This window comes from Ewingella sp. AOP9-I1-14 (genome assembly GCF_052375995.1).
Lineage (GTDB): Bacteria > Pseudomonadota > Gammaproteobacteria > Enterobacterales > Enterobacteriaceae > Ewingella > Ewingella allii.
In genome coordinates this window covers 453,735-565,791 of the sequence record NZ_JBQSVA010000001.1, presented here as the reverse complement: position 1 = coordinate 565,791, position 112,057 = coordinate 453,735, and the positions used below count along the sequence as shown (strand labels likewise).

The 112,057-nt window shown below is 53.4% G+C and carries 105 protein-coding genes, 4 tRNA genes and 1 pseudogene (1 of these 110 running past the window's edge); 53 read left to right on the top strand and 57 right to left on the bottom strand.

The features are described 5' to 3' along the window. Positions 1-171: 171 nt before the first annotated feature. Both ACT3RT_RS02750 and ACT3RT_RS02745 read right to left on the bottom strand, forming a co-directional pair. Positions 172-873 (bottom strand): phosphatase PAP2 family protein, encoded by a 702-nt coding sequence (locus ACT3RT_RS02750; protein ID WP_353502718.1) that lies wholly within the window; start codon positions 871-873, stop codon positions 172-174. Between the two features lie 60 nt (positions 874-933). Then, positions 934-1,908, bottom strand: a complete 975-nt coding sequence (locus ACT3RT_RS02745) for a CobW family GTP-binding protein (protein ID WP_353502717.1) — start codon at positions 1,906-1,908, stop codon at positions 934-936. A gap of 270 nt (positions 1,909-2,178) precedes the next feature. Between ACT3RT_RS02745 and ACT3RT_RS02740 the strand changes: the two genes are divergently transcribed. After that, positions 2,179-2,487 carry a YmdA family protein gene (locus tag ACT3RT_RS02740; RefSeq protein ID WP_353502716.1) on the top strand — a complete coding sequence of 103 codons (309 nt, stop codon included), beginning with the start codon at positions 2,179-2,181 and terminating at the stop codon, positions 2,485-2,487. A gap of 223 nt (positions 2,488-2,710) precedes the next feature. After that, positions 2,711-3,451 (top strand): FCD domain-containing protein, encoded by a 741-nt coding sequence (locus tag ACT3RT_RS02735; RefSeq protein WP_353502715.1) that lies wholly within the window; start codon positions 2,711-2,713, stop codon positions 3,449-3,451. A 41-nt stretch (positions 3,452-3,492) separates the two neighbouring features. Here the strand turns inward: ACT3RT_RS02735 and ACT3RT_RS02730 are convergent, their stop codons facing one another. Beyond that, on the bottom strand, positions 3,493-4,962 hold the full coding sequence (locus ACT3RT_RS02730) for a mannitol dehydrogenase family protein (RefSeq protein WP_496202458.1): 1,470 nt from the start codon (positions 4,960-4,962) through the stop codon (positions 3,493-3,495). A gap of 279 nt (positions 4,963-5,241) precedes the next feature. Continuing rightward, entirely contained in the window at positions 5,242-5,814 is a 573-nt protein-coding gene (yeiP, locus tag ACT3RT_RS02725; protein WP_034791630.1) for an elongation factor P-like protein YeiP, read from the bottom strand. Positions 5,815-6,045: 231 nt separating this feature from the next. Between yeiP and ACT3RT_RS02720 the strand changes: the two genes are divergently transcribed. Beyond that, positions 6,046-6,300 (top strand): YkgJ family cysteine cluster protein, encoded by a 255-nt coding sequence (locus ACT3RT_RS02720; RefSeq protein ID WP_353502713.1) that lies wholly within the window; start codon positions 6,046-6,048, stop codon positions 6,298-6,300. Between the two features lie 21 nt (positions 6,301-6,321). Here the strand turns inward: ACT3RT_RS02720 and ACT3RT_RS02715 are convergent, their stop codons facing one another. Further along, positions 6,322-7,539 (bottom strand): sugar efflux transporter, encoded by a 1,218-nt coding sequence (locus ACT3RT_RS02715; protein ID WP_353502712.1) that lies wholly within the window; start codon positions 7,537-7,539, stop codon positions 6,322-6,324. A gap of 469 nt (positions 7,540-8,008) precedes the next feature. Here ACT3RT_RS02715 and fruB point away from each other — a divergent pair, with 469 nt between their 5' ends. Genes fruB through fruA form a run of 3 tightly spaced genes read left to right on the top strand, consistent with a single transcriptional unit; the run spans position 8,009 to position 11,792 of the window. Next, positions 8,009-9,139: a fused PTS fructose transporter subunit IIA/HPr protein gene (gene fruB / locus ACT3RT_RS02710; RefSeq protein ID WP_396132459.1), complete on the top strand. Its 1,131-nt coding sequence runs from the start codon at positions 8,009-8,011 to the stop codon at positions 9,137-9,139. Then, on the top strand, positions 9,136-10,074 hold the full coding sequence (fruK, locus tag ACT3RT_RS02705) for a 1-phosphofructokinase (protein WP_034791626.1): 939 nt from the start codon (positions 9,136-9,138) through the stop codon (positions 10,072-10,074). The genes fruB and fruK overlap by 4 nt, the downstream gene beginning before the upstream one ends. 14 nt (positions 10,075-10,088) lie before the next feature. Beyond that, positions 10,089-11,792, top strand: coding sequence for a PTS fructose transporter subunit IIBC (gene fruA, locus ACT3RT_RS02700; protein ID WP_496202457.1), 1,704 nt, complete (start codon positions 10,089-10,091; stop codon positions 11,790-11,792). A 63-nt stretch (positions 11,793-11,855) separates the two neighbouring features. On the opposite strand, the gene nfo is transcribed toward fruA, so the two are convergent. Then, complete coding sequence (gene nfo / locus ACT3RT_RS02695) at positions 11,856-12,707, bottom strand: deoxyribonuclease IV (RefSeq protein ID WP_396132461.1); 852 nt, start codon at positions 12,705-12,707, stop codon at positions 11,856-11,858. 100 nt (positions 12,708-12,807) lie between these two features. Beyond that, the gene (locus tag ACT3RT_RS02690) at positions 12,808-13,848 is read right to left on the bottom strand and encodes a YeiH family protein (RefSeq protein WP_496202598.1); all 1,041 of its coding nucleotides are present in this window, start codon (positions 13,846-13,848) and stop codon (positions 12,808-12,810) included. Positions 13,849-14,190: 342 nt separating this feature from the next. On the opposite strand from ACT3RT_RS02690, the gene yieE reads away from it, so the two are divergent. The 7 genes from yieE (at position 14,191) to ACT3RT_RS02655 (ending at position 23,215) form a co-directional block, all read left to right on the top strand. Further along, a complete protein-coding gene (gene yieE / locus ACT3RT_RS02685) occupies positions 14,191-15,063 on the top strand; it encodes a DNA-binding transcriptional regulator YeiE (protein WP_353502706.1) in 873 nt (290 codons plus the stop codon). Positions 15,064-15,250: 187 nt separating this feature from the next. Then, positions 15,251-16,729: an amino acid permease gene (locus tag ACT3RT_RS02680; RefSeq protein ID WP_353502705.1), complete on the top strand. Its 1,479-nt coding sequence runs from the start codon at positions 15,251-15,253 to the stop codon at positions 16,727-16,729. A gap of 227 nt (positions 16,730-16,956) precedes the next feature. Then, a complete protein-coding gene (locus tag ACT3RT_RS02675) occupies positions 16,957-18,117 on the top strand; it encodes an ABC transporter substrate-binding protein (protein WP_496202456.1) in 1,161 nt (386 codons plus the stop codon). 46 nt (positions 18,118-18,163) lie between these two features. Next, the gene (locus ACT3RT_RS02670; RefSeq protein WP_034791619.1) at positions 18,164-19,246 is read left to right on the top strand and encodes a FecCD family ABC transporter permease; all 1,083 of its coding nucleotides are present in this window, start codon (positions 18,164-18,166) and stop codon (positions 19,244-19,246) included. Next, positions 19,246-20,085, top strand: a complete 840-nt coding sequence (locus ACT3RT_RS02665; protein ID WP_353502703.1) for an ABC transporter ATP-binding protein — start codon at positions 19,246-19,248, stop codon at positions 20,083-20,085. The genes ACT3RT_RS02670 and ACT3RT_RS02665 overlap by 1 nt, the downstream gene beginning before the upstream one ends. A gap of 209 nt (positions 20,086-20,294) precedes the next feature. Next, the gene (gene cirA / locus ACT3RT_RS02660) at positions 20,295-22,268 is read left to right on the top strand and encodes a catecholate siderophore receptor CirA (RefSeq protein ID WP_485901316.1); all 1,974 of its coding nucleotides are present in this window, start codon (positions 20,295-20,297) and stop codon (positions 22,266-22,268) included. A 422-nt stretch (positions 22,269-22,690) separates the two neighbouring features. Then, entirely contained in the window at positions 22,691-23,215 is a 525-nt protein-coding gene (locus ACT3RT_RS02655) for a P-loop NTPase family protein (protein ID WP_485901314.1), read from the top strand. A 377-nt stretch (positions 23,216-23,592) separates the two neighbouring features. Here ACT3RT_RS02655 and ACT3RT_RS02650 read toward each other — a convergent pair whose 3' ends face one another. The 8 genes from ACT3RT_RS02650 to puuD form a co-directional block, all read right to left on the bottom strand. Next, on the bottom strand, positions 23,593-24,474 hold the full coding sequence (locus ACT3RT_RS02650) for a VOC family protein (RefSeq protein ID WP_485901312.1): 882 nt from the start codon (positions 24,472-24,474) through the stop codon (positions 23,593-23,595). Then, entirely contained in the window at positions 24,467-25,573 is a 1,107-nt protein-coding gene (locus tag ACT3RT_RS02645; RefSeq protein WP_496202455.1) for an alkylhydroperoxidase domain protein, read from the bottom strand. Before ACT3RT_RS02645 ends, ACT3RT_RS02650 begins: the two co-directional genes overlap by 8 nt. Positions 25,574-25,582: 9 nt before the next feature. Continuing rightward, positions 25,583-26,623, bottom strand: a complete 1,041-nt coding sequence (locus ACT3RT_RS02640; RefSeq protein WP_496202454.1) for a putative FMN-dependent luciferase-like monooxygenase — start codon at positions 26,621-26,623, stop codon at positions 25,583-25,585. A 23-nt stretch (positions 26,624-26,646) separates the two neighbouring features. Further along, positions 26,647-28,299 carry a dipeptide ABC transporter ATP-binding protein gene (locus ACT3RT_RS02635; RefSeq protein ID WP_496202453.1) on the bottom strand — a complete coding sequence of 551 codons (1,653 nt, stop codon included), beginning with the start codon at positions 28,297-28,299 and terminating at the stop codon, positions 26,647-26,649. Beyond that, positions 28,296-29,171 carry an ABC transporter permease gene (locus tag ACT3RT_RS02630; RefSeq protein ID WP_353502696.1) on the bottom strand — a complete coding sequence of 292 codons (876 nt, stop codon included), beginning with the start codon at positions 29,169-29,171 and terminating at the stop codon, positions 28,296-28,298. Before ACT3RT_RS02630 ends, ACT3RT_RS02635 begins: the two co-directional genes overlap by 4 nt. Then, on the bottom strand, positions 29,168-30,112 hold the full coding sequence (locus tag ACT3RT_RS02625) for an ABC transporter permease (protein ID WP_353502695.1): 945 nt from the start codon (positions 30,110-30,112) through the stop codon (positions 29,168-29,170). Before ACT3RT_RS02625 ends, ACT3RT_RS02630 begins: the two co-directional genes overlap by 4 nt. A 16-nt stretch (positions 30,113-30,128) precedes the next feature. Beyond that, the gene (locus ACT3RT_RS02620; RefSeq protein WP_353502694.1) at positions 30,129-31,769 is read right to left on the bottom strand and encodes a TIGR04028 family ABC transporter substrate-binding protein; all 1,641 of its coding nucleotides are present in this window, start codon (positions 31,767-31,769) and stop codon (positions 30,129-30,131) included. Positions 31,770-32,428: 659 nt separating this feature from the next. Further along, positions 32,429-33,214 (bottom strand): gamma-glutamyl-gamma-aminobutyrate hydrolase, encoded by a 786-nt coding sequence (gene puuD, locus ACT3RT_RS02615; RefSeq protein ID WP_353502693.1) that lies wholly within the window; start codon positions 33,212-33,214, stop codon positions 32,429-32,431. Between the two features lie 338 nt (positions 33,215-33,552). On the opposite strand from puuD, the gene ACT3RT_RS02610 reads away from it, so the two are divergent. Both ACT3RT_RS02610 and ACT3RT_RS02605 read left to right on the top strand, forming a co-directional pair. Continuing rightward, positions 33,553-34,986 (top strand): glutamine synthetase family protein, encoded by a 1,434-nt coding sequence (locus tag ACT3RT_RS02610; protein WP_353502692.1) that lies wholly within the window; start codon positions 33,553-33,555, stop codon positions 34,984-34,986. A gap of 484 nt (positions 34,987-35,470) precedes the next feature. Further along, positions 35,471-36,850 (top strand): APC family permease, encoded by a 1,380-nt coding sequence (locus tag ACT3RT_RS02605; protein WP_353502691.1) that lies wholly within the window; start codon positions 35,471-35,473, stop codon positions 36,848-36,850. 689 nt (positions 36,851-37,539) lie between these two features. On the opposite strand, the gene sbcB is transcribed toward ACT3RT_RS02605, so the two are convergent. Continuing rightward, positions 37,540-38,967 carry an exodeoxyribonuclease I gene (gene sbcB, locus ACT3RT_RS02600; RefSeq protein WP_496202452.1) on the bottom strand — a complete coding sequence of 476 codons (1,428 nt, stop codon included), beginning with the start codon at positions 38,965-38,967 and terminating at the stop codon, positions 37,540-37,542. 228 nt (positions 38,968-39,195) lie between these two features. Between sbcB and ACT3RT_RS02595 the strand changes: the two genes are divergently transcribed. Together ACT3RT_RS02595 and tmaR are read left to right on the top strand one after the other, a co-directional pair. Next, entirely contained in the window at positions 39,196-40,293 is a 1,098-nt protein-coding gene (locus ACT3RT_RS02595; RefSeq protein WP_034791571.1) for an FUSC family protein, read from the top strand. Between the two features lie 144 nt (positions 40,294-40,437). Then, positions 40,438-40,770 (top strand): PTS system regulator TmaR, encoded by a 333-nt coding sequence (tmaR, locus tag ACT3RT_RS02590; RefSeq protein ID WP_034791570.1) that lies wholly within the window; start codon positions 40,438-40,440, stop codon positions 40,768-40,770. A gap of 73 nt (positions 40,771-40,843) precedes the next feature. Here tmaR and ACT3RT_RS02585 read toward each other — a convergent pair whose 3' ends face one another. Continuing rightward, positions 40,844-42,109, bottom strand: a complete 1,266-nt coding sequence (locus ACT3RT_RS02585) for an MFS transporter (RefSeq protein ID WP_485901300.1) — start codon at positions 42,107-42,109, stop codon at positions 40,844-40,846. Between the two features lie 199 nt (positions 42,110-42,308). After that, a complete protein-coding gene (locus ACT3RT_RS02580; RefSeq protein WP_353503996.1) occupies positions 42,309-43,094 on the bottom strand; it encodes an AraC family transcriptional regulator in 786 nt (261 codons plus the stop codon). 221 nt (positions 43,095-43,315) lie between these two features. Here ACT3RT_RS02580 and ACT3RT_RS02575 point away from each other — a divergent pair, with 221 nt between their 5' ends. Genes ACT3RT_RS02575 through ACT3RT_RS02560 form a run of 4 tightly spaced genes read left to right on the top strand, consistent with a single transcriptional unit; the run spans position 43,316 to position 49,011 of the window. Further along, positions 43,316-45,394, top strand: a complete 2,079-nt coding sequence (locus tag ACT3RT_RS02575; RefSeq protein WP_496202451.1) for a TonB-dependent siderophore receptor — start codon at positions 43,316-43,318, stop codon at positions 45,392-45,394. Positions 45,395-45,396: 2 nt separating this feature from the next. Next, the gene (locus ACT3RT_RS02570; protein ID WP_353502617.1) at positions 45,397-46,281 is read left to right on the top strand and encodes an ABC transporter substrate-binding protein; all 885 of its coding nucleotides are present in this window, start codon (positions 45,397-45,399) and stop codon (positions 46,279-46,281) included. Continuing rightward, the gene (gene fhuB / locus ACT3RT_RS02565; protein WP_485901297.1) at positions 46,278-48,305 is read left to right on the top strand and encodes a Fe(3+)-hydroxamate ABC transporter permease FhuB; all 2,028 of its coding nucleotides are present in this window, start codon (positions 46,278-46,280) and stop codon (positions 48,303-48,305) included. Before ACT3RT_RS02570 ends, fhuB begins: the two co-directional genes overlap by 4 nt. A 25-nt stretch (positions 48,306-48,330) precedes the next feature. Continuing rightward, positions 48,331-49,011, top strand: coding sequence for an energy transducer TonB (locus ACT3RT_RS02560; RefSeq protein ID WP_353502615.1), 681 nt, complete (start codon positions 48,331-48,333; stop codon positions 49,009-49,011). 11 nt (positions 49,012-49,022) lie between these two features. Here ACT3RT_RS02560 and fbpC read toward each other — a convergent pair whose 3' ends face one another. The 7 genes from fbpC to ACT3RT_RS02525 all read right to left on the bottom strand — a co-directional run bounded on the left by fbpC (position 49,023) and on the right by ACT3RT_RS02525 (position 58,157). Beyond that, positions 49,023-50,102 (bottom strand): ferric ABC transporter ATP-binding protein, encoded by a 1,080-nt coding sequence (gene fbpC, locus ACT3RT_RS02555; protein ID WP_496199931.1) that lies wholly within the window; start codon positions 50,100-50,102, stop codon positions 49,023-49,025. 17 nt (positions 50,103-50,119) lie between these two features. Next, positions 50,120-52,198: an ABC transporter permease gene (locus ACT3RT_RS02550; protein ID WP_353502613.1), complete on the bottom strand. Its 2,079-nt coding sequence runs from the start codon at positions 52,196-52,198 to the stop codon at positions 50,120-50,122. A gap of 205 nt (positions 52,199-52,403) precedes the next feature. Next, positions 52,404-53,459, bottom strand: a complete 1,056-nt coding sequence (locus ACT3RT_RS02545) for an ABC transporter substrate-binding protein (protein WP_396130290.1) — start codon at positions 53,457-53,459, stop codon at positions 52,404-52,406. A 42-nt stretch (positions 53,460-53,501) separates the two neighbouring features. Continuing rightward, a complete protein-coding gene (gene uhpC / locus ACT3RT_RS02540) occupies positions 53,502-54,812 on the bottom strand; it encodes an MFS transporter family glucose-6-phosphate receptor UhpC (protein WP_034791557.1) in 1,311 nt (436 codons plus the stop codon). Positions 54,813-54,902: 90 nt separating this feature from the next. Continuing rightward, positions 54,903-56,432 carry an MASE1 domain-containing sensor histidine kinase gene (locus ACT3RT_RS02535; protein ID WP_353502611.1) on the bottom strand — a complete coding sequence of 510 codons (1,530 nt, stop codon included), beginning with the start codon at positions 56,430-56,432 and terminating at the stop codon, positions 54,903-54,905. Then, on the bottom strand, positions 56,432-57,055 hold the full coding sequence (locus ACT3RT_RS02530; protein ID WP_353503995.1) for a response regulator: 624 nt from the start codon (positions 57,053-57,055) through the stop codon (positions 56,432-56,434). The genes ACT3RT_RS02535 and ACT3RT_RS02530 overlap by 1 nt, the downstream gene beginning before the upstream one ends. Positions 57,056-57,188: 133 nt before the next feature. Beyond that, positions 57,189-58,157 carry a D-2-hydroxyacid dehydrogenase family protein gene (locus ACT3RT_RS02525; RefSeq protein WP_485901287.1) on the bottom strand — a complete coding sequence of 323 codons (969 nt, stop codon included), beginning with the start codon at positions 58,155-58,157 and terminating at the stop codon, positions 57,189-57,191. A 219-nt stretch (positions 58,158-58,376) separates the two neighbouring features. Here ACT3RT_RS02525 and ACT3RT_RS02520 point away from each other — a divergent pair, with 219 nt between their 5' ends. After that, positions 58,377-58,850: a DUF805 domain-containing protein gene (locus ACT3RT_RS02520; protein WP_485901285.1), complete on the top strand. Its 474-nt coding sequence runs from the start codon at positions 58,377-58,379 to the stop codon at positions 58,848-58,850. Positions 58,851-58,913: 63 nt separating this feature from the next. On the opposite strand, the gene ACT3RT_RS02515 is transcribed toward ACT3RT_RS02520, so the two are convergent. Further along, positions 58,914-61,379, bottom strand: coding sequence for a type III effector HrpK domain-containing protein (locus ACT3RT_RS02515; RefSeq protein ID WP_485901284.1), 2,466 nt, complete (start codon positions 61,377-61,379; stop codon positions 58,914-58,916). Positions 61,380-61,509: 130 nt separating this feature from the next. Here ACT3RT_RS02515 and ACT3RT_RS02510 point away from each other — a divergent pair, with 130 nt between their 5' ends. Further along, positions 61,510-62,049 carry a DUF2058 domain-containing protein gene (locus ACT3RT_RS02510; RefSeq protein WP_353502607.1) on the top strand — a complete coding sequence of 180 codons (540 nt, stop codon included), beginning with the start codon at positions 61,510-61,512 and terminating at the stop codon, positions 62,047-62,049. 27 nt (positions 62,050-62,076) lie between these two features. Here ACT3RT_RS02510 and ACT3RT_RS02505 read toward each other — a convergent pair whose 3' ends face one another. Together ACT3RT_RS02505 and ACT3RT_RS02500 are read right to left on the bottom strand one after the other, a co-directional pair. Then, entirely contained in the window at positions 62,077-62,775 is a 699-nt protein-coding gene (locus tag ACT3RT_RS02505; RefSeq protein ID WP_496202450.1) for an RluA family pseudouridine synthase, read from the bottom strand. Positions 62,776-62,898: 123 nt separating this feature from the next. After that, positions 62,899-62,974: transfer RNA gene (locus ACT3RT_RS02500), tRNA-Asn, on the bottom strand. 231 nt (positions 62,975-63,205) lie between these two features. On the opposite strand from ACT3RT_RS02500, the gene ACT3RT_RS02495 reads away from it, so the two are divergent. Together ACT3RT_RS02495 and ACT3RT_RS02490 are read left to right on the top strand one after the other, a co-directional pair. Further along, the gene (locus ACT3RT_RS02495) at positions 63,206-63,547 is read left to right on the top strand and encodes a type II toxin-antitoxin system RelE/ParE family toxin (protein WP_353502603.1); all 342 of its coding nucleotides are present in this window, start codon (positions 63,206-63,208) and stop codon (positions 63,545-63,547) included. A gap of 11 nt (positions 63,548-63,558) precedes the next feature. Beyond that, positions 63,559-63,861 (top strand): helix-turn-helix domain-containing protein, encoded by a 303-nt coding sequence (locus ACT3RT_RS02490; RefSeq protein ID WP_034791537.1) that lies wholly within the window; start codon positions 63,559-63,561, stop codon positions 63,859-63,861. Positions 63,862-63,955: 94 nt separating this feature from the next. Here ACT3RT_RS02490 and rutG read toward each other — a convergent pair whose 3' ends face one another. The 7 genes from rutG to rutA all read right to left on the bottom strand — a co-directional run bounded on the left by rutG (position 63,956) and on the right by rutA (position 69,620). Beyond that, complete coding sequence (gene rutG / locus ACT3RT_RS02485; protein ID WP_496202449.1) at positions 63,956-65,284, bottom strand: pyrimidine utilization transport protein G; 1,329 nt, start codon at positions 65,282-65,284, stop codon at positions 63,956-63,958. Between the two features lie 74 nt (positions 65,285-65,358). Further along, the gene (gene rutF / locus ACT3RT_RS02480) at positions 65,359-65,889 is read right to left on the bottom strand and encodes an NADH-dependent FMN reductase RutF (RefSeq protein ID WP_496202448.1); all 531 of its coding nucleotides are present in this window, start codon (positions 65,887-65,889) and stop codon (positions 65,359-65,361) included. A 15-nt stretch (positions 65,890-65,904) separates the two neighbouring features. Then, positions 65,905-66,495 (bottom strand): malonic semialdehyde reductase, encoded by a 591-nt coding sequence (locus ACT3RT_RS02475; protein ID WP_496199938.1) that lies wholly within the window; start codon positions 66,493-66,495, stop codon positions 65,905-65,907. Further along, the gene (gene rutD, locus ACT3RT_RS02470) at positions 66,480-67,319 is read right to left on the bottom strand and encodes a pyrimidine utilization protein D (protein WP_496202447.1); all 840 of its coding nucleotides are present in this window, start codon (positions 67,317-67,319) and stop codon (positions 66,480-66,482) included. Before rutD ends, ACT3RT_RS02475 begins: the two co-directional genes overlap by 16 nt. Before the next feature lie 29 nt (positions 67,320-67,348). After that, positions 67,349-67,735 (bottom strand): pyrimidine utilization protein C, encoded by a 387-nt coding sequence (gene rutC / locus ACT3RT_RS02465; protein ID WP_496202446.1) that lies wholly within the window; start codon positions 67,733-67,735, stop codon positions 67,349-67,351. Between the two features lie 20 nt (positions 67,736-67,755). Continuing rightward, positions 67,756-68,520 (bottom strand): pyrimidine utilization protein B, encoded by a 765-nt coding sequence (gene rutB / locus ACT3RT_RS02460; protein WP_353502597.1) that lies wholly within the window; start codon positions 68,518-68,520, stop codon positions 67,756-67,758. Then, on the bottom strand, positions 68,520-69,620 hold the full coding sequence (gene rutA / locus ACT3RT_RS02455) for a pyrimidine utilization protein A (protein ID WP_353502596.1): 1,101 nt from the start codon (positions 69,618-69,620) through the stop codon (positions 68,520-68,522). Before rutA ends, rutB begins: the two co-directional genes overlap by 1 nt. Before the next feature lie 345 nt (positions 69,621-69,965). On the opposite strand from rutA, the gene rutR reads away from it, so the two are divergent. Further along, complete coding sequence (gene rutR, locus ACT3RT_RS02450) at positions 69,966-70,637, top strand: HTH-type transcriptional regulator RutR (protein WP_437342035.1); 672 nt, start codon at positions 69,966-69,968, stop codon at positions 70,635-70,637. Between the two features lie 122 nt (positions 70,638-70,759). Here the strand turns inward: rutR and cycA are convergent, their stop codons facing one another. Continuing rightward, positions 70,760-72,160, bottom strand: coding sequence for a D-serine/D-alanine/glycine transporter (cycA, locus tag ACT3RT_RS02445; protein ID WP_353502594.1), 1,401 nt, complete (start codon positions 72,158-72,160; stop codon positions 70,760-70,762). A 1,207-nt stretch (positions 72,161-73,367) separates the two neighbouring features. Between cycA and ACT3RT_RS02440 the strand changes: the two genes are divergently transcribed. Further along, positions 73,368-73,751 carry a hypothetical protein gene (locus ACT3RT_RS02440; RefSeq protein ID WP_485901266.1) on the top strand — a complete coding sequence of 128 codons (384 nt, stop codon included), beginning with the start codon at positions 73,368-73,370 and terminating at the stop codon, positions 73,749-73,751. Positions 73,752-73,884: 133 nt separating this feature from the next. Here ACT3RT_RS02440 and fabV read toward each other — a convergent pair whose 3' ends face one another. Together fabV and ACT3RT_RS02430 are read right to left on the bottom strand one after the other, a co-directional pair. Beyond that, a complete protein-coding gene (gene fabV, locus ACT3RT_RS02435) occupies positions 73,885-75,084 on the bottom strand; it encodes an enoyl-ACP reductase FabV (protein ID WP_353502592.1) in 1,200 nt (399 codons plus the stop codon). Between the two features lie 56 nt (positions 75,085-75,140). Continuing rightward, positions 75,141-75,377: a hypothetical protein gene (locus ACT3RT_RS02430; protein WP_496202445.1), complete on the bottom strand. Its 237-nt coding sequence runs from the start codon at positions 75,375-75,377 to the stop codon at positions 75,141-75,143. A 182-nt stretch (positions 75,378-75,559) separates the two neighbouring features. Between ACT3RT_RS02430 and iraP the strand changes: the two genes are divergently transcribed. Both iraP and leuA read left to right on the top strand, forming a co-directional pair. Then, entirely contained in the window at positions 75,560-75,844 is a 285-nt protein-coding gene (gene iraP, locus ACT3RT_RS02425; RefSeq protein WP_353502590.1) for an anti-adapter protein IraP, read from the top strand. Positions 75,845-76,028: 184 nt separating this feature from the next. Next, the gene (gene leuA / locus ACT3RT_RS02420) at positions 76,029-77,696 is read left to right on the top strand and encodes a 2-isopropylmalate synthase (protein ID WP_485901263.1); all 1,668 of its coding nucleotides are present in this window, start codon (positions 76,029-76,031) and stop codon (positions 77,694-77,696) included. Here the strand turns inward: leuA and ACT3RT_RS02415 are convergent. From ACT3RT_RS02415 to ACT3RT_RS02405, 3 genes are all read right to left on the bottom strand, one after another. Next, on the bottom strand, positions 77,693-78,472 hold the full coding sequence (locus ACT3RT_RS02415; RefSeq protein ID WP_353502588.1) for an AraC family transcriptional regulator: 780 nt from the start codon (positions 78,470-78,472) through the stop codon (positions 77,693-77,695). The two genes, leuA and ACT3RT_RS02415, sit on opposite strands and share 4 nt — an antisense overlap. Positions 78,473-78,584: 112 nt before the next feature. Further along, positions 78,585-78,755 carry a hypothetical protein gene (locus ACT3RT_RS02410; RefSeq protein ID WP_353502587.1) on the bottom strand — a complete coding sequence of 57 codons (171 nt, stop codon included), beginning with the start codon at positions 78,753-78,755 and terminating at the stop codon, positions 78,585-78,587. A gap of 159 nt (positions 78,756-78,914) precedes the next feature. Continuing rightward, positions 78,915-79,139, bottom strand: a complete 225-nt coding sequence (locus ACT3RT_RS02405) for a DUF2594 family protein (RefSeq protein WP_034791456.1) — start codon at positions 79,137-79,139, stop codon at positions 78,915-78,917. A 749-nt stretch (positions 79,140-79,888) separates the two neighbouring features. Here ACT3RT_RS02405 and uvrY point away from each other — a divergent pair. The 6 genes from uvrY to ACT3RT_RS02375 all read left to right on the top strand — a co-directional run bounded on the left by uvrY (position 79,889) and on the right by ACT3RT_RS02375 (position 83,430). After that, positions 79,889-80,545, top strand: coding sequence for a UvrY/SirA/GacA family response regulator transcription factor (uvrY, locus tag ACT3RT_RS02400; RefSeq protein WP_034791453.1), 657 nt, complete (start codon positions 79,889-79,891; stop codon positions 80,543-80,545). Beyond that, positions 80,538-82,373, top strand: coding sequence for an excinuclease ABC subunit UvrC (gene uvrC, locus ACT3RT_RS02395; protein ID WP_485901259.1), 1,836 nt, complete (start codon positions 80,538-80,540; stop codon positions 82,371-82,373). Before uvrY ends, uvrC begins: the two co-directional genes overlap by 8 nt. A gap of 56 nt (positions 82,374-82,429) precedes the next feature. Further along, complete coding sequence (gene pgsA, locus ACT3RT_RS02390) at positions 82,430-82,978, top strand: CDP-diacylglycerol--glycerol-3-phosphate 3-phosphatidyltransferase (protein WP_353502585.1); 549 nt, start codon at positions 82,430-82,432, stop codon at positions 82,976-82,978. Positions 82,979-83,125: 147 nt separating this feature from the next. Next, positions 83,126-83,201: transfer RNA gene (locus ACT3RT_RS02385), tRNA-Gly, on the top strand. A 58-nt stretch (positions 83,202-83,259) separates the two neighbouring features. Further along, positions 83,260-83,333: transfer RNA gene (locus ACT3RT_RS02380), tRNA-Cys, on the top strand. Positions 83,334-83,344: 11 nt separating this feature from the next. Further along, positions 83,345-83,430, top strand: a tRNA-Leu gene (locus ACT3RT_RS02375). 149 nt (positions 83,431-83,579) lie between these two features. Here ACT3RT_RS02375 and ACT3RT_RS02370 read toward each other — a convergent pair. The 3 genes from ACT3RT_RS02370 to ACT3RT_RS02360 all read right to left on the bottom strand — a co-directional run bounded on the left by ACT3RT_RS02370 (position 83,580) and on the right by ACT3RT_RS02360 (position 85,920). Beyond that, positions 83,580-83,759, bottom strand: a complete 180-nt coding sequence (locus ACT3RT_RS02370; RefSeq protein WP_353502584.1) for a GDFGVC terminal motif YodC-like protein — start codon at positions 83,757-83,759, stop codon at positions 83,580-83,582. A gap of 169 nt (positions 83,760-83,928) precedes the next feature. After that, on the bottom strand, positions 83,929-85,431 hold the full coding sequence (proP, locus tag ACT3RT_RS02365) for a glycine betaine/L-proline transporter ProP (protein ID WP_353502583.1): 1,503 nt from the start codon (positions 85,429-85,431) through the stop codon (positions 83,929-83,931). Between the two features lie 222 nt (positions 85,432-85,653). After that, on the bottom strand, positions 85,654-85,920 hold the full coding sequence (locus ACT3RT_RS02360; RefSeq protein ID WP_034791444.1) for a hypothetical protein: 267 nt from the start codon (positions 85,918-85,920) through the stop codon (positions 85,654-85,656). 283 nt (positions 85,921-86,203) lie between these two features. Between ACT3RT_RS02360 and ACT3RT_RS02355 the strand changes: the two genes are divergently transcribed. Together ACT3RT_RS02355 and deoR are read left to right on the top strand one after the other, a co-directional pair. Then, positions 86,204-86,860: a metallophosphoesterase gene (locus ACT3RT_RS02355; protein ID WP_353503993.1), complete on the top strand. Its 657-nt coding sequence runs from the start codon at positions 86,204-86,206 to the stop codon at positions 86,858-86,860. 94 nt (positions 86,861-86,954) lie between these two features. Next, positions 86,955-87,719, top strand: a complete 765-nt coding sequence (gene deoR / locus ACT3RT_RS02350; protein ID WP_353502582.1) for a DNA-binding transcriptional repressor DeoR — start codon at positions 86,955-86,957, stop codon at positions 87,717-87,719. 6 nt (positions 87,720-87,725) lie between these two features. Here deoR and ACT3RT_RS02345 read toward each other — a convergent pair whose 3' ends face one another. Beyond that, complete coding sequence (locus ACT3RT_RS02345) at positions 87,726-88,202, bottom strand: GyrI-like domain-containing protein (RefSeq protein ID WP_353502581.1); 477 nt, start codon at positions 88,200-88,202, stop codon at positions 87,726-87,728. Positions 88,203-88,372: 170 nt separating this feature from the next. Between ACT3RT_RS02345 and ACT3RT_RS02340 the strand changes: the two genes are divergently transcribed. Continuing rightward, positions 88,373-88,879 (top strand): YlaC family protein, encoded by a 507-nt coding sequence (locus tag ACT3RT_RS02340; RefSeq protein ID WP_485901253.1) that lies wholly within the window; start codon positions 88,373-88,375, stop codon positions 88,877-88,879. Positions 88,880-89,107: 228 nt separating this feature from the next. Next, positions 89,108-89,371 (top strand): hypothetical protein, encoded by a 264-nt coding sequence (locus tag ACT3RT_RS02335; RefSeq protein ID WP_353502579.1) that lies wholly within the window; start codon positions 89,108-89,110, stop codon positions 89,369-89,371. Between the two features lie 60 nt (positions 89,372-89,431). Here ACT3RT_RS02335 and ACT3RT_RS02330 read toward each other — a convergent pair whose 3' ends face one another. Continuing rightward, positions 89,432-89,644 (bottom strand): YccJ family protein, encoded by a 213-nt coding sequence (locus ACT3RT_RS02330; RefSeq protein WP_034791438.1) that lies wholly within the window; start codon positions 89,642-89,644, stop codon positions 89,432-89,434. A 228-nt stretch (positions 89,645-89,872) separates the two neighbouring features. On the opposite strand from ACT3RT_RS02330, the gene ACT3RT_RS02325 reads away from it, so the two are divergent. From ACT3RT_RS02325 to ACT3RT_RS02315, 3 genes are all read left to right on the top strand, one after another. Next, positions 89,873-90,004, top strand: coding sequence for a hypothetical protein (locus tag ACT3RT_RS02325; RefSeq protein WP_256594519.1), 132 nt, complete (start codon positions 89,873-89,875; stop codon positions 90,002-90,004). Positions 90,005-90,264: 260 nt separating this feature from the next. Then, complete coding sequence (locus tag ACT3RT_RS02320) at positions 90,265-90,609, top strand: DUF2502 domain-containing protein (protein ID WP_485901250.1); 345 nt, start codon at positions 90,265-90,267, stop codon at positions 90,607-90,609. Positions 90,610-90,968: 359 nt separating this feature from the next. Further along, positions 90,969-91,226, top strand: coding sequence for a hypothetical protein (locus tag ACT3RT_RS02315; RefSeq protein ID WP_353502577.1), 258 nt, complete (start codon positions 90,969-90,971; stop codon positions 91,224-91,226). A gap of 64 nt (positions 91,227-91,290) precedes the next feature. On the opposite strand, the gene ACT3RT_RS02310 is transcribed toward ACT3RT_RS02315, so the two are convergent. Further along, positions 91,291-91,743 (bottom strand): universal stress protein, encoded by a 453-nt coding sequence (locus ACT3RT_RS02310; RefSeq protein WP_353502576.1) that lies wholly within the window; start codon positions 91,741-91,743, stop codon positions 91,291-91,293. 39 nt (positions 91,744-91,782) lie between these two features. Next, positions 91,783-92,547: an IclR family transcriptional regulator gene (locus ACT3RT_RS02305; RefSeq protein ID WP_396130317.1), complete on the bottom strand. Its 765-nt coding sequence runs from the start codon at positions 92,545-92,547 to the stop codon at positions 91,783-91,785. A 288-nt stretch (positions 92,548-92,835) separates the two neighbouring features. Here ACT3RT_RS02305 and ACT3RT_RS02300 point away from each other — a divergent pair, with 288 nt between their 5' ends. Both ACT3RT_RS02300 and ACT3RT_RS02295 read left to right on the top strand, forming a co-directional pair. Beyond that, complete coding sequence (locus tag ACT3RT_RS02300; protein ID WP_496202444.1) at positions 92,836-94,458, top strand: MFS transporter; 1,623 nt, start codon at positions 92,836-92,838, stop codon at positions 94,456-94,458. A 61-nt stretch (positions 94,459-94,519) separates the two neighbouring features. Further along, positions 94,520-95,557: an HlyD family secretion protein gene (locus tag ACT3RT_RS02295; protein ID WP_496202443.1), complete on the top strand. Its 1,038-nt coding sequence runs from the start codon at positions 94,520-94,522 to the stop codon at positions 95,555-95,557. Between the two features lie 92 nt (positions 95,558-95,649). Here ACT3RT_RS02295 and mdoC read toward each other — a convergent pair whose 3' ends face one another. Then, on the bottom strand, positions 95,650-96,834 hold the full coding sequence (mdoC, locus tag ACT3RT_RS02290) for a glucans biosynthesis protein MdoC (RefSeq protein WP_496202442.1): 1,185 nt from the start codon (positions 96,832-96,834) through the stop codon (positions 95,650-95,652). Positions 96,835-97,166: 332 nt separating this feature from the next. Between mdoC and ACT3RT_RS02285 the strand changes: the two genes are divergently transcribed. The 3 genes from ACT3RT_RS02285 (at position 97,167) to ACT3RT_RS02275 (ending at position 101,635) form a co-directional block, all read left to right on the top strand. Further along, positions 97,167-98,702: a glucan biosynthesis protein G gene (locus ACT3RT_RS02285; RefSeq protein WP_353502571.1), complete on the top strand. Its 1,536-nt coding sequence runs from the start codon at positions 97,167-97,169 to the stop codon at positions 98,700-98,702. Beyond that, a complete protein-coding gene (gene mdoH, locus ACT3RT_RS02280) occupies positions 98,695-101,280 on the top strand; it encodes a glucans biosynthesis glucosyltransferase MdoH (RefSeq protein ID WP_496202441.1) in 2,586 nt (861 codons plus the stop codon). The genes ACT3RT_RS02285 and mdoH overlap by 8 nt, the downstream gene beginning before the upstream one ends. A 124-nt stretch (positions 101,281-101,404) precedes the next feature. Then, positions 101,405-101,635, top strand: a complete 231-nt coding sequence (locus ACT3RT_RS02275; RefSeq protein WP_353503992.1) for a YceK/YidQ family lipoprotein — start codon at positions 101,405-101,407, stop codon at positions 101,633-101,635. A gap of 16 nt (positions 101,636-101,651) precedes the next feature. On the opposite strand, the gene ACT3RT_RS02270 is transcribed toward ACT3RT_RS02275, so the two are convergent. Both ACT3RT_RS02270 and ACT3RT_RS02265 read right to left on the bottom strand, forming a co-directional pair. Further along, entirely contained in the window at positions 101,652-102,059 is a 408-nt protein-coding gene (locus ACT3RT_RS02270; protein ID WP_353502569.1) for a MysB family protein, read from the bottom strand. Positions 102,060-102,676: 617 nt separating this feature from the next. Continuing rightward, positions 102,677-103,204, bottom strand: a complete 528-nt coding sequence (locus ACT3RT_RS02265; RefSeq protein WP_496202440.1) for a hypothetical protein — start codon at positions 103,202-103,204, stop codon at positions 102,677-102,679. A gap of 607 nt (positions 103,205-103,811) precedes the next feature. Here ACT3RT_RS02265 and ACT3RT_RS02260 point away from each other — a divergent pair. Next, positions 103,812-104,195, top strand: coding sequence for a S24 family peptidase (locus ACT3RT_RS02260; protein ID WP_496202439.1), 384 nt, complete (start codon positions 103,812-103,814; stop codon positions 104,193-104,195). 115 nt (positions 104,196-104,310) lie between these two features. Continuing rightward, complete coding sequence (locus ACT3RT_RS02255; RefSeq protein ID WP_496202438.1) at positions 104,311-104,559, top strand: hypothetical protein; 249 nt, start codon at positions 104,311-104,313, stop codon at positions 104,557-104,559. A 17-nt stretch (positions 104,560-104,576) separates the two neighbouring features. Here ACT3RT_RS02255 and ACT3RT_RS02250 read toward each other — a convergent pair whose 3' ends face one another. From ACT3RT_RS02250 to ACT3RT_RS02240, 3 genes are read right to left on the bottom strand one after another with little or no spacing between them, the layout of a single operon-like run. Next, positions 104,577-105,167 carry a DUF4326 domain-containing protein gene (locus ACT3RT_RS02250; RefSeq protein ID WP_496202437.1) on the bottom strand — a complete coding sequence of 197 codons (591 nt, stop codon included), beginning with the start codon at positions 105,165-105,167 and terminating at the stop codon, positions 104,577-104,579. Continuing rightward, a complete protein-coding gene (locus ACT3RT_RS02245) occupies positions 105,164-105,601 on the bottom strand; it encodes a DUF488 domain-containing protein (RefSeq protein WP_496202436.1) in 438 nt (145 codons plus the stop codon). The genes ACT3RT_RS02250 and ACT3RT_RS02245 overlap by 4 nt, the downstream gene beginning before the upstream one ends. Beyond that, the gene (locus ACT3RT_RS02240) at positions 105,602-106,273 is read right to left on the bottom strand and encodes a dual OB domain-containing protein (RefSeq protein ID WP_496202435.1); all 672 of its coding nucleotides are present in this window, start codon (positions 106,271-106,273) and stop codon (positions 105,602-105,604) included. A 177-nt stretch (positions 106,274-106,450) separates the two neighbouring features. On the opposite strand from ACT3RT_RS02240, the gene ACT3RT_RS02235 reads away from it, so the two are divergent. The 3 genes and pseudogenes from ACT3RT_RS02235 to ACT3RT_RS02225 all read left to right on the top strand — a co-directional run bounded on the left by ACT3RT_RS02235 (position 106,451) and on the right by ACT3RT_RS02225 (position 108,413). Then, complete coding sequence (locus ACT3RT_RS02235; protein WP_496202434.1) at positions 106,451-106,750, top strand: hypothetical protein; 300 nt, start codon at positions 106,451-106,453, stop codon at positions 106,748-106,750. A 56-nt stretch (positions 106,751-106,806) separates the two neighbouring features. Further along, a pseudogene (locus ACT3RT_RS02230) lies at positions 106,807-107,971 on the top strand (IS3 family transposase). 166 nt (positions 107,972-108,137) lie between these two features. Beyond that, positions 108,138-108,413 carry a hypothetical protein gene (locus ACT3RT_RS02225; RefSeq protein WP_496202433.1) on the top strand — a complete coding sequence of 92 codons (276 nt, stop codon included), beginning with the start codon at positions 108,138-108,140 and terminating at the stop codon, positions 108,411-108,413. Positions 108,414-108,490: 77 nt separating this feature from the next. On the opposite strand, the gene ACT3RT_RS02220 is transcribed toward ACT3RT_RS02225, so the two are convergent. Continuing rightward, a complete protein-coding gene (locus ACT3RT_RS02220) occupies positions 108,491-109,486 on the bottom strand; it encodes a hypothetical protein (protein ID WP_496202432.1) in 996 nt (331 codons plus the stop codon). Between the two features lie 537 nt (positions 109,487-110,023). On the opposite strand from ACT3RT_RS02220, the gene ACT3RT_RS02215 reads away from it, so the two are divergent. Further along, a complete protein-coding gene (locus ACT3RT_RS02215) occupies positions 110,024-110,422 on the top strand; it encodes a VOC family protein (RefSeq protein WP_496202431.1) in 399 nt (132 codons plus the stop codon). Between the two features lies 1 nt (position 110,423). Here the strand turns inward: ACT3RT_RS02215 and mdtG are convergent, their stop codons facing one another. Together mdtG and ACT3RT_RS02205 are read right to left on the bottom strand one after the other, a co-directional pair. Further along, a complete protein-coding gene (gene mdtG / locus ACT3RT_RS02210) occupies positions 110,424-111,662 on the bottom strand; it encodes a multidrug efflux MFS transporter MdtG (protein WP_034791418.1) in 1,239 nt (412 codons plus the stop codon). A gap of 272 nt (positions 111,663-111,934) precedes the next feature. Further along, positions 111,935-112,057: the final stretch of a Kdo(2)-lipid IV(A) acyltransferase gene (locus ACT3RT_RS02205; RefSeq protein WP_353502566.1), read on the bottom strand. The gene runs 810 nt beyond the window's last position; the window shows 123 of its 933 coding nt (coding positions 811-933); the start codon falls outside the window, past its right edge; it ends in the stop codon at positions 111,935-111,937.

The window sequence follows — 112,057 nt, the reverse complement described above, 5'->3', positions numbered from 1 at the left end:
TATTTGTACGGCTTTGGCTCAAAAGCACAGCACAAGCGGGCTATGTAATAAAAATTCAATAAAGCTATGCCAGATAATGTCTAAACGAAAAGTTCGGCAGTGTGAGATTAACCTGCCGAACCATAATATTTATGAATAGATGTTAAAAAATATGCTTGGTCTAAAAATGGCTTATTTTGAACGCAACTTGGGTAATGTTCTGTCTAACCAACCTACCAATTTGTCGCTTGCCGGGGTCATCAACCACCAACTTGCTCCCACCAACACCACGGACAATGACCCTACTGCAATGTCGGTAAACCAGTGTGCGCCGATCATCAGGCGCGGCAGGGAGAAGATGACGGTGATCAGCAGCGCAACGCCAAAGGCCGTTTTACCCAAGTAGCGCAGCATAAAGCAGGTGAACACCAGTAGCATCATCCCGTGGTCGCCGGGGAAACTGTCGCCCGAAGAGTCTTTGGTCGGAATGCCGGTCAATTCGCTCACGCGGTTCACATCTGGGAAGCTCAGCGATGGGCTTTTATGACTGACGGGCAGTAAATGCCCCAGCTGGTTAAGCACCACGGCGGTCAGCAGCATGACGAAACCAATCAAAATCATCTGGCGGCGTCCGGCGGTATCCCTCTTTATATAGTAAGAAAAGTACAACAGGCCCATTGCCAGCAGTGAAATACCATCAAAAGCCCGGTTGTTGGTGATGGCTACCACGTGCAGGAAGGTCTGGTTAGTCGCCAAATGTTGGTTGAAATAGAAGAAAATCGACGAGTCGATAGGGAACCAGAAGCCGTGGTTCGCGGGCAGGTAATAAGATAAAAACAAAGCAATACCCAATACATTCAGTATCAGGATAGAGGGGATATTGCGACGCCACATAAGTAGGGACCTGTTAATTAGCGAATGTTAAGTAATATTGTGGGCGATACGGTAAGCCGCTTAACTTAAACGAATCTTCAACAAAGAAGATTGTAGTTCATTCCACTGGGTTTCATTGCGAGTAATTAGCTCAACTCTGCTGTCTAAGGGCGCCATCGGGCGAGTTTCAATATGCAAATCTTCTCCCTGACGGTTGACCACCAAGGTGCCTTCCTTAATACGCATGACGCCTTTCACTCGGTCTACCGGCGCCAGGCGCACCCAGTCGAGCAAACCTGTAGTGTCGAAAACCGTCTCTTGGTCGAAAATCCAGCCGCAGCTTGCATAGCCGTCAGCCTGATTTAACGCCCGCCGCCAGCGCTGATGGCCTGGCAGGCTGAGCGCCGCCAACCCTTTTTGTGCAGGGTGAGAGTGGTGGTGCGCGCCGTCGGGTAGCTGTACTTGGTTTAAACGCGGCTTGTCCAGCAGGCTAATATCAATCTCCCCCTGAGCAGCAATCACCACTTCACGGCCTGCGGCCCACTGGCCCTGCCACGCGCTAAGCGCTTGTTGGTCGTGCTCGCTATAAACGTCGGACTTGTTTGCCACGATGATGTCCGCTGCCGCCAGCTGATCGCGGAAATTCTCGTTTTCCACCGTGCGTTGGTCGCTGAGATTGCGCGCATCAAGCAGGCAGAGTGAAGCGTTGAGGGTCAGCCAGCTTTTGTACACCTCGGAACCTAGCAGCGACAAAATCTGCTTCGGATGGCCCAAGCCCGTGGGTTCGATCAGCAACCGGTCCGGTTTTGCCTGCTGCAATAGCATGTTCAGGCCTACCTGCATCGGCAGTCCGTTGACACAACACATGCAGCCGCCGGGGATCTCTTTCAGCACCGCGCCGCTGTCTGCCAACAGGCCGCCGTCGATGCCAATTTCACCAAATTCGTTAACCAATACCGCCCACTTTTCCCCCTCAGGTTTCTGAGCCAGCAAATGGCGAATGGTAGTGGTCTTTCCGCTACCCAAAAAGCCGGTGATCAGATTGGTTTTGGTCATCAAAAATCCCTTATTAAAGGCGTTGCGTTAACTATATGAAAATAAACGGTTTTGTTGGCATTACATGTCATGGGTCATTATTTGGAGTAATAAGATGCCGCCAGCTATCAAGAAAATCCAGTATTCCGCCGATGAAATAGAGGTGTAGAGCACGTTGTGCATAAGAAAATCTTGTAGGCAAAACCCTACTTATTTGTCAGATAAGTCTGTATTTTTATATTGGTTAAATTAATGTTTCACGTAAGTAAACTAACTGTAATTGAGGCACCCATGAACAAAATCATTGCGATCTTGTTTTTTGGATTTTGTACCTCAGGGATGACACAGGCAGCAGTAAGTTCTTCAGGGGGCACCATCCGTTTTTATGGCGCCATCGTTGAAGATGGATGTATGTTGAATACGTCCGCCAATAAAGTGGTCAGTGAATGCTACAGGGGCGGTAAAACCATCCAGCAGACCAACACTATCGATACTAAAAATCTTCCTAATTTTTCACTGCCGCACTCTATCGGGCAGGTTTCTACCCGTAATGTTAATAACAATCCTCATCTGGCTATCATGACCGTTAGTTACAACTAGCGGGCTAATACTCATGTCGACCAAGGAGGAAAGCGACCTGCTTGCCTCCTTTTCGGCCTGACCTATCCAGCTTTTGGTCAGCCCAATTTTGACCTCGTCAGCACTTCCCGCCCTTGATACTCGTTGCACTAATAACCCGGTGATATACTTTTCCCTATTCTATGGCGCTAAACGAATAATCCTCGTTTAATCTGCCAGACCAATTCTCCCTTGGAGTCATTCAATGCGGCTTTATCAGGACATCGGCGGCAAACTGCGTAGCGCCATTGCGGCAGGGGATTTTATGGCGGGCGACAGGCTGCCCCCAGAAAGAGAAATTGCCGAAAGCTTTGCCGTTAGCAGGAGCGTGGTGCGCGAAGCCCTGATCATGCTTGAGCTAGAAGGGGTGGTTGAAGTGCGTAAAGGCTCCGGCGTCTATGTGCTGACCCAGCAGCCGGAGCCGTCGGGGAAGTGGAGTACTTTTCAGGGGGATAGCGGATTTGGACCTTTTGAGCTGCTTCAGGCGCGACAGCTGGTGGAAAGCGAAGTCGCCGCCTTTGCCGCCACCCAGGCCACCAAGGCTGACATCTTAAAAATGCGCGATGCTATTGAGATGGAGCGGCAATTTATCGAGCAGGGCGTGGTGGATGAAACTGCCGATGAGCTGTTTCACAACCTGCTGGCACAGGCGTCTCAAAACAGCGTATTAGCCAATATGGTGGCGGAGCTGTGGCAGGTGCGCCATCGCAGCCCTATGTGGCACGGCATCCAGCAGCATGTGGGGAAAAACGATCATCATCAATGGCTGCAAGATCACCAAACAATCCTACAAGCAGTGCTGCGGCGCGATGCCAAAGCGGCAAAACAGGCGATGTGGCAGCATCTGGAAAATGTCAAAACGCTGCTGCTGGCGGTGTCGGACGCTGAAGATCCGGCTTTCGATGGTTATCTGTTTGAATCCACGCCCTCTCTGCTAAATGATTAACGGCTGCCCGAAAGCAGCCGTGTCAGCATCAATTCTGCATCTTAACCCACGTAATTGGCGACACTCTGCTTCGCGCCATGCCGCTGCAAGCTGGCGTAAGCCTGCTGAATGGCCTCCACGGCCTGTGCGTTTTTCGCCAGCGCGTCGCCAAACACGGAGTGGAGGGCCAGCAGGGCGCTGACTCGCGCTTCGCCGTCTTCACTCTCGCTGACAATTTTTGCCAGTTTGTCTGCCATCGGATCTTTGATTTCAATCGCCGCACCGGCGTCATCCACGCCGCCAACGTAACGCATCCAACCCGCAACCCCTATGGCTAACAGGCTGAAGTCGCCGCCGTTTTGCAGATGCCAACGCACGGAGTCGAGCATGCGCTGCGGCAGCTTCATGGTGCCGTCCATCGCAATCTGCCATGTCCGGTGTTTCAGCGACGGGTTGCTGTAACGGGCAATCAGGCTGTCGGCATAAGCTTCCAGATCAATGCCTTTGACGCTTAGCGTCGGCGCCTGTTCTTTCAGCATCAAATTGCGCGCTGCGCGCTTATAGTTAGGGTCTTCCATACATTCATTGATGTACTGATAACCCGCCAAATAGCCAAGATAGGCAAGGAAGGAGTGGCTGCCGTTCAGCATGCGCAGTTTCATCTGCTCGAAGGGCAGCACGTCGCTGACCAGCTGCGCGCCGACCTCTTCCCACGCCGGGCGGCCCGCCACAAAGTTATCTTCTACCACCCACTGGATGAATGGCTCACAGGCGATACCGCAAGGGTCAGCCACGCCGCCCAGCGCCTCGGTGATTTCGTCGAGGGCGTTTTCCGTGGCGGCAGGAACAATGCGGTCCACCATGGTGCTTGGGAAGGTGACATGGCTTTCAATCCACGCGGCTAGCTCGGCGGAGCGCGCCTGAGCCAGCCCCAGCACGGCATTTTTCACCACGTGACCATTTTCCGGGATGTTGTCGCAAGACAGCACGCTAAAGCCCGGCAAACCGTGCTGGTGGCGCAGCCGCAGGGCTTCGACCAGAATGCCCGGCGCTGTTGACGGCGTCTGTTCGCCAGTCAGGTCTTGCTGAATCTGCGGGTTGTCGAGATCCAGCTTGCCGCTGCCCGGCTCAATGCAGTAGCCCTTCTCCGTGATCGTCAGTGAGACAATGGCCACCTGAGGTTCAGCCAGTTTCTCCACCACGGCGTTAATGCCTTCGATCCGGCCATGCAGGGTTTCACACACCGCGCCGATCACGATGGCCTGATTACCTTCGGCCCCTTTTTCCAGCACGGTGAATAAGTTGTCCTGCTGGCGCAGCGCTTTAATCAGATTGTCGCGACCAAACAGGCTGACTTCACAAATCCCCCAATCACCACCTTGCTTATTCAGCACACGGTCAGTCATCAAAGCCTGATGGGCGCGATGGAAAGCCCCAAAGCCAATATGCACGATGCGGCTTTTCAGCTGGTCGCGATCGTATTGGGGAAGCTGGACTTGCGAAGGGAGGTGTTCCGTGGCGATTGTTTTCATGCATCACTCCAATGATAAGAATTAGATTAATTGGTCAGGCCAAAATAGGTCTTTTTCTTTAATGGCCTGCCAGGAGCGGTGATGCAGATGACAATGGGGCCATAAATCAGGACTTCGAGTGTAAAGTCATACGACAGAAATGAAAATTGGTTAGTCCAGATTCAGATAGAATCTGTGAAGTAGATCGAAAGTGGAATGAGTGCGGAATGAAACTCGAGTTTTTCAGGCATAAAAAAGAGCGCCGAGGCGCTCTTGATGTGCAGTCATATTCGCCGCTGATTAATCAGCACGGCCCATATAACGACGCTCTGCGATATGAATGCGGATTTTGTCGCCCTGGCTCAGATACTCGGGGACCTGAATGCTTAAACCGGTGCTCATGACCGCCGGTTTGTTGCGTGCGCTGGCTGACGCGCCTTTAATGCCTGGGGCGGTTTCGATGATTTCCAGATCCACGGTTTGTGGCAATTCCAGCGCCAGTAGTTGGCTGTCCAGCGTCAAGACCTGCATGCCCTGCAAACCTTCTTCCGGGATAAACAGCAGTTCGTCTTCGATCTGCGCCTTGTTGAAGGTGTAAGGCGTGAAATCTTCATCATCCATAAAGATGTATTCGTCGCCATCGACGTAAGAGAAGTTCACTTTACGGCGGGTCAGGGTGACGGTATCGAGAATGTCGTCGCCTTTAAAACGCTCTTCAACCTTGCCGCCGGTGCGCACGTCGGAGAAGCGCATTTTGTACAGGGTGCTGGCACCGCGCGCGCTTGGGCTTTGAACATCGATGTCTTTTACCAGCAGCAATTTACCGTCGTAGTTAACAACGAAGCCGCGTTTAATTTCGTTAGCACGTGCCATATAAATAACCTGTCATAAGGGGAGTTAAAAATATTTGGCGACACGTTACTCGCGCCGCCGATTTCAGGCAAGCAGATTACTCGTTATCCCGCACTTTGCCGCCGATTTAGCGCCATTTGTCGCATCATAAAGTCTAGCCATAAAGTGGTCACGGGAGAAAGATTTCGCTGGAGAGTGATAAGGGCGACTGTTATTGTCGCGCCTCAATTAACCCGCCAAACGGAGGCGCTAATGGATTGCCGTACCAATTGTGGCGCTTGCTGTATTGCGCCCTCGATTTCCAGCCCGATACCGGGGATGCCAAACGGCAAACCGGCCAACACGCGCTGCATCCATCTGGCGGACAATTTCCTCTGCGGCATTTTCACTTCGCCGCTGCGCCCCAAGGTCTGTGCCAGTCTGCAAGCCAGCCGCGAAATGTGTCATACCCATCGCGACGACGCCTTGATCTACCTCACTCGTCTGGAAGCGGATACCGCGCCTTAATTGACGGTAATGAATGCACCGTCATTCATTGATCGTGATTGTCGCTTCTACCGGTGTTTCATCGACATTTTTCACCCGCCAGATACAAAACACCGAGCCGACCACCATCGCGAAAGCTGCATAAAACACGGCGTGATAGCTCCAGAACTGGGCAATGACGCCCGCCAGCGACCCGGCCAAAATCCAGCCTGCGCGGGTTGAATTGGTGAACAGCGTGGTGGCCGCGCCCGCCTGACCCGGCATTAAATCCTGAAAGTAGAGCATGCCAATTCCCGCCAAAATGCCGATGAAAATGGCGTTCAGCAACTGTGAAACAATCAGCGCCATTGGGCTGGTGCTGAACAGCACGCTGGCGTAGAACACCACCCCCGCAATCACCGCGCAGCGCATCAGGAACTGTTTACCCAACTGGCGCGCCAGATAGCCGGCGATCAGCATGGTGGGAATTTCCAAACAAGCGGCGGTTCCCATCAAAATTCCCGCCAGTTTTTCCGGCAGGTGCAGCTCGTTCACCACGTAAAGCGGCATGTTGATCAGGTAAATACTGTTAGCGGCCCACATTAATGTGCAGGCGATAAAAAGCAGCAGGGTGTCGCGACGGTTGCGGCGAGGTGCTTCAATGGTGGCGGTGGTTTTGACCCGCGCTTTCGGCATGGACGGGAGGAACATCCAGACCATCAGGCCGCAGACCAGAAAGGCCAGCATCGCCGCGCTGTACATAAAGGTAAAGCCAAAGCCCATGGCTAACGCGAAGGCCAGCGGCGGGCCGACTACCCACGCCAGTGAAACCTGTGCGCGCAAAATCGAGCTAAACATCATCGCTTCGCGGCCGGTTTTTTCGGCGTGTTCGCGCGCTAGCGCAAATAACTGTGGGTTAGCGGTTGAGCCAAAGCTGGACAACAGCACCCCCACCAACAGCAGCACAAAGTAGCTGCGGTTAAAGGCAAAAAGCACGCAACCCAGTGCGCCCAAAATGCAGCAATAGAGGATCAGCGTTTTGCGGTCCCCGCGTTTGTCTGACCAACTGGCTAAAAGCTGGCTGACGAAAATGCCAATCACCGCGCTGCCGGTAAAGAAGATCCCCACCATAAAGGGGCTGACATGCACTTCGCTGGTCAGAAAGAGACTGAGCGTCGGAGTTTGCAGTGCGCCCGCGATCCCGGTTAAGAAGGCAACGATCAAAAAGGCCGTTGACGTGATGTCGGGGAGGCGGCGAGCTGTGGCGGTAGATGTCGACATTTTTAGGGGAAAATCCGTCTAGGAGAGTAATAAATTCGCGCGAATGTTACGCCTGTTTAAAAAAAACAAAAACCGGTTTTAATCAGTAAAAAGGTAAACAGCAGTGTATTTGCCATACTGAATAATAAAACCGCACTTTGTGGTAAAAAACGCCGCGCCGTGGAATCGGTTTTCGCCTCTCTCTTGGCCGTTAAGGTCAGCTTAAAGCCACTTCAGGAGCACTTCAGGAGCACTTCAGCACAGCTTCAGCTTTTAGCTTTTCGTGGGTAGAAAATGGGCCTCTGACGGGCAAAATGTGCGTGGCATCAAAAAAATGTTACGCCAATTCAGGGAATGCTTGCTTTAAAAATCGCCCAGAATGAGACTGCTTGAAACGTTTCAGCGTTGTCCGATTACCTGTTTCATCTGGCAGCGCTCCTTTTTTCTCAATGAAGCTGAAACGATTCAAATTCAGCAGGAGAGGAGAATTATGTTCCAGTTGTCACAGCAAGATATTCATCTCGGGGCGTCAGCCAGCGATAAGCAAGAGGCGATCCGCCAGGTTGCCGCTGCGCTGACCCAGGCCGGGCGCGTCAGCGAAGGCTACGTCGATGGCATGTTGCAGCGCGAGTTGCAGACCTCTACCTATCTGGGTAACGGCATTGCTATCCCGCACGGCACCACCGATACCCGCGACTTGGTGCTCAACACCGGCGTTCAGGTTTACCAGTTCCCGCAGGGTATTGCGTGGGGAGAGGGGCAGACCGCCTTTGTGGTGATTGGCATCGCGGCCCGCTCTGACGAGCACCTCAGCCTGTTGCGCCAGCTGACTCACGTATTAAGTGATGACAGCGTGGCCGAACGCATGGCGAAAACCGACTCTGCTGAAGAGCTGCGCAGCCTGCTGATGGGCGAGAAAAACGCCGCTGAATTCCACTTCGACACCCAGCTTATCGCCCTCGACGTCGCCGCCGACAACCTGATGACCCTTCAGGCACTGAATGCCGGTCGTTTGCAGCAGATTGGCGCGGCGGACACCGCGTTCGTCAGCGACGTTATCAGCCGCAAGCCGCTCAATCTCGGCCAAGGCATCTGGCTGAGTGACAGCACCGAAGGCAATCTGCAAAGCGCCGCGACCTTCAGCCGGGCCGCCAAAGCCTTTGAGCATGAAGGCGAAACCGTGGCCGCGCTGTTGACCATCGCCGTGGCCGACGACCAGCCGTTAACCGTCCTTAACTACCTTAGTGACCTGTTGATCAGCCAAAAAGCTGAACGCTTGCTGACGGCGGACGCCGTGGGCGTGCTGGCCTTGCTGACCAGCGAGGTGGAAGAGCAAACCAACCTGCTGACGGCAGAGTTCGTGGTGCGAAATGAACACGGTTTACACGCCCGTCCGGGCACCGCGCTGGTTAACGTAATCAAGCAGTTCACCAGTGAAATCACCGTGACCAATCTCGATGGCAGCGGTAAACCTGCCAACGGCCGCAGCCTGATGAAAGTCGTGGCGCTGGGCGTGAAAAAAGGACATCACCTGCGCTTCACCGCTAAGGGCGAAGATGCAGAACTGGCACTGAAAACCATCGGCGAGGCTATTGCCGCGGGTCTTGGGGAGGGAGCATGAGTCGCAGAGTTGCCACAATTACCTTAAATCCGGCTTACGATTTAGTCGGCTACTGCCCTGAAATTGAACGGGGTGAAGTGAATCTGGTGCAAACCGCCGGGCTGCACGCTGCCGGTAAAGGCATTAACGTTGCCAAGGTTCTGAAAGACTTAGGCATTGATGTCACCGTGGGCGGTTTCCTCGGCAAAGACAATCAGGACGGCTTTCAGCACCTGTTCAGCGACCTTGGCATTGCCAACCGTTTTCAGGTGGTCTCCGGCCGTACCCGCATCAACGTCAAACTGACCGAGAAAGATGGCGAAGTCAGCGACTTTAACTTCTCCGGTTTTAACGTCACGCCGCAGGACTGGGAGCGTTTCGTCACCGATTCCCTCTCATGGCTCGGCCAGTTCGACATGGTGGCCGTCTGTGGCAGCCTGCCGACCGGCGTTGACCCGGAAGCCTTTACCGACTGGATGACGCGCCTGCGCAGCCAGTGCCCGTGCATCATCTTCGATAGCAGCCGCGAAGCGCTGGTCGCCGGTTTGAAAGCCGCACCTTGGCTGGTGAAGCCTAATCGCCGCGAATTAGAAATTTGGGCCGGACGCAAGTTGCCTGAATTGAGCGACGTGGTTGAAGCCGCGCACGCCTTGCGCGACCAGGGGATCGCCCACGTGGTGATTTCGCTGGGTGCCGAAGGGGCGCTGTGGGTTAACGCGTCTGGCGCATGGATTGCCAAACCGCCGGCTTGTGAAGTGGTCAGCACCGTGGGTGCCGGCGACTCCATGGTGGGCGGCCTGATTTACGGCCTGCTGATGCGTGAATCAAGTGAACATACCTTACGACTCGCCACCGCCGTGGCTGCTTTGGCAGTAAGCCAGAGTAACGTCGGCGTCACCGATCGCCCGCAGTTGGCAGCGATGATGGCCCGTGTTGATCTGAAACCTTTTAATTGACCGCAGGAGGCAGAATGAAAACGCTGCTGATGTTAGACAGTTCGCTGGGACAAGCTCGCAGCCAACTGGCGAAAAAAATGCTCGCTGCTGCTGCGGCGAAAACAGGCCACACTCTGGTTGAAAGCGTCGCTGACGCCGAGCTGGTGGTGGTGGCGGGTGACAACGCACCGGCTGATGCCCAGTTGGTCGGCAAAAATGTGTTTGTTGGCGATGTCGCGCTGGCTATTCGCGAGCCGGAAATCTTCCTGCAACGCGCCTCGGCGGAAGCCAAAGCTTATGTCGCACCGGCAGTCGCTCCGGCTAAAGCGGCGGCAGGCAATGGCCCGAAACGCATTGTGGCGATCACCGCATGCCCGACCGGCGTGGCTCACACCTTTATGGCGGCTGAAGCCATTGAAACCGAAGCTAAAAAACGCGGCTGGTGGGTGAAAGTCGAAACGCGCGGTTCCGTTGGTGCGGGTAACGCCATCACGCCAGAAGAAGTGGCTGAAGCCGATTTGGTTATCGTGGCGGCTGATATTGAAGTGGATCTGGAGAAGTTTGCCGGTAAGCCGATGTATCGCACTTCCACCGGCTTGGCCTTGAAAAAGACCAAGCAGGAGTTGGACAAAGCCTTGGTTGAAGCCGAAGTCTTCGAGCCGAAACAGCAGGGTTCTCAGGCGGCTGCCGGTAAGAAGAAAGAGACGGGCGCAGGTCCGTATCGCCACCTGTTGACCGGCGTGTCCTACATGCTGCCAATGGTGGTGGCGGGGGGCCTGTGTATTGCGCTCTCCTTCGCCTTCGGGATTAAAGCTTTTGAAGTGAAAGGCACGCTGGCCGCAGCCTTGATGCAAATCGGTGGGGCTTCCGCCTTTGCTTTAATGGTGCCGGTACTGGCTGGCTTTATTGCTTTCTCCATCGCTGACCGTCCGGGCCTGACGCCGGGCCTGATTGGCGGCATGCTGGCGGTGAGCACCGGCGCTGGCTTCCTCGGCGGGATTATTGCCGGTTTCCTTGCGGGCTATGTCGCCAGATTTATTGGTAGCAAGCTGCGTCTGCCGCAAAGTATGGAAGCACTGAAACCTATCCTAATCATTCCCTTGTTGGCGAGCTTGGTTACTGGCTTGGTGATGATTTACGTGGTGGGTACGCCAGTTTCTAAAATTCTGGTTGGCCTGACTAACTGGCTGCAATCCATGGGGACGGCGAACGCGGTTCTGCTCGGCGCAATCCTTGGTGCGATGATGTGTACCGACATGGGCGGCCCGGTGAACAAAGCGTCTTATGCCTTCGGCGTGACGCTGCTCAGTTCCTCGGTTTATGCCCCAATGGCGGCGATTATGGCGGCAGGTATGGTGCCACCGCTGGCAATGGGTCTGGCGACCATTCTGGCGCGTAAGAAATTTGAGCAGGGTGAGCGCGAAGGCGGCAAAGCGGCGATGGTGCTGGGGCTGTGCTTCATTACTGAAGGTGCGATCCCGTTTGCGGCGCGTGACCCAATGCGTGTCCTGCCTTGCTGTATCGCGGGTGGTGCCTTGACTGGTGCGCTCTCCATGGCATTCGGCGCTAAACTGATGGCACCGCACGGTGGTCTGTTCGTGCTGCTTATTCCAGGCGCAATTACGCCAATCCTCGGCTATCTGGTGGCGATTATCGCCGGTACGCTGCTGGCGGGTGTCTCTTACGCCTTGCTGCGCCGCTCCGATGCTGCTCTGGCGGCAAAAGTGGTTGCTCAGTAAGAAAGAATGACGAGTAAAAGAAAAGGGCGCCTCGGCGCCCTTTTTTAATGCAGATTTTACAGATTAGCTCTGAGCTTTCTGCTCCGACTTCAACCAGGCAATTTCGTCTTTCCAGATATCAGGATTGACGGTTTCGAGAATCATCGGAATGCCGTCGAAGCGCGGATCGCGCATCATCCAGCTAAAGACGGTTTTGCCGATGTTGCCTTCACCAAGGCTGTGGTGGCGGTCAACGCGGCTGTTAAAGGCACTCTTGGCATCATTCAGGTGCATACCGCGCAGATACTTGAAGCCCACCACGTCTTCGAAGTGTTTGAAGGTTTGGATGCACTCTTCTTCAGTACGTAAATCGTAGCCTGCGGCGAAGGCGTGGCAGGTATCGATACAGACGCCGACCCGACTTTTGTCTTCTACGCCGTCGATGATTTTCGCCAAATGCTCAAAGCGAAAACCCAAGTTGCTGCCCTGACCGGCGGTGTTTTCGATGACGGCCGTCACGCCTTCGGTTTGGCTGAGCACAATGTTCAGCGACTCAGAGATCTTTTCCAGACACTTATCTTCGTCGATTTGCATCAGGTGGCTACCCGGATGGAAATTCAGCAGCGACAGGCCGAGCTGCTCGCAGCGCTGCATCTCATCAAGGAAGGCTTCGCGGGATTTTTCTAACGCTTCGTCCACCGGGTGGCCGAGGTTAATCAGATAGCTATCGTGGGGCAGGATTTGATTGCTGCTGTAGCCGTATTTTTCGCACGCGACCTTAAACTTCTCAATCACATCCTCTGGCAGAGGTGCGGCTTTCCACTGGCGCTGGTTCTTGGTAAACAGCGCGAACGCCGTGGCTTCCAGCTCGTGCGCGCGGATAACCGCCTGATCGACGCCACCCGCGGCACTGACATGTGCACCAATAAACTTCATGTTCACTCCTCTGCGATTCATGCTTGTTATGCTCGGATCATAGCGCCTTGGCGGTTGGCATGCAGCAGAGAAGTGTTAAAAACTCTTCAGGAGTTTGTTATCAGCCGAAGAAATGCTGTACCAAACCGTTGATTCCCGCGCCGCCGACAATCAGCCAGATGAACAGCACGGCGGCCAGCAGAATCGGCTTCAAACCCGCCTGACGCAGCGCGCTGACGTGAGTGGTCAGGCCCAGCGCCGCCATCGCCATGGCCAGCAGCACGGTGTCGAGGGTGATCAGCGGCGCAATCCAGCTGTGCGGTAAGATATCCAGCGAGTTAAAGGCGGCGACCGCGATAAACAGCAGGGCGAACCATGGAATGGTGATGTTGCTCATGCGGCCGCCGTTTTGCGAAGCCTGCACCTTGCCCCGGCTTTTCCAGCCTGAAAGCAGCAGCAGGAAGGGGGCCAGCATCATCACACGGATCATCTTGGCGATCACCGCGGCGTTTTCAGCATCCGGGCTAACGCCCTGACCCGCTGCCACCACTTGCGCCACTTCATGCACGCTCGAACCGGTGTAAATACCGAACTGCGCCGCGCTGAAATCAATCCAGTGATGTTGCAGGTTTAGCTGCCACAGCCACGGATAGATGAAGATGGCGGCGGTACCGAAAATCACCACCGTGGCGACGGCCACCGTGACTTTCTCACTCTTGGCGTTCAGCACCGGCTCGGTCGCCATCACCGCGGCGGCCCCGCAGATACTGCTGCCGGCGCCTATCAGCATGGAGGTTTCGCTATCCAGCCCGAAGACCTTTTTGCCCAGCCAGCAGGCGAGGGCGAAGGTGGAGCAGAGCATGAGGGCGTCAATCAGAATGCCGGTCGCGCCGACGTCGGCGATTTGCGCGAAGGTCAGGCGCAGCCCGTAAAGGATGATCCCAAGGCGCAGCAGGCGCTGCTTGGCGAGATTCACACCGTCGTGGCAAACAGGTCGAATCGACGGATAGAGCGTGTTGCCGATAACCATACCTATCAAAATCGCCAGCGTCAGGGCGCTCAGCCCCAGATGGTTCAGCTGCGGGAAGTTGCTCAACCACAAGGAGACGAGAGTGACAGCGCCGGTGAGAACTAAACCGGGCAAAACGCGTCCAAACCACATTGGCTGTGGGAAGAAGCGATGCGCCTGTTTTTCGTTGAGTGGGTGGGTTGCATGATTCATGGTGTTGGCCTTCTCAGTGATTCCTGAGATAAGACTAACCGCGGCTTATATAAAAAAGAAATTGATTATAACTTTATAACCTATCGTAAAAAGCGGTATAGAATATGACAACTGTTGCTCAGCATGATTGACAGGTGCATTGCGGCTATACTTAAACGAAACCAAAGGAATGAGGCCGGATTTGGATGGTTCATTCTGCGATTCGCACTTTTGAAACTAAAAAAACCTCTGATGAGCAACACAAAACGCGGGCGAAGTGGCTCGCGTGACGGATAACCATTTATGCACATTACATTGCGACAACTTGAAGTTTTTGCCGAGGTGTTGAAAAGCGGATCGACGACGCAGGCATCAGTTGTTCTGTCGCTATCGCAATCTGCGGTTAGTGCAGCACTGGCTGATATCGAAGGTCAGCTCGGCGTCCAGTTGTTTGACCGTGTGGGGAAACGGCTGGTCATTAACGAGCATGGTCGTCTGCTCTATCCTAAAGCTCTGGCTTTATTGGAGCAGGCGGCAGAAATCGAGCGATTGTTCAGTAAAGACAATGGTTCATTGCGCATCGGCGCCAGTAGTACCATCGGTAACTATATGCTGCCGGGAATGATTGCCAATTACCGGCTGGATTTTCCCGCGACGCCGCTGGAATTGAATGTCGGCAATACCGATGATGTGATTAACGCGGTGGCGGAATTTCGCGTTGACCTCGGCCTGATTGAAGGGCCATGCACCATGCCCGAGCTGCTCACCCAGCCTTGGCTGGATGATCAATTGGTGGTGTTTTGCGCCCCGGCCAACCCGCTGGCGGGGAAAAACGTCACCATGGAGAGGCTGGCTCAGGAGCCTTGGATCCTGCGCGAGCGCGGCTCAGGTACGCGAGAAGTGCTGGATCACCTGCTTCTCCCGCAAATGCCAGATTTCAATCTGGTGATGGAGCTTGGCAACTCCGAGGCAATCAAACACGCGGTTCGCCATGGTATCGGTATCAGTTGTTTATCTCGCCGGGTGGTCGCCGAACAATTAACCAGCGGCACGCTGGTGGAAATTCACCTGCCGATCCCGCCGCTGGTGCGCAAGCTGTACCTGATTCATCATCGTCAGAAACATATTTCCAACGCCTTATCGCGTTTCCTCGATTACTGTAAAGACCCTTTATAAAGAGTGAGATACTGTGAGTTGCAGGGCGAATAACCCTGCAACTTGACGTATTACCCCCAAGGTTTTGCTAATGATCCCTAGGCTATTATGAAGGTGTCTTATAACAGGTCGTTCCTGCTATTCAGACAGTCACGTTTTGCTACAATCCGCGCGTAAAATTTCAAATAACAGCTTAAACAGGGCAAAAATGGCTCAACCATCGACTAAAAATTCGCAGCCGGTACCGTCTGGCCTGCGTCGCGAGCTTAAAGCCCGCCACTTAACTATGATCGCCATTGGCGGTTCAATCGGTACTGGTTTATTTGTTGCCTCTGGGGCGACGGTTTCTCAGGCAGGGCCGGGCGGCGCGCTGCTCTCCTACGCGTTAATCGGCATCATGGTGTACTTCCTGATGACCAGCCTTGGCGAGCTGGCGGCCTTCATGCCGGTTTCCGGCTCCTTCTCAACCTATGGTTCGAAATATGTCGAAGAGGGCTTTGGTTTCGCCCTCGGCTGGAACTACTGGTACAACTGGGCAGTGACCATCGCCGTTGACCTCGTGGCTTCTCAGCTGGTGATGAACTACTGGTTCCCCGACACGCCGGGCTGGATTTGGAGCGCCTTATTCCTTGGCCTGATCTTCCTGCTGAACTACATCTCCGTGCGCGGTTTTGGTGAAGCGGAATATTGGTTCTCGCTGATCAAAGTGGTCACGGTGATCATTTTCATCATCGTCGGCGTGCTGATGATCACCGGCATTATGCGCGGTGGCGAAAGCGCGGGCTGGCATAACTGGGCGATTGGCGATGCGCCGTTTGCGGGGGGTTTTGCCTCGATGATTGGCGTGGCGATGATAGTCGGCTTCTCCTTCCAGGGAACCGAGCTGATTGGCGTTGCCGCCGGAGAGTCTGAAAATCCAGGCAAAAACATCCCACGCGCCGTTCGTCAGGTGTTCTGGCGTATCCTGCTGTTCTATATTCTGGCGATTTTGGTGATCAGCCTGATCATCCCTTACACCGACCCGAATCTGCTGCGCAACGAAGTGGGTGATATCAGCGTCAGCCCGTTCACGCTGGTATTCCGCAATGCGGGCCTGCTGTCAGCGGCTGCGGTAATGAACGCCGTGATCCTGACTGCCGTGCTATCAGCCGGTAACTCAGGCATGTACGCCTCAACGCGCATGCTGTTTACTCTGGCTTCCGAAGGTAAAGCGCCGCGTATTTTTGCCAAGCTGTCCAAAGGCGGCGTACCGCGCAACGCGCTCTATGCCACTACCGTGGTGGCGGCTCTGTGCTTCCTCAGCTCCATGTTCGGCAACCAAACGGTTTACCTGTGGCTGCTGAACACCTCGGGCATGACCGGCTTCATCGCCTGGTTGGGGATTGCGATCAGCCACTATCGCTTCCGTCGCGGCTATGTGTCGCAGGGGCGTGACCTGAAGGACCTGCCTTATCTGTCCGGCTTCTTCCCGTTCGGCCCGATTTTCGCCTTTGTGCTGTGCCTGATTATCACTTTAGGGCAGAACTATCAGGCGTTCCTGAAAGACACTATCGATTGGTATGGCGTGGCGGCGACTTATATTGGCCTGCCGCTGTTCCTGATCATCTGGTTCGGTTACAAGTGGACTCGCGGAACCAAAGTCGTAAAGTACAGCGAAATGGAATTTCCTGAGCATCAAGATAAATAACAGATAAAACAGCAAGATATAGAAAAGGCAGGGCTAAGGCTCTGCCTTTTTTTATTGCGAAGTTTTTAGTAGTACAGGTTAACGCTTTGTTACCTGCCATTGATTTGTTCCGGCCAAAACATCCTGTAGTCTTAATAGCTTCTGCATATCGCATTGATAATTATTATCGTTTCCATTATTGTTATGCCCTCTTCAGGGAAACGTAAAGGAATTGCAAGAAGATGATAATGCAGGATAAATACCGTTTTACAGGAGTGAAGGGCGCGGCAATCAGCCTGATTCTGGGGCTTTGCAGCACGCAGGCATTAGCGGTTACCGTAACGGATATCGCCGGGCGAACCGTGACCGTACCGGATAATGTACAGCGCATTGTTTTGGGCGAAGGCCGACTGTTTTACGCGGTTTCTTTGTTGGAAGGGCAGAAGCCCTTTGACCGCATTGTCGGCTGGCAGGGGGATTTCCGTAAACTGGACCCTCAAACCTATGCGGTGTATCGCGAGAAGTTTCCGCAAATTGATAAAATACCGCTGATTGGCACCACGACGGCTGACAGCATCAGCCCGGAGAAGGTGCTGACGCTGCGACCTGATATCGCCATCTTTGGCCTTGCAGGGCACGGCCCCGGCCGCAGTAGCGAGTTAGTCGGCCAGCTTGAGAAAGCGGGCGTGCCAGTGGTGTTTATCGATTTCCGCACCTCGCCGCTGAAAAATACTCTGCCAAGTATGGAATTACTGGGTAAAGTGCTCAACCGTGAAAAGCAGGCGCAGGATTACATCCAGTTTTATCGCAACAATATCAAGCGCGTAACGGATGTCACCAGCAAGGTGAGTGAAGAAAATAAACCGAAAGTGTTTATTGAACTGCGTGCATCAACCACGGATGAATGCTGCCGCTCAGCCGGAAATGGCAATATGGGCGACTTCATCGATTTGGCCGGTGGCGTTAACATTTCCAAGCCGCTGCTGCCGGGTCCGCTGGGACTGGTCAATCTGGAAAAAGTGATCGCTTCCCAGCCGGACATTTACATCGCCAGCGGTGGCGGTGCGCCGAAGAAAGCCGGAGATAGCTCACTGCCGACCAGTCTGATTCTGGGCGCGCAGGTGACGCCACAGCAGGCTCAGGCGAGCTTCACGCCGCTGCTTCAGCGCAAGGGGATTTCTACCCTAAAGGCGGTGGAAGAGGGGCACAGTTTCGGTATTTGGCACAATTATTACAACTCACCGTACAACGTGTTGGCGGTGCAGGCGTTTGCAAAATGGTTCTATCCGCAGAAGTTTGCTGATTTAGATCCTGAGCAGACCATGAAGCAGATGTACCAACAGTTTTTGGCGGTAGAGCCTTCCGGCACCTACTGGACTGAAGCCAAAAAACAGGAAAGCGGGCAGTAAGCTGCTGCACGTTTGAGATTTATAAATCACTGAGATGTCTAGAAACATGAGCGCAACTACCGATCCCTTGCTGAATACCAGCCCGCAGGCTGATGGCAGCGTGATGGGACGCTACCAAAATATTGTCCGTCGCCGTCTATTAATCATGTTGGTGCTGGTGCTGGCGATTGTCGCATCGCTGCTGATCGACTTTGTGATGGGGCCATCGGGGTTGTCGCTCGGTACACTCTGGCAAACGCTGTTTGATTCCGCCTCTGCTGATGCCGGGACACGCGTTATTGTTTGGGATATCCGCCTGCCTTATGCCTTGATGGCTATCGCGGTGGGCATGTCGCTCGGCCTCGCCGGGGCAGAGATGCAGACTATCCTCAATAACCCGCTGGCGTCGCCATTCACCCTCGGCGTCTCCTCGGCGGCGGCCTTCGGTGCCGCGCTGGCGATTGTGCTGGGAATTGGTATTCCGGGCGTGCCGGATCAGTGGTTTATCTCGGCTAACGCCTTCATCTTCGCCTTACTCGCCGCATTAATGCTCGACGGCATCACGCGCTGGACGCGAGTTGCCAGCTCCGGCGTGGTGCTGTTCGGTATCGCGCTGGTCTTTACTTTCAACGCCTTAGTCTCGCTGATGCAGTTCATTGCCACTGAGGATACGCTGCAAGGTCTGGTGTTCTGGACCATGGGCAGTCTGGCGCGTGCCTCTTGGGTCAAACTGGGCGTGATGCTGCTGGCCTTCTTTGTGCTGCTGCCTTGGTCGATGATGAGCGCGTGGAAGCTGACCGCGCTGCGCCTCGGCGAAGATCGCGCCATCAGCTTTGGTATCGACGTGCGCCGTCTGCGCCTCGGCACGCTGCTGCGAATCAGTATTCTTTCCGCGCTGGCGGTGGCGTTTGTCGGCCCAATCGGCTTTATCGGTCTGGTTGCGCCACACATCGCCCGCCTGATGTTCGGTGAGGATCACCGCTTCTACCTGCCAGCCAGTGCGCTGATTGGTGCTCTGGTGCTGTCGATGGCTTCCGTTGCCTCGAAAAATCTGGTGCCGGGCGTCATTATTCCGGTGGGTATTGTGACTTCTCTGGTTGGCGTGCCGTTCTTCCTGAGTATTATTCTGCGTCATCGGGGGAACGTCTGATGTCTGATACCACTTTAGAATTTACTGCAAAAACTGACTTGAACTCGGCCACCCAAGGGCTGCAAATCCGCGGTTTTAAAGCGGGCTACCCGAAACGTTTGGTGATCAGTGACCTCAACGTGCCGATGCTGCCACGGGGTAAAATTACCGTGCTGCTGGGGCCGAACGGCAGTGGGAAATCCACGCTTCTACGCTCGCTGGCCGGGCTGAATCGCGCCGAAGGGCAGCTGATCCTCGACGGCCACGACCTGATGCCCATGCCTTTCGCCCGCCGCGCCGAGCAGGTAGTCTACTTGCCACAGTCGCTGCCGGCGGGTGTGCATCTGCACGTGCTGGAATCCATCATTGTGGCTCAACGCGCCTCTGGCAGTAATGGCAAACAGGCGGAAACCACCGAGCAGGTGATGACGCTGTTGCAGCAGCTGGGGATTGAACATCTGGCCCTGAGCTATCTCGACCAGCTTTCTGGTGGTCAGAAGCAGCTGGTGGGCTTGGCGCAGTCGCTGATTCGCCAACCATCGCTGCTGCTGCTTGACGAGCCACTGTCAGCACTGGACTTGAACTATCAATTCCACGTGATGGACTTAGTGCGCAAAGAGACGCAAAAACGCAATATCGTCACCGTGGTGGTGGTGCATGACATCAATATCGCGCTGCGCCACGGCGATCGCGTATTGATGCTGAAAGACGGTAATCTGATTGCCGATGGAGAGCCGGAAGAGGTGATCACGCCGGACAGTCTGGCACGCGTCTATGGCGTGCGCGGACGTATCGAGCGCTGCTCGCAGGGAACGCCGCAAATCTTGATTGATGGGTTAGTTAGCGCCCCCTCTATATAAAAATGCTCGTCTTGTTTCGGGCATATGCGCAGTATTTTTTATAAATAATCAGGTCGCCAAAGTAGTGGCCTGATGCTTCAACCTTCAATTTGTGAGCCTAAACCAAATAACAATCCTTTATCCCGGGCGGCACACCCACGCCTGTCATCCGGTGATATTGGCTATTTAACAAGTTTGCTTGTTATTTTATCTCATGGAGAGAATGCAACATGGTCAAGGTTACATGGACACCGGCAATGAAGGCCGGATTATGCGCACAGCTGTTCACCGCAGCGTTTCCGGTGTTTGCCGACGACGCTAAAGAGGCAAAGGATAACGAGGATCAGATAGTCGTTACCGCCTCTTCGGTGCAGCAAAACCTCAAAGATGCTCCCGCCAGTATTAGCGTCATCACCCACGATGATTTAAATAAAAAGCCGGTACAAAACCTGAAAGATGTCCTGAAAGACGTGCCGGGCGTGCAGCTCACCAGCGAAGGCGACAACCGTCAAGGCGTCAGTATTCGCGGGCTGAGCAGTAGCTATACGCTGATTTTGGTCGACGGCAAACGCGTTAACTCGCGCAACGCCGTATTCCGCCATAACGATTTTGATCTCAGCTGGATCCCCACAGAGTCTATCGAACGCATCGAAGTGGTGCGCGGGCCGATGTCCTCGCTCTACGGCTCCGACGCGCTGGGTGGCGTGGTCAACATCATCACCCGCAAAGTCGGCAAAGCCTGGCACGGCACCTTAAGTGCGGATACCACCGTGCAGGAGCACCGCGATCGCGGCGATAGCTATAACAGTAATTTCTTCACCAGCGGCCCGTTAATTGACGACATGCTCGGGGTGAAAGTCTACGGCGCATTGGGAAAACGTGAGAAAGATCAGACGGATTCCTCCAGTGGTTCAGCCGGTTTGCCGCGCATTGAAGGTTACACCATGCGCAACGCCAATGCTGAATTCACGCTGACCCCGGAAGATAATCAGGATCTGACCTTCGGTTACGGTTTCAACCGTCAGGATCGCGATTCTGACACGCTGGATAAAAACCGTCTCGAGCGCGAAAACTACTCGCTAGGCCACAATGGCCGCTGGGGCTGGGCGAATACCGAATTGCGCTTCTACGGTGAAAATCTTGAGAATAAAAACAGCGACACTATAACCTCGAAAAACAACTCGCTGGACGGCAAAATTGTCGTGCCTCTAGGTGAAATCAATCAGTTATTCACCCTCGGCGGCGAGTATCGCAACGACAAGCTGGAAGATAATATCAATCTGACCGGCAGCGGCAGCACTCAGGCCAACCAGTATGCGATCTTTGTCGAAGATGAATGGCGGATGTTTGAAAATCTGGCCTTCACCGGCGGCGTGCGCATGGACGACCACGAAAACTACGGCGTGAACTGGTCGCCGCGTGCTTATTTGGTCTATAACGCTACCGACACCGTGACGGTAAAAGGCGGCTGGGCCACGGCGTTCAAAGCTCCGTCACTGCTGCAACTCAGCTCCGACTGGACCAGCGCTTCCTGTCGCGGCGCCTGTCAAATCGTCGGTAACCCGGACCTCAAGCCAGAAACCAGCGAAAGCGTCGAGCTTGGCCTGTACTATGCGGGCGAAGAGGGCCTGCTGGAAGATGTCACCGCCAGCGCCACGGTGTTCCAGAACGACGTTGACGACATGATTGGCATCAACCGCACCCGCGACCGCGCGGAGGCACCGAGCTACAGTAACTTTGTGGGTTTTGATAAATCGGGCAATCCGATTTTCAAATATTACAACGTCAACAAAGCGCGTATTCGCGGGCTGGAAACGGAGTTGAAGCTGCCGTTAAGCGAAGCCTTCGGCCTGAAGCTTAACTACACCTACAACGACGGGCGCGACTTGAGCAATGGCGGCAATAAGCCACTCAACACGCTGCCGTTCCACACCGCCAACGCCACCCTTGACTGGAACCCGCAGGACGACTGGAATCTTTATCTGACTGCCAACATGAAAGGCCAGACCCGCACCGTGACCGACAACGGCGCGACGCCGGGCGGTTACACCATGTGGGACACCGGCGGTTCATACAAAGTAAACAAAGCCGTGAAGATCCGCGCCGGCGTGCTGAACCTGCTGGATAAAGATTTGAATCGTGATGCTTACAGCTATAACGAGGATGGTCGTCGATACTTTGTGGCGGTTGATTATAAGTTTTGATGGGCGGCTGCCCAGACCTGCCGTGAAGTTTTAACTTCAACGTCAAAACCGTGGGCTTCGGCCCACACCGACCAGGGGGCGGCTTATCGCCACCGCCCCCTGGACCCCCGGGCTCTTTCACTGCGCGCTTCGCTGGTTGGGCGGACATGTTTCAGAAACCTCGGTGTTCACCGCAAAATGCCGCCGCTTAGGCGGTGCCCTCAGTTCGGGTTCGGACCAACTCGTATACCCCCCGCTCGTTGTTTCTCACCTCTCCCTCGGCGTCATTTTTGACTGCGGTCTAGGGGCTTTTCAGTCGTGCCGTTTCAGACAGCCACTGTTTAGGTTGGTGTTATCTCTTCTCTATTTCAAAGTAGAAAGCTGGCAATGGGTTGCTTATAATGCCGCCCCTTTTTGCTTAGCAGTTGCTCTTTGAGGTACTCATGAAACTGTCTGATCTTGGTCATCGAATCTGTATTTTGGGTCCTTCTAATAGTGGTAAATCAACGCTTGCTGATGCCATCGGCAAGAAGTTGGATTTGAAGATTGTTCATCTCGACCGGCTGTATCATCTACCTAACACTCAGTGGCAGCCTCGGCCAACGGAGGAATTCATCGCGCTTCACGATGAAGAGATAAAAGGCGAAAGATGGGTTATTGACGGCAATTATTCGAAGTTGCAGCCACAGCGCCTCGCCAGAGCGACGGGGATTATTGTGCTGGATGTGTCTACGGCATTAAGCGTCGCGCGCTACGTCAATCGGACATTGTTTGAAAAGCAGCGCTACGGCGCTCTGGAAGGGGGCAAAGACAGCCTGAACTGGGACATGTTCCACCACATCATTTTCGTCACACCGAATAATCGACAACGTTATACGAAGCAGTTTGCACAATGGACAGTGCCAAAAATCCGGCTGGCCTCGGCAAGAGAAATCAAAAAACAGATGCGCGAGTGGGAGTTAGTTTAGACTTTTCATCAATTTGAAGGTCAGAACGACGTTCTGCTCCTCCCCTAAATAGGGGAGGAGCAAAGCAAAACCCCCTGAAACGGCACGGTCGAAATGCCTCAAAACCGCAGTCAAAAATGGCGCTGAGCGAATGGTTCGAGACCTATGGCTCGAAGCCTGAAGCGAAGGCACCGCCTAAGCGGCGACATTTTGCGGTGGATAACTGAAGTACCTGAAACACGTCCATCCAGCCAGCGACAGCGCGCAGTAAAGAGCCGGGGATTCTTAAGGGGCGCGGCGATAGGCGCCCCTTAAGGCCGGTGTGGCGGCAGCGCACGGTTTTGACCTTGACCTTAAAGGCCAGTTTGCATTCCAACGCAAGCCGCCCCCAGACTCGCCTAGTCCCTAAAACTCAATGCCACCCCAAGTGCATCTTCAGCTCTGACCACAACGCCTTCCGGCGTATCCGAAAACGCAATTTCGCCGACTTTCAAACTTTGTCTCACCAAGTCCAGCGACGCGGTGGCAAACTCCAGCGCGACCATGCGCGCCGTGCCGTTTTCCCCTTCGGGGATCTTGCTGAACAGGGCGGTGGCGCGCTCTGGGGGGATGAAACGCACCGTGGCGCGCCCGGCTTTGATCTCCACTTCACCTTGCGAGCCGTGGCTCAGCGCCGACTCGCCGAACAATTCGGCATAAACGCTGGCGGTCTCCTGCGGCGCGGAGGTCGCGATAACGAAACCGGTGATATTGCTCACCCCGTTCGGGTGGCGCTGCCATTCGGTGCGCCACACCAGCTCCGGCGTGATGTGCTGGCAGAAGAAGCTGCGGCCATTGGCCACGCGCTCGGCGGAGAGCGGCACGGTGCGAAAACGCGCATTCGGCTCGGAGCCGTCGTTAAGCTGCACCGGACGGAAAAAATCGGCGGGCGCTGAGCCTGCAATGTCTTGCTGCTGCAAATGCTGGAATACCGCCGAGGCGTCCTGCGTTTTCCAAACCAGCCCGGTCAGGCCGAGCGGCGCGAGCCACAGGTCTTTGCGGGTGTGCTCGTTGGCGGCTTCATAACCTAAAAGTTCAAGATAGTTCTCGCCGAAAATCGCCAGATGATTGCTCGAACCCAGCGAATGATGCCCGCGCGGCGTGAGCTGGAAGCCCAAGCGGCGGAATTGCTGCTGGGCGTGATCCAGCAATCCGGCCACGTTAATCACCGCGTGGTCGAGATGCGGCGTTATCTCAGTTTTCGTTTCTACTGCCTGTTCCGGTGTTGAAATCTCAGTCATCAAAAGGTTCTCCCAGCGTTAACATCAGGCGATTGGCCCAGGCGAAGAAGGCGGTGGATTGCGCTAAGTCGACGATTTCCAGCGTGCTCAGCCCCTCTTCGCGCAGCCGGGCGATATGGGCGCTGCTGGCGGTTGGCGGCGTGGCGGAGAGCGCAGCGGCGAAGTCGATCTGCACCTGCCAGCGCGGGGACTGCCCCTCGCTGAGAATGCCGCCCGGCGCGGTGTCGATCAGACGCTGCACGTCTTCGGTCTGCTTGGACAACTGGCTGGCTTTGCGCGAATGCACCGAGGCGCAGTAGATACAGCCGTTGATTTTGCTGGCAACGGTGGCGGCGATTTCGCGCTCTTTACGCGGCAGGCCGCCGCTGGTGTAGAAAATGCCTTTGTCGGTCAGGGTGCGTTGCTCAAGGACCGGCAGGTTGCGGCCTAACAGGCGGAAATAGTCGGAGTCGGTATGGCCGAAGCGCGCCAGAATCGCCTGCTGTTCGGCATCAAACTCTTCCAGCTTCTTCGACGGGATCCACGGCTCCCAGCCCAGTTCGGCCTGCGTAAACACCTTCGGCGCAGAGCGCCCGCTGTGGGTTTTGCCATCGTGACGCCAGTGGCCCGCCGCGACTTTCCGGTCACTGGCGTTCTCCACCGAATGGCCGCCAATCAGGCGATAGCTGCGCAGTTGGCGCGTCTGGAAACTGACAAAAGCAATCAGCTGCGACAGGGTGACGATGGCGTCTAATGACCAGCCCGCCTGCTGCAAAGCCTGTAAGTGGGCGGCGGTGGCGCTGGCCGGTTTAAAGCTCAGGCGTTCGCCGTGGTCGAGTGCAGACTCCAAACGCGCCGTGTTGCCTTCATCGGGCAGGGCGTTCAGGCGCTCGGCATAGTGGGAAGCCAGCTGGCTGTCGCTATGCCAGCGGGCGACGTTTTCAGCCAGCAACAGACGTTCGGCCAAGGTGAAATCCACGCCGTCGTCGGCGCTAAAAATGGTTTCGTAGCTCCCTTGGGCGTGACGAGTGGCGGCATCGCGAGTTTCACGCGCCTGCGCCAGTTCTGAACCAGCGTCAATCACAGCCAGTTGGTCGAGCAAATCTTGAGCGGTAGTCATGGCGTTTCCTTAAACAAGTTCGTGCAGAGGTGAAGTCACGGATTTTGGCGTGCGGCGCGTCCAGCCCAGCTCTGGCGCGACGTGGCGGGCTAGCAGTTCGATGGAGCGCAGAATGTATGGGTGTGGCGGGTCAATCGAGTGAACCTGGAATGACAGGTCGGTCACCCGCGCCAGCGCGCTGTCCAGTTTCAGGGAAGCCGTCACCTGATCCGGCGAGCCAATGTGCGCGTCAAAGGCGCTAATATGGTCATCCAAGGTGTCGCCGTGAACCGTCTGACCATTGGCGCGATGGTTCTCCGCCTGACGGCGCAGGCCTTTCTCAGCCAGTCGGCGCGCTTCGGCCCCGTCTTCGGTCACAAAGGCGGTGCGCGAGCCCATGATGCGCGGCTCGACGCCCGCAGGCAGGGCGGCAAGGTAGGCATCAATAATGGGGTTTTGAATCTCGGCCAGCGTCAGGTTAGGCGCATCCGCCGGGCGCGGCTGGGTGCGTGACAGCATCAGGCCATCACCGGCCAAGCCTGCGCGCGTGCCGCCTTCAACGGAAAACGTGGCTTGCCAGACGCGGTTCACCAGCTGAGGCGCAGCCGGGTATAAACGGTTATCGGTTCCAGCCAGCGGCTCGCCGCGCCACGCCTGTAACAATGTGTTGAGGTTGTGGCTAAATACCGCGCCGCGCTGGCTGCTTTCCAAGCCAAATGGCGGGAATGAGGTCGGCGTGCCGCCCGATCCTAAGCCAATTTCCAGACGCCCGCCGGAGAGCAAATCCAGCACCGAGGTGTCTTCGGCCACGCGCAGCGCATTTTCCATCGCCAGCGTGATTACCCCGGTGCCCAGACGGATGAAACGGGTGTGCGCCGCAACCTGTGCCAGAAACACCAGCGGCGCGGGCAGGCCGCCCTCGGCTTCGTGGAAGTGGTGCTGCGCCACCCATGCCGCGTCAAACCCCTGCTGTTCGGCAAAAACGATCTGCTCAGTGGCTAAGCGATAGCGCTCTTGCGGGCTGGCGTCATCCAATAAACGGGTAAAAAAGCCAAGACGTTTTGTACTCATTTCAATTCCTTAACGCTGTTCAGTTATGCAGCGCGATGACGGCCATTGCCCGGGATCGCATTAATCAGTTCTTTGGTGTAATCACTGCCCGGATGAGCAAACACCGATTCGACGTCGCCGGAGTCCACTTGCTGGCCGCGATTGAGCACCGACACGCTGTGCGAAATCTGCCTGACGGTGGCGAGGTCGTGAGAGATAAACAGGTAGGTCAGGCCGAGGGAGTCCTGCAACTCCTGCAATAGGCTGAGGATCTGCGCCTGCACCGTGACGTCCAGCGCCGAGGTGGCTTCATCCAGCACCAGAATCTTCGGTTCGAGGATCAGCGCACGGGCGAGAGCCACGCGCTGACGCTGGCCGCCGGAGAGTTCGCGCGGCTTACGGCTGAGCAGTTCCAGCGGCAGCGCCACCCGCTGGGCAATACTGTGCACCCGGCGGCGGCGCTCGTCGGCGGCAATAGGTTCATAGTTCAGCAGCGGCTCTTCAATAACGCTAAACAGCGTTTGCGAAGGGTCGAGCGAGGCAAACGGGTTCTGATATACCAGTTGAATCTGTTTACGCAGCTGGCGCAGCGCTTCGCCTTTCAGCTGGGTAATATCCTGCCCGTCGATTAACACCGCCCCTGAATCCGGGCGCTGGAAACCGAGCAGAATACGCGCCAGCGTGGTCTTGCCAGAGCCTGACTCCCCAACCAGCGAGTGGGTGGTGCCGCGTGCGATAGTGAAGGAGACATTATCCACGGCGCGGAAAGCCGGTTTGCCTTTGCCGCCCAGTGAGAAGTCCTTCACCAGATTTTCAACCCGCAAAATCTCTTCGCCGCCAGTAGCGCGCAGTGATGCGCGATGCCTGCCGGAGAGGGCAGGGACATCTGCGAACAGCTGGCGGGTGTATTCGCTTTTCGGCGCGCTAAGCACCTCGGCGGTAATGCCCTGTTCCTGCACCTTGCCGTGACGAAATACCAGCAGGCGGTCGGCGCGCTCGGCGGCCACCGCGAGGTCGTGGGTGACGAACAGCACGGCGGTGCCGAACTCGTGACGCAGCTCGTCAATCAGGTCCAGAATGCGTTTTTGCACCGTGACGTCCAGCGCGCTGGTTGGCTCATCGGCAATGATTAAAGCCGGTTGCAGCGCAATGGCGATGGCAATCAGCACGCGCTGCTTCATGCCGCCGGACAGCTCGTGCGGATACTGCTTGGCGCGCAGCTCAGGATGGGAAAGGCCGACGCGAGCCAGCAGTTCCACCACGCGCTCGTCACGCTGCTTGCGCGGCAGGCGACGGTGAATGTTCAAAATTTCCGCCACCTGCGCGCCGATGGTCTTCACCGGATTGAGCGAGCTGGTGGGGTCCTGAGGGATCAGGCTAATGCGCGCGCCGCGCAGCGCGTCCAGGCGGCGCTGCGACCACTGGCTGATGTCGGTGCCATTAAGGCGAATCGCCCCTTCCTGCAAATGGCCGTTTTCCGCCAACAGGCCGATAATCGCCTGCGCGGTAGTGGTTTTGCCCGAGCCGGACTCGCCGACCAGCGCCACCACTTCCCCTGGATAAATCGAGAAAGAGACATTGTGCACCACGCGCTGGCTCTGCGTGCCGCTGCTGTAAGCAATGGAGACGTCTTCCAGTGCCAGCACCGGCGTGCGCTGCTCGGCGGCAGTGCGGTTAAAGCTGACATTCAGGCTCATCGACGGCTCCTGCGGAAAGATTGGCTAATACGGTTGGCGGAAAGCACCACCAACACCACCACGATGCCGGGGAAGGTGGTGAGCCACCATGCCGTAGAGATGTAGTTACGCCCTTCGGCAATCAGCAGCCCCCACTCCGGGGTTGGCGGCGGGGTGCCGTAACCCAAGAAGCTGAGGGTGGAAATCGCCAGAATCGCGCTACCAAATTGCAGGGCGGAAAAGGCCAGCACGGCGGTCAGCGAGTTGGGCAAAATATGCCGCCACAGCACCGCGAAGAAGGTGCCGCCGCTGCCATAGGCCGCTTCGACATAATCGCTGTGGCGCACCAGCACTACTTCTGAACGCGCAAGTCGGGCGAAGTTGGCAATTGAGGTGACCCCGACGGCGATTGCCGCGTGAACCGTGCCGAAGCCGAGCAGAATAATCACCGAAAGCGACAGCAGCAGGCCGGGGATCGACAGCAGTACGTCAACGATGCGCATCACCAGAGTATCGGCAAAGCCGCCAACTGCGCCGGCGAATAGCCCGAGCGCGGTGCCGAGTACCAGCCCCAGCGCCACGGCAACCAGTGCGCCGGACAGCGAGTGCGACGCGCCGTAAACAATGCGCGCGTAGACATCGCGGCCCAGCTGGTCGGTGCCCAGCCAGTGTCCGGCCTGAGGTGCCAGACGCTGCGCCCCGGCAATGCCTTCCGTGCCGCTATAAGAGGTGAACAGCCCCGGCGCGATGGCCCATAAAATCACCACGATCATCACCGCCCAGGCCAGAATCAGCCCCGGCTTAACGCGGGTGAACAGGGCGCTGCGGGTTTTCGGGCGAGGCGCGAGGCGTGTCTTCTCCTGACCTAACTGCTCAATGGGTAAGCTACTCATGCGTGCGCTCCGGCAGTGGATTTAAGACGCGGATCCAGTAACGGATAAACCAAGTCGACCAGCAAGTTGATGCCAACAAAGGCGGCGGCGGAGATAACCACAATCGCCTGTAATACCGCCACATCCTGATTGTTGACCGCCTGCTGGGTCAGTTGCCCCAGCCCGTTAAGGCCGAAGACGGTTTCGGTGATCAGTGCCCCGGCAATCAGCTCGCCAAACAGCAATCCGGCAATGGTCAGGGCAGGGAGCAGGGCATTACGCGCAACGTGGCGCCACAACACGCCGCTGCGCGACGCACCTTTGGCACGGGCGACAGCCACGAAGGGCTGGGTTTGCACCTGATCGATACTGCGGATCAAAATCTGCGCCAGCGGGGCTGAAATCGGCACCGCCAGCGTAACGATCGGCAGAATCAGCCCGACCCATTCACCCGGGTTAATCACCGGGATCCAGCGTAAGTGGAAAGAGAAGAACTGGATCAGCGCAATGCCGAGCCAGAAGGTTGGGATCGAAATAAACAGTGACGGCAATGACTGGAGTGCCGACTTCAGCCAGCCGAAGTGCAGCAGGCTGGAGAGGAAGGCGATGGCCACCGCCACCACCGCCGCCAAGATAAAGCCGAGTACCGCCAGTCGCAGCGTCGGCGGGAAGTTGCTGCTCAGCAGCTCCGTCACCGGCACGCCCGCCTGAATCGAATAGCCCAGATCACCGCGCAGGAAGTTGCCCAGCGTATGCAGATATTGCTGCCAGATGGGCACATCTGCTCCGTAAACCGCGCGCATATCCGCGATTTGCGCCGGGCTGAGTCCCATATCGGGATTCTGGAATTTGATAAGGATGGCGTCACCCGGCAGCACTTGCAGCAGGATGAAGGAGACGGTAAACGCCGCCCACAGCACCAGCACTGCCTGCCCGATGCGACCACTAAAGTATCGGCTCATTGTCTACTCCTGCCTGTTAATGCTTTTCCAACCATGCGCCGTAGAAGCTTGGGCGGCCCACGGCTTCAAAGTTCACGCCTTTGAGGTAGGGAGCACCGGCAAACACCTGCGGTTCTTCGAAAATTGGAATGACGTAGGCCTGATCCAACAGGTAGTTCTGCACGTCGCCGGTCAGCGCCAGACGCTTTTTCGGGTCCACTTCGGCAGAAACGGCAATCAACAGGTCGTTGAGTTTGTCATCACGGAAGCTTTTCACCTTGCTGCTTGAACCGCCTTTTTGCAGCAGCACGTCGCGGTTGGTCGGGTAGAAGGCGCTTTTAATCACGTCCGGATCGGCGCGACCCACTTCCACCACGTAGGCGGCAGTTTTCTCTGGGTCGAGGTTGTCCGCCACACGGCTACCGGCGTCACCCGCCAGAATATTCAGCTTCACGCCGACCTGACCCCACTGCTGGGAAACCAGCTGCAGCACCTCTTTGTTCTGCGGCTGCGGCAGGGATTCATACACGGTCAGCGCGAGAGTTTTGCCCTCTTTCTGGCGAACGCCGTTCGGTCCCGCTTTCCAGCCAGCTTCGTCTAACAGCTTTTTGGCCTGCGCCGGGTCATAGGTCAGTTTGTTGCTCAAATCCACATAACCCGCGGCGGTTTTGGCCACCACCGAAGTGGCTTGCGGATAGTTAGGGGAGAACAGGGTGTCGACCACTTGTTTAGAGTTGGTGGCGTGCAGCAACGCCTGACGCACGCGCAGGTCAGAAACCAAGGCGTTATCAGGGCGGAAGGCGATGCCGTCGTTGACGCCTTTAGTCGGAGCAGCGTAAATCGGGAAGTTTTGGTCTTTGGCCTGTTTCTCGTCATAAGCTTGTACCTGACGAATAAAATCAGCCTGACCCGCCAGCAGCGCGCCAATGCGCACGCTGTCTTCATTAGTGACAATCACTTTGATGCCATCAAGGTTAGCGCGGCCCTGCTGTTTGAGGTTTTTCGGCCCCCAGTTGTAGTCTTTACGCGCGGTTAAATCGACTTCGCGACCCAGCGTCTCTTTGCTGACCACAAAGGGGCCAGAGCCGATGATGTGGGTGGCATCGCCCAGCGAGTCGAAATCGCGGTTCAATGTGCTCAGCGACACTAAGCCGGAGCCAATGGTGGCGGTACCTTGCAGGAAGCCCGGCGAGGATTTCTTGAAGAAGAATTTCACCGTCAGTGGGTCAACCACTTCGCTATGGTCATAGTTGTTGATCACTTCGGACACCGGCAGGTGATGCTCTTTATTGCCTAAGCCGTAAGTGTCGAAGTTCTTCGCCACGGCGTTGGCATCCAGCGGCGTGCCGTCAGAGAAGGTGACGCCCGGACGAATTTTAAAGGTGTACTCGGTTTTATCCGCATTGAAAGACCATGACTCGGCGATCCACGGCTCAATCGCCAGCGTTTCCGGATTCTGGTAAGTCAGCTTATCGGTAATTTGGTTAAGAATACCGCCGTTCGGATAGAAGCCGCCCGCCGGTGGATATAAGTTGGTGTGAGCCTGCTGTTCAAGATAAATCAGGGTTCCGCCCTGAACTGGCGTTCCGTCAGCGGCCATAGCCGCGCTGGTGGTAGTTAATAAAAGCCCTAAAGCCAGAGCGCGGGAAACCGCGTTCAAACGGCGAATATTTTGCATGGATATACCCTTTTTATTATTGGCAAGTGAGCACCACCAAAGTCCGCCGTGACGGCTTTAGAACTAAAGTAGTGGTTCTATAACAAACCTTTTTAAAATGGATATAAACGAAGGAATTTAGCTATCAATAGCGAGAAAGTGGCAATAGAAATGTATTGAACATTTAGCCATGTTGGGGGCTTTGGGGCTGGCTGCCCAAACCCGCTTTAAAACTTTAAATCTTCAAATTTAAATTCAAATTCAAGACCGTGCGCTGCCGCCACACCGGCCTCAAGGGGCGCCTATCGCCGCGCCCCTTGAGAATCCCCGGCTCTATACTGCGCGCTTCGCTCGTTGGGGAGGACGTGTTTCAGGGACTTCAGTTATCCACCGCAAAATGTCGCCGCTTAGGCGGTGCCTTCGCCACGGGATTCGAGACCTATGGCTCGAAGCCCGAACTGAGGGAACCGCCTAAGCGGCGGCACTTCGCGACGATCATCTTGGTCGCTGAAACATGTCCATTCCAACCCTGCGCAGCCTCGATCTCACAACATAAAAACGCAGGGTTCCAAGGGAGGCGCGTTTACGCCTCCCTTGGTCGGTGTGGGCCGACGCCCACGGTTTTGAAGTTGAAGTTGAAGTTGAAGTTGACTTAAGCAGGGCCCAACCCGGGGATATCTCTACCCCCGATGATACTTCCGACATGCAGCGACGAAGGATTCGAACAGTTGCCGCGACACGGCGTCGGTCAAGCTGTGCCACTCGGGGTGCCACTGTACGCCGAGGGCGAAGGGGTGGCTGCGCACGCTGACGGCTTCCACCAGATTGTCCGGTGCGCGGGCCTCGACGCTGAGCTCTGCGCCCAGACGCTTCGCGCCTTGGCCGTGCAGTGAGTTCACCTGAAAAGACTGATAATCGGGCAGAAGCTCTGCCAGCAGGCCGCCCGGCTCGATGTTAACAGGGTGAACCAGCGCGAATTGCTCGTCGTGGGAGAGGGAGGTGTCCTCGCGGTGATCCATATAGCCCGGCTCTTCCTGCACTTTGCGATACAGGCTGCCGCCGGTGGCGACCACCAACTCCTGCATACCACGGCAGGCGGCAAGCAGGGGGATGCCTTGGGCTAAGGTCGCGCGGATCAGCGCAATACTTAGCTTGTCGCGCCCCGGATCGGCCAGCTCCTCGATACCGTCTTCGTTATACCAGTGCGGCTCGACATTGCTCGGGCTGCCGGTGAGGAAAATGCCGTCGAGACGTGCTAACACTTCCTCGATAGCGCCTTCCCGTGAGGCCAATTCGTGTGGCAGACAGACGGGGATGGCGTTGGCGTTGAAAATCGCGTCGAGATACTTCTCGTGTACGGTCAGTGCCGGGTTCTCATCAATGCTATTGGCACACATGACGACCCCAATGATCGGTCTGTAGCTCTCTTCTTTTCTGGCTGGTGCCTGGGAAAATATGGTGCTCATTTTACCGCCTCGTTGAGTGGTCGAAAGGGAAAGAAATCCGCGCCTTATCGCGTTTTGTTGCCTATTTTTTGGCTGTTATTCCATTAAAATTAGCAGCGGGGAGTTGCTTTTTCAAACCTATATGTAAAGGAATTGTTGCTGTTGCAAAACAATTCTGATGGGTCTAGGGTTAATATTGAGACAAATATGTCTTCGAGGAATGAGGTGTGCCCCTTATATGATCTGAGAGTGCCGTTGCATTAAGAAGTTCGCAGTGATGTAGTAAAGGCGGGGCATCATGGTGGTGTCGTGGTCGCCTCAATATCCGCCTCAAACTTGAGGCAAACGGTGGAAATTTTATGCAAACCTTAATTCTTGAATCGAATAGTTCCGAAGTTGAAGACTTCGCAGCACACGGCGAAGAGAAGCGAAGCAGCGCGTTCCAGGATGAAGTTAACCAATACCTGGAACGTCACCCACTTACTCTGCATGTCGATGTTCTTCTTACCGATTTAAATGGTACCTTCCGCGGAAAACGCATTCCCGTCTCTACTCTGCTTAAAGTCGAAAAAGGCTGTTACTTCCCTGCCTCCGTGTTTGCTATGGATATTCTTGGCAACGTGGTGGAAGAGGCGGGCCTTGGCCAAGAGCTAGGCGAGCCGGATCGCATTTGTCTCCCTATCCCCGGAACATTAACCCCCTCCGCTTCGGACCCAGAGCATATTGCTCAGCTGTTGCTGACCATGCTTGACGAAGATGGCACTCCCTTTGACGTTGAACCCCGCAATGTGCTGAATCACCTATGGCAAACATTGCGCCAGCGAGGATTATTCCCGGTGGTAGCGGTAGAGTTGGAGTTCTATCTGCTCGATAAGCAGCGAGATGCGGAAGGGTTTATTCAGCCGCCTTGTAACCCGGGGACCACTGAGCGAAGTATTCATACTCAGGTCTATTCGGTAGATAATCTCGACCATTTCGCCGACGTTCTCAACGATATCGATCGCCTTGCTCTAATGCAAGGTCTGCCGGCCGATGGCGCGGTGGCGGAGTCATCTCCCGGCCAGTTCGAAATCAACTTGCACCACAGCGACAACATCCTGCGGGCCTGTGACCACGCGCTGGCGCTCAAGCGTTTAGTGCGATTGGTGGCTGAAAATCATGGGATGGAAGCCACTTTTATGGCGAAACCTTACGATGATTACGCCGGTAGCGGCATGCACATTCATATCAGCGTGCTGGATGATAATGGCAAGAACCTGTTTGCTGGCACGGAGTCGGAAGACTCGGCGCTGATGAAACGCGCGTTGGCTGGTTTGATTGAGCTGATGCCTGCGTCGATGGCGATTTTAGCGCCGAACGTCAATGCTTTCCGCCGATTCCAGCCCGGCATGTATGTGCCAACGCAGGCGTCGTGGGGGCATAACAACCGTACCGTGGCGCTGCGCGTGCCGTGTAGCGGTGCTGTTGACCACCGCGTGGAGTATCGCGTTGCCGGTGCCGATGCCAACCCGTATCTGGTAGTGGCAACTGTACTTGCCGGGATGTTACATGGATTTGACAATGAACTGCCTCTGCCGGAACCCGTCACGGGTAATGGTCTGGAGCAGGAAGGTATTCCGTTACCTATTCGTCAGAGTGATGCCTTGGCAGCCTTTGACGAGCAGGGCGCGCTGAAGAAATATCTTGGGGAGCGTTTCTCGCAGGTCTATCACGCGTGTAAATCTGATGAACTGTTACAGTTCGAGCGTCGAGTGACTGAAACAGAAATTGATTGGATGCTGCGCAATGCCTAAGGCGCTGATGAGGCTGGAACCCCTATCGTTTATTTATTGACCAGACTCAAGGCATAGAAAGAAATTGCATTTGAGGGCTTCAAAATCTTGTCATCGGCCCTCGATTTAGTGCAAAATACGCCACATGCAGAATAACCGACGCTTAAAGGCGCCGGTTATTTTTTTTGCATTGTGAGTTACACAAACTAAATTCAACAGAGGCCGGACCCAGATCCGGATAGATAACCAGGTTCGTGTGCGACCCCAAATCAATAAACGGTCGCCACTATGAGGAAATGCATGATGGGGCAATACTTTAAACCAGTACCGGTACCCGCCGGTCTCTTTGTCAGCTGCGGCCAACAACGCTCAGCCTTCACTTGCGTGCACAACGATGTGAAGCTCAATCCTCCGTTCTCTGGTTATTCAACACGAAGTTTTCCCTGTACTTTGCGCACGGAGACGTTTACACGTCCTATGCATGCAAATCAGGGAGGGCTGAGCCATGTCTGCTAATGTCTCTTCTGCCGCTCCGGCAACCAATCGCGTACAGCTGCGTAAAACCCTGACTTTGGTTCAGGTTGTGATGATGGGTTTGGCCTATCTGCAACCGATGACCATTTTCGATACCTTTGGCATTGTGTCCGGTCTGACTGACGGCCACGTGGCAACGGCGTATATCTTCGCGCTGATCGCGGTACTCTTTACTGCGGTAAGTTACGGCAAGCTGGTTCGCCGCTTCCCGTCTGCGGGTTCTGCATATACTTACGCACAGAAAGCCATCAGCCCGCACGTCGGCTTTATGGTTGGTTGGTCATCCCTGCTGGACTACCTGTTCATGCCGATGATCAACATCCTGTTGGCGAAAATTTACCTGGAAGCTATCTTCCCGGGCGTACCGTCGTGGATTTTCGTGACCGCGCTGGTGGCGATGATGACGGCCTTTAACCTGCGTGGCATCAAGGTTGTTGCTAACCTCAACAGCATCATCGTTGTGGTTCAGGTCGCCATTATGGTGGTGTTCATGGGTCTGCTTATCCGTGGTGTTTACATGGGTGAAGGCGCAGGGACGCTGGCAAGTACGAAACCTTTCTTCAGTGAGAACGCACACGTGGTGCCGATGATCACCGGGGCAACGATTCTGTGCTTCTCGTTCTTGGGCTTTGACGGCATCAGTTCCCTGTCTGAAGAGACGCCGAACGCCGGTAAAGTTATTCCGAAAGCGATTTTCCTGACTGCGCTGATTGGCGGCATCATCTTCGTCGTGGTGTCTTACTTCCTGCAACTGTACTTCCCGGATATTTCGCGTTTCCACGATCCGGACGCATCACAGCCTGAAATCATGCTGTATGTGGCAGGCAAGTTCTTCCAGTCAGTGATTCTGTGCTTTAGCTGCGTGACTGTATTGGCGTCAGGCATGGCGGCACACGCCGGTGTTTCACGTCTGTTGTACGTGATGGGCCGTGATGGCGTATTCCCGGAAAAACTGTTCGGCTACGTGCATCCAAAATGGCGTACCCCGACCTTCAACGTGATGTTGGTCGGCGTAGTGGCAATGTCCGCTGTAACCTTTGACCTGGTGACTGCAACGGCGTTGATCAACTTCGGGGCGCTGGTGGCCTTCACTTTTGTGAACTTGTCGGTTATTTCGCAGTTCTACATTCGTGAGCAGAAGAACAAGACCTTCAAAGATCACCTGCATTATCTGATTCTGCCTGTGATTGGTGCCCTGACCGTCGGCGCGCTGTGGTTGAACCTTGAAGCCAGCTCAATGACGCTGGGTCTGGTGTGGGGCGCAATTGGTTTAGGTTATTTAGCCTTTATCACCAATTTCTTCCGCCAGCAGCCACCGCAGATGAGTGGCGAAATCGCTCCAGAAGCATAAGTTTAAAAGGACCCGCAAGGGTCCTTTTTTTTGCCCTTTGGAAAGGGCAGGAAACTTTCTTTTAAGGTCAAAACTTTGCGTTGTCACGCAAACTGTTTTTTAAGGTCAAGGTCGTGTGCTGCCGCCACACCGGCCTTAAGGGGCGCCTATCGCCGCGCCCCTCAAGACTCCCCGGCTCTTTACTGCGCGCTTCGCTCGTGAGGCGGACGTGTTTCAGGGACTTCCGTTATCCACCGCCCTCCCTATCAATAAAGAATGTCGCCGCTTAGGCGGTGCCTTCGCCACGGGATTCGAGCCATAGGTCTCGAACCTCTCGCTCAGCGCCATTTTTGACTGCGGTTTTGAGGCATTTCAATCGTGCCTTTTCAGTAATTTTCAGATTTTATGTGAATGAAACGGCTCGGAGTAAGTGCCAGTAGGTCGCGTTCAGAAGTGACGCCGAGGGAGTGGTTCGAGACCAAAGGCTCGAAGCCCGAACTGAGGGGACCGCCTAAGCGGCGGCACTTCGCGACGATCACCGTGGCCGCTGAAACACGTCCATTCCAACCCTGCGCAGCCTCGATCTTTCAGCAGCAAAAAAACGCAGGATTCTAAAGGGTTTCGTTTAAAACCCTTTGGGCCAGTGTGGGCGGCGAGCCCACGGTTTTGAAGTTGAAGTTGAAGTTGAATTTGAAAGCGTAACCCTACCGTTACGCCACCAACCCCTTCCCATAATCAAACAGCGCCTTCAGCAGGGCGGTTTTCTCGGCATCATCCTCGTACAAGTTGTACAGCGACTCTAACTGCAACACGTAATCTTGCACGCGTTCGGCGTTCAGTTTTTCCTGACGATGCTCACGCCAGCGGCGCTGCTCGGCGTCGGTGAGGGTGGTGGGGAAATTGCGGGCGCGATAGCGAAATAGCAGCGTTTCGATGCGTGAATCGTTAAAAGTTAAATCTAGGGCTGGCAGATTTTCCGGTTTGGTTTCCAGAATAATGCGCATCGCGGCGCGGTCGGCGTCGCTGAAGAAACCGTCGTACAGGCGGGCATCGACGTCGTCGGAGCCTTTAAACGGCTCGGCTTCGGCGAACAAGGCCACCACTTTTTCGCGGACTTGGGTATTCTGGCGCAACAGTTGCAGATTTTGCAGGCAACGCTCGCGATCAATGCCCAAACGCTCAGCATTTTCGGGCAATAGCGTTTTAGCGGGAGCTACTACTGGGCACTTATTAATGTGCAATAGCTTGATCGGCAGCGGCGACTGGCTCGGTTCAAGGGCTTCGCGGCGGGTGTATAGCCGTTCGCGCATTGCATCGGCGTCCAGCTCGAGAAGTGGGGTCATATCTCCACCCAAATCACAGACAATCACCGCGTTTTTATTCTCAGGATGCCACGCCAGCGGCGCAATCCACGCCGTATTGCCACGGGCCGCGCCGAACATGCCGGAAACGTGAACCAACGGCGTCATGGCCGGAATATCGATTAACGCATTGATTTTATGCTTATTACGATGCTCAAGCAGGAAGGCGAACAGGCGCGGCTGGGCCTGTTTCACTAACTTAGCCATGGCAATGGTGGCGTAAACGTCAGCCATCGCGTCGTGGGCATTTTCATGCTCAATGCCGTTAGCTTTAGTCAGATGTTCAAGGCGGAAACTCGGGAAACCGTCGTCGTTTTCCGGCCAGTTAATGCCGTCCGGGCGCAGGGCGTAGCAGGCGCGCATCACGTCGAGCAGATCCCAGCGAGAATTGCCATATTGCCAGCTGTAGGCATAAGGATCGTAGAAGTTACGATAGAAGATGTTGCGGCTGACTTCATCATCAAATCGGATATTGTTATAGCCCACAATGCAGGTGCCCGGCACGCTAAAAGCTTGGTGGATCTGTGCGCTGAACTCTGCCTCGCTCAACCCTTTCTCCAGCGCCAATTGCGGCTTAATGCCGGTTATCATCACGGCCTCAGGCTCAGGCAAATAGTCATCAGACGGGCGGCAGTAAATCACGAGCGGCTCTTCAATGATGTTGAAATCCTCATCGGTACGCACACCGGCGAACTGCGCAGGGCGGTCCAGCGCGGGATTCTTACCGAAGGTTTCATAGTCATGGAAGTAGAAGGTTTTTTGCGGCTTGTCTGACATTGCGGAATTGACCCTTAATCGCGGCGAAATGTGATGTTGCTGCATAGCAAACAGCCGTTAAGGATACCACTCGACAGCCAGATGTCATGGGGAAATCTGTCAAGCTTCGGCATGTGCTGGATATTCGACTAAAGTTTGATTCAACCCCAGTAAAACCGCAGTGATCCCCCACCACAACTCGGCTAAACTACCTGCCATCGATTCTTCCGCTTTTAGAATGGGCACCGCATGCGTCTGGACAAGAAAATCTCGCCGCTGGATAACGTGATTTATAGTAATTACCGCATCACTCACGCACTGCGGATCGCGCTGGCGTTCATTCTGACGTTCCTGATTGTGCGTCTGACGGAGATCCCCGAAGGCACCTGGCCGCTGATCACCTTAGTGGTGGTGATGGGGCCGATCTCCTTCTGGGGCAATGTGTTGCAGCGCGTGGCGGAGCGCATTGCGGGCACGGTTTTTGGCTCGGCGTCCGGGCTGATTGCGCTTTGGCTCGAACTTTATTCTCTGCCTTTAATGCTGATGTGGTGCGGCGTGGTGATGTTCGTCAGTGGCTATCTGACTCTTGGCAAGCGGCCCTATATGGCGTTGCTGATCGGCGTCACGCTGGCGGTGGTCTGCGGCGCGGGGCCGGGGGACATGCACACCGCGCTGTGGCGTTCGGGGGACGTGGTGTTCGGCTCCTTGCTGGCGCTGTTCTTCGCCAGTATCTACCCGCAGCGCGCCTTTATTCACTGGCGCATGCAGATGGCAGATTACCTGACCTCGCTGAATAAGCTTTACAGCGCCTGGCTGTCGCCGAACATGCTGGAAAGGCCCCATCTGGAAGGCAAGCTGAAAAAATCCATGAACCAGATGGTGAAGATGCGCGCGCTGTTTGCGCCCGCCAGTAAAGAGTCGCATATCCCGCGCGAAGTCTTCGATGCCATCCAGACCTTAAGCCGTAACTTGTTGTGTACGCTAGAATTACTGGCCGATGCTTACTGGAGTTCCCGCGAAAGTCACTACCTGATGCTCAACGCCCGCAGCTTGCGCAGTGCGCAATTGCTGATGCTCGACTCGCTGGAAAAGCTCAGCGATATGCTGCTCAATGGCACGAAAGGTGATGAAGGCGCGCTGAATCATCAGTTGAATGAATCAGTGGAAGAGCTAAAACAGCTGATGCAGGAGATGAACGCCAGCCAGCACTTGGAAGCGCCCATCTACGGTTATGTGTGGCTGAGCATGCAGGTGGCCGAGCAATTGCAGGCGCTGGGAGACTTGATAACCATGACCATGCGCAAGGAAGAGGTGCAAATTCCCGCCAATCCGCTGGAGAAAGCGTGATGGCATTTTTGTCTGCCCATGAAAACGGGTAAGATAAAGCAATTAGACTTTCGTTCTGAACGCGCAGGCTTTTCCTGCTACGCTGTAACCTACGTTCCGGGCAGTCAGTCACTGAATCTGTGTAACTTAATCGAAGGTGTTAAAATGGACAATATCAACAAGCCGAGTTTCCATGACGTACTGGAGTTCGTACGAATTTTCCGCCGCAAGAACAAACTGCAACGCGAAATTGCTGATAACGAAAAGAAAATCCGTGATAACCAGAAACGTGTGTTGCTGCTCGACAACCTGAGCGATTACATCAAACAGGGTATGAGCATCGACGAAATTCAGGCGATTATTGCCAGCATGCGCGGCGACTATGAAGATCGCGTTGATGACTACATCATCCGTAATGCTGACCTGTCAAAAGAACGCCGCGAGATGTCTAAAAAGCTGAAAGCGATGGGCGAAATCAAAGCCAACGAAAGCAAATAAGCCGCTGTAAAAGCACCAAATAAATAAGGCCCTGTCAGCAACGACAGGGCCTTTTACTTTATATAGCGCTCAGTCAGACCGAGGCAGGCTGGGCTACCGAGCTTTCTTCTGGCTTCTCATTCTCCAGCTTTTGCCTTTTACGCAGGCTGGGGAACCATGCCATCCACAGGCCGACCACGATAATAGTGCCCACGCCGCCGAGCGCGGCGGCCGGAACGGCCCCCAGCCAGGCGGCCAACAGCCCGGATTCAAATTCGCCCAGCTGATTTGAGGTGTTGATAAATATCGAGTTTACCGCGCTGACGCGCCCGCGCATGTCGTCCGGCGTGTCGAGCTGCACCAGCGCGCCGCGGATCACCATACTCACCATGTCAAATCCGCCGAGGAAGAACAGGGCAATAATTGACAGCCACAGGGTGCTCGACAGGGCAAATATCAGGGTTGCCACACCAAATCCGGCCACTGACATAAACATGATCATGCCGACGTTGCGGGTCATCGCCCGGCGGCTCAGCCAGAAGCCGACCAGCAGCCCACCCACCGCCGGAGCGCCGCGCAGCAGGCCAAGGCCCCAAGGGCCGGTGTGCAGAATATCTTTGGCGAAGATCGGCAATAGCGCGGTCGCGCCGCCGAGCAGTACGGCGAACAGGTCGAGGGAAATCACGCCCAGCACATCTTTGCGATTGCGAATAAAGCGAATACCGGCAAACAGCGTGGCGAAGGTGGCCGGAACGCGCTTCGGCTGGGCCTGCTCGTACTGCAAGCGGCTGACCATCACAATCGACAGCAGGTACAGCGCGGCGCACACCGCGTAGGCGGTACCCGAACCGGCAATATACAAGAACCCGCCAATTGCCGGGCCAACCATAGCCGCCGCTTGTCCGGCCACCGCGTTGGCAGCCATGGCACGAGCCAGCATTGACGGCGGCACCAGCGCGGGCAGCATGGACTGCATCGACGGCGCTTCCATGGCTCGCGCGGTAGAAATGATAAAAATCAGCGCAAGGATACTGATTTCATTGATGTTCTGGGTAAAAGCCAGCCCGGCCAGCGTGGCTATCGCCAGCCATTCGACAATCTGCCCCAACAGCACAATGCGCCGACGGTCAAACTGATCCGCGACGTGACCCGCCACCAGTGCCAGCGTCACCGACGGCAAGAACTGCGCGAGGCCGATGAGTCCGAGATCCAAGGCCCGGCCGGTGATCGAATAGATCTGCCAACTGACCACGATTGATAAGATTTGGAACCCAAAGCTGGAGCCCGCACGGGCTATCCAGAAGGCAACAAATGAGCGGTGTTGCAGTAATGACGCCGAGTTAACGGGGTGTGGGGGCATAGTCAGTTCCTAAAAAGCCACTATGTTGCTGACAGCGGCAAAGGGAAAATCCTGCCGATGACCAGACAATAATTATTGGTATTAATAGCGGGGTAACTATTCGAATGAATATTTTTATCACGAATAGTTAAATATCACGAACGGTTAAAAACGCTTAATACTCATTTTTACTGAGTGACGGATAAAAGGTTCTGAAGGCTCACGCGCGCAGGTAGCGCTGCGGCGTGTCTCCCAGCGACTTCTTGAACATCGAGATAAAGGCGCTGGGGCTGTGATAGCCCAACTGGTTGGCGATAGCCATCACCGTCTGGCCCTGAGCCAGCTGGCCTACGGCTTCAGCCAGCCTTAGTTGCTGGCGCCACTGGGCGAAAGTCAGCCCGGTCTGCTCGCGGAACAGCCGGGCGAGGGTGCGCGAACTGGCTCCCACCTTGTTACCCCACAGCTCCAGCGTGTCATTGTTTTCCGGCGTCGCCAGCATCAGTTCGCAGATATTGCGCAGGCGGCGGTCGGTCGGCAGCGGCAAATTACACACAGTGCTGTTCTGCGCCTGACGCAACTCGTCGAGCAATAGCGGGGAGATAAGAGCAATGCGGGCGACATTCGGCGGCGTGGCAGACTGCCCGACCAGCAGTGCCTGCACCAGCTCGTTGAGCAGAGGGCTAACTTGCAAAGTGCGGCATTTTAACCACAATGAGCTTGCGGTATGCGGGTCGAGATAAAGGCTGAAAGTGGTGATGTCGCCAAGGGCGTGCAGCTCGTGCTGGCAGTCCGACGGCAGCCAGATAGCGCGCATCGGGCCGAGGGTCCACGAGGCTTGCGGGGTCAGGACGCGTATCACGCCTTGGGTGCAAAACAGCAGCTGCGCGGCGGAGTGAGAATGCCAGTTCTCGCGAGACTGATTGCTGTAAAAATGACTGCGGGCCACTAACTGCGGGGCCGCTGGTGGTATCTCCACCCCGTAACCTTTGCGCCAGATTTTGTCCATTTCCAACAATCGCTCATCAATTGCGTTAAATTCGCCGAATTCTGTCTGTTTCGCGCTATTTCCCGAACAAACATCGCAAGCATTCTATCCCGTCCTCTGTTCAATTAAAACTTAATGATTATCATTTGTATCCTCATTATTGAGTCATTGTTTTATTTTCGGGGACACACATGCAGGGTAAATTCGGGTTTAGGCTTAAACCGCTCAGCGCGGCGCTGTTGATGACATTGATTGCAGGACAAGTGCAGGCCGCAGCACAAAATCAGACCAGCGCTGCCGCGACCACGGTGCTGCCTTCAGTGACGGTTTCCTCGACGGCGGACAGTGACGAAAGCACCAATTTTGTCGCCAAGAAAGCCAGCGGCGCGACCAAAATTGACCGGCCACTGATTGAAACGTCGCAGAGCGTGTCAGTGGTGACGCAGGCGCAGATCGCCGCGCAGGGTGCGCAGAACGTGTCGCAGGCATTGCGCTATCTGGGTGGCGTGCAGTCGGAAGCGGGCGGGGCTGATACCCGCTTCGACACCATCATCATTCGCGGTTTCAACGCCGATGAATACCTCGACGGGCTGCGTTTGCCCACCGTGACCTACTGGTCGCGCCCGAACTACGACGCCTACCTGCTGGATAAGATTGAAGTGATCAAAGGGCCGAACTCGGTGCTTTATGGTCAAGCCAGTCCGGGCGGGGTGGTGAATCTGGTCAGCAAAAGGCCGACGGCGGACCCGCTGCATGAAATCTATGTCACCACCGGCAACAACAATCTGACCGAAGGCGGGCTGGATCTGTCCGGCTCGCTGGACAACGATCAGCACTGGCTCGGGCGTTTGACCGGCACCGCGTCGAAGACTGACACGCAGGTGGATTACACCAAGTATAAACATTACGACATCGCTCCGGCCCTGACGTGGCAGCCCGATGACAACACCAGCCTGACCTTCCTCAGCCAGTTCCGCAAAGACCCGGACGCCGGTTTCTTCAACCAATTGCCGGTCCAAGGCACGCTGGTGAATAACCCGAATGGCAAAATCTCTGACAACTTCTACGGTGGTCAGCCGGGCTTCGACAGCTATAGCCGTTCGCAGGAGAGCGTGGGTTATGAGTTCATGCACCATTTCGATGATGTCTGGACCCTGCACCAGAACCTGCGCTACATGCAGACCCGCAGCGACTACACCATGGTTTATCCGTTTGGCGTGGTTGCCAAAGCGCCGGAGGTGCATCGCTACAGCATGCACATTAATGAGAAGTTAAAAGACTTCGACGTTGATACCCATTTGCAGGCCAAGTTCGACACCGGCCCGGTGGATCACGACATGCTGTTCGGCGTGGATTACGTGCATGACGACTTGACGCAAAACAGCGGCTACGGAGATGCCTCTGACCTTAACTACCTCAACCCGGATTACAGCACGCCGGTGCAGACCCCGGCGCTGACAGACCATTCGCGGCTGTATATGTCGCAAACCGGCTTCTATACCCAAGACCAGATGAAGTGGAATCAGTGGCTGCTGAACCTCGGCGGGCGCTACGACAAGGCTGAAAGCCACAGCAACGATCTGGATAACGACACGCGTAAAGAGCAAACCGACTACGCCACCACCGGCCGCGCCGGGCTGATGTATCTGTTCGACAGCGGCATCGCGCCTTATGTCAGCTACGCCACCTCATTCCAGCCGCAGGCCGGAACCACCTTCAGCGGCGATGTTTTCCGCCCAACTAAGGGCAAGCAGTCGGAAGTGGGGATCAAATACCAGCCGAAAAGCTTCGACGCCTTATTCACCGCGGCGCTGTATGACCTGACCCAGCAAAACGTACTGACGGCGGACTTGGATCACCCGAACTTCTCGGTGCAGACTGGCGAAATTCGTTCGCGCGGCCTTGAGCTGGAAGCCAAAGCCAATATCACCTCGCGATGGCTGGTGAGCAGCTCCTATGCCTATACCGACCCGGAAGTCACGGCGTCGAATACTGGCAATCAGGGCAAGGATCCGGTGGGCATTCCGCGCCAGACGGCGGCGGTATGGACCGAATACGCGCTGCCGGGCATGCTTGATGGTGTCACCCTTGGCGGCGGCGCGCGCTATGTCGGCACCAGTTATGCCACCAGCCAAAACAGCCTGAAAGTCCCGGCGGTCACTGTGTTCGACGCCGTTGCGCGCTACCGCTGGCAGTCGTGGCAACTGGCGCTTAATGTGCAAAACCTGACCGACAAGCAGTACCTGAACTACTGTCAGGACAATGGCTGTCACTTCGGCCTGCGCCGCCAATATCTGGCGACCCTGAGCTATCAGTGGTAAGCATGAATCGTCGTCAGTTTCTGCAACTCGCACTGGCCCTGAGCGCAAGCTCGGGGCTTTCCCCTCTCTGTAGCTTGGCCGCCGGAGGACCCGCGCCGCGCTGGGTGATCCTCGACTGGGGCCTGACCGAAATGGCGCTGGCGCTCGGCGTGGTGCCGGTCGGCGTGGCCGCGCCACAGTGGTATCGCCGCCTGTATGGCGAACCCGCGCTGCCTGCCGACGTCGCTGACGTGGGCCTGCTATTCCAACCCAATTTTGAAACCCTGCGCGAACTGCGTCCGACGCTGCTGCTGGTGACGCCCGGCCATCTGATGGCGAAAGCCCAACTGGAGCAGATTGCGCCGCTGTTGGTGCTCAACACTTACAGCAGTTCTCCGCTCGAGCAGGCGCAGGCTAATTTGCGCCAAATGGCGGGCGCGCTGGGGCAACCTGAGCGAGCCGAGCAGATCATCGCCGCCGTGAATGCGCGGATGGACAAAGCGCGGCTGGCGGTTCAGCCTTTCGCCGACACGCCGCTCTATCTGGCCCATCCGCTGGAGATTTTGCATCTGTACCTGTTTGGCAAAGGCAGCCTGTTTGATGACGTGCTGACACGCCTCGGCCTGAAAAATGCCAGCCAGTTGGCGACCAGCGCGCAGGGTCTCGCCATGACCTCGGTGGACCTGCTCGCCGCCGGAGGCCGTGGCCGCGTGGTGCTGCTGCCTTCCTATCCGCAGCCTGATATCAGCGACATTACCGGCTCGGCGCTGTGGCGCAGCCTGCCGCTTTTGCAGCCGGAAAACTGCATCACCTTGCCTGACGGCTTGCCGCAAAATGGCGCACTGATCACCGCCGTGCGCTTTGCTGAATCTCTGGCGCTAGGCCTGCAACAGCGAGGTCGCGCATGAGCCAAATCCCGCTGACAAGCCCGGCGCATCCCGCCACCTCTTTACTAAAAAATTCGCCGCTGTGGCTGTGCATTTTGCTCTATCTCGCTGCATTGCTGCTCAGCGTGCAGCAGCTTTCACAGCTACTGCCGGTGGCCCAGTGGAGCCAGCTTTGGCACGCGGATAGCCTGCTGGCGGGGGCCAAGCCAATTATTGCCCATGAGATGTGGCTGCCGCGCCAGTGGATGGCGGTTCTTTGCGGCATGGCCTTGGCCTTTACCGGCGTGGTGATGCAGCAGGCGCTGCGCAACCCGCTGGCAGAACCCATGACCCTCGGCGTGGCATCCGGCGCCACGCTGGCCCTGACCATGGTCAGTCTGGCGGCTCCGGCGTGGCTGGCGTGGGGCCGCGAATGGTTCGCCATGGGCGGCTCGCTGGTAGCCATGCTACTGGTGTTTGTACTGGCGTCGCGGCAGGCGTTTTCGCCACTGGCGCTGATCCTCGCCGGGATGCTGGTGAATCTCTATTGCGGCTCAGTTTCTCTGCTTTTATCGATTATTTACGACCAGTCGCTGGCGGCGATTTTCATCTGGGGCGGCGGTTCGCTGGTGCAGGAGAACAGCCAGACGCTGTTCTGGCTGCTGCCGCGTCTGGCGATTTGCGTGGTGCCGGTGCTACTGATGTTGCGGCCGCTCGGCCTGATGGCGCTGAATGAGCAGGTCACGCGCTCCCTCGGCATGTCGCCGGTGGCGGTGCGCAGCGTGGTTATCCTCTGCGCACTGGCGATCAGCAGCTTGGTTATCAGCGCCGTCGGGGTGATTGGCTTTATCGGGCTGGCGGCTCCGCATCTGGCGGCGCTGGCAGGAGCGCACAAGCTGCGCCAACGGCTGCTTTGGTCGCCGCTGATTGGCGGAGGCTTGCTGTGGCTGACCGATCAGGGCGTCAGTCGACTGACGGGGATTAACGGCATGCTGCTGCCGACCGGCATGATGACCGCGCTGGCCGGAGGCCCGCTACTGCTGTGGTATCTGCCGCGCATCCGCAGTATTTCGCTGCAAGCTATTAAGGAGACGGTGGCGCAAAGTCAGGCACGTATTCTCAAGCCGCGCTTTGGTCTGGTGCTGTTGCTGCTGGTGGCGAGCATTGTGCTGTCGCTGGCGGTGGGGCGCACGCTGCACGGCTGGCACTGGGACGCGTGGCACGACGTGCTGGCGCTGCTGCCATTCCGTCTGCCACGGATGATTGCCGCGATGTCAGCCGGGGTGCTGCTGGCGGCGGCCGGGGTGATTATTCAGCGAGTGACCGCCAACCCGATGGCTAGCCCTGAGCTGCTGGGGATTGGCGCGGGGGCGTCGCTGGGTATTACGCTGATGCTGCTGATTATCCCAACAGCCGGGATTGCGGGCATGATGCTGAGCAGCGCGGTCGGCGCGTTTATCACACTTTTACTGACTCTGTGGACGGCGCGACAGGGGCGATTTACCCCACAGCGCGTGCTGCTCAGTGGTTTGGCGATCACCGCGATTTTCCAGTCAGTAGCGGGAGTGGTGATGACCAACAACGGCATGGCGGCCAACATGCTGCGCCAACTGATGACCGGCTCGACCTACTACGTCACCACGCCGATGGCCGTCGCCGCGCTGGCTCTGGCGCTGCTTCTATTGCTGTTTACACCGCTGGTGCGGCGCTACCTGCTGCTGTTGCCGCTGGAGTCGGTGCCGCACTCGCTGGGTTTACGCACCCAGCGCGCCCGCCTGACGGTCATGGCGCTGGCGGCGCTGATGACCGGCGTTGCGACGCTGATTGTCGGGCCGCTGTCGTTTATTGGCCTGCTCGGCCCGCACATCGCCCGTCAGCTTGGGGCGCGACGCCCGCTGGCCCAGCTGCTGCTAGCGGTGATGATTGCGGCGCTGTTGATGATTTTTGCTGACTGGCTGAGCCGCAATCTCCTCTATCCACGCCAGTTACCCGCCGGGTTAATGGCAACGCTACTCGGCGGCCCGTGGCTGGCCGTCCTGCTTTATCGGCGGCAGCATGTTAGCTGAATCCGCCTTTTCCGGAGATTCTCCCATGCCGAAACGCGGCCTGAAAATGCTGATTATTGCAGCGGTGGTCCTGCTGTTGCATCTCGGGCTGCTGCTGTTTCTGCGTATGAACCCGCCGCAAGTTGCTGAGATTAACGCGCCGCTGATGGCGGTCGAAATGGTGCAACTGGCCCCAGAGCCTCAGCATGAGCCAGAGCCTATCCCCACGCCGCCAGAGCCGGTTAAACCGGTAGAAAAAACGCCGCCGCCGGTGGTGGAGAAGGCGGCCATAAGCCTGCCGAAGGCGGAAAAGCCCAAGCCGCGCCCGGTGCATGACGAGAAGCCGAAACACCCGCCAAAACCCCAACCGCAGCACGAGGCGCAACCCGCCACTGCGCCCAAGGCTCCGGCCCTCAGCAAAGCCCCGGCGGCCAGCAAAGTAGTGACGCCGCCGCAGTTCAGTGCGGCTTACTTAAATAACCCCGCGCCGGACTACCCCCGTTTGTCGAAAAAGCTGCACGAGCAGGGTACGGTGAGATTACGGGTGGAAGTCAGCGCCAACGGGCTGGCGGCGTCGGTGGCGGTCAGCCAGTCGAGTGGCTATCCGCGCCTCGACGAGGCTGCCGTGGCGGCAGTGAAGCGTTGGAAGTTTATTGCGGCGAAGCAGGGCGACCAGCCGGTGGCCGCCCAAGTGATTGTACCGTTAGTTTTCGCGCTGGAGGGCTAACGGCGGCTTTCTTAGACTAAAACGAACATGCCGTAAGGGTGGATTTGCAGGTAGAACTGGTCCCCGGCGCTCGGCTGGAGCTGGGTGGCGTTGACCTGCAACAGCAGCGATTGGCCGTTCCACTCCACCGTCACTTCATACTGCGGCCCCATGTAGGCGACGTGCGTAATGAAGCAGCGCTGGCTGTCATCGCCCTGCAAGCCGAGCGTGATGGCCTCCGGGCGAACCCCCACGGTGCACTGTTGCAGCCCGTCGGCAAAGCCCGCCGGTTTCGGGATGTGGTAGCCGAAGATCTCCACCGTTTCGCGGTGCAGGTCAGCCGGGAAGACGTTGGCGTCGCCCATAAAACTGGCCATAAAGCGCGACGCGGGCTGGCGATACAGCTCCTGCGGCGCGCCAATCTGCATAATCTTGCCTTTGTTCATCACCAGCACGGTATCGGATACCGCAAACGCCTCGCTCTGGTCGTGGGTGACGTACAGCGAGGTGATGTTGAACTGCTGCTGTAACTCGCGGATTTTCTCGCGCATGCTGCGACGCAGGTTGGCGTCGAGGTTACTCAGTGGCTCATCGAACAGCAGAACTTTCGGTTTGAGGATCAGCGCGCGGGCCAGCGCCACGCGCTGCTGCTGGCCGCCGGAAATCTGGTCCACGTAGCGATCTTCGAAACCTTCTAAATCCACCAGAGAGAGCGCCTCGCGCACTCGCTCGCGAATTTCCGCCTTAGGTCTTCCCAGCATTTTCAGGCCATAGCCAATGTTCTCGCCCAGCGACATGTGCGGGAACAGGGCATAAGACTGGAACACCATGCAGATATCACGCTGCTGGATGGATCGGTCGGTCACGTCTTCGCCATCAATGAAAATCCGGCCCTCGGTTGGCTTCTCCAGCCCGGCGACCATACGCAGCACGGTGGTCTTGCCGCAGCCGGACGGGCCGAGCAGGGTAACCATTTTGCCTTTGGGGATCGCCAGATCCAGGCCTTCCAGCACGGTATTATTTCCAAAACGCTTGGCGACGCCCTTCAGTTCAACAAAGCTTTTGGTGGTTTCAACCGGCGCGCGGCGCTCGGCTTGTAGAATCGTTGTCATAACAGCTCACTCCAGAATTATTGGCCGGTTTTGGCTTTGGAGCGGGAAATGCGCGCTTCGCCAACCAGATAGTCAAAGATGAAAATGATCGCCAGCATCACCACGATAAGAATCGAGCCGTAGGCGATAGCCACCCCGTACTCGCCATCTTCCACCCGGTTAAGGATATAGGCCGTGGCGACGCGGGTGTCCGGCGTCACGAGGAAAACAATGGCGCTGACGGTAGTAATGGCGCGCACGAAGCTGTAAATCAGCGCCGACAGAATCGCCGGGCGCAGCAGCGGCAGCAGGATGTACATCACGGTACGCATCGAGCCAGCGCGCAGGCTGAGCGAGGCTTCGTCGAGGGATTTGTCCAACTGGCCCAGTCCGGCGATACCGGCGCGGATACCCACCGGCACGTTACGCATCACCATCGAAATGATCACGATGGCGGCGGTTCCGGTGAGGTAAACCGGCGCGCTGTTAAAGGCCAGAATGTAGGAGATACCCGCCACGGTGCCCGGCACCGCGAAGCACAGCATGGTGCTGAACTCGATGGTCTTTTTGCCGCGGAACTGCTGGCGCACCACGATGTAGGCGATGAGCAGGCCGAACAGCGCGGTAATTGGCGCGGCGATACCGGCGTAGAGCAGGGTGTCGAGCAGCGAAGGCCATGCCCCGTCGCTAAAGCCTTGACCAAACAGCTTGGTGAAGTTGGCGAAGGTCAGGGTGTAGTCCACGCCCCAGTTGACGGTGAAGCTGCCGTAGAAAATGCTGCCGTAGAGTAGGGCATTGAAGGCGACCCAGATGGCCAGCAGCAGCGTCACGCCCCACACCAGCGTCACCGGCAGCGGCTGCACGTCGCCACGGGAGGTTTTGCCAGAAATGGTGACGTAGGAGCGTTTGCCAATCCACATGTACTGCACGCAGAACACCAGCAGCGAGAACACCAGCAGAATCACCCCGAGGGTGCTGGCGGCCTGATAGTCGAGCTGCGCGCCGGTAATGTAGAAGTAGATTTGCGTGGCCAGCACGTCGAAGTTGCCGCCCAGCACCAGTGGGTTACTGAAGTCCGCCAGCGACTGCACGATAACAATCAGGAAGGCGTTAGCCAGCGCCGGTTTCAGCAGCGGCAGGAAGACGCGGTGGAAGGTCTGCCAGCGGCTGGCGCGCAGGGTGTATGAGGCTTCTTCCAGCGAGGGGTGAATGGTTTTAATCGCGCCGTCGAGGATCATAAAGGCCATCGGCGTAAATGCTAACACCTGCGCCAGCCAAATCCCGGTAAAGCCGTACAGCCAGTTAGTGTTGGTCAGCCCAAACCAGTTAGCCATAAATTCAGTGACATAGCCCGAGCGGCCCATCATCAGCGTGACGCCCAGTCCGACGATAAACGGCGGGGTGACAATCGGCAGAATCGAGAACACTCGGCCAATGATCGCCGAACGCTTGGCAATGCGCGTGGTGTAAATCGCCAGCACTAAGCCGAAGAAGGTACAGCCAATCCCTACCGCCACGGAAAGCAGGAAGGAGTTCCAAATCACCTGCAAGATGTGCGACTGGCCGAGCACGGCCATAAAGGCCAGCGGCGCAAATTCTCCGGCGTCGTTGGTGAACATTGGGATGAAAATCGCAATGCTCGGGAAGATGATAAACACGCCAATCATGGCGATGATGCAAATCAGCGAGCCGAGCACAAAACGGTCGCCGCCCAGCCACTCAAGGCGTGACAGGGCCAGCGTGCAGACCGCGCCGAGGGCGATGAAAATACCGATGCTGCCATAGCCAAGGCCGCGCCCGACTAAGGTGGCGCTGACAATCATAAACAGCGCGCAGAACACTGACCATGCGGCGTCGAACTGGTGGCGACGGCGAGCTTCCAGCCGCTGCGCGTGGCGCGGGCGGAACAGCAGAACCATCGGCAACAGCAGCCACAGCAGGCTGACGTTCAGCCCCGACCAGCCGTAAGCCGCCAGAATTTCGTCCGCGGTGGATTCCAGCAAGCCATAGTCGAGGCTCCAGGCTGGCAGCAGTGCAAAGGCCAGCAGGATAAGCCCCAGCCACGCGAAAATCGGGTCGCGGCGCTGGATATCAGGCAGGCTGAGTGTATGAGACATGTTGTCCCCTCACATTTTAGGTGTTGAAAGAAAAAACTGAGTTAGAACCACTCTGCTCGTTCTAAAAGAAGAGCAGTTTTGCTCCCTCCCCTGGTAAGGGAAGGGCTGGGTTGGGGTATAAATGGCATCTCTGGCGTTGCCTGCCTCATCCCAGCCTTCCCCCTGAAGAGAAGGCGCTTTAGGCACTCAATAAATCGCGTGGGCCTTATTGTGTCGCTTTGCCCATCTTCACTTCGTTAACCCATTTAGTGATCAACGCCTTACGCATATCGGACGCGCCGTACTTGTCCATGTCGTAGTTGATCAATTTAAGGTCACTCATTTTCAGCGAGTTTGGCGAGGTTTCAGCCGTGGTGTTGGTGAGAATTTGGTAGGACTGACCTTTCTTCCACGCCAGCTCCTGCGCGTCTTTGGACAGCGCCCAGTCAACAAACAGCTTGGCGTTGTCCAGGTTGCGCGCGCCTTTCAGGATGCTGACGCCGCCAATCTCATAGCCGGAACCTTCACACGGGGAGATCAGCTTCAGCGGCGCGCCGCTCTCTTTCTCCTGCGCGTAGTCGTGCAAGAAGCCGATACCAATCGCGGTTTCACCACGGGCGGCATTGCGGGCCGGGGCGATGCCCGACTTGGTGTATTGGGAGATGTTGCCGTTGAGCTGTTTCAGGTAGTCGAAAGCCTGATCCTCGCCCCACAGCTGGGAGAAGGTCGCCAGCGCGGTGTAGGCCGTGCCGGAGCTTTGTGGGTCGGCGATTTGGATTTCGTTTTTATAAATCGGGTTGGTCAGGTCCTTCCAGCACTTTGGCTCTGGCAGGTTTTTCTCTTTCAGGCGATTGGTGTTCACCCCTATGCCCAGAATGCCGATGTACACCGCAGAAGAGTAGTTGCCTTTGCGCTTCGCCGGGTCGCGGAAGTTCGGCATGATCTGCTCGAGGTTCGGCGACTTGTAGGCTTGCAGCAGGTCCATTTCACCGGCCTGAGATTGCGGATCCAGCGTGCCGCCGTACCAGACGTCAGCCTGCGGGTTCTTTTTCTCCGCTTCGACTTTTGCCAGCGTGCTGCCGGAGCCGTTGCGGATAAACGAGGTCTTCACGTCGTACTTCTCGCCGAAGGCTTTGGTTTCTTCTTCACACATGGCGTTGGTGGCGCTGCAATACACCACCAGGCGGCCCTTGGCTTGAGCCGCGCCGGTGAAGGCGGTGAGGGCCACGGCGGCGGCCAAAAGCGAGTATTTGTAGAGGGTAGGAGAGAGATGTTTTTTCATGGTGTTTTACCTTTTCTTCTTATGTTGTGGGACAGAACCTTGTTATATGTCCGGCGGCGCGGCGCTCAGTTCGCGCTTACTGATACCCGCCATCATCATCGGCATCAGCAGTAACCCAACGCAGGCCGAAGCCAGCGTCAGCACGGCGAAGAAGCCGGACCAACCGTAATGCTGCATCACCACCGCCAGCGGCCAACCCGCCAGTGCGGCACCGAGGTAGGCAAACAGCCCAAGAAAGCCGGTCACCGTGCCCGCAGCGTCTTTGTGTGAATACTCCGTTGCTGCCAGCCCGATCAGCATCTGCGGGCCGAAAACAAAAAATCCGATACTGAAAAAGCTCAGGGCCAACAGGCCGAAGTGGTGGACCGGCGCCAGCCACAGGGCGGTGACCGTGACGAACAGCCCGAGCGAAAACAGCAAAATCATTGGGGCGCGCTGGCCGCGAAACAGCAGGTCGGAACCCCATCCGGCGAACAACGCGCCGAGCAGTCCGCCCAGCTCGAACAGCGACAGCGTGGCGTTGGCGCTCAGCAGATTGACGCCGTGATTCTCCGCCAGCCAGATATTGCCCCAGTCATTTAGCGCGATGCGGATCAGGTAGACCAGCACGTAAGAGACGCCGAGCAGCCAGATGGTGCGGTTCTGCAAAATGGTCTGGCGCAGAATTTGCGTCATGCTCATCGGCGGACTTTGCTGCTCCTGCCGCAGCTCCAGCGGGTCGCGTCGCCACGCGCCCACCGTCGGCAAACCTTGCTGTTGCGGCGTGCCGCACAGCTGGCGGCACAGCCATAATCCAATCACTATTGCCACCACGCCAGGCACTAGCAGCGCCGCCTGCCAGCCCCACATCGAGGCCAAAAGCCCGGACAGCAGGGGCACCGCCGCGCCGCCGATATTGATCGAGGTGTTCCAGCATCCCCACCAGAAACCGCGCTCATTGCGCGAATACCAGTGGGTCAGCAATCGGGCGCACGGTGGCCAGCCCCAGCCTTGAAAGAACCCGTTTAGCGTCCAGACCACCAGCAGCGCGGTCAGCGAATGGCAGAAGGCGAACAGGATATTCAGCACCCCGGTCATCAGCAGGCCGACACCCATAAACCAGCGCGCGCCGGTCTTATCGCTATAAATCCCCGAAACAAATTTCGAGCTGCCATAAGCCAGATAAAACAGCGTGCCGAGCAGGCCGATGTCGCCTTTGGTCAGGCCAAGTTCCAGTTGCATCACCGGCATCGCGAAATTGACGCTTTTGCGCGTCAGGTAGAACGCGGCGTAGCCAATCACCATCGACAGCAGCAGGTGAACTCGCCAGTAGCGATAATTTTTGTCGACAAGTGAGGCTGACATCTGGGACATCGTTTAACTCCAACCTTATGAGCCGAGTGTAGGCAGGTGATTTTTGCAGCGGATGAGACAAGGTTTTAGATGACTAGGAATTATTCCTAGTCAGGGGGGAGTTCTTTGCAAATCTGTGGGCAACTTAACAATTATGTGGGTGCCGTTGCGCTGTTCGAGCAGCCATTCGCCGCCCAAGGCGCGCACTCGCTCCTCAATACCGCGCAGGCCAAACCCTTCTTTGACGGGATGAGCAAAGCCCTTGCCGTTGTCGCTGACTTCCAGCACCAGCATTGGGTGCTGCTCGGTCAGGCAGATGCGCACCTGCGTGGCCTCGGCGTGTTTGCTGATGTTGTTGAGCAGCTCCTGCACCAGCCGATAGAGCGTGAAGGTTAGGGTTTCGTCGCGAGGCAGCTCCGGCAGCCGATAGTCGAGGTGAAAGTCGATACCCTGTTCGGAGAAGGCGAACTCGTTGGCCAGATGATGCAGGGCTTTATCCAGCGACATCTCGTCCAGCACCGGTGGGCGCAGCTGGCGCAGCAGCTGGCGGGTGGTGTGGTGAATGCGCTGCGACAACTCGCCAATCTGCTTCGCCGCGCTGTGGGTGGCCGGGCCGTGCGGGCTCCTGTCCACCAGCATGGCCTGAATCTGAATGGCAGTGATGTTCTGGCCGATCTCATCATGCAGTTCGCGGGCAATCTCTTTGCGCACCGCCTCTTCGGTATGCACCAGCCGCTCGGTGAGCTGGCGGCGGGTGTCCAGCTCCTGTTCTAGCTGCAAACGGTAGCGATTAAGATGCGACGCCAGCTGCTGCTGGCGGCTGATGGCTATTCCCAAGCCAATGCCGAGCAGCGCCTGGGTGGAGAGGAACAGCTCCAGCTCGAGCAAATCGTGAAACGCGCCGCTCATCTGCCGGGTGACGGTGATCATCAGGCTGCCAAGCACCGCCGCCAGCACGCCCCCCTGCCAGCCGAAGGCGTAGGCCATCACCACGTTGGGCAGAAACACCAAAATGATCAGCAGCCGCTCGACCTCCGGGGCCAGACTCATTTGCAGGCAAACGGCGAGGGCGAAGAACAACGAGCACCAAATCAGCAGCGAGGTGCGCAGCGGCGGGTCGGGGATCTCCTGCGCCAGCAGGTTTTGCAGATGCTGCTGTTTAAGATATTCGTAAATCAGATAGATAAAAGGCGTCAGCAAAATCCCGCCGGTGAAGGAGGCCAGCAGGGTTTGGCTCAGCGTCGCGCTCAGCCATAAACCCGGCACCGCCATCTGCAACAGGCTATTGCCCGCCACTGCCCCGAGTAGCAGCAACAGCCGCTGCCAATAGAGGGTAAAGCGCCGCCACAGATGCTGCACCAGCGCGGCGGGGATTAAGCTGAGCAGGGGCGACAGCAGCATGATCCAGTGGGTTTGCAGCTGTTCGCTGTGCAGCCAGACGCCAATTGCCGCCTCTGAGAGCAGCATGGCGGGCCAGTAGCGCCGCGACAGTAGCGTCATCAGCGCCAGTCGCAAGCCCTGCGGCAGCAACAACATCGCCTGCTGGCCGTTTTGGGTCAGATAGAAGCTGATCGACCAGAGCGCCAGCCAGCAGAGGCTGTAGAAAATCGCCAGAAAAAGGGTGAGACCGAGCTTTCTCATTAGGCAAGCAGGCTGTGCTGAATGGCGAAATGCACCAGTTCGATGGTGGTGTCGCACTGGAGTTTGCCGAGGATGTTGGCGCGGTGAACGTGCACGGTTTTGTGGCTCAATTCCAGCTGTTCGGCTATCGCCTTGACGCTCAGCCCGTTAACCAGCAGGTCGAAAATCTCGCGCTCGCGGGGCGTGAGGGATTGCAGCGCCTTGGGCGTTTGCTGACTTTGGCGCAGCGCCAGCAGGGCGTCGGAGCAGAGATAGCGGCCACCGGCGTGGACGGTGCGCACCGCTTGCACCAGCTCCTCTGGCCCGCAGCGCTTGGTCAGATAGCCACTGGCCCCGGCGTCCAGCGCGCTTTGCACGAAGGCGGTGGTGTCGTAAATGCTCAAAATAATGGCGCGGAAATTGGGCCGCTGCTGGCGCAGGCGGCTCAGCAGGCTTAGCCCACTTTCATCTGGCATTGCGATATCCATCACCGCCACGTCAATGTTCATCTTCAGCAGCGACGACCAGGCGTTAGCCGCCGACGCGTACTGACCGACAATTTTGATGTCAGATTCCAGCCCCAGCAACTGAGCAAAGCCGGAGCGCACCACCACGTGGTCATCAATTAGGGCAACGTTAATCATCTGGAGTAACTGAATGTAAATGGAATTTACATAATGGTCATGAATGCTTGCCGCTGGCAACTGGCAGATGTGGAAATGCAGGGTGGGTAACGGAATTTGATTTAAGAATTCGCTCACCCATCCTGAGTCATCGTTAAATCGACAGCACTCTGACTGGGTTTCCCGCTAAGAATGACTCGATATTTTCGACCGCTTCACTGAAATAGATTTGATAATTCTCCGTGGAAACATAGCCAATATGCGGCGTCGCCAGCACGTTGGGCAGCGAGCGGAAAGGGTGGTCGGCGGGGAGCGGCTCGACGTCAAACACGTCCAGTCCCGCGCCGCCGATTTTGCCCTGTTGCAGTGCGGCAATCAGCGCCGGTTGGTCAACAATGGCGGCGCGCGAGGTGTTGATCAGCAGGGCGGAAGGTTTCATCAGCGCCAGATCGGCGGCATCCACTAGCCCCCGGCTGCGATCGCTGAGCACCAGATGAATCGATACCACGTCGCTGGTGGCCAATAGGGCTTCTTTGCTGGCCGCCAGCTCCACGCTGTGTTTTGCCGCGTGCTCGGCGGTGAGGTTTTGGCTCCAGGCCACCACTTTCATGCCAAAGGCGTGGCCTATCTTGGCCATCTGCTGGCCAATTTTACCCAGTCCAATTAGGCCCAGACGCTTGCCGCTGAGGCCCAGTCCGACGGTGCTCTGCCACGTGCCGTTGTCGCGCAGGGCGTTATTTTCGGTGACCAGATGGCGGGCCAAACCGAGGATCAGCCCCCAGGTCAGCTCCGTCGGTGCGCTGCCGCCGCTGCCAGTGCCGCATACCGTGACGCCGTGCAGTTTCGCCGCCTCAAGATCAACGGAGGCATTGCGCATCCCTGAGGTGATCAGCAATTTGAGCTTAGGCAGGCGGGCAAACAGCGCGGCGGTAAAAGGCGTGCGTTCGCGCATGATGACCACAATTTCGGCGTCGGCGAGGGTTTTCACCAGCATTTCTTCATCAGCAATGTGCTGGTTAATCACTTGGGTATCGACTTTATCGTCCAGCGAAGACCAATCGGCGTAGGTGAGGGCAACGTTTTGGTAATCATCAAGAATGGCACAGCGAATTTTGGCGGACATCGGACGATCCTTAGCGGAAAAGATTCATTAGCGAGTAAAGGATATATAACACCCCACCCAAATAATTCCAGCCAACATCTAAGGATGGGCACAAAAATGCCGGTTATTACAGGCAATGCTTCCCTCAGAGAGGAAGTTGCGGTAAAGAATGAAGCGAAAACAGAGTTAACACTTATATCAATAAATAATAGTAATAATTAATGGGGAGAGGAGTCAGGAATGACGGTCTGGCAATGTTATTTACAGGGTTGGAAGCGCTACGTTGATTTTAGTGGTCGCTCAACCAGAAAAGAGTTTTGGGTATTCTTGCTCGGCAGCATGCTGATTTCCGTGCTGTTGGGCTTCTCGGTTGCCATCATCACCACGCTGGTGGGGGTGACGAACGCTATCTTCTACGGCAGCCTAGCGCAGTGGATATTTTTGCTGGCGGTGATTGTGCCGATTATGGCCGTGGGCATCCGTCGCATGCATGACATCAACCGTTCCGGCTGGTGGTTCGGTATGCTTTATCTGATCCAACTGGCACTGCGGCTGATTAATACTATCTTGCAGCACTTCGCCTCGCCGCAGGTGTATGTCTACGCCAAGCTGACGCTGGGCACGCTGGCGTGGATCCCACTGATTTATGTCCTGTATTTGTGCTGCAAGAAAACGGCAGTGCCGCTGGCGGAACCTGCGTTGGTCACGCCATAAATCGCGTTTTTGCAAAAGCGAAGGGGCCAGATTTGGCCCCTTTTTATGTGCTGATTGCCTCCATTAGCTTGGCGTGGGAATACCAAACTGTTTGAGGGTGGGGTCAACGTTGTGGTCGAAGGTTTTCTGATCTTTGTGCTTTTTCACCGCGTCAATAATGGCTTTGATCCCGAAACCTAAGCCCATCGCCGCGTCGACGATCCAGCCGACCGGCCCGGCGGCTGCACCCAGCGCCTCGGCAGCGGCGGCACCGGCTGCTTCACCTGCGACCGTGCCAGCCACGCGACCGGCCACGCTGCCTGCGATACGGCCCAGCCCCACGGAAGCATCTTTGCCCAAGGCTTCGGCGGCGGTGTTAAAGCCGAGTTTGCCCAGCTCCGAGCTGCCTTTGATGCCGTCATAAATGGTTTTCGCCGCGCCTGCTTTATCGCCCGATTTCAACTGTTCAGACACCGACGCCAGACCCGCGACGCTCATGATGCCGCTGCCACTGAGTGAGGCTCTTTTCGCCATGCTCAGCCCCATCTCGCTGGTTTGCTTCTCCACCCCATCGCGCAGCTGCGAATACATCTCTTTGCCGGTCATCTTGGTCAAATCGCTGTCTTTCGGCAGGGTGCCGGCGTCTTTCAACGTGTTGAGGAAGCTCATGCCTTTGCTGGTGGTGCTTAGGGCTTTCATGGTGGCTTCGGCGTAGCCATCTTCCGAGGCTGCTGTCACGCTGTCCGGGATAGCATCTTCATAGGCGGCTTTCTTCTGATCGACACTCGCCAGTACGTCTTTGGCATCGACCTTGCTGTTATTTTTCAGACCACTTTCTACCGCCTGACCTTGAGTGAAGTTCTGCTCGTAGGAAGTCTGAATTTGCTGTTTGATGTCAGGGCGGCTGTTGATCACCTGCGCGGTGGTGGGCAGGTTCGCCCCTTTGCCCTGAAGGTCGCCCTGCAATTGCAGCTCTGAATTGAGGCTGTTAATGGCGTCGCTGTAATCCACCGGCTGCTGGTCTTCCGGCTTCTTACCGGCATTGGCCTTGGCGGCGGCGTCGCGCGCGGCCTGCATATCTTGGTCCATGGTTTTGCCTGAAATCAGATCCTGATAGCTTTGATTCACCGCTTTGCTTAGACCGGGGTCATTGCCAATCATCATCTTTTCCTGTCCAGGCACGGCCTGCGCCATAAACTTCTGCACGTCCGGGTCGCTCTGCAATTGCGCGATATCATCTTGCAGCGCCTGCGAGGTTTTGTCGGTTTTACGCAGCGAGCTGCCGCCATCTACTTGGCCCTGCGTTTGTTGCAGTTTGACCAACACCGCCGCTTTCTGCGCACCGCTGTAGTTTTGCGGGTTCTGGAACACGTCGGCCCCGAGATTGCTGATATCCACGTTTGCCACGGCGTTGCGGGTCGCCGCGTCATTCATCATGCTGGCGAACTCGCCGCTGTTGGTCGGCGCCTGCTTGGCGATCCAGTTGTCGATATTGCTGCCGCTGATTTTCTGATCCGGGTTGTGCAGCGCCAAATCTTTACCTTCTAACCCGCCCTGATCCAGCATGTATAAGAAGCCGGGCTGGGAGAAGGTTTTGGCCGCTTGCTGCAAAGCAGGGGACAAGCCCGGATTATTATGCTGAATGGCCTTCAGCGAGTCGGCGGTGATGTAGGAATCAACCTTGCCGTTGGAGTCTAGCGAGGCGCATTTCACCAGAGGTTCGCTGGCGCGCAGCGTCGCCGCAGAAGTCACCATCTGCAAGGACTGCGGATCGGCATTCGGGTGAGCCTTCTGGTAGTCCGTGACGTCTTTGACCGCCGCGTCGCGGGCTTTGTCCATATTATTGGCGAAGGCGGCATAGTCACCGTTGGTGGTTTTGCCATCAGGCTTGCCACCGTGCTTGCCGACGTCAGTGGCGGTTTTCAGCGCCGGGTTGGCGTCGATAAAGGCTTTGGCATGAGCGGCGTCAGGGCCACCGGCCGCCGCCATCTTGGCCGCCGCCGCTGGGCGATTCATCTCTTTTTCAGCTTGCAACTGCTGGTCTGGCGGCAGGTTCGCCACCAGCGGGGCATACTTTTTTAACTCCTCGGGAGAAGAGTATTTCGAGTTATCGATAAAGTCAGCGTCGGCCGAAGAGGCAGTAGAACTGGCTGCAGCGCTAGCCGAACTGGCGGAGGTGGCTGAAGTTGCCGAAGTAGCCGAAATTGGGCTTGCGCTCTGCGGCGCATTCACACCCGAGCTGGCGGGCGCTGGGGTGCCAGTCGGTGCAGATGGAGTGCCTGAAGCCGCGCCGTTTTGCGCGTCACTCATTTTTCGCAATAAACCGGCAATCATCGACGCCAGCTCGTTGATAATATCGCCCGGATCATTGGCGGCCGCCGCGCTGTTGGCCTGATTATTGGTCTGACCGTACTGAATTGACAGATTTGAACCCGAACTTGCCCGGTTCAAGGTGCTGGCAGGCGGCTGGGTTCCAAAAGAGGTTTCATCAGCCGACGAAGAAATTGAGCCATTGAAGGCCGGACCAGATTGGGAAGGCAATACGCGCATTTTAACTCACCTCAAATAGCTTCCTAAGCTAAGTGAGTGGTGAAAATGGCGGAGGAGTTCCGCCACCTAGCACTGCCTCAAAAATTACCGCTATAATCGCAGAAATTATTTAACGAGTTTAGAAACGAAAATGACAAAACTGACCTTACAAGAGCAACTGCTAAAAGCCGGATTAGTGACCAGCAAAAAGGTGGCTAAAGTTCAGAGAACGGCTAAAAAGTCACGGGTTCAGGCGCGTGAGGCAAGAGAAGCGGTGGAAGAAAATAAAAAAACGCAGCTTGAGCGTGATAAACAGTTAAATGAACAACACAAACAGGCTGTGTTATCTAAAGAACATAAAGCTCAGGTTAAACAACTGATTGAAATGAATAGAATTGATATTGCAAAAGGCGATATTGGTTTTAACTTCACCGATAATAATCTTATCAAAAAAATAATGGTGGATAAGGTCACTCAGGCCCAGTTGATTAGCGGGCGTCTCGCCATTGCTCGTTGGGTTACCGATAACCCGAGTGAGAGTCAGTACGCCATTATTCCTGCAAGCGTCGCTGATAAAATTGCCCAGCGAGACGCCGGCAGCATTGCTTTAAACAGCGCGCTCAGTCAGGAAGAGCAGGATGAAGAAGATCCGTATGCTGACTTTAAAGTGCCCGACGATTTGATGTGGTGATCAAGGGTTGCGTATGGAGGTTGTGGCTTAGAAAGGACTAGCATGACGGGCTTCGATTTTCACCCCGCTGATGGGATGCACAAAATGCAGCTCGCTGGCGTGCAGCATCAGGCGAGGTGTCTGTTCAGTCCCCGGCAGCAGCAGGCCGCCATACAAATCACAGCCTAAAATGGGGTGGCCCAGTAGCTGACAGTGAATGCGCAACTGGTGCGTGCGCCCGGTTTCTGGCGTCAGCTCCACCCGCGTCAAGGGCAGCAATGCGCCGTTTTCTAACTCACGGTATAAGCGTTCAATCACCCGATAGCCGGAGCGCGCGGGCTTGCCGTGAATGACGCAAATTGACATCAGCGGGAACAGCGCCGGCTCTTTGGCAATGGGCGCATCAATCACCCCTTCATCTTCATCCAGATGCCCGCAGAGCAGGGCGCTGTAGATTTTCGTCACGCTGCGCTGACTGAACTGCTGGCAAAGTGCGGCATTGATTGGCTTATTGCGGGCAATCACCATCAGGCCAGAAGTACCGAAATCGAGGCGATGAACCAGAGTGCAGCCGGGGAATGTCTGCACCAGCCGATGATGGACCGAATCGAGATTGAGCGGATTTTTACCCGACAGGCTCAGCAGCCCGGCAGGCTTATTGATCAGCAGCAGATGCTCGTCCTGATAGAGCGTCTCGATCTCGTCGTGGCACGGCGGGGCGATAAAGGTATCGATAATCGTAGACATCAGGCTTTCCGCAGGAAGAGGGGGGGCGGATGATAACCAATTTTGAGCCAACTGACGAATCAGTCGGCGAAAACACCAAAGCAAAACGCCCGCTTAAGTTTCCTTAAGCGGGCGTCTCTAATATGGCTCCTCTGACTGGACTCGAACCAGTGACATACGGATTAACAGTCCGCCGTTCTACCGACTGAACTACAGAGGAATCGTTGGAACGGGGCGAATAATAGCGACTGCCCGCAGGCATGTCAAAGGGTTAACGAAAAATAGATGTTGTTTGGTGAGTCTTTGGTCAGGTTGTTGATTTTTATAGCGTGGTAATTTGGAATACGCCTCGCATGGCGTGAAAACAAACCCTTTCTCATCCCCTCCTTTGGCTTATTTTAGTGCTTTGTTAATCTCTGAATATAGATTATAGTCTATAAAGGGTGGCGCCATGTGGACGGTACTAACCACGGATTTGTTTGATCAATGGTTTGATCAGCAAAATGATGGAACTCAGGAGAAAGTTCTTGCGGGTTTATTAGCTCTTCGTCGAGGAGGGCCGCAGCTCGGAAGGCCGTTGGTCGATACTGTTTGTGGCTCGGGTTACCCGCACTTGAAGGAGTTGCGGATACAGCACAAAGGGGAGCCACTTCGTGCTTTCTTTGCTTTTGATCCTTTCCGCCAGGCCATTGTTCTGTGCGCGGGGAGCAAAAAGGGCAAGGAAAAGCAGTTCTACAAACGGATGCTTCACATTGCCGATCAGGCGTATCTGAGGCATCTACGGGAAGAATAAGGAGCATTAAAATGGCGAAAAATTTACAAGACTTACTGGCTGCGCGCAGCAGTGAAAGTCAAAAGCGCATCTCCGAGGCGGCTGATGAAATGCTGCTTGAGGTGAAGCTCTACGCCCTGCGCGAGCAGTTGGCGATGTCGCAGGCGGCGGTAGCCAAGGCGATGGGGATCAGCCAGCCTTCGGTGGTGGCGATTGAGCAGCGCGGCAATGATATCAAGCTGTCGACCATGAAACGTTATGTTGAAGCGATGGGCGGAAAACTGCGCATTGATGTCGAGCTGCCTGACGGCAAACACACAAGCTTTGTGGTGTGAGCAGAAAGAAAAAACCGGCTGCTAAATCGGACGGGTGGACCGAATAACAGCCGGTGATCATCAAAATTGATGAGCTAAGGAGAAACTGAGGTCGTCAGTTACCTTTTAATGCAGCTTCTGTGCCAGTTTTTGTGAGTCGACGATTTTTAAGTAATGCATTGAGCAAGATAGCGCCGAAGGTTGCCGTGCCGATACCGCCCAGCGTGAAGCCGCCGAGCGTCAGGGAGAAGTTGCCCGCGCCCAGCACCAGCGTCACTGCGACCATTATCAGGTTACCGTTTTCATTGAGATCAACCTTGTTCTGCAACCAGATGCGCGCCCCTGAAACCGCAATTAAACCAAAGACCACGATGGATGCCCCGCCGAGTACCGGGCCGGGAATGGTGTGGATCACTGCACCAAATTTGGGAGAGAAGCCCAAAACGATGGCAACGGCGGCGGCGGCAACAAAAATAAGCGTGGAATAAATTTTGGTGACCGCCATGACGCCAATGTTTTCTGCATAAGTGGTCACGCCGCTGCTGCCGACCGCGCCGGAGAGCATGGTTGCCAATCCGTCGCCGACAAAGGCGCGACCCATGTACGGGTCGAGATTTTTTCCGGTCATGCCCGCCACGGCCTTGATGTGCCCGAGGTTCTCGGCCACCAGGATCACCGCGACCGGCGCGATCAGCAGCATGGCGTGAGCGCTAAACGTTGGGGTAGTTATGGTCGGCAGGCCAAACCACGCGGCTTGCGAGATGATGCTGAAATCGACCGGTTTGCCTAACCCCAGGCCGTTAGTGACGACTACGTAAATAGCGTAGGCGGCGACCAGCCCCAGCAAAAGCAACAGCTTTTGCACCAGCCCGCGCGTAAATACCGCCACCGCGCCGATGCACAGCACGGTAACCACCGCCATCCAGCTGTCGAATGAAGAGGCGGACACGCTGTGAATGGCGATGGGTGCCAGATTCAGGCCGATCGCCATGACCACGGCACCCGTGACCACCGGCGGCATCAGCTTTTCAATCCAGCGCGTCCCGACTGCCATCACCACAAAACCTATCAGCATATACACAGCGCCACAGGCGATAATGCCGCCGAGAGCTAAGGCGATATTCGGGTTGGCGCCTTGCCCGCTGTAGCCCGTCACTGCAATCACCAGCCCGACAAAAGAGGCGCTGGAGCCAAGGTAGCTAGGCACTCGCCCACCAACCACCAGGAAGAACAGCAGGGTGCCAATCCCTGACATTAGGATGGCCATGTTGGCGTCAAAGCCCATCAGCAGCGGCATGAGCACCGTCGCGCCAAACATCGCTACCGTGTGCTGCAAGCCCATCACCATCGTCTGCCCTAAAGTCAAACGCTCATCCGGCGCGACAACGGCGCCATCCAGATTGCCCTGCCGTAAACGCCATTTTGGAAACCAGGAATTCGCCATATTGTGCTCCGCAGTGAGAAAACATCACGAGTAAAGGTGAAAACAGCCTGCTTTGACAGGCGCGTTAGGGCCCATTAAGAACCTGAATTTGCCGCGCGCATTAAGGAGTGATAGCGGCGGTCGAAATAGGCCAGTCCGTGGCTTTCATCGTTGCGCAACAGCGCCACGGCTTCGCATATCAGAATGTCGTGAGTGCCGACGCTGGTGATTTGAGTGATGTTGCAGTCGAAAGAGACCAGAGCGCCGCTCAAAATGGGCGAGCCGGTTGCCAGCGTTGACCACTCGGCGGCCTCGAATCGCTGTTCCATCGGCGTTTTGCCGCCAAACAGGTTGGATAGCGACTCATGGTTATGGGCCAGCGTGTTGACGCACAGCACGTGGTTCTGTTTGAACATCGGGTAGACCGAGGCCGAGCGATTCAGGCACACCAGCAGGGTCGGTGGGGTGTCGGTCACGCTGCACACCGCCGAGGCGGTAAATCCGGCGCGTCCCGCCGGGCCATCTGTCGTGATGATGTTCACCGCCGTGCCGAGCCGCGCCATAGCATCGCGAAAATCCTGCTTTTCCACCGGCAGGATCGGGTGATGTGGGGTTGCCGTTTGCATCAGGTTTCTCCCTTTTCAGACCAGCCTACAGGCGCGGTCAAAGTCAAGGCGCGGCAGACGGGCGTAGACTTTGCTGCTGTCGCCATAGCCGATGTTTATCAGGAAGTTGGACTTCCAGCCCAGCTCTGACATAAATGCGGCATCCACTTTAGTAGGGTCAAAGCCGGACATCGGTCCGGTGTCTAAACCCAGCGAACGGCAGGCCATGATCAGGTAAGCCGCCTGCAAGCTGCTGTTACGAAATGCCGTCTCATGGGCCAGTTCCGGGCTGGAGGTAAACCACGAACGGGCGTCGCCGTGAGGAAATAGCTCGGGAAGCGCCTCGTAAAACTCGGGGTCCCAGCCGACAATGGCGGTCACCGGCGCGGACATAGTTTTAGCCAGATTGCCGCTGGAAAGCGCCGGAGCCAGCTTCTCCTTAGCCTCTTGACTGCGCACAAACACAATGCGCGCCGGGCTACAGTTGGCCGAGGTTGGCCCCATGCGCGCCAGCTCGTAAACCTGCTGGAGCAGTTCATCGCTAACCGGCTTTTCCAGCCAGCCGTTATGGGTGCGGGCTTCGGTGAATAGGGTTGCCAGCGCGCTGGCGGTTAATGCTTCGGCCATGGGATTTCCGTCGGGTTAAGGCTTGAAATGGGGTTCTGGCTTTGCAGGCCGTGGGTCTGCAACCATGCCAATAAAAGTGCGTTAAAGGTGTCACTGTCGGTCACGCTCATGGCATGACCGCCGTAATTCATCTGCTGATGCTCGCCGTGGGGCAGGGCCTGCGCCAGCGAAACCGACTGGTGCCAAGGCACTAGCAGGTCGTCTTTACTGCTTAGAGCCAGCACCGGCGCAATCACCTGACTGAGCGAATCGGTCAGGTCAGAGGTCATCAGCGCTTCTAACCGCCGCAGCAGGTTTTCCATCCCTTGAAAATGCGCAACCTGATGCTGCCTCTCCTGCTCAAGCAAATCGCGATGAGCAGAAAGCCAGTCGGCAGGATAAAGAAACAGCGGCTGGGCCTGCACATAGGCATCAACCCCGCTGTTTAATAAAAGGTTTTGGCGCACTTCAAAGCAGCGGCGGGTTTGCGAATCAAGCCTGGCCCAGCCGTTAACCACCACCAGACTTTGCAGCAGGGAAGGGTAGCGCAGGGCCAAATGCAGCCCAATAATCCCCCCCAGCGCATGTCCGACGATATGACAACGGTCGATATGCAGTTCATTCAGCAGCCCCGCCAGCTCGTCGGCCATATCTTCCATTCTGTAACCCGCAGGCACCTCGCCCTGACTAACGCCGGTGCCCTGCTGGTCATACAGCACCACGCGAAAGTGCTCTGCTAACATCGCCAGCTGTGGCTGCCAAAAGCCGTGTACGCCGCCCAGTCCCGATGACAGCACAACGGTATCCACCGACGGAGAGTCTTTACCCAATACTTTGTAATACATGGTTAATCTCCTAGGTGAACTTGGGTTTATCACTTGCCGATATGGGCGATTGAGGCGATTTCTATCAGGGCGTCCGGCTTAACCAGTCCACACTGAATGCAGAAGCGTGCGGGTTTTTCGCCGGGGAAGTATTCGGCATACACCTGATTCACGGCGCCATAATTGGCCCAGTCGGTAATGAAAATGGAGTTCATGGTGACGTCATCCATGGCGCCGCCCGCCGTTTCAATCACCTTTTTGATGATTTCCAGCACGTGGCGAGTTTGCGCAGCGGCATCGCCGATATGCACCACATTGTTGTCTTTATCAAAGGGCAGGGTTCCCGAGACGTAAACCACGCCATCGGCCAAAGTGCCCGGAACAAATGGAGCCAGCGGAACGCCGCTGCCTGCTGGAATAATCGCGCTTTTAGGCATTATTTTTCCTCAATTTATTATCAGGCTGATTTACTCAGCGGCTGCTCGCTATAACCCACGGCATCGCAGAAGCTATTGACGTTGGACACCCAGCCGAAGAAGGTTTCAATGTTGTAAATCGCGGCTTTTTGCGCGAAGTCCGGCCCGGCCTGATGAGTCGCGTCTTCCAGCACTACGCCGAAATATTCGAGGAAGAAGCCGTCGCGCAGGGTGGATTCCACGCAAACGTTAGTGGCAATGCCGGTAAATACCAGATGATGAATGCCGTAGCTGCGCAACAGGCTGTCGAGCTGGGTGTTGAAGAAGCCGCTGTAGCGCGGTTTCGGCAGCACGATGTCACCCGGCTGTGGCTGAAGTTGGTCCACTAAGTCGTAGTCCCAGTCGCCTTTTGCCAGCAGTTTTCCCATCAATTCAGGACGTTTTCGCATGGTCTTGAGTGCATTGGACTTGTGATAATTTGGCGAGCCGCTGCCGCCCGCTTCGACATACTGATTGTCCCAGCCGTTTTGGAAGAAAATGACTTTGATGCCCGCCGAGCGCGCCGCGGCAATCGCCCGCTGGATGTTTTTAATCACCGGGCCGGTGGCCGACACGTCAAAGCCCGCCAAATCCAGATAGCCGCCCTGCGAGGCGTAGGCGTTTTGCATATCCACCACGATCAGCGCGGCCTGCTGCGGGGTAAACGCAATAGTTTCCGGGCGAGCTTTTAATAGTGTTTCTTGGCCGCTGCTTTGGGTATCGCGGCGAACAACGTTGTCAGCTTTCGATTGATCAAACACGGTCATCAGGCCACCTCTTTCTGTTCAATGTTGTGAGTCAGCACGTCTTGACGGGTTTTCATCAGCGGTTGGATGTACTGGCCGAAGTTTTCAATGCCGTTTACGAAGTCGTCGAATGTCAGCAGGATGCCCTCAGTGCCGGGGACGGTCGCGATTTCATCCAGCATTTTGGCGACGTTGGCATAGGAGCCGACCAGCGTGCCCATGTTGATATTCACCGCCGAGGTTGGGTCGGCCATCTGGCGCACATTGGTGTCGCTGCCTGACTTGGTGTCTTTGCTGCTCTGGTCGGTGAGCCACGCCAGCGCGTCGGCGTCGGCCCCGGATTTGTACAGTTCCCACTTGGCGCGGGCGGCGGCGTCGGTTTCATCGGCGATGATCATGAATAAGACATAAGAGGCGACGTCGCGCTGCTCGGCGTCTGCTGCGGTTTTCATCCGCGCGGCGGTCGGGGCGAAGGCGGTGGGCGTGTTGACGCCTTTGCCGAAGCAGAAGTTGAAATCGGCATGTTTGGCGGAAAAGGCCATGCCCGCGTCACTCTGCCCGGCGCAGATCACTTTCATCTCGGCCTGCGGGCGTGGGCTGACGCGGCAGTCATCCATCTTGAAGAACTCGCCGTCTAAGTCACAGTGGCCGGTGCCCCACAGGTCGCGCAGCACGGTGACGTATTCGGTCAGGTAGTCGTAGCGGCGGCTGAAGTAGTCGTCGCCCGGCCACATGCCCATTTGCTCATATTCCGGTTTCTGCCAGCCGGTGACCACGTTGACGCCAAACCGGCCGTTGGAGATAGAGTCAATGGTCGCGGCCATGCGGGCCACTATGGCCGGTGGCATCACTAATGTGGCGGCGGTGGCATAGAGTTTAATGCGGGAAGTCACCGCGGCGAGGCCCGCCATCAGGGTGAACGACTCCATATTGTGTTCCCAGAACTCGGTTTTGCCGCCGAAGCCGCGCAGCTTGATCATCGATAGCGCGAAGTCGAAGTTGTAGTGTTCGGCTTTTTGCACAATGGTTTTATTCAGCTCAAAAGTAGGCTGGTACTGCGGCGCAGTAGAGGAAATTAACCAGCCGTTGTTGCCGATGGGAATAAAGACACCGATTTTCATAGCTCACCTCAATTTCGCTAATCTTAACAATGGCTTGCCTGAGTCATTTGGACGGCAGACAGCGCTGTGTGAAAACGTATTGACGAGGAAGCTATTGCAAAGCCAATGCCAGTTTTTAAATCGGCTTATTTTTCAGTCGGTTGAAAAATACGCAGCATGTTTTCTGGAGTAATTGGTCTAATTCGGACCATTTGGTAAAAATTAACTGCACGAAAAACAGGCAGAGGTGGGCAAAAATGGTGCGGTTTTGTTAAAAAATTACCTCTTTGTGGTTAATTGCAGAAATGCTCACGGGGTAAGGGATTGACGATAGTCGCAGTGAAAGTCATTTGTTATGCTCGGAATATTGCAGAAAGCGGGGCGGGAGAGGTTGTGAGTCAGCAGATTGAGCAGCAGAAGAAAGCGCCGACCCGGCGTTCAAAAGCCGTCGCGGCAAAGCGCAGCACCATTATGGCTGCCGCGCTGGAGTTTTTCTCGTTGTACGGCATCCACGGTACCAGTCTGGATCAGGTCGCCGAGCGCGCCGATGTGTCCAAAACCAACCTGCTGTATTACTTCCCATCAAAAGAGGATTTGTATATCGCCGTGCTGCGCGGGCTGTTGGACGTGTGGGTCGCGCCGCTGATTGCCCTGCGCGCCGAGCAGCATCCGCTATCTGCCATCAGCGAGTATATCCGCCTCAAGCTTTGCGTCTCCCGCGACCACCCGCAAGCCTCGCGGCTGTTCTGTCTAGAGATGGTGCAGGGCGCGCCGTTGTTGAAACAGGAGTTGGGCGGCAGTCTCAAGACGCTGGTGGAGGATAAGTCCGACGTCATTCGCGGCTGGATAAAGCAGGAGTTGATAGCCCCCATCGAGCCTCTGCATTTGATATTCATGCTCTGGGCGACCACCCAGCATTACGCGGATTTCAGCGTGCAAGTCGAAGCCATCAGCGGCAAAACCCTCAACGATGAGGCGTTCTTTGAACAAACAGTTCAGGGGATTCAAAGAATCATCATAGGGGGGATTCGGGTTTGAAAACCCTTTGAAACTTTTACTAGACCAGATCATTTTGTGGTTTTTTCTTGCTCCTCCCCCCTCCTGAAAGGGGAAGGAGCAAAACCAAAACATCTGAAAGACAAAGTGTTGAGTTAAATAATTCAGACCTTTCGATTTCTCGTCCGGATCCAATATCCCACCGCCAACACCACAAACCACAGTGGCGTCACCATCAGGGCCTGGCGGGTATCATCCTGCAAGGTTAACAGCACCAGCACGCAGGCGAAGAACGCCATACAGACCCAGCACATCAACTTGCCTAACGGCATTTTGTAGATGGATTTCTCATGCAACTGCGGGCGCTGGCGGCGATATACCAGATACGAGCAGAGGATGATGGTCCAAACGAACATAAACAAAATGGCCGAAACCGTTGTCACCAGCGTGAATACTGTCACCACGTCGGGGATCAGATAAATCAGTACCACGCCACCCAGCAGGCAGATACAGGAGAAGGTCAGGCCGTTTGACGGCACCGCGCGGGAGGACAATTTACCAAAGGCTTTCGGCGCATTGCCTTCCTGTGCCAGACCAAACAACATGCGGCTGGTGGAGAACACGCCGCTGTTGGCGGAAGAGGCCGCCGAGGTCAGCACCACGAAGTTAATAATGCTGGCGGCAGCGGGCAAGCCGGCAATCACGAACAGCTCGACGAACGGGCTCTTATCCGGCACTACGGAGTTCCACGGCGTGACTGACATAATCATAATCAACGAGAAAACGTAGAACATGATGATGCGCAGCGGGATGGCGTTGATGGCGCGCGGCAGAGACTTCTCCGGATCTTTGGTTTCGGCTGCGGTCGTTCCGACTAATTCAATGCCGACAAAGGCGAAAATCGCTATCTGGAAGCCAGCAAAGAAGCCGCTAATGCCGTGGGGGAAGAAGCCGCCGTCATTCCACAAGTTACTGAACGAGGCAACCGAGCCGGTTGGCGTCTCAAAGTGAGTCAATACCATCACCAGGCCGGTGATAATTAAGCCGACGATGGCGACGATTTTAATCATCGCGAACCAGAACTCCATCTCACCAAACATTTTAACGGTGGCGAGGTTCAGGCTCAGCAAGAGTAAAACGCAGAGTAAAGAGGCTATCCACTGCGACAAGCCGGGGAACCAGAATTGTGCATAAGCAGTAATGGCCACCACGTCGGCGATGCCGGTGACTACCCAGCAGAACCAGTAGGTCCAGCCCGTAAAGTAGCCCGCCCACGGACCCAGCAGGTCAGCGGCGAAGTCGCTGAAGGATTTATATTCAAGGTTAGAAAGCAGCAGTTCGCCCATCGCACGCATTACGAAAAACAGCATAAAGCCGATGATCATATAAACGAAGATGATGGATGGACCCGCCAGGCTGATGGTTTTCCCCGACCCCATGAACAGGCCGGTACCAATAGCGCCACCGATAGCAATAAGCTGGATATGCCGGTTACTGAGGTTGCGCCGCAGGTTATCTGCACCTTCCTCTTCCGGCTTGCTGAGGATTTTAGACTCGTCTTGCATGTTGTATTGATTCCTGTTTTTTCGCCCTAATAGCGCTGAACGCTGCACCATATCGCGCTTTTTCTCATTTATTGAGCTCTGAATGGCTCTTTTTCGTACTTCTCAGTCATGAATACCGATAAGTGCTGTAATACTAATGTTAAAACGTAGCTTATTATAACCAACATGAAAATTAAGAATGAAATTAACGTATAGTATTTTTTACATAAATGATGAGTGTCTGTTAATTAAACAACCCAAGATCCATCAGGCGCGAATAATACGCGTTTTACACGTGATGGGAATCACAAATGTTTATGAGAATGACTGCAAGATAATTGAAAAACGCGAGGTAGGCCTAGAGGCAGAGTAATTATTCATCACGATGATGCTGGTGCGACAGGTGTGACGACAGATTTTTCTATAAAAATTTGTTCGAATGCCGGATAGATACAGGCCAATTGCATAAAATTTTTGATATTTTTGAGCTTGTAACAGGGGCATAAGAAATGAGCTTGGTAGATAACACTATGAAGAAAAGCACTACTTAAAGGGAAGGTTAGGGGCTGGTTTATTCTTATTTTATAAGAAACTTTAATGGGTAAATATTAAGCAATAAAAAGCTAGTGTGAACGTTTATTATATTAAGGATTTGTTATTTCCATGATGTATGAGATTTATTTCATTTGTTGGGTTTTTCAGATAAATGTTTATTTAATTTATATTTAAATAGTTGAGTTGAGTGGCTATATTTATTATTCATCATTATACCGAAGAATACCAATATTAACGAAGCTGAATCAAAAAAATCATATATCAGGTTAGTGGTGAAAGTCTTGTGATCGGTGTTTCGCAGAGATCAACCCCACAGGAGTTGCAATGTGAAGTGATTTGAATGTATGTGAACTTTGTGTGACGAAAAAATCACCAGTGAAGCCAGGTCTAGGTTGAGATGAGTCTATGGGTTGAGTGCCTGTAAGCAAATGTAAGTTATCATTTTTATAATATTTATTAGATGATTACGCTTCAAGTTAACCCTTTCATAAAAAGATTTAGTAAGAAAAACTATCAATAGACAGCTTTGTAACCTAAGTAGCTTCTAAAATTTCCACTTTCACCCAATGGTTATAAATCTTGAACTTTTTTGTATGATAGTGGTGGAAATCATAAAAATTTAGGATTATTCTGTACGCGCTCTCACTTATTTGTGTTTTCTACAGGTATCAGGATGATGAAAATTAAGCCATTGTTTTTGTGCGTGATTCCACTTGCACTAGTTGCTTCATTTGCATACGGGAATTATGGAAGTGCTAAAACCCCAATTTATGTAAAGGACGCAGTTGCCTCTGTAAGTTCTAAAATGTCATATAGCTTTGGAATGAGTAAATGCCTGCCTGCTGCTGAAAAAGACGGTTCATGGCAAATTCAATGCTCGCCAATTAAGGGTGGGGAGCCTCTTCAGTTTGTCGTCTACCCAGCAGAAAAATCGCCTTATGATGTCGCAACGTCATTTTATCTAATCGCCAATAACGATATGGCTAGAAAAAATGCCGACAGAGGTCTTTTAAGCTATTTAATGATCGACGTTGATAAAAAAGAACATAAGATTTAACGTTTTTGATATATAAATAGAATTAAAGTGAAAAATAAGCCTCGCCATTGCGAGGTTTTTTTGTTTTGTAACACCCCAAAAAAAGCCTGCAATTAAGCAGGCTTTTTGTTTTCAGCGTTTGAACGATTAAGATTTAAACTAATTCGATGACGTCGAAGTTCACTTCGGCGCTGACGTCAGCGTCGTAATCCACGCCTTTCAGGCCGAAGCCGAACAGGCGCAGGAACTCTTCTTTGTAGCTCTGGTAATCAGTCAGCTGATAGATATTGTCATCGTTCAGTTGCTTCCAGATTTCGCCACAGGTTTTCTGCACTTCGTCACGCAGTTCCCAGTCATCCAGGCGCAGACGGTTTTTGTCGTCGGTGGATGGAGTCTGGTCATTGTACATTTTGGTCGCAAACAGGCGTTGGATCTGCTCGATACAGCCTTCGTGGATACCTTGCTCTTTCATGATTTTGAACACGATAGAGATGTACAGAGGCATAACCGGAATCGCAGCAGAAGCCTGAGTCACGACAGATTTCAGTACTGCAACGTTAGCCGAGCCGCCTTTGGCTTTCAGTTTGGTATCGATAGCCTGGGCTGCGCGATCCAAGTCTTCTTTCGCCTTGCCCAATGTACCGTGCCAGTAGATTGGCCAGGTCAGCTCAGTACCGATGTAGGAGTAAGCCACGGACTTGGCGTTGTCCGCCAACACGCCAGCGTCTGCCAGAGCGTTGATCCACAGCTCCCAGTCCTGGCCGCCCATCACTTTGATGGTATCAGCGATTTCTTGCTCGTTTGCAGGCTCAACTACGGCAGAAACCAGCTTGTCTTTGTTGGTGTCCAGCGCGGTAGATTGATACGGTTCACCGATAGGTTTCAGGGCTGAACGCACCAGCTCGCCGCTATCTGGCATTTTGCGCACTGGAGAAGCCAGTGAGTAAACCACCAGATCGATTTGGCCGAGATCTTCTTTAATCAGCTTGATCACGGTGTCACGGCATTCGTTAGAGAATGCATCGCCGTTGACGCTTTTAGAGTACAGACCTTCTTCTTTGGCTGCTTTATCAAAGGCCGCGGCGTTGTACCAGCCAGCAGAACCGGTTTTCGCTTCGCTACCCGGTTTTTCGAAGAACACGCCGATGGTGGCTGCGTCTGAACCGAAAGCAGCATTAATTCTTGAGGCAAGCCCATAACCCGTAGAGGCACCGATGACCAGGACGCGTTTTGGTCCGTCTTTCAGTTTGCCTTGCGCTTTCACGTAGGCAATTTGCTCACGCACGTTGGCTTCACAGCCTACCGGATGAGTGGTCGTACAGATAAAGCCGCGAATTTTAGGTTTGATTATCATGAATGGTTTATCTTGGTTGCTTATAAAAGGAAGACAATATTACTTAATATTGGCTCTTATTTCTCGTAGAAATTTCTGAAGGCCTTTGGCGTGTCCACGCTGGCCCAGCGTATTTCACTCTCAGGGTGCAGGCTGATGGTGCCATCGCCCCACGCAATGTAGTAAGAAACATCCCCCGATAGCGGTTCAAAGATGTTGGTGACAACACCCTTAATTTCGCCGGATTGATGCTTAACGATGCTGCCTTTCTGGAAAATCATACCGCCTCCCTTAGCACGACCGCGATGTTTCATGCCAGCATAATTCCAACTTAGCATAGCGCAAAGTGAGCGGGGGAGAATGTGGCGAATTTAGAAGGCTTCTGGCATAAATAGCGCAGGAAAAAGTTATATCATCATGGTGTGATAGTGCTAACTTCCGCTGCGCAAGATTCGGTGCTAATTTCGATTGTGCAGAATTAACCAAGGGTGCCCAAATGAAAAATTTAATGATCGATGTGCTGATCAAACTGTCCAAAGTCGAAGTAGAGGCTAAAGAGCTGGTGGCTCAGGTTGAAGCGCAATCCTTGCTTATTGCTGCTCTGGTTCTTTCGGTGAGTAAAGAATCAAAGGACGATATTTCAACCAATATCCACAATGCGGTTTTAGCGGCGGCGAAATCGTCGGATGAGATTCTACAATCAGACGTGGAACTCATTCTTTCCCACTTTGATCGCTTATTAAAAGTCACACGCTTTGTGGCTGAAAACGCAGAAGAGTAAATCGCTTTGGGCTACAGAATTCTGTAGCCCATTTCGTTTGCCCAACCCCTCCCATCTCTCCCTTTTTCCGGTTGTCCGTTTCTCACGGGTCACTGTCAGTTAGCGAGGCGCGCCGTCTGGCGGCTTGCGGCATACTCTTTTCAGGCTGCGGCATGAGGCCAGCAGTGTTGAATGGAGAATTACCATGTTAGTCGACCCTTCTCAGAAATATCGTTCCTTTCCGCCAGTCAATCTGGCCGATCGTCAATGGCCGGGAAAAGTGCTGAATAAGGTGCCGCAGTGGTGTTCAAGCGATCTACGCGATGGCAACCAGTCACTCGCCGAACCGATGGATAACGAGCGTAAACGCCAGTTCTTTGATGTGTTGGTGCGCTGTGGTTTCAAGCAGATAGAAGTGGCTTTTCCCTCGGCGTCGCAAACCGATTTTGATTTCGTGCGTGGGCTGATTGAAGACAACGCGATCCCGGAAGATGTCTATATTCAGGTGCTTACGCCATCACGCCCGGACCTGATCGAGCGTACTTTTGAAGCGTTAAAGGACGTGCCGCGCGCTATCGTCCACCTTTATAACGCCACGGCGCCGATTTTCCGCGACGTGGTTTTCAATCAGGATAAAGCGGCAACGCGCGAACTGGCGGTGCGCGGCGCTAAGCAGATTCGCCAACTGTGCGAACAGTATCCGCAAACCCAGTGGACCTTCGAATATTCGCCGGAAACCTTCTGTTTTACCGAGCTGGAATTCTCTTTAGAGATTTGCGAAGCCGTGGCTGAAGTGTGGCAACCCAACGCCCAGCGCCCGATGATCATCAACTTGCCCGCCACCGTCGAGGTCAGCACGCCGAACATCTATGCCGATCAGATTGAGTGGTTCTGTCGTCACTTTAGCCGTCGCGATCGGGTGTCGATCAGTGTGCATCCGCACAATGACCGTGGAACTGGCGTAGCCTGTGCCGAACTGGCAATGCTGGCAGGGGCCGACCGGGTAGAAGGTTGCCTGTTTGGCAACGGCGAGCGCACGGGCAATGTGGATTTGGTCACCCTGGCGCTGAATTTCTACACGCAGGGTATTTCGCCTGGCTTAGATTTCAGCAACTTGCAGAGCCTGGTGGAGATTGTCGAGCAGTGCAACCAGCTGCCGGTACATCCGCGCCACCCGTATGCGGGTGAGCTGGTGTTTACCGCTTTCTCCGGTTCTCATCAAGATGCAATCAAAAAAGGCTTCGCAGCTCAGGCCAGCCGTGGCGATGCTTACTGGCAAGTCCCTTACTTGCCGCTGGACCCTGCCGACGTGGGCTGCAGCTATGAGGCGGTGATCCGCGTCAACAGCCAGTCAGGGAAAAGCGGCGCGGCATGGCTGCTCGAGCAAAATCATGGTCTGAAATTGCCACGCGGCTTGCAGATAGCCTTCAGTAAAGCCGTCCAGCGCGAAACCGATACCACCGGCAAAGAGATGAGCACCAGCGATATATGGCGTCTGTTCCGCCAGCGCTATGGCTTGGTGGATCAGCCGGTGCTGCAACTGCTGGGTTATGACATCCGCAGCGATGAGCGAAACCAGTACCACTTCAGCGCCCGAGTGAAATATCAGGGGCAGGATCTGACATTGTCAGGCAGCGGCAACGGCCTGTTGTCCGGCGCGGTGGATGCTCTGAGCGGGCACTTTGACTTGCAGCTCGACATCGGCGATTACCACGAGCACACGCTGGGGCATCAGAGCCACAGCCGCGCGGTGGCGTACGTCAGTTGCCAGCGCAAGCAGGGGGAAACCTTCTACGGCGTAGGGATTGATAGCGATGTGTCCAGCGCCTCGTTGCAGGCCCTGTTTAACGCCGTCGCTCAATTTTTGAATTAAGCGACGGGCAGAGGGAAATCGAGAGAGAAATAGTCGCTGGGCGATACGCCCAGCGCGCGTTTAAACATCGCACTAAAGGCGCTGGGGCTGTCATAGCCCAGCTCTAGCGCCACGTCCAAGACTGAGGTTCCCGCCGCCAAGGCGTTAATTCCCGCCAGTAGCCTTGCTCGCCTAACCCAATCACTAAACCGCAGGCCGGTTTCACGCTGAAATCGGCGCGACAGGGTGCGCCCGCTGATTTGCAGTTGTGCAGCCACATCTTCTAACTCCCACGGGTAAGAGAGAGCCTGCTGAATTTCACGGCAAATCGCCAACAGTGCGGCATCTCTTGGCTCCGGCAGGTGTAAAGGCAGCACCGGCAGCAGCCGCAGCTCATCGAGCAGCAACTCCATCACACGCTCCTCGCGCCCGCCAATCAGGTAGTCTGCGGGAATTGCCAAAGAAGAGGAGATCAGCTCGCGCAGCAAAGGCGATATTTGAACTACCTGACATTGCGAAGGAAGGTCCGCGCGGGCCAGAGAGTCAACAAACACCGTTCTGGCTTTGACGCCGCCGATAAAGCGCAACCCGTGGCGGACATGGGCCGGAAGCCACACCCCGCGCCCCGGCGGTACCATCCAAATCCCCATTTCGGTACTGACTTCCACCACGCCGTTCAAAGTGTGAATGAGCTGCGAGCAGCTGTGGCTATGAGGGGCTTCGCACTCGCCGTGTTGATATTCTACCGCGCGTGAAGCAAGGGATTGAAAAGGTGAAAGTGGGGAAGTGTGCTGCATCGGTCGATTATCCGGGCTAAAAATAAAGCGCGTTGGGGCTAAACAGGCTGAAATGGCAGGGACGCTCTCCCTGCCCAACGATAGCATCGCGCTTTATCCGTGACTGAAGGACTTATTTATGGCGGTTTTTCTTCGCTTCTTCAACAGCTTGTTTGGCCTCTTCGGCTTTTTGCTGAAGCTCTTCTTCGGTCATTTGCTCGGCAACTTCGTGCAATTTCGCCAATCCGTCGCTGATATGAACTTCATCAGCCTTGGTTTTATTTTCGCTCTTATTCTCGCTCATCGTTTTTATCCTATTTGTAAGACATCTCTCGGGAGAAACGGTCTGGTAGAGAAAGTTGAAGTTAGATTTTAGCAGAAAGCGGGGGAAGGTGAGGGAGGGAAGTGTGCTAGAAGCCGCGAAGGCTAAGGCCCGCAGCGCAGCGGGCCTGACAGTGACGGCTTACTGGCGGTAAGCGAACTTAATCTGTTGCAGGGAGTTTCTGAAGATCTCAGCCTGCTTTTCATCTTCCATTTGAGCGGCAAATCTTTCCATGTTAAGCATCACTTTGCCCGCGTCCGCCTGGCCAATGGCTTTGAGGATCAACGTTAAAGTGGCTTTTAAACAGGCAACTTCCGTGGCCAGAGTTTCGACGTTGGCTTCAGTGGTAAAATCACATTGACTCATTTGGGCTCCAAAGCTGTTTCCAGCTCAATCAGATAATGATATTTCAGACAGTTTTCAGCAGCCTGAAAGAAAGTGCGGCCATTCTACCACATTCATTCCCTGCTCGTTACGGGCGTGTTTTGGAGCAGGACAGCAGAAACAGGCAGGCAAGAGTGAGTGAGGATGGTAAAGAGACTCAACCTGATTTTGAGATTGAGTATTTTTCATGTCTAAACGGATTTTTATTCATTTAGCATTCATAAGAATTTACTGAGGAAAATAATAATAAATCTTCATATGATAGTTATAGAAGCAGTAAGCCACGTTGTTTAATTGAGCGTTAATTTTTACCGCACTTAGATTAACTGCCTATGGCTGGTTAATGTTTTACACCTTATTGTTTTAATGGTGAGGGTGGGTTTTTTCTTATTGATTTTTATGGATTTTTTGTTGAAATGTTGCTGGCGAAGATGGCATCTTGTTTTTACATGCTATCTCGCATTTTTTTACAGACATTCCGTGGTCAAGCGCAGGTGTATGGAGTAAAATGTCGCTGTTAATTAAATTAGCATACATTTCTGAGGTTTTATTTATATTCGCTGTCAATGTCTGACAGCCAGGTCAGCAGCTCCATATTAGACCTGTTAATGCTGCACTCTCTTGGTTTACAAGCTGTCCAAAGTTCTTTATTGACGTGCATAACGTAATATCGCCTGCCGACAAGCCATGAAACATGACTGTGTGTCGCCTTTATTTTTGGAGAATTCTCTTTGATTAGCGTTCTTCTTGTTGATGACCACGAATTGGTGCGCGCAGGGATTCGACGCATTCTGGAAGACATCAAAGGCATCAAAGTTGTGGGTGAAGCCCAGTGTGGCGAGGACGCCGTGAAGTGGTGTCGCAGCAATGATGTTGATATTGTTTTGATGGATATGAATATGCCGGGGATCGGCGGGTTGGAAGCGACCAAAAAAATCGTCCGCTTTTCTCCAGATATTAAGATAATCATGTTGACTATCTACACTGAGAATCCACTGCCAGCCAAAGTGATGCAGGCGGGGGCTTCTGGCTATCTGAGCAAGGGCGCTGCGCCACAAGAAGTGGTGAATGCGATTCGCTTAGTTGATTCCGGCCAACGTTACATCGCCTCTGATATCGCCCAGCAGATGGCCCTTAGCCAGATTGAACCTCAGTCAGAAACGCCGTTCGACAGCCTTTCCGAGCGTGAGTTGCAGATTATGTTGATGATCACCAAGGGTCAGAAGGTGAATGAGATTTCGGAACAACTTAGCTTGAGTCCGAAGACCGTTAACAGTTATCGTTATCGGATGTTTAGTAAATTGAATATCAGCGGTGATGTTGAATTGACCCACCTTGCTATCCGGCACGGTTTGTTTAACGCGGAGACTTTGTCTGGCAGTGAGTGATGAGCGATTCGACCCAAAAGCCTTTCTAAAAACGGTCACCAGCCAACCGGGCGTCTACAGGATGTACGACGCCAGCGGCACCGTTATTTATGTCGGCAAAGCAAAAGACCTGAAAAAACGTCTTTCCAGCTACTTCCGCGTCCAGGTTTCCAGTCGCAAAACCGAAACTCTGGTCAAAAATATCGCCCAAATTGACGTCACCGTCACCCATACCGAAACCGAAGCGCTGCTGCTCGAGCATAACTACATCAAGCTCTATCAGCCTCGCTACAACGTGCTGCTGCGCGATGATAAATCTTATCCGCTAATTTTCTTAAGTGCTGATGATCATCCGCGCCTCTCCATTCATCGCGGAGCTAAGCACGCCAAGGGCGAGTATTTTGGTCCTTTCCCCAACTCCTACGCCGTGCGCGAGTCTCTGGCACTGCTACAAAAACTTTTCCCAATTCGCCAATGTGAAAACAGCGTTTATCGCAACCGTTCGCGCCCCTGTTTGCAATATCAAATTGGCCGCTGCCTTGGCCCTTGCGTCAAAGGCTTGGTCAGCGAGGAAGAGTACAAAGCACAGGTCGAATACGTGCGTTTATTCTTGGCCGGCAAAGATCAGCAAGTGTTAACTCAGCTGATTGCCAGAATGGAAGAGGCCAGCAAGGCATTACATTTTGAAGAAGCTGGGCGCATTCGCGACCAGATTCAGGCAGTGCGTCGCGTCACCGAACGGCAATTTGTGTCGGGTAACAGCGAAGATTTGGACGTCATCGGCGTCTCCTTCGAGTCCGGCATGGCCTGTCTGCACGTGCTGTTTATTCGCCAAGGCAAAGTATTGGGTAGCCGCAGTTACTACCCGAAAGTGCCGGGCGGCACCGATTTAGCCGAAGTGGTGCAAACCTTCGTCGGCCAGTTCTATCTGCAGGGCAGCCAGTCGCGCACTCTGCCGGGGGAAATCCTGCTCGACTTCACTCTGCCGGAAAAAGATTTGTTGGCGGAGTCGCTCAGCGAGCTTGCTGGCCGCAAGGTGCAGATTCAGAGCAAACCGCGCGGCGACCGCGCGCGCTATTTGAAATTGGCCCGTACCAACGCTTCGACCGCGCTCACCACCAAATTAGCCCAACAGTCGACTATCCATCAGCGCATGGCTGAATTGGCCAAAACGCTGCATTTGTCGGAAATTAACCGTATGGAATGCTTCGATATCAGCCATACTATGGGCGAGCAGACCGTGGCGTCTTGCGTTGTTTTCGATGCTAATGGCCCATTACGCTCCGAATATCGCCGCTATAACATTACCGGCATCACGCCGGGCGATGATTACGCGGCGATGGCGCAGGTACTGAGCCGACGTTATGGCAAATCGCTCGAAGAGAAAAAAATTCCTGACGTGATCTTTATCGATGGCGGTAAAGGCCAGTTGGGCATGGCAAAAGACGTTTTTGCTTCTCTCGACGTGGACTGGGATAAATCCAAGCCGCTGCTGATTGGTATTGCTAAAGGCGCTGACCGTAAAGCGGGCCTAGAGACGCTGTTCTTTGTGCCAGAAGGCGAGGGGATTTCACTGCCTTCTGACTCACCGGCGCTGCACCTTATTCAACATATTCGCGATGATTCTCATAATCATGCGATTACCGGCCACCGGCAGAAACGGGCTAAAGTCCGCAATACCAGTGCATTAGAAGAGATAGAAGGCGTCGGCCCGAAACGTCGGCAAGTTTTACTGAAATACATGGGGGGCATTCAGCCATTGTTGAATGCCAGTATTGAGGAAATTGCACAGGTGCCGGGTATTTCTCACGCATTGGCAGAAAAGATCCATAATGCGTTGAAACCCTAAGAGCGATGTAGCAACATACTCATAATAACCACACAAGACAGACAGTTACCTACGCCATGCAATTTAATATACCGACGTGCCTCACCCTGTTTCGCGTTGTACTTATCCCGTTTTTCGTGCTGGCGTTCTATTTGCCCTATGTTTGGGCACCTATGGCCTGCGCGCTGATCTTCGTTTTTGCGGCCATCACCGACTGGTTTGATGGTTATCTGGCTCGCCGCTGGAAGCAAACCACGCGTTTTGGCGCCTTCCTCGACCCTGTGGCTGATAAAGTCATGGTGGCGATGGCGCTGGTGCTGGTGGCCGAATACTTCCACGCCTGGTGGATAACCCTGCCTGCGGCAACCATGATTGCTCGTGAGATCATTATTTCAGCCCTGCGCGAGTGGATGGCTGAAATTGGTAAACGCAGCAGCGTGGCGGTTTCTTGGATTGGCAAAGTGAAAACTACTGCGCAGATGTTATCGCTGGTGGCGCTGCTTTGGCGTCCTGATGCCATCGTTATTTGGGTTGGCGTAGGTGCTTTATACATTGCCGCGGTGCTGACTTTCTGGTCAATGTTCCAATATTTGAACGCTGCGCGTCACGATTTGCTGGAACCCTGATCAAACTGAGTTAAAAACCGTCAAACGATCGTTATGTGTGGATAATTTTATTGACTCATTGCGTCAGGTAAGTAGAATGCATCGCATCAGACGGCAGCCAAGCGCAAGCCTGAAGATAGTTAAAAAAATCAGCAAGTTCTGATTATTGCGGGAATAGCTCAGTTGGTAGAGCACGACCTTGCCAAGGTCGGGGTCGCGAGTTCGAGTCTCGTTTCCCGCTCCAAATTTATTAAACAGGTTCAGATATCTGTTTAAGTGCAAGATTAGTAGTAAGAATTAAAGGCGCGTTAACAAAGCGGTTATGTAGCGGATTGCAAATCCGTCTAGTCCGGTTCGACTCCGGAACGCGCCTCCAATTTTCCCGGAGCCCGGGTGGTGGAATCGGTAGACACAAGGGATTTAAAATCCCTCGGCCTTAGGCTGTACGAGTTCAAGTCTCGTCCCGGGTACCATGGGAAAATTAGCTGAATAATCAAAAGCAATATGTAGTAATGTCGTTATAGCCACCTTCGGGTGGTTTTTTTATGCCTAAAATTCACCTAATCATCTGCAAATAACGCATTGAATCGACAAGAGATCCAATGCGCTTCTTCATGGGCAATCAGCACACGCCAAAATCGCCGTCTTCGTGGTACAGGTTGACGGAGTCAGCCTGCACGCTGATCTCTTTCTTGGCGCTGTCGTCTGCCCGCACGCAAAGCAGCGTATTTCCCTCTACCGCGGTCACGATCATTTTTGGCCCGCCGGTCTTTGATTGCACAACGTCTTGTGGCTTAAACATGGTGTCTCCTTGGTTTTAACTCTTCACAATATCAGGATTTATCATAGGACAATCCATGCCTACCAGCACTGAATCTTTAAGTGAGATGAAGTGGTGAAGGGGAGCAGCCATAGAAAAGCCGGTCAGCTTGCACTGACCGGCTTGGAGTACACATCAACCCGTCGTGGGATTAATTAATCTCAGGGTGCTGGGCGATAAGATTTTTACGCTTAGTCTCGAGTTCGGCAATCTGAGCATCAATATCTTCGATTTTCTGCTCAATATTGTCGTGGTGTTCTTGTAGGATCTCTTTAGCCTCTGCTTTGTCAGACGCCGCAGGCGTTGCCCCTTTTAGTGGGCGGTTAGCCGTTTCCTTCATGAACACGCCCGTAACCAGACCAATCACCGACACCGTCATCAGGTAGTAGGCAGGCATATAGAGATTCTGAGTGGACTCAACCAGCCATGCTGCGAAGGTTGGAGTGATACCCGCTACCATAATGGAAATATTAAAGGCGATGGCCAGTGCGCTATAGCGAATATTGGTTGGGAACATCGCTGGCAGCGTGGACGCCATGACGCCGATGAAACAGTTCAGCAGCACCGCCAACATCAGCAAACCACAGAAAATCAGGCCAATCACGCCACTGTTAATCAAAATGAAGCTTGGGATCGCCAGAATGAACAGGCCAATACTGCCGGTGATGATAAAGGGTTTACGACCAATTTTATCACTCAGCATACCGATGAACGGCTGCACAAACAGCATCCCGACCATGATAGCGATGATGATCAACACGCCGTGATCTTCAGAGTAGTGCAGGCTGTGTGACAGATAGCTCGGCATGTAGGTCAACAGCATGTAGTAGGTGACGTTGGTGGTAATAACGATACCTACGCAGACAATCAGGCTTTTCCACTGCTTGGTGAAGATTTCACGGAAAGAGACCTTCGGCGGCTCGGCAATGTTGTTGCGCGAGTCGGTATCCATCTTATCAACGTGCTGCTGGAAGGTTGGGGTTTCTTCCAAAGCGTGGCGCAAGTAGATACCAATCAGGCCCAGCGGCGCGGCGATGAAGAACGGAATACGCCAGCCCCAGTCGAGGAAGTTCTGCTCGCCGACGATGCTGGAAATCAGGATAACGACACCGGCACCTAAGACGAAACCGGCGATGGAACCGAAGTCCAGCCAGCTGCCCAGGAAGCCACGCTTTCTGTCTGGAGAGTATTCGGAAACAAAGATAGCTGCGCCGGTGTATTCACCACCCACCGAGAAGCCCTGTGCCAGTTTTGCTAATAGCAGCAGAATCGGCGCCCAGATACCAATAGTGGCGTAGCCCGGTATTAAGCCGATACAGAAGGTACTGACCGACATGATGATAATGGTGATCGACAGGACTTTCTGGCGACCAAACTTATCACCTAAAGCCCCAAAGAAAAGGCCGCCCAGAGGTCTAACAAGGAAAGGAACCGAGAACGTGGCCAATGCCGCGATCATCTGAATGCCGGGATCTGCACCAGGGAAGAACACCTGTCCTAATGCGAAAGCAACAAAGCCATAAACACCGAAATCGAACCATTCCATCGCGTTACCCAACGCAGCGGCGGTGATGGCTTTTTTCAATTTTGTATCGTCAATGATAGTAATATCATTGATTTGCATCGGTTTAACGCGTTTTTTTCTTAATCTCATTTATTACGTCCTTTGTTCAAATAACTCCACGGTGCAAAGCGTGAGATATTGAGCTGCTAACTACTTTTTAGATTTTTCAAATCATTATAGGACGCTTTTGTAAGCTTGTGCAAAGAGCGACTATTTTGTGAACAGTCGCAGCACAAAATGAATTTGAGTTAAGTATTGCAGGGGAAGGGCAGCAGAAGAGGGTCAAAACAGCCCCGAGGGGCGTTTTTAGGGTTAGATTTCACCCGATGTATCAGTATTGCTCAGCGCTCTGATGGACAAAGGCAGATGGTAGTTAGGCTGGCTGGTAAAGAAAGCCTGTAACGCTACGCGTTTCTTACGGTCTATCGAGATCTCTTCCATGGTCTTGCGGAAAATACTGTAGCGGCCACAAGAGGTGCAGGTCACGGTAACGATTTTCGCCGACAGGTTAACCGACGTCTTATTGGTGCTTTGGCACAAAGGGCACTCATCACGAGTGTTTGCTTCTGTGGAACTCATAAAACCTCCGGTTTTACTCCGAGCGGGCCACAGTATAGCGCGAAAAGGCGTCAATTACTTCACGGAAATTTTTTTATTAGTGGATTTTCGGCGCGACAACGTGTAGGGCAATTCTGAGTTTCAGCCGTATGCCTTGATACAGCGCCATTTGGCTGTTTCCAGCGTTGTTAAAAAAGGCCAATAAACGCGTGAAAATATTTCCTATCGCTGGGCTATTCATCAGTTACATGCCGATCAGTTACACTCAAAGATTACCCATAATAATGGATTGGCCTTGAAAACTATGACCCCGATTATTTATCAACGCATTGAAGGTGCCGAGTATCGCCACATTTATGTGGTGGGCGATCTGCATGGCTGTCTCTCAATGTTGGAGGATCAGCTTGCCCGCGTGCGCTTTGACGCTGCCAGCGATCTGCTGCTTTCCGTGGGGGATCTGGTGGATCGCGGTCCTGACATTATGGGGTGCTTAAAACTGATTGAAGAGCCTTGGTTTGCCTGCGTGCGCGGCAATCATGAGCAAATGGCCATTGATGCTCTGAATGAAACCAATATAGAGCGCTGGTTGAGAAACGGCGGTGAGTGGTTTTACGCGCTGGAAGGTGCGCAAGAGCAGGAGGCGCGGCGTCTCATCAAGCTGACCGATGAGCTGCCTCACGTGCTGGAAGTGAATACGGAGTCAGGCAATATCGTTGTGGCCCACGCGGATTATCTTTCCGATCGCTATGAATTTGGCAAGCCGATGGATGGTTACGAGGTTATCTGGAATCGCGATCGCATAAACCACGCCCTTGCCGGGCGTTTTACTGAAATCACGGGCGCCAAGGCGTTCTATTTCGGCCACACGCCGGTGGAGCACCCTATGGTATATGCCAACCAGCATTATATCGATACGGGCGCGGTCTTCGGCGGATACCTCACGCTGCAACAAATCCAATAGCAATCAGGCGCCGCGCGGGGCGGTGGTTTGCCGTGAACATGGGGCAACGGTATAGTGGCGCCAGCCTGAGCAGGGGAAAAAATAAAATAACATCATGGAAAATAAGCGCGAAGACCGTATCCACCGCCTATTGCTGGCGTTAAAAAAAGCCGACAAAATTCATCTGAAAGAGGCCGCACGGTTGCTGGATGTGTCAGAAATGACTATCCGCCGCGACCTGAACTCCGCGCCTTCGCCAGTCATCCTGTTGGGCGGCTATATCGTGATTGATCCGAAGAATAGCCCAGCGACGCACTACTTCGTTAGTGAACAAAAGATGCGTCAGGTTGAGGAGAAGCGTCGTTTGGGCGCGTTGGCGGCGGCCTTGGTGGAGAACGACGATACGGTGTTTTTTGATTGTGGCACCACCACGCCCTATATCATTGAAAGTATTCCCGAAGAGCGCGTTTTTACCGCCGTTTGTTACTCTCTCAATACCTTTTTGGCATTGCAGGAGAAGCCCCATTGCGAAGTGATTTTATGCGGCGGAGTGTTTAAAGCCAGCAACAGCATTTATACGCCTATTGGCCGCAGCAACGAGCTGGACTATATTCGCCCGAACAAGGCCTTTATCTCGGCGGCAGGGGTCAGCATTCAACATGGCGTGAGCTGTTTTAACTTCGATGAGTTGCTGATGAAACATCAGGCGATGGAGAAGTCCGAACAGAACATTCTGGTAGCGGATAGCAGTAAGTTTGATCGGGTGCGACCTGCGGCGATCGCACCTTTAGCTCGATTCAATATGTTAATTACCGATGCTCTGCCTTCCCAGGCTTTCATCGATTTTTGCCATGACGCAGACGTTGAGCTGGTGGTTTAAGGGGTATCAGCGAATGGTCGGGATCTTCTCGACGTGCTGGTAAAATACCACCTCCCAAATTCCGTTTGCCGTGCCGTCGTTTAAGTAGTGCTCAAAACAGGCTTTACCATCGGCGCGGTAGCCGCTTTCGGCAATGTGGTGGTAATAGAAGTCCTGCCACGCTTTGGCGAAATTGCCGTCCACAATGGTGGTGTGATAAGCCGCGTAAGTGCCGCCCGGCAAGGTTTGCAGGCAAAGCCCTTCGGCATCATCAAGAATAAAATTATCCGCCACGCAGACGGAAGGGTCTGCGCGAAGCTGCTCTGCCGGCGTCTTCTCCGGGTCGTCATGGAACAGGGTTAACCACTCAAGATGCTTCTGATGATGGCGTTCCGTCCAGTCCATTAAGTGGCGAAACCCTTCCTTAATAGACTTTTCGTACGGGCCAATAACCCGATAACTAACCAATTTTTTAGCCGGTCTTTCGACTATCATAAATGCCATGATTGACTCCTTGTGTTACATGCCAGTGAGTTGAGTCCTTTTAGAAGGGGGTTGGGGTATAACAGTTTCAACCGGAACAGAAGATAACTGCTCTACGTGCTATAACAGTGACCATGATAAAATCAGGTCATCAGTTTGCATTATAGTCGTACCTGTCGTGAGGTTATGAGATGGACGTGATCAAAAATGTATTAAATAGTGAAATCGAGCGCATCAACCGTCTGGAAGGTCGCGACGGCAAGCCGAGAATCAACAGCGAGTTCTTCGTCAACCACCCGTGGCTGTGCCTTGCTATGCTCGCTGGTTATATTCTGGTAGGGGTGGTGATGTACGTTTCACCCTATATGGGCCTCGGTTGGTTTATCGGTTTCACTGCATTTTTACTCTTTATGTCAGCAATGCTGCTGATGGAAATCAAACCCACTTATCGTTACGAAGATATCGGCGTGCTTGACCTGCGGGTTTGCTATAACGGTGAATGGTATTTCAGCCGCGAAATTTCAGAGGATGCGGTTCAGCAACTGCTGGCGTCTAACGAGGTGAGTGCGCGAATTAAAAACCGGATCGAAGCTATCGTGCGTAATAAAGGGGCAATAGATTTCTACGACGTTTACGACCTGGCGCGTCAGGACAAGTTACAGTTGGCTGGCACGACCACGGCGCAGGCCGCACATTAAATTTTTACTGCTTCTGACCTCATTGCTGCGGTTCTGATAAGCTGAGTTTTACCTGTCTTAGATAATTACCCTCTGGGTTTTCAGGCAGGTTAGCTCAGCTTTTTGCTGTCTGGCGCGCTGCTTTTTACGTCCGAATGGCGTGTCCAAATGTGCCCTGATCGCCTCACCGGGGTGAGTTATGGCGAGATCACGGGTAGAATAAGCAGAGATCGACATTTAAGGGGGCGTATGATGACGTTTATCAACAATGAATTTGAATATCGTAACTGGATCATCGAAGAAATCTTTCAGGTCAGTGCGGTGAGCGAAGCCTCTGAATTCGCTGATCAAGAAGTTGATGATTTTATCTTCGACGCGCGCCCGGTGGCTTATCCCTGTATCGCCGTCATGATCCAAACGCCGGGCCAGCCGGGCGTTTGCGAGCCTCGCTTCGTCTATAAGGAGCAGGTGTTTGAGTGGGCGCACCAGATGGGGTTTGGCTTCGACAGCTAAGCAATGCTTTCAACCCTGAGCGCGAAGCTCAGGGTGATGTCTCCAGCTTTTCAACGCCAGTTAGACGTTTTTACGATCAATCTTCTCCTCTCCCCAGAACAAGTGATCTTCCTTAGTTTTTGCGAAAGCGATTGGCAGAACTTCATCATTACCTTCTTCCCAAATCTTCTGTGCCAGCACTTCATCGTTGTCCGCTAGCTCGAAAATGGCTTCAGCAATCTCATGTGACGTTTCACGCGTGTTGGCCCAGGCTTTGATATTTGATGTGGTCATTTGTCACTCCCGTGGTTTGCTTAAACTAAAAATAGCTCTCCCTTTAACTATGGTAGGCGATGGCGGGGTAAGCAAACCTGTTCGCTCACAAAACGTCCATCATGGTGTTTTTGCCGTCGGTAGGCACTATATGTGGTGACAAAATGTGCCCGCGAGCTGAGAAAGAGGAGCGTCATTTATGGCCGTGGTTTATACTCAACGGGCTTTTGATAATTTAAGGTGAAGAGAATGAGCGACGATATTTTTGATTTTGACATTGATGCAGCATTAGAAAAAGCGGAAGAGAAAGCAGCCGAAAAGGCCTCTGCCGTGCCTGAAGTGGTTCAGGATGAAAGTGACTGCGAAGGCTGCAAGATTTAATTTCAGCCCCAAGCCGCAAAACATCTGCTTTACATATCAATAAAAGAACCGCCTCGGCGGTTTTTTTTATGGCTGAAATTTACAGCATAAAGTGAAATATCCCTTGCGTGTTATAGCCTTGCGAAAAGGCTTTTTATGTCGTTTTTGATGCAAATGTAAGGAGAGTGTGAGGGCTGAGTAAATGGGATAAATTCCTATAGAACAGTAAGATAGCTGGCAGTAATTTGAACCTACCTGATAAGCAGGTCGTGAGGTTTCGAATGAAAAAAATAGTGTTAGTTCTCGCTGTCATGCTGAGTTTACCGGCTCTCGCTCATGCCAACGTTGAGATAGGCATAAATGTTCCAGGCGTCTCTTTGCACATTGGCGATCGTGATAACCGGGGTTATTACTGGGACGGCGGTGGCTGGCGTGATCCAGGCTGGTGGGACCACCACTATCGCGACAATGGCTATGGTCACTGGGTGTACTACGAGCCAGCGCCGCCGCCGCCGCGTTATTGGCATCACGATCACTATTGGCGTGAGGGGCCTCCTCCTGGTTATTGGCACCGTGGGCCTCCTCCGGGTTACTGGCGTGAAGGGCCGCCTCCGGGACGCTGGTAATATTATCTCTTTGTCATTCAAGAATTTGAGAACAGGGTTGGCGGTGGGAATGCTGCGGCATTTGTAACGTCAATTCTGTTCTTCTTCTTTTGGCGCTTTAGATCTACTTTGCAACATAATCGATATGTTTCTCTTTCAATAATTCATGCTGTTTATTAATTGATGTGTGTGCATAATTCTTTGTTATATAAAGAATTTATTTTTCATTTCGGGCGTAAATGTTGCTTGCTAGTTGGTCGCTATATTGTTAATTTTCTGTTGCACAGATCAGCAACGGATGGCTCGATTATTTCTCACCTCATGATTTGCTCTAATGAAAGAGGCATGTAGGTGATATTCCCAACATTGAGAACATCCTCATGTTTATGATTAAAAGCGATTTTGAATACCGCAACTGGATGATGAAAACCTATTTCCGTCTTGATGGCATACATGGCGAAAGCCTGTTGACCGATGAAGAACTGGAAGATTTCTTGTTTGAGAGCAAACCGGTAGCCTACCCGTGTCTGGCGATGATCACTCCTTCTAGCACTCAGCTATTAGAGAATGAAATTTCCTATATCTACCGGGAGCAGATCAGCCTATGGGCCAGAGAGATGGGCGTGTTGAAGTGTTGAGAACAGATTAACCTATTGATTACCAAGCTAAAGCGCTCATCCGAGCGCTTTTTTAGTTTTGGCGTTAGTCTTTATTGCCGCGAACTTCCACCAATACCGGACAGGGGGAATGGGCTATCACTTCGGCACTCACCGAACCCGTGAGTAATCGACCAAACAGCGACTGATGGCGATGGCCCATCAAGATAACTGAGGCATTTTTAATCCGCGCTTCTTCCACCAGAGCCACCTCCGGCGTGCCGACAATGATATTACTCACCGCGTCGATCGACCGCGCCCGAAGTTTGGCTAAGGTGTGTTGGACCAACGCCTGCGCGCTGCCTTCTTCATAGTTCGCCGGGGCGTAGTCGGCGGCCAGTTGGTCAGCCACTGGATGATTATTTAGCGCGTAGGCCTCATCAACACAGCAGGTGACATACACCGTGGACGCCGTGCCCGTCGCCAATGTGCAGGCTAATTCCACCAGATACTCCGTCTGCCTCGAGCCATCTATGGCCAGCAAAATGGTGTCAAACATTTGATTTCTCCTTCTGCTACTGCCTTCCAAATAGCCTAATTACTTGCCGATTTCACAGAGCAGCGCGGCTTTGCAATTCAGCAGGGCTTGGCGCATTTCGTCTTCTTTGCTGCTCAACCGCGCGGTGGGCAAGATAACGGATACCGCGTAGCGGCCAAGGATGGTGTCGAGTGAAACCGCCATGGTGGAAATCCCCTCGACCGTTTCGCCGGTTTCGGTCGAAACGCCGGTTTCCCGCACTCGGGCCACCTTGGCTAACAAGCTTTTAATATCGCGTACGGTATTTTCAGTGGCGGGTTCAAAGGTGTCGCCGAGCAGGCTATGAATTTCCTCATCGGTCTTCAAAGCCAGCAGGGCGCGGCCCGCCGAGGTGCCGTAGATAGGCAAGTTCAGCCCTACGCGCGGCGACACGCGCAGTTCTCGCTCTGCCACCACGTTGTAAATATTGGCAATTTTGGTGCCGCTGGTGCGGCTCAGGGCGACGGTTTCATTAATATCGTCGCTAAGCTGCTTGAGGTAAGGGGAGGCGATAGCTATGACATCCGTATGCACGGTGGACACCAGCCGCAACAGGGTCGGGCCTAATCGTACACCGGCCATGCCCTCCGAGCGCACCAGACCTTCTTCGGCCAGCGCCGCTACAATGCGTTGCACCGTCGAGCGGGGGAGCTGCACTTCGTTGGCGATGGTGCCGAGGCTCATTCCCTGCGGGTTCTTGCCTAAGGCATTAAGGATTTTTGCTGCGCGCGAAATGACCTGAATACCGCCACTGCGCTCTTCATCGACCGAATGGTCATCACTCATAACTTGTCCTTTTCATCCATGGCGAATTTTTGCCGTGCCGAGTTTTGCCAATGTAATGGCTGGGCGCGGAGAAAACAACGTTAATCACATTGCAATACAGTGTCCCGTATTATAGTATTTTCTCGCTGTATCACATTGCGATGCAGTGCATCATTAAAAAGCGCAGCACCTATAACGCGCTGTGGTAAATATAACTTTTCACCTGCCAACGCTTCCCATCAGTCAGGGTATTTTACAGAAAAATTAATCCCTTACCGATGGATCACATCGCGGAGTAAACGCGTAAACATGAGTCAGACGATGTTAATGAACGGGCCTGCGCCCGGCGTGTCGCCGCCACCTGCGCCTCCCGTTGCCCAACCTTTTACCCTGCGTCTGATCATTGGAATGGTAGGCGTGCTGATTGCGTCACTATGTTCAGGATTGAACGATCGCGTGACGGATATCGCGCTGGCAGACGTGCGCGGCGCATTGAGCATCAGCAGCGATCAGGGCTCGTGGCTGATTGGCAGCTATCAGGCGGCCGAGGTCGCGGCCATGCTGGTAGCCCCCTGGCTGGCGATGACCTTTTCCATTCGCCGCTTTGCAATGGCGACCACCGCGGGCTTTGTGCTGATCGCGATTATCATCCCTTTTGCCCCGAATTTGCCGATTTTCATTGCACTGCGCGTGGTCCAAGGCGCCTTTGGCGGGGCTTTGCCGCCTTTGCTGATGACCGTCGCACTGCGTTTTCTGCCGCCACACTTTAAATTATATGGCCTGAGCGCCTATGCCCTGACCGCCACCTTCGGGCCGAATGTCGCCACGTCGTTAGCGGCGCTGTGGATGGACTCCGTGGGTTGGCAATTTGTTTTCTGGCAGATCGTTCCACCCTGCGTGGTGGGTATTTTTATGATTGGCTATGGACTGCCGCAGGACCCGATCCGTCTGGAAAGATTCAAGCAGATTGATGCCATCGGCATGCTAACCGGATGCAGCGGGCTGGCCTTGCTAGTACTAACTCTGCAACAGGGAGAGCGGCTGGACTGGTTCAATTCCCCCTTGATTACCCTGATGTTTTTCTCAGCAGTGGTCCTGTTGACTCTGTTCGCGGCTAACGAGTGGTATCACCCGCTGCCACTATTCAAACTGCAGATGCTGCGTCGCCACAATCTTTCCCACGGTCTGCTGACGCTGTTTGGCCTGATGCTGCTGTTTTTGTCCGGCTCGGCTATTCCGTCTGGCTATATGGCGCAGGTTGAGGGTTTCCGCGCAGTGCAGTTTGGGCCTTTGGCTCTCAGCGTGGGCCTGCCCCAGCTGTTACTTGCCCCTCTTGTCGCCGCCGTTTTGAACATGCGCTGGGTTGATAGCCGCTGGATTTTGGCCGCCGGCCTTACGCTGCTCGCGGTTTCTTGCTACTGGGGAAGCCAACTGACGTCGGACTGGTCGCGCGACAACTTCTATCTCATTCAGGCGATGCAGGCCTTTGGTCAGCCGATGGCGGTCATGCCGATCCTGATGGGGGCGACCAGCGTGGTGCAGCCGATGGAAGGGCCATTTGCCTCGGCGATGTTCAACGTCACCCGCGCCATGGGCAGTATTTTTGCCGGCGCCATGATGGAAACCTTCCTCAGCCATCGCCAACAACTGCACTCCAATATTTTGCTCAACCACGTCGGCAGCAATAGCTATTTACTCTCCCAGCCTTATGACGGGGCGGGCAGCCACCTCGCGCCGCTGAATCAAGACGGTTCGGCGGTGTCACCTGAACTCATGCAGCAGTTTGCCGTGCAGGTCAGGCACCAAACCCAAGTGCTGGCCTTGTCTGATACCTATCTGGCCTTTATTGCGGTTGCCGTAGGGCTAGCACTGCTGACGTTTGTGGTTGCTAAGCGAACTTATCCGCCACAGTCAGTGATGAAGCAGACGTAAGGCCGAAGAAATTATTAAATGACTGATTTATTGCAAAAAATTATGCGCGAGAGAAATTAAAATGATCAAGAAATCTGCAATTCGCCCCGTTTGGCTGCTGGCCTTCGCCATCATCGTGCTGGTGGTGATCGCCGCATTCTGGGTATTGAGCCGTCAGGGCGAGCCAGAAACCGATGACGCCTTTGTCTCGGCAGACTCCACGCTGGTCGCGCCGCGCATCTCTGGCACCATTTCGCAGGTGCTGGTGGCGGATAACCAGCAGGTGAAAGCCGGACAGGTGCTGGCGGTGATTGACGACGGCGACTATCGCAATGCTGTGCTCAGTGCTCAGGCTAATCTAGAAACGGCCAGCGCCCAGTTGCTGAGTTTTACCGCGCAACTGGCCCAGCAGCAGCAAACCATCCTGCAAACCAAGGCGCAGGTGAATGCGGATAACGCCAATCTGGTTTATGCCCGCCAAAGCGCTGAGCGCTACCAGCGATTGCTGCAAAATGGCTCAGGCACGGCCGATCAGCGTGACCAGTCGGATGCCAATTATCGCGCTAAAGTCGCCCAGCAGCAGAGCGACGTAGCGGCGTCTCAGGCGGCGGAAAAGCAGATTGACGTATTAAAGGCCGGACAGGCGCAGGCTCAGGCCGCGATTGATTCCGCCAAAAGCCAGCTGGCGCAGGCCAAGTTGAATCTAAGCTATACCCAAATTAAAGCGCCGATAGACGGCACCGTCGGCCAGCGTTCAGTGCGGGTGGGTGGCTATGTCAGTGCCGGGACGCGCGTGCTGGCGGTGGTCCCGCTGCATCAGGCCTTTGTTATTGCCAACTACCTTGAAACGCAGTTAGCGGACGTCACGCCAAATCAGAGGGTCAGCATCAAGGTGGATGCACTGCCGGGCGTGGTGTTTTCCGGCAAGGTTGATAGCATATCTCCGGCCACCGGCGTGACTTTCTCGCCGATAGCGCCAGATAACGCCACGGGAAATTACACCAAAGTGGTTCAGCGAGTGGCGGTGAAAATCCTGTTAGATCAGGGCCAAAAGGATTTAGAGCGGCTTAAAGTCGGTATGTCAGTGATACCAACCATCAATACGGCGGCAAAGGGCTAACAGGTTTTATCTTAAGGATCCCTCAGAAAAAGGCGGCAGCGAATTCATTTCACTGCCGCCTTTTTTGTGGCGTCACTCAGTCAACTGAGTGTTTACGAATGCTGTTTCTGCGGCGGGGTGGGGCCATGGCCACCTTTATCATGCATGGTCTGCGGCTTGCCGGAGAACAAGAAACGCAGGATCGGAATGCGTTTGTGGATCTCATACAGCATAAAGGCGATACCGAAGACAAACACCAGCCCCAGCAGGAAGCCTACCCAGTCGTTATTGATTTTCGGCGTGATAAATGCGCCATAAATCAGCGTCAGCGGGTGGTGAACCAGATAGATGAACAGGGAAGAGTTCACCAAATAGGTTATCCACGGCGACTGGAAGTTCAGCACGTAGTGGCTGAAGGAGAACACCACGTTGACCATCAAAATGCCCAGCAGCGAGGTGATGATGGCATCAAGCTCCATCGAGTAAAGCTGCGGCGTGTTGACGTGCTGGTTGAACATGTAGGCCACAAACAGGAACAAACTGACCACGCCGGCCCATGCCGACGGCTTGATGAACAGCTCTTTTAGCCAGGTAAACTTGTAGGCAAAGGCGCCGATCACGAAAAATGGCAGGTAAAACAGCGTCTGCATTACGATGAAATTAAATGCGCCATTGGAGAGTAAATCCGGGGCGAAAATATAAATCGCGCGATTAAAGGCTGCGTAAATAAACCCAATAATTAAAAATATAATTGAGAGTTTTCCTAGGCTATTTGTTTTATTCTTAATAGCGGAAATACGATTATTCTTAATTTGTTTAATCGATTTAAATAAGTAAAAGCAGATGCTGGTCAGTATTACCAAGGTCAATAAGAACCACAAATGTGAGACCATTTCCCACACGGTGATATTGATTTTCTGATACAGGCCCAACTGATCCCAGTTCGAGAACTTGTCGGTAAACTTCATCAGGAAGTAGAGCTGCGGCAGGGTGATCAGCGGGAAAGCCGCGGCCAGCGGGATTGCCACGCGCTCAAGGCGGACCTTCAGCCACTTCTGCGAGTCATAGCGCTCGTAGAGCATGTAGGAGAAATAGCCCGAAATGACAAAGAACACCTGCATTCTGAAGGCGTGAATAAAGTCATTAAATATGGTCAGTCCATCCGACGGCACAGCACTGTTTACTGCCCAGATGTGGCTGGAGTAAATCAATGATATATGGAATGGAATGCCGAGCAGCATCAAATAGGCTCGGATAGAGTCCAAAAAGAACTCGCGCTGTTGAGTTTGTGGTTTCATTACGTATCCGTTGTATGAAGCTTATCCTGATTTTAGTGCTTAAATCGCGAACAGGTAATTAGAGACTGGTAAGAAAAAGTTTTCGATCCTTACATTAGCTTAATATTCGTCAAAGGAAGAACCTACTATGTTATCGGACAAGTTTCCATAGCCGGAGTTTCAACGAATTGATATCCTTGTGCCGTTGTGTGCTTAAACGGTTCATCAATGGGATGAACCATCAATCTCTCATGTTGTCGGAAACCTGACAGTTCAATTAAAATAGACTGAATGAGTTAAGCGCACGTAAAGGAGGGGATGTGCCGGGTAAAAATTTTTCCAAAGGGCCACGTATGACTAAAGTCCGTTTGCTGAGTGCCGCAGTGTTGATGTCCATGATTTCTTCATCTGCATGGGCTTTTTCTATTGATGATGTAGCTAAACAAGCAAAAGCGTTAGCTGACAAGGGCTATGAAGCTCCCAAAAGCAACCTGCCGTCTCAATTCCGTGATTTGAAATTTGCGGATTATCAACAAATTCAATTCAATCATGATAAAGCGTACTGGAAAAACCAGAACACGCCTTTCAAGCTTGAGTTCTATCATCAGGGGATGTACTTCGACACTCCGGTGAAAATCAATGAAGTGACGGCCAATACCGTTAAAGAGATTAAATACAATCCCGACTATTTCAATTTTGGCAATGTGAAGCATGATGCTGACACGGTCAAAAACCTCGGCTTTGCCGGTTTCAAAGTACTCTATCCAATTAATAAAGCGGATAAAGATGATGAAATCATGAGCGTGCTGGGTGCCAGCTATTTCCGCGTTATTGGTAAAGGTCAGGTGTATGGCCTGTCTGCCCGCGGCTTGGCTATCGACACCGCGCTGGCCTCTGGTGAAGAATTCCCTCGCTTCCGTGAGTTCTGGATTGAGCGCCCAAATCCAGATGAAAAGCACTTAGTCATTTACGCCTTGCTCGACTCTCCTCGTGCAACCGGTGCTTATCGCCTCGACGTTTACCCGGGTAAAGAAGCGACCGTTGACGTGCAATCCAAAGTTTACCTGCGCGACAAAGTCGGCAAACTGGGTATTGCTCCGCTGACCAGCATGTACTTGTTTGGTGCTAACCAGCCTTCGCCGGTGATGAATTACCGTCCGGCACTGCACGATTCCAACGGTCTTTCTATTCAGGCTGGCAATGGTGAATGGATTTGGCGTCCGCTGAATAATCCAAAACACCTGTCCGTGAGTCAGTTCACCATGGAAAATCCAAAAGGCTTTGGTCTGCTGCAACGCGGCCGTGACTTCTCCAACTTCGAGGATTTAGACGATCGTTACGATCTGCGTCCAAGTGGCTGGGTTGAAACTAAAGGCGATTGGGGCAAAGGCAAAGTCGAGCTGGTGGAAATTCCAACTGCTGATGAAACCAATGACAACATCGTGGCTTTCTGGACTCCGGATCAGTTGCCAGAAGTGGGTAAACCTTTAGATCTGAACTATCGCCTGCACTTCAGCCGTGAAGAAGAGAAATTGCACTCTCCTGATCTGGCGTGGGTACAGCGCACCATGCGCTCAACGGGGGACGTTAAGCAGTCCAACCTGACGCGTGATGCAGACGGTAGCGTGGCGTTCCTGGTGGACTTCGTCGGCCCTAACCTGAAAGCGCTGAAAGATGACACCCCGGTCGCTTCGCAGGTGAGTGTCGGTGACAACGGTGATCTGGTAGAAAATAATGTCCGCTATAATCCAGTAACTAAAGGCTGGCGTTTAACGCTGCGCCTGAAAGTGAAAGATCCTAAGAAGCCAATCGAAATGCGCGCTTCTCTGGTTAATGGCGAGAAAACACTGAGTGAAACTTGGAGCTATCAGCTGCCTGCCAATGAATAAGTCAACGCATTCTACTCAAGATTACGTAAAGGCTTTGCCGCTCTCTGAAGAGCAGAAAGCGGCGCTAATTCAGCAACTCCCTCAGTCCGAGGGAGAAGCCTTTGCGACCGTTCACCGCCAAATCGGCGGTGAATCAACGATGACTACTGACGTTTCCGACGCTGATGCCCCTCTGCTTTCCGTTAAGACGCGTGTGGCAGGAAGCTGGCCAGACGCCATGGAAAACGGCAGCTTGTCTGAAGTAGACAACGAAGGCCGCACCATTTTGAATGCCATGCCGCCGGTGAAGCGTTCCAGCATGTTCCCTGATGTTTGGCGTACCAACCCAGTAGGGCGTTTTTGGGACAGTCTGCGGGGGCGCAGCACCGTTTCCCGTCGCGACGGCTCATCTGAAATGCCAGAGTCGGAAAAAAGATGGCGTCACGCCGGTTCAGTGCGTCGCTACATTCTGCTGGTGTTGATGCTGGTGCAAACCGCCATCGCCACCTGGTACATGAAAACCATCTTGCCATATCAGGGCTGGGCGCTCATCGACCCCGCAGATATGTTGAATCAAGACTGGTTGCAATCCGTCTTGCAGTTACTGCCTTATGTCTTGCAGACCGGGATTCTGGTGCTGTTCGCCATCCTGTTCTGTTGGGTTTCGGCGGGCTTCTGGACCGCGCTGATGGGCTTCTTACAGCTGCTGATCGGGCGCGATAAATACAGTATTACCGCCTCGACGACCGGTAATGAGCCGCTAAACCCGAACAATCGCACCGCGCTTATCATGCCGATTTGTAATGAAGACGTAGAACGCGTATTCGCGGGCTTACGTACGACTTATGAATCCGTGAAAGCCACCGGCGATCTCGACCAGTTCGACATCTACGTCCTGAGTGACAGCTACGACCCGGATATCTGCGTGGCCGAGCAAAAGGCGTGGATGGAAGTGTGTCGCGACGTTGATGGCCATGGCCGCATCTTCTATCGTCGCCGTCGCCGCCGTGTAAAACGTAAAAGCGGCAACATTGATGACTGGTGCCGCCGCTGGGGCGGGGAATATGCCTACATGGTTATTCTCGATGCCGACAGCGTCATGAGTGGTGAATGTCTGACGGGCCTGGCACGTCTGATGGACGCCAACCCGAACGCCGGTATTATCCAGTCTGCGCCTAAGGCGTCTGGCATGGATACGCTGTACGCGCGCTGTCAGCAGTTTGCGACGCGCGTTTACGGCCCGCTGTTCACCGCCGGCCTGCATTTCTGGCAGTTGGGAGAGTCTCACTACTGGGGCCACAACGCTATTATCCGCGTGAAACCTTTCATTGAGCACTGCGCCCTTGCGCCGCTGCCGGGTGAAGGTTCCTTCGCGGGTTCTATCATGTCCCATGACTTCGTCGAAGCTGCCTTGATGCGTCGCGCGGGTTGGGGCGTGTGGATTGCTTATGACCTGCCGGGCAGTTATGAAGAGTTGCCACCGAACCTGCTGGACGAGCTGAAACGCGACCGCCGCTGGTGTCACGGTAACCTGATGAACTTCCGTCTGTTCTTAGTTAAAGGCATGCACCCGGTGCACCGCGCGGTGTTCCTGACGGGCGTGATGTCCTACCTGTCTGCTCCGCTGTGGTTTATGTTCCTGGCGCTGTCTACCGCGCTGCAAGTGGTGCATACACTGATGGAGCCGCAATACTTCCTGCAGCCAAGGCAGTTGTTCCCGGTCTGGCCGCAATGGCGTCCTGAGCTGGCGATAGCCCTGTTCTCCACCACGTTGGTGCTGCTGTTCTTACCTAAATTGCTGAGTATTGTGCTGATTTGGGCCAAGGGCGCGAAAGAGTATGGCGGCGGCATTCGTCTGTTCTTCTCTATGCTGCTTGAGATGCTGTTCTCCGTCTTGCTGGCTCCAGTGCGCATGCTGTTCCACACTGTCTTCGTGGTGAGCGCGTTCTTGGGTTGGGAAGTGGTGTGGAACTCTCCACAGCGTGATGATGACGACACCCCTTGGGGCGAAGCCTTCAAGCGCCACGGTTCACAGCTGCTGTTGGGTGCCGTGTGGGCTGGCGGGATGGCGTGGCTGGACCTGCGCTTCCTGTGGTGGCTGGCGCCAATCGTCTTCTCACTGATTCTGTCGCCTTTCGTTTCCGTGCTGTCGAGCCGTGCAACGCTGGGTATTAAGAGCAAGAAAGCCAAACTGTTCTTGATCCCTGAAGAGTACAATCCGCCACGCGAGCTGGTGGCTACTGACGAATACCTGATGCTGAACCGTTCTCGTTCACTGAAAAACGGCTTCATGCACGCGGTATTTGACCCAAGCTTCAATGCACTGGCAACGGCCATGGCGACCTCGCGTCACCTGCTGCGCCCAAGCATTGAGAATGGCCGTCAGTATCGTCTGGAGCAGGCATTCAATACCGGGCCGAAAGCCTTGAGCAAAGCAGACCGCCTGGTCCTGCTGAGTGACCCGGTGATCATGGCACGTCTGCACTCTGCGGTCTGGACTCAACCTGATCAACACGCGTGGAGCGCCTACTACAGCGAGCTGCCGCGTAACGTTCAGGCTTTCCCTGAGACACAGACTCTGGAAGCCAAGCCGGTCTAAATGCCTTGAGTTAACGCTGTTGTAAAGCACAACGGTGAGAGAGATAAAAGGCAGGATGCATCAGCATCCTGCCTTTTTTATGAGTGGTTTTTTATCAGCGGGGAAGGGTGTGACAAGACATTCAATGCTACGCGCTGTCGCCCTCGGGGCGCTGGTCATTACCCTGACAGGCTGCGGCAGCATTATCAGCCGAACCGTTCCGGGGCAGGGGCACGGTAATCAATACTACCCGGGCGTGCAGTGGGACGTGCGAGACGGCCCGTGGCGCTATGTCACTATTATCGACGTTCCGCTGTCGATGATTGTCGACACCTTCATGCTGCCGATTGACGCCCGCCACGGGCCCTATGAGTGAGGGATTGCTTCGGGCGTTAGTCTATATCCTTGCCCGGGTAATCATCCTCATCATCCCACTCATCGGCCGCGGCTTTGCCCTCTTCGGTATCTAAGGGCGGCTCATACTGATATTCACCTTCGTCCCATTCGTAGAGCGTACCTTCGTCCAGCCACTCCTCCTCCAGCTCTTGCGCGTCGTAGTCGCCATCAAAAATAGCCTGAGCCGCCTCGCCGCTGCGGAAATTGGTGCTCTCAACGGCATCGCCATCGCGGGTAAAGAACTCAGCTTCCCACATGATATCGCCGTCCTGCATCACATACTTTTGCAGGTTGAACTGTTCAGGGATCGCCTCTTCATCGTTATCGGTGGCGTCTCGCGCAGCCTCAAGAAACACTTCCCGGGCGGCATCAACGGCTTCTTCTAAGGTTGCATACATGCTCATCTTTTTCTCCTGAGTTGCTTTCACGAGGGTTGTGGATAATGTTTAATGCGTTAGTTATTAGGCGCTAACGGCTGAGTTATAAAATTTCTGTGTGTTGTTTTTCTAACTCACTAATTGTTGACGCTGTGGCTGAGGTTGCAAGTTTTCACCCGCTAATAACGCAGAAATTAACCGGTTTTTTGTTTTTTTCAGAACACTTCACCCACAGGGAGATTGGCGCTCATGGTTTCACGTCAGGCGGTTTTGCGCATTGCTCGTCCATCCGACAATATTCGGCAGATTGCGCAGATGTATCAGCAGGTGAGATTAAAGAAGGCTGCATGCTGATCGAGTCTGTTGGCTTTTTCACGCTTAAACAAGGTTACGACGCTATCAATGTGTATCGAACGTGCTAACCAAAAGTCAAAACGAAAAGCATTTTTTTAAAAAAGTTTGATCGTCGTAAAGAAAAATCGCTAGAGACTAGCGTTGCGCTGGCCAACAGCACGCCCGATTGGCTTTCACTGAGTACTTAATTTCTTTGCGGCATTGCTATCGCACCTACACCAAACAAACCCATATAGAGTTGGTTTTTTGTATTTACTGGTTAATTTTTATGCAGAACTGCTATAAGTGAGTTAATAGTTGATAGGTATTTTTGTCGGAAACTCAAATATTTCTTCAATGCGTTTCATACAAAATTCTGACATTTCATTAATTGCATCTCGCAACTCACCTAATTTTGGATAATCTTGATGTTCGCAAGGGGAAAAATATTCTGATAAAGATAAGCAGGTGTCACAATACTTAAAAAGCAAAGAAATATCGTCATACAATATATCGGGAACACCTACATCCCAGCGTTTGCATGCATCTAATGATTTTTTAAGAAGAAATATCCTAACAATCAACTGTTGAGCGTTATTTTGAAACTCAGTTTTTTTATCTTTGTTCCCCCGTAGCTTTCTGATTTCTATAGAGAACATTGAAATTACACCTATTATTTTATCTCTCTCTTCTAATAAATTGGATATATGATTTAAAGCTGACTCGTATTTTTTTTGAGCTAACCATTTATTAGCATTAAAAGCAGCATAAACAGCAGCACTTGCCATCGCAATATTGCAGGCTGCACTAAGTAAATCAGAAAAATTACCAAACTCCATGACATGAACCTTGTTAAAAATTGGAAGTACTAAACACAGATAGATAGCAACGATTGATATAAGTAATATGTCTATTTTTCTCATTATTGTGATCTTCAATATTAGGGGTTCTACCAACCAGAGACAGCAACATTTTGAACGTCCCGTTCTCATGAGGTATCGATAGCTGGTAGAAGTACTTAATCTTAAAGCAAATGAGCCAGATTCTAAAGTGTTAGCACGGTTTATCAGGCCATTAAGGTACTAATGCTGTCCAAAATTTTATTTCCTTCCAAAATAACACGATATCCAGAATACGCAATTTTGCTCTTTACAGAATAGAAAATACGTGATTATGCTGTATGTATAAACAGATATTTTGAGGTGAAAATGGCAAAGTATTCAGATATCAAAAGTGCGTTCGTGTTGAGTGTTACCCAAGCCCCTAAAAAAGCATCGTGGTTACTACTCAGTCCTTTGTTAATGAGCTGGTTCAACTGAATCACCATTGGTCGTTAGAAGAAGCTAATCGCTGGATATCCCATCATCAAAGCTTCTTCCGGGACTACACGGATCACGAGGGTGAGAATAAAGCCTAGTTCTTCATGAACATGGGGTACATACGCTAATGGGCTTCCCATCGCCAGCTGCTGACTATATTCATAGCCGCATAGACTTGAATCAAGTTTGTAGGTGCACAGATCCATCAGTATGCTTGTTTGTTGCAGAGCGGTCACATGGCATGGGTATTGTTTCAGGAACTATGTTACTTGTTGATGGAGCTATCAAACCAGTACACAGGAATATAGTACTTGCCACGATTAATGGTGACGTTGATGTATGGCGGTTATACACAATCGCTCGTTATGGCCTGGAGTCACTTGCAGATACGGGAACGTTTCTCCTTTTCGGGAATGAGTTCATGTATGACGAGGTGATGATAGAGGGAGTGGTGACGTTTATCATCTATGATGAAAGGAATGATGTCTTTGATGATAGTCCGTATATGTAATATTTTATAAAGAAAAAGCCACTCATTTGAGTGGCTTTTTTTGTGCCTGAATAGAGCGTATCCGTTTAGACGTGTATTCAGTACTCCAGCACTAAAAAAATGGAGTACAAGAAAGATGATTACACAATACGACGAAGGATATCTATTCACCTATTCAAATACACAATACCGAATCTACAACCCGTACTTATTAGAATCAGAGGATAAATTATATGCTGATGACTTCATCATAGAAGACCGAAACTTTAATCAATACAACTTAGCTAAGCCATTGTTTGAGTACTTAACAAACGCAACAACCGAGCATTGGTATGAGTTTGTAGTAGAAGCAGCAGCCAAGCTAAGATCTATTCTTGCAGAATAAAAAAATAAGAATGTTGATTACTCACCATCATCTATTTGATTCAGATATTCAGCAAGTACGTCGCCATGGCAAGCGTAGGGCTTACAATGGCAACCTAATGTGTGACCACGAAGTAATTTAAGCTTTTCATTGAACTCATCCCCCCCACGTAGAAAGCCGCGTTCAAAGTCATATGCAAACTTACGTATAACTTCATCTCTATCACCATCCGTGCCGATAGCATATGGATTGCCCCAAAGTGTGCCACGTCCTATGTACGTATCAAACGCCTCCCCCCTGTCTTTGTTCGAAACAGCGGTAATTTTGTCTTTAATATAACGTACTGGGATTGTCTTCTCTAAGGTTTGATGTTCTATCGAAAGGCGGGGATTAAGCTCTGAATCGAATATAACAGCATGGGTAGCATCAATCGAACTAATATTATTCAATAACATATGGTCAATTTGGGCTAATGAATCATAATTAAACATAGAAGCAATTAGCCCTTTAGGATCTTCAAAATACAGGATCTTGTATTCATCAGTGTTCGCCAAAATACGGGTAAGTTTTCGTTCAAATTTACCTTTAGAAGCAAAATCCGGATGATACATGATAAGTATTTTAATCATATCAAGTGCTTAACCTCAAAATCTGTGTTCCAGTGTTTGTTTAAATATTCTATCACAAGACGTCGGTGGCAATGATGAGGTTTGTGCTCACTGCAAAGTAAGCAGCTATCTGAAATTAATTCTTTATCAATTCGCTCCATGTTACGTTTCGCCATAAGATTCAAGAAGTTATCTTCATATTCTTCCCATGGCACATTACCTTTTTTATATGGATCTAACATTTCTTTTGTAGGAGCTAGATCTGGTACATGAACATAATCAACATCACAAAGTTCACGAAGAAAGTACTGCAAATCTTTCTTCTTAGCGAATCCAGCAAGCTGAGATACGTTGTTGAGCCGTACATCAACCAAAGTTTTAATAGATTGCGACTTAATTAAGTTAAAGAATTTCTCAGCACTTTTTTCAGTAAAACCTATAGAATATATGTTCATCTACATAACCTCAGCCAAAACTTTATAATGATAACTCCCTGCTATATTAGCATACACATCCAATGCCAAGCTAATAGTTAAGAAGTTTTTATTTTTTGGATGATTTCCTATTGGTTTATCTTGAAAGTAATTAATCCATTTATGGTCTGTGACTCTTAAATTATAAGTTATATTTTCATAAGTAAACTGAGCACGAACTTTTATAGGGTCATTGTTCCAACGACTGGTGATAAAGATTATTTGTTCAACATAAATAAAGTACAAGCTATTATGAATAGTCGCCGCTTCGTCAGGAGAAATTTGGTCATAATGACCACTAGCAGTGGAATGGTTGTTATGCCATAAAGTGGTTGGCTCATCACATAGAAGATTTAACTGATCATGGCTTGAGCTGTAAGTATCTATTTTTATCCAAGTTGCGGCTGTGTCAATTTTATAATTTTCACTTTGGAATTTCTGAGGTTTATACTCAGAAACTTTAATTTTAATAATATCTAGAGGGTTGGCATATGTTTGATCTTCATAAAGACAATTCTGATCGGAAATGGCACCAAATTGGTTAAGTGGCCTTATCCAATCCCCAATAGTGCCATCAGGATTTATTACTTTCCCAGCTACACAATAGTCATTGTTCTTTTTTGATTTACTTAAGCAAACAAAGGTCTTTTCCATGTTAAAACCCTCCAAATTAGATGTAACAAATTATTACCATAAGATAAATCCGAAATCAAGCTAAAGGTTCTCCCAGAGGCTTTGAAATACTTCGTAGTTTCGAGCTGAAAGCTATTTTTTATATATGAAGTTTCAAACCCCATTCATTCATTTTCCACGCCAGCCACAGGACAAAACATGACAGACAAATTAACCTACAAACACCTTGCACAAATCTATGGCTTTGACGCTGCAACGGTAAGCCGAGAGTGGAAAGCAAAGGGACACGACATATCACAAGAACCAGAGGAAATTTTTCTTTGTGTTAACGAGAACGTGCTCAAGCCTCTGGGGGACAATACCTACCTGAAAGAGCAGCAGGCCAAAGAAAATCTACGACTCACGAAAGTAAAAGCTGACCAGGCAGAATTAGAGGCGGCTGTGCTTGCCGGGTCATTAATTTCTGTTGAGTACTGTAGTGGTGTAGTGGTTTGCTGAATTTGGCCACCTAAACAGAGGCGATATGCTCACCTCAGAACAACACAGGTGCTCCAATGAAAAGAAGAAATTTTAGTCCTGAATTCAAACGCGAATCCGCTCAGTTGGTTGTCGATCAAAACTACACCGTCTCTGATGCCGCTAAGGCTATGGATGTCGGTCTTTCCACGTTGACGAAATGGGTCAAGCAACTGTGTGAAGAGCGTCAGGGCAAAACACCAAAATCCTCTCCGATAACACCGGAACAAATCGAAATACGTGAGCTGAAGAAAAACTACAACGTATTGAAATGGAGAACGAAATATTAAAAAAGGCTACCGCGCTCTTGATGTCAGACTCCCTGAACAGTTCTCGATAATCGTGAAACTCAGAGCGCGTTATCCTGTGGCCACTCTCTGCTATGTGTTTGGTGTTCATCGCAGCAGCTATAAATACTGGAAAAATCGCCCTGAAAAACCAGACGGCAGACGGACTGCGTTACGAAGTCAGGTACTTGAGCTGCATGGCATCAGCCACGGATCGGCCGGAGCAAGAAGCATCGCCACAATGGCAACGCAGAGAGGCTACCAGATGGGGGCTGGCTTGCTGGCAGGCTCATGAAAGAACTGAGGCTGGTCAGTTGCCAGCAGGCGATTCACCGGTATAAGCGTGGCGGTCATGAACACGTTGCTATCCCGAATCACCTTGAGCGACAGTTCGCCGTAACAGAGCCAAACCTGGTGTTGCGGTGATGTGACCTATATCTGGACAGGCAAACGCTGGACATACCTCGCTGCTGTACTCGATCTGTTTGCAAGAAAGCCAGTGGGCTGGGCAATGTCGTTCTCGCCGGACAGTAGACTCACCATGAAAGCACTGGAAATGGCATGGGAAACTCGGGGTAAGCCCGCAGGAGTGATGCTCCACAGCGATCAGGGCAGTCATTATACGAGCAGGCAGTTCCGGCAGTTACTGTGGCGCTACCGGATCAGACAGAGTATGAGCCGGCGTAGAAACTGTTGGGATAATAGCCCAATGGAACGCTTGTTCCGGAGTCTGAAAAACGAATGGGTGCCAGTGACAGGTTACGTAAGCTTCAGCAATGCGACTCACGCCATAACGGACTATATCGTTGGATATTACAGCGCGCTCAGGCCGCACGAATATAACGGTGGGTTGCCACCAAACGAATCAGAAAATCGATACTGGAAAAACTCTAACGCGGTGGCCAGTTTTTGTTGACCACTACATTCTTAGTATTATGGAATTATGTAGTGAGACCGTTGGTAACTCTATGCGGAGTGTTACTACCAACTATACCACTTGATGAAGTGTGGAAATTACTTATAATCTTGATTGGTGGAAGTTGATAATGTTTTTTGTACGTTATTAATATGAAGAGGTATTCATGCCAGATGATGAGAAGATACGTTCTATTGATGAAATCATTCAAGATTTAGTCTCTAAAGCAAAAATTATGGTAACTGTTGATTTTGATAAGTTAGAATCGGAGGGGGTTGTAGAAAAAGTTAGGGGAGGTTATCTAGTAAAGAAATATTCTCTTGTTCCTGAAACTGCAATGCGATATTTAGTAAAATCCATTACACCTACTAAAACTGGTACAAAAAACATTTTATTCAAGCCATCTAAGAATATTACTAATTTAGCTTCTAAGAATAACTGATTCAATATTCAAAGTGTAGAAATCTATCTTGATGAAGATGATTAAATGGAGAAGCCCCTTTTGGGGCTTTCTAAAACTTAATGAATTTTGTTTTTCTTAAACTTCATAACAATTTTGTTAAATCTGACCGTGCACTTGTCAAATTTAGTTTTAGTATCTTCCTCTATTTTGGTGCATTTCAACTTTATCTTATCATCTTTAATTGCAACATTTTTATTAAGTGTCATTATGGTTTTGACAGTGGTTAGTTTATCCTTAGTATTTGCACAGACATAATATAGGTTATTCAAGCTGCTCTCTTGAGTGAAGTCAGCGGTGTCCTTCTTATACTTAGCATAAAGGTTTTCTATGTCCGTAAATTCCGATAGGGTCCTAACGTAACCTTTTAGTTTTGGAGTTGATAACGATTCTATATTTGTAGAACATGCTTCATTAAACACAACTATTATATTTGTAATTCTCCCTAATAAACTTTCATAATCTTGTGATGATGGTAATGGGGAGAATGTGCATAGCTTCTCAACATACCAGTTGCTTGTCATACCTTTTTCACCCCTAGAATGTCGTAAAACATCTATATATAGATCCCAATTTTTTGTTTTTTGAGCTTGATTTATGTATATCAAAACTATATCAGGGAACCCTTTATATAAATGGTCTGCTCTTTTCTTAATTAATTCGATACTATTTTTTAACTCATTATGTTGAGAAGTTAATGAAAAAAAATTTTCTTTATAATTGAGCAGTTTTTCTAAATTCTCTCTTCTGTCTAACTCGGCATCTATACGATTTTTTTCCTGAACAAAAATTGTGCTTTCTCCGAAATACTTATCGCCGCAGTATCCTCCAATTAATCCTTCCATGCCATTTTGAGTAACTCCAACATAGCCAATTTGGTGTTTATTTCCACAGATACCATGATCGCTTCTCACTTGGCACTGAACACTTTCACTTAGGCGGTATCGACCTATTAGAGTATGAAAATTTTCAACGGTAATATTCACATTTGAAGAATAATTTGGGCGTGAAGTAATCTGTTCAACACTTGCAAAAGATTCCGAATTATTGCTCATAGAATTTTCCCCTCACAATTATATCTGGTTAGATAAACAGCATGGTTAAATGTACAGCCCTGGACGTCCTTTTGCAATACCTTAAGTGTATGTTTTGCTGCCGATCTAACACTATGTAGTGTTTTGTTTATATTAATGCAATACATATAGTGTTTATTGTGCAGGGTGTCCGTTAGAAGCAGTGGGGGAATGGATACTTTGATTTACAATGACAAATGGAATGGGACAAATGTAGTATGTGAGGTAGTTACGCTTGAGTACTGATGAATTATGTATTTTGTTTTACCCTGCTTCTAAGGTTGCATACATGCTCATCTTTTTCTCCTGAGTTGCTTTCACGAGGATTGTGGATAATGTTTAATGCGTTAGTTATTAGGCGCTAACGGCTGAGTTATAAAAGTTCTGTGTGTTGTTTTTCTAACTCACTAATTGTTGACGCTGTGGCTGAGGTTGCAAGTTTTCACCCGCTAATAACGCAGAAATTAACCGGTTTTTTGTTTTTTTCAGAACACTTCACCCACAGGGAGATTGGCGCTCATGGTTTCACGTCAGGCGGTTTTGCGCATTGCTCGTCCAACCGACAATATTCGGCAGATTGCGCAGATGTATCAGCAGGGTTTGGGGTTTGAACTGTTAGGGCAGTTTGAGGATCACCAAGGCTTTGACGGCATGATCATCGGGCATCCCACTCACCATTATCATCTTGAGTTCACTCACCATCGCGGTACGCGGGTGGGCAGGGCGCCGACGCAGGACAATCTGTTGGTGTTTTACATCCCGAATGCCGAAGAGTGGCAGCGGCAGTGTGAGCAGATGGAGCAGGCGGGGTTTGTGAAAGTCGCGTCTTATAACCCTTATTGGGATCAAACCGGCAGCACCTTTGAAGATGCTGACGGCTATCGGGTGGTTCTCGCAAAACGCGACTGGGCGGCCTGAATTACTCGACGGTGACTTCGCGCTGGCGGCGTTGCAGGCTCCAGTAGGAGTAGACGGCGTTGAACAGCACCACCAGCGCGGTGACGCAGAATACCGTGCGGAAGCCGTAACTTGCCGAGACGGCGGCACCCAGCAGCGGGCCGGTCACGTTACCCACGTCGCGGAATGACTGGTTATAGCTGAACACTCGCCCGGCCACCTGATTGGTGCAGTTATAGATAAGCAACGTTTGCACCGCAGGCAGCAGCGCGCCGTCAGCCGCGCCGAGCATAAAGCGCAGAATCCCCAGTTGTAGCGGGTTTTGTACAAAGGCCATCGGGATCAGCAGCAGCACCGACACCCCGAGCATCGCCACCAGAATCTTCTCCGGGCCAATCCTGTCACCCAGCTTACCCAGCCTTGGCGCACTCATCAGCGCCGCCACGCCCGGCACCGAGGCGATCATGCCGCTGATAAAGGCCAGGTTCTGCGTGTTCCCCGCCAGTTCGCGGACGTACAGCGTCAAGATTGGCGCAATCGACCCCGTCGCCACCTGAATAATCATGGTGGTAATGAATAGGCACAGCACTAACTTGGGATTTTTCAGCGAGGCGAAAACCTGTTTGCGATTCAGCATATCCTTCTTGTTAACCGGCATAAACTGTTCGCGAATGAAGTATAACGTCATGATAAAGCACAGGAAAAGCACGAAGGCGGTGATGAAGAACACCGGGCGAAGCCCGTAGCTGTCGGCCAGCAGCCCGCCGACCAGTGGGCCAATCAAAGCGCCGCTAACCGCGCCCGTGGATAAAGTCCCTAGCGCCCAGCCACTTTTATTGCGGGGGATTTGAGTAGCAATCAGCGCGTTGGCGTTGGGCACAAAGCCGCCGAGCAGGCCGAGCAGAGCACGTAACACCAGAAACTGCCAAATATTGGTTGCCAGACCCATCAAGGCCATCACAATCGCCATGCCGAGGGCAGAGCGCAACAGCATGATTTTACGACCTTTACGGTCAGCCAGGCTGCCCCAGAAGGGTGAGGCGATGGCGGAGAACAGGAACGTAATGCTGAACACCAGGCCGGACCACATGTTCAGGGATTCATGGCCGGTTACACCGAGGGTTTCAACGTACAGGGGCAGGAAGGGCATGATCAGACTGAATGCTGCGCCAGTCAGGAAACATCCTATCCAAGCAACGAAGAGATTTCGCTTCCAATTTATAGGGTCTGGTGCCGTTTCTGCTGCGGGTTCCGATGTCATAAATTACCGATATGAAAGGTCCATTGGCTCTGAGCTGTCGGGCGAGTGCCAGAGCGGATTAACTATCATGCGTTAGTGTGATAATTATGCGCCTATTAATCAGTCACATCAATGATGTTACGGAAAAGTTAACGCAGAAAATAAAATACCGGTTTAAGAATTTTGCTGCATTGCAAAAGATCAATGATTAGCGAGATAAGTATTACGCAGAGGGCAGGAGGCGGGGCTGGGAAAGCCCAAGGCAGTGCACCTTGGGCGGCAAAACGCAGACATTATTCGAGAGCTTGATATAAAGACGGTTCACCCTCTGGACGGGTTTTAAAGCGACGGTGCAGCCACATGTACTGCTCAGGCGCGAGGCGAATCTCATCCTCAACCACTTTATTCATATAAGC

What these genes read in the sequence shown, in the direction of transcription:
- ACT3RT_RS02750 (WP_353502718.1), bottom strand. Translation starts at nt 873, where the DNA reads ATGTGGCGTCGCAATATCCCCTCTATCCTGATACTGAATGTATTGGGT.
- ACT3RT_RS02745 (WP_353502717.1), bottom strand. Translation starts at nt 1,908, where the DNA reads ATGACCAAAACCAATCTGATCACCGGCTTTTTGGGTAGCGGAAAGACC.
- ACT3RT_RS02740 (WP_353502716.1), top strand. Translation starts at nt 2,179, where the DNA reads ATGAACAAAATCATTGCGATCTTGTTTTTTGGATTTTGTACCTCAGGG.
- ACT3RT_RS02735 (WP_353502715.1), top strand. Translation starts at nt 2,711, where the DNA reads ATGCGGCTTTATCAGGACATCGGCGGCAAACTGCGTAGCGCCATTGCG.
- ACT3RT_RS02730 (WP_496202458.1), bottom strand. Translation starts at nt 4,962, where the DNA reads ATGAAAACAATCGCCACGGAACACCTCCCTTCGCAAGTCCAGCTTCCC.
- yeiP (WP_034791630.1), bottom strand. Translation starts at nt 5,814, where the DNA reads ATGGCACGTGCTAACGAAATTAAACGCGGCTTCGTTGTTAACTACGAC.
- ACT3RT_RS02720 (WP_353502713.1), top strand. Translation starts at nt 6,046, where the DNA reads ATGGATTGCCGTACCAATTGTGGCGCTTGCTGTATTGCGCCCTCGATT.
- ACT3RT_RS02715 (WP_353502712.1), bottom strand. Translation starts at nt 7,539, where the DNA reads ATGTCGACATCTACCGCCACAGCTCGCCGCCTCCCCGACATCACGTCA.
- fruB (WP_396132459.1), top strand. Translation starts at nt 8,009, where the DNA reads ATGTTCCAGTTGTCACAGCAAGATATTCATCTCGGGGCGTCAGCCAGC.
- fruK (WP_034791626.1), top strand. Translation starts at nt 9,136, where the DNA reads ATGAGTCGCAGAGTTGCCACAATTACCTTAAATCCGGCTTACGATTTA.
- fruA (WP_496202457.1), top strand. Translation starts at nt 10,089, where the DNA reads ATGAAAACGCTGCTGATGTTAGACAGTTCGCTGGGACAAGCTCGCAGC.
- nfo (WP_396132461.1), bottom strand. Translation starts at nt 12,707, where the DNA reads ATGAAGTTTATTGGTGCACATGTCAGTGCCGCGGGTGGCGTCGATCAG.
- ACT3RT_RS02690 (WP_496202598.1), bottom strand. Translation starts at nt 13,848, where the DNA reads ATGTGGTTTGGACGCGTTTTGCCCGGTTTAGTTCTCACCGGCGCTGTC.
- yieE (WP_353502706.1), top strand. Translation starts at nt 14,191, where the DNA reads ATGCACATTACATTGCGACAACTTGAAGTTTTTGCCGAGGTGTTGAAA.
- ACT3RT_RS02680 (WP_353502705.1), top strand. Translation starts at nt 15,251, where the DNA reads ATGGCTCAACCATCGACTAAAAATTCGCAGCCGGTACCGTCTGGCCTG.
- ACT3RT_RS02675 (WP_496202456.1), top strand. Translation starts at nt 16,957, where the DNA reads ATGCAGGATAAATACCGTTTTACAGGAGTGAAGGGCGCGGCAATCAGC.
- ACT3RT_RS02670 (WP_034791619.1), top strand. Translation starts at nt 18,164, where the DNA reads ATGAGCGCAACTACCGATCCCTTGCTGAATACCAGCCCGCAGGCTGAT.
- ACT3RT_RS02665 (WP_353502703.1), top strand. Translation starts at nt 19,246, where the DNA reads ATGTCTGATACCACTTTAGAATTTACTGCAAAAACTGACTTGAACTCG.
- cirA (WP_485901316.1), top strand. Translation starts at nt 20,295, where the DNA reads ATGGTCAAGGTTACATGGACACCGGCAATGAAGGCCGGATTATGCGCA.
- ACT3RT_RS02655 (WP_485901314.1), top strand. Translation starts at nt 22,691, where the DNA reads ATGAAACTGTCTGATCTTGGTCATCGAATCTGTATTTTGGGTCCTTCT.
- ACT3RT_RS02650 (WP_485901312.1), bottom strand. Translation starts at nt 24,474, where the DNA reads ATGACTGAGATTTCAACACCGGAACAGGCAGTAGAAACGAAAACTGAG.
- ACT3RT_RS02645 (WP_496202455.1), bottom strand. Translation starts at nt 25,573, where the DNA reads ATGACTACCGCTCAAGATTTGCTCGACCAACTGGCTGTGATTGACGCT.
- ACT3RT_RS02640 (WP_496202454.1), bottom strand. Translation starts at nt 26,623, where the DNA reads ATGAGTACAAAACGTCTTGGCTTTTTTACCCGTTTATTGGATGACGCC.
- ACT3RT_RS02635 (WP_496202453.1), bottom strand. Translation starts at nt 28,299, where the DNA reads ATGAGCCTGAATGTCAGCTTTAACCGCACTGCCGCCGAGCAGCGCACG.
- ACT3RT_RS02630 (WP_353502696.1), bottom strand. Translation starts at nt 29,171, where the DNA reads ATGAGTAGCTTACCCATTGAGCAGTTAGGTCAGGAGAAGACACGCCTC.
- ACT3RT_RS02625 (WP_353502695.1), bottom strand. Translation starts at nt 30,112, where the DNA reads ATGAGCCGATACTTTAGTGGTCGCATCGGGCAGGCAGTGCTGGTGCTG.
- ACT3RT_RS02620 (WP_353502694.1), bottom strand. Translation starts at nt 31,769, where the DNA reads ATGCAAAATATTCGCCGTTTGAACGCGGTTTCCCGCGCTCTGGCTTTA.
- puuD (WP_353502693.1), bottom strand. Translation starts at nt 33,214, where the DNA reads ATGAGCACCATATTTTCCCAGGCACCAGCCAGAAAAGAAGAGAGCTAC.
- ACT3RT_RS02610 (WP_353502692.1), top strand. Translation starts at nt 33,553, where the DNA reads ATGCAAACCTTAATTCTTGAATCGAATAGTTCCGAAGTTGAAGACTTC.
- ACT3RT_RS02605 (WP_353502691.1), top strand. Translation starts at nt 35,471, where the DNA reads ATGTCTGCTAATGTCTCTTCTGCCGCTCCGGCAACCAATCGCGTACAG.
- sbcB (WP_496202452.1), bottom strand. Translation starts at nt 38,967, where the DNA reads ATGTCAGACAAGCCGCAAAAAACCTTCTACTTCCATGACTATGAAACC.
- ACT3RT_RS02595 (WP_034791571.1), top strand. Translation starts at nt 39,196, where the DNA reads ATGCGTCTGGACAAGAAAATCTCGCCGCTGGATAACGTGATTTATAGT.
- tmaR (WP_034791570.1), top strand. Translation starts at nt 40,438, where the DNA reads ATGGACAATATCAACAAGCCGAGTTTCCATGACGTACTGGAGTTCGTA.
- ACT3RT_RS02585 (WP_485901300.1), bottom strand. Translation starts at nt 42,109, where the DNA reads ATGCCCCCACACCCCGTTAACTCGGCGTCATTACTGCAACACCGCTCA.
- ACT3RT_RS02580 (WP_353503996.1), bottom strand. Translation starts at nt 43,094, where the DNA reads ATGGACAAAATCTGGCGCAAAGGTTACGGGGTGGAGATACCACCAGCG.
- ACT3RT_RS02575 (WP_496202451.1), top strand. Translation starts at nt 43,316, where the DNA reads ATGACATTGATTGCAGGACAAGTGCAGGCCGCAGCACAAAATCAGACC.
- ACT3RT_RS02570 (WP_353502617.1), top strand. Translation starts at nt 45,397, where the DNA reads ATGAATCGTCGTCAGTTTCTGCAACTCGCACTGGCCCTGAGCGCAAGC.
- fhuB (WP_485901297.1), top strand. Translation starts at nt 46,278, where the DNA reads ATGAGCCAAATCCCGCTGACAAGCCCGGCGCATCCCGCCACCTCTTTA.
- ACT3RT_RS02560 (WP_353502615.1), top strand. Translation starts at nt 48,331, where the DNA reads ATGCCGAAACGCGGCCTGAAAATGCTGATTATTGCAGCGGTGGTCCTG.
- fbpC (WP_496199931.1), bottom strand. Translation starts at nt 50,102, where the DNA reads ATGACAACGATTCTACAAGCCGAGCGCCGCGCGCCGGTTGAAACCACC.
- ACT3RT_RS02550 (WP_353502613.1), bottom strand. Translation starts at nt 52,198, where the DNA reads ATGTCTCATACACTCAGCCTGCCTGATATCCAGCGCCGCGACCCGATT.
- ACT3RT_RS02545 (WP_396130290.1), bottom strand. Translation starts at nt 53,459, where the DNA reads ATGAAAAAACATCTCTCTCCTACCCTCTACAAATACTCGCTTTTGGCC.
- uhpC (WP_034791557.1), bottom strand. Translation starts at nt 54,812, where the DNA reads ATGTCCCAGATGTCAGCCTCACTTGTCGACAAAAATTATCGCTACTGG.
- ACT3RT_RS02535 (WP_353502611.1), bottom strand. Translation starts at nt 56,432, where the DNA reads ATGAGAAAGCTCGGTCTCACCCTTTTTCTGGCGATTTTCTACAGCCTC.
- ACT3RT_RS02530 (WP_353503995.1), bottom strand. Translation starts at nt 57,055, where the DNA reads ATGATTAACGTTGCCCTAATTGATGACCACGTGGTGGTGCGCTCCGGC.
- ACT3RT_RS02525 (WP_485901287.1), bottom strand. Translation starts at nt 58,157, where the DNA reads ATGTCCGCCAAAATTCGCTGTGCCATTCTTGATGATTACCAAAACGTT.
- ACT3RT_RS02520 (WP_485901285.1), top strand. Translation starts at nt 58,377, where the DNA reads ATGACGGTCTGGCAATGTTATTTACAGGGTTGGAAGCGCTACGTTGAT.
- ACT3RT_RS02515 (WP_485901284.1), bottom strand. Translation starts at nt 61,379, where the DNA reads ATGCGCGTATTGCCTTCCCAATCTGGTCCGGCCTTCAATGGCTCAATT.
- ACT3RT_RS02510 (WP_353502607.1), top strand. Translation starts at nt 61,510, where the DNA reads ATGACAAAACTGACCTTACAAGAGCAACTGCTAAAAGCCGGATTAGTG.
- ACT3RT_RS02505 (WP_496202450.1), bottom strand. Translation starts at nt 62,775, where the DNA reads ATGTCTACGATTATCGATACCTTTATCGCCCCGCCGTGCCACGACGAG.
- ACT3RT_RS02495 (WP_353502603.1), top strand. Translation starts at nt 63,206, where the DNA reads ATGTGGACGGTACTAACCACGGATTTGTTTGATCAATGGTTTGATCAG.
- ACT3RT_RS02490 (WP_034791537.1), top strand. Translation starts at nt 63,559, where the DNA reads ATGGCGAAAAATTTACAAGACTTACTGGCTGCGCGCAGCAGTGAAAGT.
- rutG (WP_496202449.1), bottom strand. Translation starts at nt 65,284, where the DNA reads ATGGCGAATTCCTGGTTTCCAAAATGGCGTTTACGGCAGGGCAATCTG.
- rutF (WP_496202448.1), bottom strand. Translation starts at nt 65,889, where the DNA reads ATGCAAACGGCAACCCCACATCACCCGATCCTGCCGGTGGAAAAGCAG.
- ACT3RT_RS02475 (WP_496199938.1), bottom strand. Translation starts at nt 66,495, where the DNA reads ATGGCCGAAGCATTAACCGCCAGCGCGCTGGCAACCCTATTCACCGAA.
- rutD (WP_496202447.1), bottom strand. Translation starts at nt 67,319, where the DNA reads ATGTATTACAAAGTATTGGGTAAAGACTCTCCGTCGGTGGATACCGTT.
- rutC (WP_496202446.1), bottom strand. Translation starts at nt 67,735, where the DNA reads ATGCCTAAAAGCGCGATTATTCCAGCAGGCAGCGGCGTTCCGCTGGCT.
- rutB (WP_353502597.1), bottom strand. Translation starts at nt 68,520, where the DNA reads ATGACCGTGTTTGATCAATCGAAAGCTGACAACGTTGTTCGCCGCGAT.
- rutA (WP_353502596.1), bottom strand. Translation starts at nt 69,620, where the DNA reads ATGAAAATCGGTGTCTTTATTCCCATCGGCAACAACGGCTGGTTAATT.
- cycA (WP_353502594.1), bottom strand. Translation starts at nt 72,160, where the DNA reads ATGCAAGACGAGTCTAAAATCCTCAGCAAGCCGGAAGAGGAAGGTGCA.
- ACT3RT_RS02440 (WP_485901266.1), top strand. Translation starts at nt 73,368, where the DNA reads ATGATGAAAATTAAGCCATTGTTTTTGTGCGTGATTCCACTTGCACTA.
- fabV (WP_353502592.1), bottom strand. Translation starts at nt 75,084, where the DNA reads ATGATAATCAAACCTAAAATTCGCGGCTTTATCTGTACGACCACTCAT.
- ACT3RT_RS02430 (WP_496202445.1), bottom strand. Translation starts at nt 75,377, where the DNA reads ATGAAACATCGCGGTCGTGCTAAGGGAGGCGGTATGATTTTCCAGAAA.
- iraP (WP_353502590.1), top strand. Translation starts at nt 75,560, where the DNA reads ATGAAAAATTTAATGATCGATGTGCTGATCAAACTGTCCAAAGTCGAA.
- leuA (WP_485901263.1), top strand. Translation starts at nt 76,029, where the DNA reads ATGTTAGTCGACCCTTCTCAGAAATATCGTTCCTTTCCGCCAGTCAAT.
- ACT3RT_RS02415 (WP_353502588.1), bottom strand. Translation starts at nt 78,472, where the DNA reads ATGCAGCACACTTCCCCACTTTCACCTTTTCAATCCCTTGCTTCACGC.
- ACT3RT_RS02410 (WP_353502587.1), bottom strand. Translation starts at nt 78,755, where the DNA reads ATGAGCGAGAATAAGAGCGAAAATAAAACCAAGGCTGATGAAGTTCAT.
- ACT3RT_RS02405 (WP_034791456.1), bottom strand. Translation starts at nt 79,139, where the DNA reads ATGAGTCAATGTGATTTTACCACTGAAGCCAACGTCGAAACTCTGGCC.
- pgsA (WP_353502585.1), top strand. Translation starts at nt 82,430, where the DNA reads ATGCAATTTAATATACCGACGTGCCTCACCCTGTTTCGCGTTGTACTT.
- ACT3RT_RS02370 (WP_353502584.1), bottom strand. Translation starts at nt 83,759, where the DNA reads ATGTTTAAGCCACAAGACGTTGTGCAATCAAAGACCGGCGGGCCAAAA.
- proP (WP_353502583.1), bottom strand. Translation starts at nt 85,431, where the DNA reads ATGAGATTAAGAAAAAAACGCGTTAAACCGATGCAAATCAATGATATT.
- ACT3RT_RS02360 (WP_034791444.1), bottom strand. Translation starts at nt 85,920, where the DNA reads ATGAGTTCCACAGAAGCAAACACTCGTGATGAGTGCCCTTTGTGCCAA.
- ACT3RT_RS02355 (WP_353503993.1), top strand. Translation starts at nt 86,204, where the DNA reads ATGACCCCGATTATTTATCAACGCATTGAAGGTGCCGAGTATCGCCAC.
- deoR (WP_353502582.1), top strand. Translation starts at nt 86,955, where the DNA reads ATGGAAAATAAGCGCGAAGACCGTATCCACCGCCTATTGCTGGCGTTA.
- ACT3RT_RS02345 (WP_353502581.1), bottom strand. Translation starts at nt 88,202, where the DNA reads ATGGCATTTATGATAGTCGAAAGACCGGCTAAAAAATTGGTTAGTTAT.
- ACT3RT_RS02340 (WP_485901253.1), top strand. Translation starts at nt 88,373, where the DNA reads ATGGACGTGATCAAAAATGTATTAAATAGTGAAATCGAGCGCATCAAC.
- ACT3RT_RS02335 (WP_353502579.1), top strand. Translation starts at nt 89,108, where the DNA reads ATGATGACGTTTATCAACAATGAATTTGAATATCGTAACTGGATCATC.
- ACT3RT_RS02330 (WP_034791438.1), bottom strand. Translation starts at nt 89,644, where the DNA reads ATGACCACATCAAATATCAAAGCCTGGGCCAACACGCGTGAAACGTCA.
- ACT3RT_RS02325 (WP_256594519.1), top strand. Translation starts at nt 89,873, where the DNA reads ATGAGCGACGATATTTTTGATTTTGACATTGATGCAGCATTAGAAAAA.
- ACT3RT_RS02320 (WP_485901250.1), top strand. Translation starts at nt 90,265, where the DNA reads ATGAAAAAAATAGTGTTAGTTCTCGCTGTCATGCTGAGTTTACCGGCT.
- ACT3RT_RS02315 (WP_353502577.1), top strand. Translation starts at nt 90,969, where the DNA reads ATGTTTATGATTAAAAGCGATTTTGAATACCGCAACTGGATGATGAAA.
- ACT3RT_RS02310 (WP_353502576.1), bottom strand. Translation starts at nt 91,743, where the DNA reads ATGTTTGACACCATTTTGCTGGCCATAGATGGCTCGAGGCAGACGGAG.
- ACT3RT_RS02305 (WP_396130317.1), bottom strand. Translation starts at nt 92,547, where the DNA reads ATGAGTGATGACCATTCGGTCGATGAAGAGCGCAGTGGCGGTATTCAG.
- ACT3RT_RS02300 (WP_496202444.1), top strand. Translation starts at nt 92,836, where the DNA reads ATGAGTCAGACGATGTTAATGAACGGGCCTGCGCCCGGCGTGTCGCCG.
- ACT3RT_RS02295 (WP_496202443.1), top strand. Translation starts at nt 94,520, where the DNA reads ATGATCAAGAAATCTGCAATTCGCCCCGTTTGGCTGCTGGCCTTCGCC.
- mdoC (WP_496202442.1), bottom strand. Translation starts at nt 96,834, where the DNA reads ATGAAACCACAAACTCAACAGCGCGAGTTCTTTTTGGACTCTATCCGA.
- ACT3RT_RS02285 (WP_353502571.1), top strand. Translation starts at nt 97,167, where the DNA reads ATGACTAAAGTCCGTTTGCTGAGTGCCGCAGTGTTGATGTCCATGATT.
- mdoH (WP_496202441.1), top strand. Translation starts at nt 98,695, where the DNA reads ATGAATAAGTCAACGCATTCTACTCAAGATTACGTAAAGGCTTTGCCG.
- ACT3RT_RS02275 (WP_353503992.1), top strand. Translation starts at nt 101,405, where the DNA reads ATGCTACGCGCTGTCGCCCTCGGGGCGCTGGTCATTACCCTGACAGGC.
- ACT3RT_RS02270 (WP_353502569.1), bottom strand. Translation starts at nt 102,059, where the DNA reads ATGAGCATGTATGCAACCTTAGAAGAAGCCGTTGATGCCGCCCGGGAA.
- ACT3RT_RS02265 (WP_496202440.1), bottom strand. Translation starts at nt 103,204, where the DNA reads ATGGAGTTTGGTAATTTTTCTGATTTACTTAGTGCAGCCTGCAATATT.
- ACT3RT_RS02260 (WP_496202439.1), top strand. Translation starts at nt 103,812, where the DNA reads ATGGGCTTCCCATCGCCAGCTGCTGACTATATTCATAGCCGCATAGAC.
- ACT3RT_RS02255 (WP_496202438.1), top strand. Translation starts at nt 104,311, where the DNA reads ATGATTACACAATACGACGAAGGATATCTATTCACCTATTCAAATACA.
- ACT3RT_RS02250 (WP_496202437.1), bottom strand. Translation starts at nt 105,167, where the DNA reads ATGATTAAAATACTTATCATGTATCATCCGGATTTTGCTTCTAAAGGT.
- ACT3RT_RS02245 (WP_496202436.1), bottom strand. Translation starts at nt 105,601, where the DNA reads ATGAACATATATTCTATAGGTTTTACTGAAAAAAGTGCTGAGAAATTC.
- ACT3RT_RS02240 (WP_496202435.1), bottom strand. Translation starts at nt 106,273, where the DNA reads ATGGAAAAGACCTTTGTTTGCTTAAGTAAATCAAAAAAGAACAATGAC.
- ACT3RT_RS02235 (WP_496202434.1), top strand. Translation starts at nt 106,451, where the DNA reads ATGACAGACAAATTAACCTACAAACACCTTGCACAAATCTATGGCTTT.
- ACT3RT_RS02225 (WP_496202433.1), top strand. Translation starts at nt 108,138, where the DNA reads ATGCCAGATGATGAGAAGATACGTTCTATTGATGAAATCATTCAAGAT.
- ACT3RT_RS02220 (WP_496202432.1), bottom strand. Translation starts at nt 109,486, where the DNA reads ATGAGCAATAATTCGGAATCTTTTGCAAGTGTTGAACAGATTACTTCA.
- ACT3RT_RS02215 (WP_496202431.1), top strand. Translation starts at nt 110,024, where the DNA reads ATGGTTTCACGTCAGGCGGTTTTGCGCATTGCTCGTCCAACCGACAAT.
- mdtG (WP_034791418.1), bottom strand. Translation starts at nt 111,662, where the DNA reads ATGACATCGGAACCCGCAGCAGAAACGGCACCAGACCCTATAAATTGG.